Here is a 115,343-nt window from a genome sequence, read left to right as displayed (position 1 = left end):
CGGACGCAATGTCTGGCGCGCTGCTTTGCGCGAAATCGTCGGATCGTTGCAGCAGTTGCATGACGAACGCGGCGACACGCTCTGGATTGCGCCGTCGTGTTCGCTGCAGCACGTCCCCGTTTCGCTCGCAGTGGAGAAGCGGCTCGATCCCGAGGTGAAGACATGGTTAGCCTTTGCGACGGAAAAGCTCGCGGAAATCGGCACGCTTGCGCTGGCGTTACGTGATGAGGCCGCGGCCGAGCCTTCGCTTGCCGCCGCGGACAAGGCTCTCGCTGCGCGGCGCGCGTCGAAGGCGGTCACGAACGTGCTGGTGCAAAGAAAGATTGCGGCCGTGACAGAGGCGATGGCGAGCCGCAAGAGCCCGTTCGAAGCCCGCAGCCGCGTGCAGCGGCACGCCCTGAAGCTGCCGCTCCTGCCCACTACAACGATTGGTTCGTTCCCGCAGACGCCCGCGATCCGCCAGGCCCGCGCGGCTTATAAGCGGGGCGAATTGCGCGCGCTCGACTACCTCGAACGCATGCGCGCCGAAACGGCCACGGTGATGCGCAAGCAGGAGGAGCTCGGACTCGATGTGCTGGTGCACGGTGAGGTAGAACGTAACGACCTGGTCGAGTTCTTCGCTGAGAAACTGTGGGGCTATGCGATCACCGAAAACGGCTGGGTGCAGAACTATGGTTCGCAGTGCGTGAAGCCGCCCATCATCTTCGGCGACGTATTTCGTCCCGAACCGATGATGGTGGATACCGCCTGCCACGCACAGTCCCTGACGGACCGTCTGGTGAAGGGCGTGCTCACAGGACCGGTGACGATGCTCGAATGGTCTTTCGTGCGCGACGACCAGCCGCGCTCGACAACTGCCTTGCAACTGGCATTGGTGATTCGCGACGAAGTGAACGACCTGGAACAGGCTGGCATCCGCATCATTCAGATCGACGAACCGGCGTTCCGCGAAGGCCTGCCGCTACGCAAGGCGGATTGGACCGCCTATCGGGAATGGGCGACGCAGGCGTTCAGGATCGCCTCGAGCGGGGTCTCGGATGCCACGCAGATTCACACGCATATGTGCTATTCGGAGTTTAACGACATCCTGCCGTCGATTGCGGCGCTGGACGCGGACGTCATCACGATTGAAACCTCGCGTTCCTCGATGGAGCTGCTCGACGGCTTCGGCGAATTTGCCTATCCGAATGGAATTGGGCCAGGAGTCTATGACACGCATTCGCCGCGTGTGCCGAACGTGGACACGATGGAGCGCTTGCTCGAGCGCGCCTGCGAGGTGATTCCCGCCGGGCGTTTGTGGGTGAATCCGGACTGCGGTCTGAAGACGCGTGGCTGGCCGGAAACGGAGGCGGCCCTTAGAAACATGATCGCGGCAGCGCGATCCATGCGGAAGAAGCTCGAAGAAACGGCGAAGGGGGAGAAGCGGGAAAGCGCGAGCGAAGCAGCAGCCTGAGGGCGCTGGCTGCAGGCTTGCTGCACGCGTGATGGCGTTTCCGCCATCACGCGATACTCACGTCAAACTCAAATCCCCCAGCTCAGACCTCAGCGACGCGGCGACGGCGCAGGAAGTCGGAGATTGAGCTGACCACGTCCGGCTTACCCTTGTTACCGTCGATATACGGGCTCCACGGCTGCGCGCGCACAGTCGTCTTGGTGCGCCAGACTACGTTGAACTGACCATCGGCGCGCACTTCGCCGATCATCACCGGCTTGTGCAGGTGGTGGTTGCCGTCCATCTCGAGCGTGAAGCCCGACGGCGCCGCAAACTTCTGGCCGATCATCGCCACGCGCACCTTGTCGACATCGGTGCTCTTGGCCTTTTCGGCCGCCTGCTTCCACATATGGATACCGACGAAGGTCGCTTCCATCGGGTCGTTCGTGACGCGCTTGTCGCCGCCCGGCAGGTTGTTGTCCTTGACCCATTTGGCGAACATCGCCTTGAACTTGGTGTTCTCCGGATTACGCAGCGACATGAAGTAATTCCACGCAGCGAGATTGCCCACCAGCGGCTTCGTATCGATACCGCGCAGTTCTTCTTCGCCCACCGAGAACGCCACTACCGGCACGTCCGTCGCTTTCAGGCCCTGGTTGCCCAGTTCCTTGTAGAACGGCACATTCGAGTCGCCGTTGACGGTCGAGATCACCGCGGTCTTGCCGCCCTGCGAGAAAGTCTTGATGTTGGCGACGATGGTCTGATAGTCGCTGTGACCGAACGGCGTGTAGACCTCCTGAATATCCGCTTCCTGAACGCCCTTCGATTTCAGGAACGCGCGCAGGATCTTGTTGGTCGTACGCGGGTACACATAGTCCGTGCCGAGCAGGAAGAAGCGCTTGGCGCCACCGCCTTCTGCACTCATCAGATACTCGGTAGCGGGAATCGCCTGCTGGTTCGGCGCGGCGCCCGTGTAGAACACGTTGCGCGACATTTCTTCGCCTTCATACTGCACGGGGTAGAACAGCAGGCCGTTGAGTTCCTCGAACACCGGCAGCACCGACTTGCGCGACACCGAAGTCCAGCAGCCGAACACCACAGCACACTTGTGCTGCGTGATCAGCTGGCGTGCCTTCTCGGCGAACAGCGGCCAGTTCGAAGCCGGGTCCACGACTACCGGCTCGAGCTGGCGGCCATTGACACCACCGCTTGCGTTGATCTGTGCGATCGTCATCAACGCGGTATCTTTCAGCGACGTTTCGGAGATCGCCATCGTGCCCGACAGTGAATGCAGAATGCCTACCTTGATCGGACCGGTGTCGCCTTGTGCGAACGCGGAAGGAATCCCGCCTGCGACCCCCGTCACACCCGCAACCCCTGCTGCCGATGCGACCTTCAGAAACTCACGCTTGTTCATTGATCGTCCTCTGCCATTTTGAAAGTTGGATATCGCCTTGAATACAAGGCGCAGTGCTTGAGCAACTTCCAAGCCAGGCGGGGGATGAGGAACGGGAGGCTTTGCCACGCTTGCGACGTCGAGAGACGCTGTGTGACAGCGGTGCGCACGACGCGCCACGCTGGTGCGTCGTGCACGTATCCAGGGATGGCGAAGGCGCTAGATCGCTTCGCGCGCACCGTAACGTTCGCGCGCGGTCTGCATCATATAGAGCGTGATGCGTTTGACCTCGGCCTGACTCTCCGCGATATGAGCACGGATCATCTGCTGGGCGTTCGACGCTTCGCCCGCAAAGATCGCCTTGAGAATCGCCGCGTGTTCCTTATAGGTTGCCGCCACGCGCGGTTTCTTGGTGAAGTCCAGCCGGCGGATGATGCGGATGCGTTCGGTGATGTCCTCATGCATCCGAGCCATTTCGTTGTTGCCCACGGCGGCGACGAGACGTCCATGGAAGGCTTCGTCCAGCGCGGCGACGGTGGCGGGATCGTCAAGCTGCTTCTTCACGGGGACGCACCAGATCTCGCGCAGGGCGTCGAGCCGTGAGGTGGCGTCCAGCTCCACGAGCTTCGCGATTGCGGAAGTTTCCATCATGACGCGCACTTCGTAGAGGTCTTCGAAATACTTGAAGTCGAACGCGCGGACCTGCCAGCCGCTCTTGAAGTTGACATCCACGTAGCCTTCGCGCTGCAGCCAGAACAGCGCCTGCCGGACCGGTGTGCGGCTGACCTGCATACGTGTTGCGATATCGCCTTCGCTGAACTTGTCGCCTGGCAGCAGGCGGAAGTCGAAGATATCGGCCTTCAGTTGCGTATAGATTTGCGCAGCAAGGTTGCTGGCGCTTTTCGCCGGCGCAGTCGGCGCGCTGTTGTCCACCATCAGTATTTCCAGGTGCGTGAGGGGATGCGGCTAGCTTGTTCCAACGGCAACGGAAGATCGCGAGCTTGGATCATGATACGCGGCTTGCGATGGAATGTTTGGACGATTCCGGCGCGCAATGAGAGAAGCTAACGCGCGAGCCAGGCAGCCCAGCCGCCGAATGCCGTGATGTCCTGCGCATCCTGCAGGGCGTAAGGCTCGCAGATGAAACCCTTCACCTGTCTGCCGTCCGCGAGCGTTACAGTGCCGATGCCAAGTGGCGCAGGGACGCCAGCGACGAAAGAACCAAATGCAGTCGCCGGCACGTCCCAGAGTTCCAGCTGAATCGGTGCGCCGCTTTCGGAACGCAGCAGCCCTGGTTTCGGCGGAGTCGTGTTTGCGAGCGAGAAGAGACGATAGTTGCTCGCGGTCGTCGTGCTCTCCACGAAGCTTGCGCCGCGACTCGTCAGTTCATGGTTGAGCGGCATGCCGCGCAAATGGGCACCGACGACGGCGACGCGAATGGTGTCGCTCGCCGCGCTGCGTTTTGCCTCAGGCGCTGGTTGCGCGGCACCCGACTGCGCAGCCAGCGGCATTCCAGTCGCTCCACGCGGCAGCCCGGTGGCCCGATGCCATTGCGCCGCAAAGTCAGCCAGCGCGCGTTCCCGCCACGCCTCGCCAATGAAGGTAATCCCAAACGGCAGTCCGTCTTCGCGGAAGTTTGCCGGCGTGGCCACTGCGCTCCAGTCGAGCAGATTGACAAAGTTGGTGTACTTGCCGAGATTGCTGTTCAGACGCACCGGATCCGCCAGCAGTTCGGCGATCGTGTAGTGGGCCGGGGCAGTCGGCACGACGAGGGCGTCGAACTGCGCCAGCATCGAATCGGCGCGGCGTTTGAGATCGGCGAGACGGTAGATCGATTCGAAGGTATCGGTGGCGGAGAATTCCTTGGCCTTGAAGATGATGTCGCGCACAACCGGGTGAATGTCGGCTTCGTTCGAGCCAGCAAAGTCGCGAATCGCCGCATAGCGTTCCGCTACCCATGCGCCGTCATACAGCAGCGCAGTGACGTCGTCGAAGAGCGAAAAGTCGAGCGGCACGCAGATCGCGCCGCGCGCTTCAAGGTGCGCCACGGCGGCCTTGAAGGCTTGCGCGGACAGTTCATCGCCGAAGAATTCCGGCTGTGACGGGACCGCAAAACGCGGCGCGGCGGGAACGCGCCACTGAAGCGCGGAGGCGGGCGCTTCGCGGGACAGACCGTCGGCCAGATCGAGCGAGGCGGCCAGGTCGTACACGAGCGCGGCGTCGTCGAAAGTGGTCGCGAAGACCGACACGCAGTCGAGCGTGCGGCATGCCGGCACCACGCCTGTATTGCTGAACGCTCCACGAGTAGGTTTGATTCCGACGATATTGTTGAGGCCCGCAGGGACGCGTCCCGAGCCGGCCGTATCCGTGCCCAGCGAGAAAGGGACGATGCCGCGCGCAACCACCGAGGCTGACCCCGAACTCGAGCCACCCGAGATGTACTCGGAGTCGAAGCTGTTGGTCGGGATGCCGTAAGGGGAGCGCACGCCCACGAGGCCGGTCGCGAACTGATCGAGATTGGTTTTACCAATGACGATTGCGCCGGCATCGGTCAGCCGCTGCACGACCGTCGCGCTGCGCTCTGGCGTATAGGCGAAGGCGGGGCAGGCGGCTGTGGTCTCGAAGCCGGCGGCGTCGATATTGTCTTTCGCGGCGAATGGCACGCCATAGAGCGGCAGCTTCGTCAGATCGCCACCGACCGCGGTTAGCCTGGCCTCGAGGCCCGCGAGCTGCGCGTCGAGCACTGCTTGCGTCACGGTCGATATCCATGCGGGGTCATCTTCGGGCGTCAGTCCGCGGACCAGTTCGCCAAGCAACTGGGCGGGCGTCGCACCGTCCCGATACGCTTTCTGCCAATCCGAAATTGTCCATCCGCGCATCTCGTATTCCCTCTTGTGTACAAGTTCAGGGGAATTGTACTCAAGACTCATGCCAACCGCGCGGGGAGGCTGTCACGCCTTTTCAGGGCAGGGCGATACAGGCATGGACGCCACGCCTGAGCCGTTCTCCGATGCACCCGTCTGGCGCGAAACGCCCGATCGTTGGGCGTCAGAACCGCGCTGGTGCGATGTTGCAATGACGCGTCGATTGGCGGGAATTATTCCGGTCCCCGCTAGATTCGCAAGTAGAATGCGCGCAAACGACTCGTGGAAGCTGGTGCAAATCCAGCGCGGTCGCGCCACTGTGACCGGTTTCAGTCCGAACCGGAAGTCAGACCTCGGCGTCGTTGTCTACTATTCAACTGTGGGGCGCGCTATCCCCAGGATTCCAATAATGAAGCTTCGTCATCTCATCATCAGCTCCGCGCTGACGGTTACCGCTTGCCAGATCGCTCACGCCGACGACTCGTCGTCAACCCAGGATCAGGCCGTCGCGCAAACCACGCTACCGAATATCCTCGTCACCGGCGACACGCAGCATCTACCGCAATCGTTCGATCAGCGATACGCCACGACCCAGGTTCTGACTCGCGCAGATCTCGACCGTCTTTCGCCCATTGACCCAAGCATCACGCAGGCGCTCGCTACACTGCCCGGTGTGACCATTGCGCAGAACGGCGGCCCAGGTTCGCTTGCGTCCGTCAGCATCCGTGGCTCGGCGGGAAATCAGGTGGCCGTGTTTATCGACGGTATCCGGGTCGGTTCCGCGACCAGCGGTCAGGCCGAGTGGGCTGATCTGCCGACCTCCGCATTCGACCGCGTGGAGGTGATCTCCGGTCCGGCAGCCGCTTCGTTCGGCGCCGATGCGATGGGTGGCGTGATCCAGCTCTTCACGAACCACGCTTCCAATCAGCCCAATCAGACCACGGTCTCGGTGGGCGGCGGGTCGAACAAGACCTTCGATACGCAGGTCCGCACATCGGGCTCGGTCCCGTCCACCGGCGCGCTCTCGGCGTTGAGCGGGCTGACCTACTCGCTCGGCTTGCATGACTACAACACGGCGGGGATCGATGCGACGCAGCCGGTTGTCTTCGGTCACGAAGATGGCCGTAACCCGTACCATGCACAGGACGTGGATGGACGCCTGGGTTACGCGCACAACAACTGGTCGCTCTCCACCTTCTTCCTGTATCACCGCTCGGATCTCTCCTACGATAACGCGGGCGGCGACGACCGGCAGGCCGATTATCAGCTGACGACGGGAGCCGCGTTCCATCTGGATATCACGCCGTTCACGCAGCTCGATCAGTCGGTCGGCTACGCCACGGACCGCGAGTTCCTGTATACGAATACGCCGGGCATCCCATCCGACGAAATCGACTCGACGCGCCTGAGCACGTCGACCTCGCTGACGCATCAGGAGCGTGGGCCCGCGCTGTTCAACCTGCCGCTGTCCGGCGAGACCAAGCTTGCCTACGACTTCTCGCGCGAGCAGGCCTTCCTGCCGTACGACATTCCGTCGGGTGTGCCGACGCGCGACGATTCAGCGGTTTCGCTGCATCAGTCGGCGACGCTCGGCCCGTTGACCGTGTTCCTGGCAGGCCGTCACGAGATCATCGAGGGGCAGTCGGTCAATACCGGCAACGTTGCCTTGTCTTATGCGATCACGCCGGTTTATACGGCGCGCGTTTCGTATGGCAATGCGTTCCGTCTGCCGACCTTCGACGACCTGTACTATCCGGGCTACGGGAACCCAAACCTTCTGCCGGAGCGCAGCGATACGGTTGAGGCGGCGCTGGATGCCACAACGTCGTTCGGGACCTTCACGGCAGCGGTGTACGACACGCGCGTTCACAACCTGATCAATTACGACTCGGTGACCTTCCTGCCGGTGAACGTCGGACGCGCGCATATTCAGGGCATCGACCTGTCGTACAAGGGCACCATCGGCAAATCGACGCCGGTGAGCCTCTCGCTCGGTTTCCTGAATCCGCAGGACGTCACCGATCAGACCTGGCTTAACCGCCGCCCGCGTCAGACGTTCAGCCTGAACATCGATCACATGTGGGACGAGTTCCACCTGCACGCGCTGAGCACGGGCATCTCCGTGCTGTACGGTGGATCGACCTTCGACGATCAGGCCAACTCGATCTATCTGCCATCCTATACAACGGTGGGCCTGCGCGCTGCGTACAAGATTAACTCGCATCTCACCGTGTCCGCCAATCTGTCGAATCTGTTCAACCGGCAGTACGTAACCGCGTACGGCTACAACACGTTGGGCCGGACGGCGTTCGGCAAGCTGGCTTACACGTTCTAAGGCAGCGTTCCAGGCGGTGTTTCAGGCAGGGGAGCCGCGCTTCGGCCGGCGGACGGCTCGCAGCTTGCCGCTGCGTCCGCCGCCGCAGAAGAACTGCTCGGCTCCGTCGGACTCCAGCCCGGACACGTGGACGCCGGGCGGCATTTCGAGACTCTCCACGACTTCGCCACTGCGTGGATCGACGTGTCGTAGCTCGCTTTCGTTATCGTCCCATGTGGCGTGCCAAAGCTCTCCGTCAACCCACGTCACACCGGTGACGAAGCGGTTCGATTCGATGCTGCGAAGAACCTTCCCGGTTTCGGGGTCGATCTGAAGAATCTTCCGATCCCGATACTGCCCCACCCACAGCGACCCTTCGGCCCACGTGAGTCCTGCGGCATCGTCGCCGCCAGGGGCCGGGATCGAGGCGAGCACGCGGCCGGTCTGCGGATCGATCTTCTGGATGTGATGATCGGCGATCTGGTACAGGTGCTGGCCGTCGAAGGCCGTGCCTGCGTGCGCGGCGACATCGAGCGAGCGCAGCGTCTTGCCGCTCTGCGGATCGAGCACGTTCAGCCTGTCTCCGCTGGCAAACCAGACGTGCTCACCATCATAGGTGACGCCATGCACGCCATCGATACCCGGAAATGGGCCGTATTCATTGACGATTTCTGCTGTTGCACGCTTCATGGCGTCTCCCTGTTGGTCACCTGTCGATTCCATCATAATCAACCGGTAGCGGCGCGGGGAGTAACAATGTCGTCGTGAATCCCGGCAGGGCCGGGGTCATCCAGCGACGCGCCCGTCCACGTCCAAACGACTGCACCTTGCCGGCGGCCGCCAGCGAGTCGAGCGTCCGCTGTACGGTGCGCTGGCTGACGCCAAGCACAAGCGCGAGCGCCGAGCTCGACCATGACTCACCGTCGGCGAGCAAGGCGAGTACCACCGCATGTCCTTCTTCGACGGGTCGCGCCAGCACCACGATTTCTCGCGCCCGCTGCGGCGCCAGTGCAAAACCGGCTCTCGTTGCATTCACGCTCGCCAGCGTCCCGAGCAATGTGCGAAGCCGTCCGATTTCGACGCGCAGGCGTACGCGATGCGATTCGTCGGGATGCCGGGTGCGGAATGCCTGCGAGATCAGCGTGTCCCGTGGCACGTCGGACGGCCACGCTTCGGCGAGCGCGCGTGCAAGCGCGAACAACACAGGACGCCTTGCGAGCGAAACGACGGTGTCCGCTTCGCGCACGGCATAGTGGCATGCATCGACGATGAGCGTGTCGGATGCCAGTAAGGCTTCGACTTCGGCAAGCAGAAGAGGGCGTTCCTCGCCACATGCAATTAACCTTGCGGCGGGCGCGTTCAATACGAAGAATGCGTTTTCGACCTCAGCCTTCAACGCAGGGATGCCCGCGCGGTGCGCGGCGTATTCGGCCTGTTTGAGCGCGGCAAGGGCTGTTTGCGTGTGCAGGCGGCGCATTGCTATACCTGCGACGACCAGTTCGTGAGCGGCCCTGAGTCCGGGTGGAAAGGGCGTGGGGTCAAGTTCGGTGAGTGCGTGCTCAGCCTCGTCAAGGCGCCCAATCAGTAGCAGACGCCGCATCTCGAGATACCGCGCATACGCAGCATTAGCCCGGTCGCCGCTCGCTTCGAGCGTCGCCCGCGCGGCGTCGAGCGCCTTGGTGGGCCACGCGAGGTCGCGCGAGGCGAGCGCGATCTCGGCTTCGGCGACCACACATCGAGCCCGGGATACAGCCTCTCCTGCACCGAAGGCGCGTGCTGCACTGCGCACCAGCGCCCTGGCTCGCACGAAATCGCCGAGTTGCGCCATCGCGATGCCGCGTAGCGCAAGTGCGGGCGCGTCGTCGCGCAATGCGATCCGCTTCAGCGCGCCGAGCGGGTCGCCGGCCGCGAGCGCATGCGCCGCTGCTGAGACTGGCGAGTCCTTCGGCTGCTCTAATCGCGTCACACTTGTCACTCCCCCTCCTGCGGTGCCCGGGACTAATCTAGCACGACACCCAAGCCTCTCAGCGGATTTGGGAACGGAACAAACGACACAGGACACCTAAGGAGCGAATCATGACGACGACACATGCAACCGGGACACGCGAAGAATGGCTGGCGGCGCGGCTCAAATTGCTCGCAGCGGAGAAGGAGTTCACGCGCCGCGGCGACGAACTGGTGCAGCAACGCCAGGCCCTGCCGTGGGTGCGGATCGACAAGGCGTACCGGTTCGATACCGAGCAAGGCAGCGTATCGCTGGCGGAGCTTTTCAGTGGACGCTCGCAGCTTCTCGTTTATCACTTCATGTTCGGGCCGGACTATAAGGCTGGGTGCCCGTCGTGTTCATCGATTGCGGATGGGTTCGACGGCATCGCCGTTCACCTCGCTAACCATGACGTCACGCTCACCGCTGTGTCGCGGGCGCCGCTGGAGAAGCTGCTGGCCTACCGACGGCGCATGGGATGGACGTTTCCGTGGGCGTCCTCGGCCGGGAGCGATTTCAACTTCGACTTCAATATTTCGTTCACAGAGGCGCAACAGCGTGATGGCGAAGTCGAATACAACTACCTGCGTGGCCGGCATGCGATGGATGCGACACCGGCACCTGAGCCCGTCGTCCAGTTTGCAGCTAACTGCGGAACCGACGCGCAAACGTACGCGCGCGACCGGCCTGGAATGAGCGCTTTCATACTCGAGGATGGCGTCGTGTATCACACGTACTCCACCTATGCGCGCGGCGTGGACGGCATCTGGGGCATGTACCAGTGGCTCGACCGTGCGCCGAAGGGACGCAACGAGACGGGCGTCTGGTGGAAGCGCCATGATGAGTACGCCAGGGGTTGAGCCCAGTCATGAGTGACGTTCGCGCAACCGGTCAGCGGACACCGCGTGGGGCGTTCTTGCGCCACGCGGTTTTCCAACGCGCCGGCTTCACTTTTTACGGCATCTGCGCGCTGCTGTTTGCAGCAAGCGCGACGGTGACGCTCATGTGGTGCGCGTCGATGTCGGCGATGGGCGAGATGCCGATGCCAGGCGGCTGGACGATGTCGATGGCGTGGCTGCCGATGTGCGGACAGACATGGCCCGGTGTCGCGGCATCGTTCCTCGGCATGTGGCTCGTGATGATGGTCGCGATGATGCTGCCATCGCTTGCGCCTGTGTTGTGGCGCTATCGTGAGGCGTTGGCCGGGGCGGGTCAGACGCAGCCTGACCGGCTCACCCTACTGGCGGGCACGGCGTATTTCTTTGTCTGGGCCTTGTTGGGGCTGGCTGCTTTTGCGGTGGGCGCCGCGCTGTCGGCGCTGGAGATGCAGCTATCGGTGTTGGCGCGCGCCGTTCCGGTCGTGGCCGGTATGGTCGTGCTCGGAGCGGGGGCGCTCCAGTTCACTAGCTGGAAGGTCCGTCACCTTGGCTGTTGCCGGGAAGCTCCGGGGTACTGTGACTGCGAACTGCCAACGGATGCCGGCGCAGCGTGGCGATACGGCCTGCGCCTTGGGCTTCATTGCAGCTACTGCTGCGCTGGCCTGACGTCGATCCTGCTCGTTGCCGGGGTCATGAATGTTTGGGTGATGGCTGGGGTAACAGCGGCTATCACCGTAGAGCGTCTCGCGCCATTCAGCGAAGATGTCGCGCGCGTGATCGGCGTTGTGATTGTCAGCGTGGGCGTGGCTCTGGTCGGGCGAGCCGTAGGGTTGGGATGATCGGAAAGGCCGGGGTTTGAACCGGCTCGTCACTTGATATCGCCGCGCACACGGCCACGATTGCCCGCCGCCGTGTGCGTCTATATCAAGTCGCCGATGCGCTCAGCGTCGTGTTGTACGTGGTGCCCGTGATCACCACATTATTCAGCGTAATACCGCTGACATTGCTTACGAAGATCGGACCCGGCGCCGCCGACGCAGACGTCGAAGGCGTCGTCGGGGCCGCGCCCGTGCACACCGGCGAGCCGAGATTGCAGTTCGAGATCGTGACGCCGCTGATCGGACTCACGGTCGGCACCGGTAGCGGACCGTTGTAGTCGACCGCCTCGGGGCCCTGCATGACGATCGCCTGGAAGCACGAGTTCGACCCGGCGACGAAGCCCGAAGGCATTGAGTACGATACCGCCCCCGACACATCGCTCGCGTTCACGTTCGAGATGTTGATGTTGCTGATCACCGACGGAGTCCAGCGTACCGCATCGCCGGACGGGCTGTAATCGCAGTCGAACGTAATCAGGCCGCCTTGACCTGTGGACGGGTTCGTCGCGAGACCGGTCGTTCCGGTACCGGTGATCTTGCTGATGGCGGCGCCGAGCGCGCCACCGCCATATTTGCCGGCCAGGTTCACCCCGTTGGGCAGCGTTACACCGTTGATCCAGACGTTTTTGATGTAACCGCCGCGGTTCATGTTGGTCTTGAACCGCAGTGCGATATTTAGCGGATTGCTCGCCCAGTTCTCGTTTTGCATCGTCAGATTGCGCGCGTAGACGTTCTGCACGCCCGCACTCAATTCACTGCCGATCGTCAGGCCGCCGTGGCCACTCTGCATCGTACAGTTCTGCACGACGATGTTCTGCATCGGACCGTACTCGGTGTCGAGGTACTTGCCGGACTTCATTGCAATACAGTCGTCGCCGGTGTTGAACTGAACGTTCTGTACGAGCACGTAGTTGCACGCGTCCGGATCGAAGCCGTCGTTGTTCGGGCCAACGCTGTCGGCAAACACGCCGTCGATCACGACGTTCATGCAATCGGTTGGATGGTGCTGCCAGAACGGCGTGTTCTGCGTGTGGTAGTTCTGCAGGAGCACGTTCGTGCACCCGATGAACTCGATCATGCATGGACGCAGAAAGTGTCCGTTGCCGAAGATGCGGTCCTCGAACGGCACGCGCAGCTCGGACAGCGCGGGCAGATAGTTCTGGTCCTGGTTCCAGCCCGTGCCTGTGAGCAGGTCCATCAGCGAACCCGTCACACCGTACTGATTCGTAAAGGAGACATTTGCCTGCGGGTTCTTGATCTGGGAAGCGGGGAGGCTCGTCAGTGGGACGTTGTTCGGATTCGCATAAGCCTGCGATGGCGTCGACGAACCCGCACAGCCATACGTGTTGCTGCTGCCCTTGTAGGTCCACCAGCACGAGGTCGGCGGCTGATTGCTGAGTTGTATCGGCGTCATCGCCTGACCGTTCAGCACGCAGGTGTTGTCGTCGGCGGTCAGTGCAATGTTGGTCTGGCGGAACGCATAGATCGGCGAGCCGAAATTCAGACAGTCGTTCGCCTGCCAGCGCGTGTGGTACAGATTGCCGTTCGCCGTCCTGTACGGACCGCTCTTCGCGTAATCCGCCGGGTTCGGGCTGAAATAGATCGTGCAGCCCGACTCCAGATGGAAGTTCACGTGGCTCAGGAGCACGATTGGACCGCCGCAATACCAGTTGCCGGCCGGCACCACCACGCGGCCGCCGCCGGCACGATTCGCGTCCATGATCGCGGCATTGAACGCGGCACACGAGTCGTGCTGCGTGCCCGTGTAGTCGCACGGCACCATCACGTCCGAGCCGGGGCTTTGCAGGTCGCTGGTCGGATGCGCCGTCTGCTCCGTGCCGCCGGTCACCCAGGGAATCTTGCCGCCCGGCCACGCGGTCGACGAAATCAGCGCGGAGGCGGGCAGCGTGCGTGCACCGTAGCTCATCACGTGAAAGTCTGCGCGGGAGAACATCTCGGGCCTGATATAGGCGAGCCTCCTGATGACGGCCGTGGCCTCGCCGGCTGGGCCCCAGATTGGGTCGGACGCGAACGGGTGGCCGGGTTGTGGCGGAGGCTGGTCTCCGGGACCTGAAGGAAACGGAAACATGGAGTCTGCCGCTACCGCTGCGCGGCCGGTCGCGAGAAGGGTTGCACCTGCGGATACTCCGGCAAAGGCCATAAACGCGCGCCGGCCAGGCGAGGCGGGCGCGTTGTTGTGGGGTGCGGGGAGCGGAGTATCGTCTTTGTCATGCGCTGCCATTTGATTCATCTCCTTTTGTCTTACCGATAAGTGGTCATCCATTCGTCTTCCAGGGAGCGACGTGGCGACGCTCGTGCGCGGCGGAATGCATAGACGCAGTGACGAGATCGGGCAGGACCTTCTGATGGGATCCTTACTGCTATTGTTGTAAGACGATGTGAGAATTGTCAATCAAATGTGACCTGGTAGTGGTACTGATCGCGCAAGTTGGCGGGCATGCCTGAAAGATGCCTTACAACGCGGCGAGGGACGCACCGTGGCGGCAAGCCTCAACCGCGGAGCGCCGCAGTAACCACCACGAGAGCCGAGAAGACCAGCGCCGGGGCGAGATGCCCGAACGACTCGCGGTTTCGCACCAGCGTGAAGAGCACGGCGATCAAAATCGCACCGGCCAGCATCAGGCCCAATACTCTGGTTTGTTGTCCAAAAAGAAGTGCCGCGCACAACAGCTCGAGAGCGCCACAGAGCAAATGAAACCATGCGGGGTAACCCCAGCGCGCGAAGTCGCGCTTCACCGCGCCGCGTCCCGCGAGATTGACCACCCCGGCAACCGCGAACAGAATCGCTACGATCATCGCGAGAATCGACTCGAAAGATGCACTGTTCCACGCCATGGTCATGCTCCGTTGACTTGCTGGAAGTGCTTTTGCGCAGAGAGATCCGCAATCAGGCCGGGGCCGTGGGGCGTCCACGCAAGAACTCGCCGGGCATGCTGGCCGCTTACTGTCTGATCGAGTGCCAGCGCGTCGGCGAACGGTCCCAGCGATTGGCGAGCATCGTCGAGCGGCCAGGGTTCGACGCGATCGGCGCCGACCGAGGCCCGAATTGCTTCACCTATTTCGGCAAGGGCAACGGCCTCTTCCGTGACCACGTTGAAGATCTGTCCCATGACTTGTGCGTCCCCGCGTGCCGCCCGCTCCATCGCGCTCAGATAGGCCGTGGCGAGATCATCGACGTGAACGGCAGGCCAGTGGTTGCGACCGTCGCCTACGATCTTCACACTACCAGTTTGACGGGCCATGCCGGCAAGCATGCCAAACACGCCGCCACCGTAGCCATGCACCATCGCCGGCCTGAGGATCACTGCAGCAATCGAGCGGCTTGCTGCTAGCGCCTGCACCTGTTGCTCCACTGCGGGCCGCCAGGCGATGAGTGGCGTCGGATTCAGCGCCGATGCTTCAGTCGCGTGTTCCCCCTCCGTATTGCCGTAGACCCAGGTGCCCGACGTATAAACAAACGCCGCGCCCGGATGCAGATGCGAAAGCATCGCGACAGCCGCGGCCTCATCAGCAGCGCCGGCGGAAGCATCGTTGGTCGACGCGGTGTGCACCACCCCATCAGCGGCACCGGCAATCGCGGCGAAAGACTGTGGCTCGCGCAGGTCGCCGGAATGCAGTGTCACACCGAGATGTGCCAGTTTGCTGGCGGCCGCCGAAGTGTCCTTGCGAACCAACGCCGTCACCTGATGGCCGCGGTTGATAGCCTTGCGCGCGACCGCTTGCCCGATAAAGCCAGTACCACCTGTGATGAACAGTTTCAAAGCGTTCTCCAATGTTTGGCTGCGAGTTGAATAGCCGTACAAACGAGACTAATCAGTCTCGTTTCCGCAAATCTAAACGAGACTGACCAGTCTTGTCAACTACTCAATGATCTGCTATTTATCTCGCATGGACACTTCTTCTCTCCCCGACCTGAGCCCGCTGCAACGCCGTAAGCGGTTCGCCATCCTCGACGGTGCAAAAACCGTTTTTTTAAGCCAAGGTTTCGGCCTGGCAACGATGGACGATGTCGCCTCGGCCGCCGGCGTCGGCAAACAGACGGTCTACCGCCACTTCAAGTCGAAGGAGGCGCTCTTCGTTGGTCTGGTCGGCGAGATGTGCGCTCAGGTGGGCGCGCTGCTTGCCAGCGCTCAGGGCGAGCAAACCGACGGCGCACCCGAAGTCGAGTTGCGCGAGCTGGGATGGTTGCTGGCACGAGGTCTTATTACGCCGGATAATTTGCGGCTTTACCGGGCCATCGTTGCTGAGGCCGAGCGTCTTCCGGAACTTGGCCAGGTGTTTTACGAAAATGGTGCAAAGGTCGTGCGTGCCTTCGCCGCAAAGATTCTGCGCAAGCGATTTGACGAATCGACTGCTGCCTTGCGGTCAGCGACATTCGTTCAGTTGGTGCTTGGCGACGCGTATCTGGAACTGTCAATTGGCTACATGGTGCCCGATGTTGAAGCACGCTTTGCGCTGCAGATCGACGAGGCGGTAGCGGCTGCACTTCGCTAAGGAGTACCGCATAAGGTGTCGAGCCGCTGCATGCGGAATGCAACAGCGTATAGCGCGGGAAGCAGGACGGTGCCTGTTGATTCACTGAATCAATTCATCACGCCCCTGGCGTGGCACCTTATCCTGCGATCGCTGTGCTTACTTCGTCACCGCGCCTGCGTTGCGCGCGGTCCGGCTCCCCGAGACTGTCTACCGTCCACGTTTCCGGCAGCCAGGCGACCGTCTGGAAGCTGCGGAAGTCGGCGCCCTGACGGTCATCGGTGAAGCGCAGCTCAATGCGGCCATGCTCACGGCGGATGAAATCGCGCACCGCGTCCATGCCGACGCCGCGTCCCGACACTTCGCTCACCGTCTGCGCGGTGGAGAAGCCCGGACGGAAGATGAAGGCGGCGATGGTCTCGTCGCTCGCCGCTTCGTCAATGCTGAGCCATCCGCGTTCAATTGCCGCGCGGCGGATCTTCGCCAGCGCGAGGCCGCGTCCGTCGTCGCTGACCGTGATCTGCAGCGCGTGGTCGTCGACGCCCATCTCCAGCGCGATCGTGCCCGGCGCCGGTTTGCCCGCGGCGATGCGCTCGTCCGCCGGCTCAATGCCGTGGTCGACGCAGTTGCGCAGCAAATGCGTGAAGACATCGCACAGCACACCGCACGCTTGGCTGCGGACCCGGTAGCCGTTGTCGTCAATCCGCACGTGCGGCACTTCCTTTCCGAGCTCCTGCGCGAGCGACGGCAGCGAGCCGAGTACGCCGCCGAGCGCTTCGCCGAGCGTCGCAGTACCGAGCAGCCGAAGCGTGCGGTGCATCGACTCACGCATCTCCAGCAACGCCTGCGGATCCGACGCATCCGCCCCCTCGAGCATTTCGAGGTGTTGCTGGATCAGCGCGATGTCGACCATCAGGTAGCGCTCGGCGCTGCTCGCGGCCTTGCCGCCCTTGCGGCCGAGGCTCACTTCGTTGATCGTCGCGTACGCTTCGAGCGCGGCCTTCACGCGCCCGAGGTCGGCGATCAGCGCCTGCTGGTCCCAAATGTGATCGCCTTGCGCCGTGCGCAGCGCGTCATAGCGCTGCTCGGCGTCGTGCACGATGCTCGTGAGGTGCTGGAAGCTGTAGGTGCGTGCATTGCCCTTCACCGTATGCATGTTGCGGAACAGCTTCGCGACCGCGTCCAGATCGGGCCTGTCATGCTCGCGGATGATGCGTTCGTTTTCGTGGATAAAGCCGATCGAGCTTTCCACGAACTGGTGAAACTTCTCTTCGCTCACCGCAAGGATCTCGCCGATCATTTCGAGGCGGCGGCGCTGCTCGCCCGCTTCGGCGGCAAGCGCACGCAGCTCGGTTACGTCGCGCACGCACAGCATCAGGCGCACGACGATGTCGTTTTCGCCGATGATCGCCGACCAGCTCAGGTCGAGAATTTTCACGCGGCCATCGGCCATCGTCTTCGAGATTTCGTTGACAAGCAGATGCTCGTTGAACGCGAAGTTCATGCTGTCTTCGCCGAGGCACGCGTCGAGCGCAGCCTCGATCTGCGCACGCGCATCGCTGCCCACGTCGGTGTTGTCGAACACGAGATCGAGCAGCGGCTGCCCCGCAATGTCGGTCGTCTCGAGGATCGCTTCGAGGTACGCCGAGTATTCCGGATGCACGATGCCGCCGTCGACGACGGTCAAAATGCCTTGTTGCATGTTCTGCAGCATCGCCTGGATGTCGGCGGTTTTCTGTTTCAGCTGGAGTGAGCTCTGCTGGATCTCCTCGACCATGGCGGCCAGGCGCTCACGCATGAACTCAAGCCCGACCATCAGGCTCGTGCCATCGCCAGGGCGCGTGCGGATGGCCGTCGAGAGGTCACCAGCGGCAATGCGGGCAGTGAGGGCAGCGGCAACCCGCGGCTCTCCGCCGAGCTGGCGCAGGATGCCTCTGGCGATCACGAGCGAGACGATGAGCGCGATGAGCGACGCGAACAGGATGAAACCCGCGACCGTGAGGATCGTGTGGTGATACGCGGCCTGCGCGGCGGCGCCCTCCCTTGCGGCCGCGGCATCGTTGCCCGCCACAATGGCCTCCAGTTCGCGATCAAGCGCGGCGCGGGTTTGTGCTGCCGCCCCCATGATCTGCTGCGAGGCATCCGCCTGATTGCCGTCGGCCAGCGAGGCTCGGATCTTCGCGTCGATAGCAATGTAGTGTTCGAAGAAATCGGCCACGCGTCGGACGCGCGCCACGTCATCGCCCGAAGCGAGCGCGCGATAGCCAGCCAGCGCGTTACGGAACATGCCGATGCCGGCGTCGGTCATGTCTGTGCCGTGCTTTATGTCCAGCGGCGTATTCGCCCCGACGGCGAGAAATTCGCCCAGCGCGATCTCGCGCGTGCTCGCGGCCATCTGCAGGCTGCTGCGCACCGCGGGTAGCTGGATTCCCTGCAGCGCTGATACCCGGCTGTTACCTGCGTGCATCTCGATAATGGCCACCACGCCCAGCAAGACGATCAGCACGACCATGGCCGCTGATCCCGCGAGCAGTTGCGTCAATACATCCAGCCGGTTGAATTCGCGCCTCATGATCATTACCAGTCCTTACCGATGACCTGTAGTAACGGCGCGCCCACCTGCTTCCACAGGCGGGAAAACCCCTGGGTATGCTCAAACGACGATGGATCAATCTCACGTGTAGCGCGAATATGGACTCCAAATTGAAAGCCCGTCCGACCGTTGTGAGTCCATCCGGACCTGACTAACGAAAACCGTAGACCAGGACTTTTTTCCCCTCAAAACTTTCCTGCACACCTTGCTGGCAATATGACGGACACGTTACTACGCCGTCCGCGCTCGCACCTGAGACAGTGATCGCCCTGTAGACAACCGATTCGATGAGCGTGCCGTCAGCAGCCACGACGATGTTCAGATCAGTTTCGACGCCGGCCGGAACGCCTCCGCCGGGGGTATAGACGATTTTCATGGTACCGGTGCAATCGGAGTTCACCGTGTAGGTGCCGGTCTGGTTCGGATTGAATGTGGTCTCACCCCCTTTCGGCAGCCCGCCAATAACCCCGAAGTCGGTGCGCGAAAAATTGCCCGCGCCGTCGAACGTCACCAGCGCGACGTCATCGAGGATCGATGGGGCAGCGTAAGGGTGCACCGTACCATCGGCGCCTATCAGTCCAAGAATCTCTCCGTGACCGATAAACCCAAACGCACCCTTTAGCGTTGCGTTCGAGCAAACGCCGCCGGGGCCGCCGGCCTGCGCGGCGCCGCTGAGCGAGAGAAGTGCAACGGCGGCTGCCGACAAAATGCTTAAATGCTTGATCTTCATGGCCATCTCCTTGTCGCCAAATCAGGCGCGTAACATCGCGGCGGGCAGGAGCCTGTTTGCCGGCCGGATGCGGCGTCCAATTCAAACCAATGAAATTAAAGATTGCTGGAGTAATACCTGGCTGCCGCCGTTTGCGGAAACGCGCGATAAGACAACGAGGGGCTGTCGATGCGGTCGGCTGTTCCCGCTGGGGATGCGAGAAAGCCGCGGCGTTGGTCTAAGTAATTAAATGGCGAAATGCCCCACCAGGCGGTCGTTTTTCGCTCGGTGTTGGCAGGCACGTGCAGAAGGGGTGCACGAAAGTCCGCGCAATTGTGACTTCGTGAGTCAGCTACGTTTTAAAGTCGCATAGCAAAAAGTAGCGTAATCCACAATATTCACAGATGCCAGATGAACATCGGACAAAAGGCAGACATATTCAGAATCGCGCGGCGCGAATAACGCGCTATCGCTGGGAGCAAATGACTGCGAAGGCCTCGTAGGTCGGCCAGCAAGTAGAGCCGTCGATACTGTGTCGCAGCGTCACTGGCGTACTAAGCTTAAGACGGGATCGAACGCACAAACAAAGCTCGATAACGCCGTCGGCTTTTCCAGTCGTACATAACGGATACCACGGCAACGGCGCCGACTCAACGGCATCAATCGTTGAAGGCATCCGGAGCGCCACCTGATGGAGGGAAACGTGAAAGATTCGCCATACTGGCCCGAGGGCCTTGCGCATCACCTGTCATCGCCGCAGCCTTCGCTGTACGGAAACCTCGAAACCTCTGCCAGCCGATATCCCGGGAAGACGGCGCTTCACTACTACGGCGGGACGTTGAGTTATGCGCAATTGCGGCAAGAAGTAGAGGCGCTGGCCGGCTTTCTGCAGCGTCAATGCGCCGTCGCGCGTGGCGATCGCGTCGCACTGTATACGCAGAACAGCCCGCAATACGTGATCGGCTACTATGCAATCTTGCGAGCCAATGCAGTGGTTGTGCCGGTGAATCCGATGAACACGACTGCCGAACTTCAGCAGATTATTGAGGACTGCGGCGCCAAGGTCGTTCTGCTGGGTGAAGAACTCTACGAGAATGCCCAGCCTCTTCTTGGCGGTGCGATCAGCCACGCGATTGTGGCGCGCTATTCCGACTATCTTGCTGACAACACCGACCTGCCGCTGCCAGTCGTGCTGACTGAGACCGTCCCCGAACTCGATATCTACTCCGAGCACTCTGTAACTATTGCGCCGAACGTGGTGCGCTGGCGGGCCGCGCTTGCGGCCGCTCAGCAGCCGTCGCCGTACGTGGCATCGCCCGAGGACCTTGCGGTGATCCCCTACACGTCGGGCACCACGGGCGCGCCGAAAGGATGCATGCACACCAATCGTAGCGCAACGCATGTCGTCGCGGCCTCTGCGCAATGGTGTCATGTGTCGCCTGACTCGGCGATCTTGTGCGCGATGCCGATGTTTCACGTTACCGGCATGCAGCAATGCATGAACGTGGCGATCTCTCTCGGTTCGACCATGGTCGTGATGACCCGATGGGACAGTCGATGTGCCGCTCTCCTGATCGAGCGCTATCGCGTAGGGCTCTGGATTGCGATATCGACGATGATGGTTGACTTTATGAGCCTGCCCGATCTTGAGCGTTTCGACTTGAGTTCCATCGAGCGTCTGGCGGGCGGTGGCGCCGCCATGCCGAACGCACTGGCACAGCGCATCGAAGCTCGCTTGGGTGTCCCCTACATGGAGGGCTACGGGTTGTCCGAGACCATCTCAGCGACTCACATCAATCCACCGCAGCGATGCAAGCTGCAGTGTCTGGGCATACCGATACAGGATACCGAATCAATTGTGGTTGATCCCATCACGCTCGAAGTGCTCGGTCCGCGGGAAACGGGCGAGATTCTGATCAGCGGTCCGCAGGTGTTCACGGGTTACTGGGGACGCCCCGATGCCACGCGCGACGCCTTCGTCGAGGTTTCAGGCATACGTTATCTGCGCACTGGCGATCTCGGCTATATCGACGAGGACGGATATTTCTTCTTCGTCGACCGGTTGAAGCGAATGATAAATGTGTCTGGCTATAAGGTATGGCCCGCGGAAGTCGAGACTTTGTTGTTTGCGCACCCTGCGGTTCAGGAAGCATGTGTCGTAGCAACAACAGACGCGCGCAAGGGTGAGGCGGTGAAGGCATTCGTGGTCGTGCGGGCCGGCGCTGATGTATCAGCAAAGCAGATCACTGAATGGGCACATGAGCATATGGCTGCGTATAAGGTACCCCAGATCGTCGAATTCGTCGCTGGGCTGCCCCGAACGGGCAGCGGAAAGGTTCAGTGGCGACTGCTGCAGGAGCGGGAAAATGCGTCCGCCTTGGTCGCCAGCCAAGGTGACTGACGGGCAATGTCGTCTGCTTCGAGGGACCGAAGGGCGCAGACTTAACTTGCCGCTCCAACGTTGCCTCATAACGGAGTCACCATGAATACAAAGAGTTCGTCTACCGATTCCCGCCCACGCAGAACTGATCCGAGCGGATCGTCCTCATCGACCCTTACTTATCACCGGGTGGAAGTGAAAGGTGTTGGCGTTTTCTATCGAGAGGCGGGGCCGAAAGACGCGCCAACCATCGTGCTTCTTCACGGGTTTCCGTCGTCGTCGCGGATGTTTGATAGTCTCATTCCGCTGCTCGCGCGGGAAATCGCGATTCCAATCATTGCGAGTGTAGCTATCGTGCAATTGCCGGTATGGTCGCGCGGATCGCTGAACGGCCGATGAGCAGCTCCGAACGGCCGTTCGCTTGCGCGCGCGACGCAACATCGGACTCGTCGACAGGGGCGACCGGAATCTTGCCGATCATCAAAATGAGACCGGTTTGCGCGAGCATTCGATGCGCCTCGCGATAACGTGCACAGCCAGCGTAATCAAGAGACCGATCGCACTGCCGGCCGCTACGTTGATCAGACGCTCGCTAGCGAAAGTCCACGACTGCCCGGCAACCACGAATGCCATCGCGGCGCAGGCGCAACGCGTGCCGAATGCCATAACGTAGGGCCGAATGCAGACGAGTGTCAGCAACGCAGCGAGGATAACCAGGTCTCGCACGAAATAGTCGTGGGGGACCAACAACCCGACGAAGATACCGGCCGGCACGCCTAAGATGGCCCCCGCGATACGATTCCGGAACTTGACTCGGGCGCTCGCCGCACTGCCCGTCACCACGCTCGCCGCAGACCAGATCATCCATTGTCCGCGCTCGATATGCCTCCATTCCACGAGCGCTGCTGCGAGGCCTACGGCGAGTGCTATTGCGATCATCGCTTCGACGTACGGAACACGATCGCCACGCTCAGAACGCTTCGACCATTTCGCATAGTGCGCTAGATATGGAACCTCTGGACGGCGTTCGCGGTAATGATTGATCGAGGAAATCAGCAGAACCGGCAAGAAAGCAGCCAATACGAAGGGAAGAAGTTCGAACCCGCGATGAATGAGTGAGGATTGCATCACTCCCTCGGCGCTCTCGCAGGCGAGGTAAAGTACCGGAATGAACGTATAGCTACCGAGTGAGCGCAATTCGCTTCCCCGTGCGGTCACCAAAATCGACCCCATTGCCATTAGGGCTGTGGCTACGACAAACAGTGGTGGATACGCAAGCGAGGCCATCAATACCAGGAAGCCCGCTCCGATGGTTATCCCGTGGGAAATAACCCCGAGCGGAGCGAGATGCGAGCGATCCACTGCGATAGCGGTTGACACCGTCACCAGCGAAACGAGCAACCACTTTGTCTGACCGGAAACCAGCGCGAGGACGACTAATGGGAAAAGGGCCGTCAACGTGCGAACAAGCGCCTTGCTATCGATAGCAGCCCCGATGCGCGACACGGCCGACCCGACAGCCTCGTAACGACTTTTTTGCGTCGGCGAAGCGTCGGTTATACGATTAATTGATTGTTCGTCGGACCTTGATTTGGACATCCCGGAACTCCTGCACCGAATCTTCGTGCTCTGCTGCTGCCCTCTCGCGTGTGCGGACAGGTCGATGTACAAATCCGCGAGTTGACCCGATCCGATCGGTTGTTCCAGATGAAGGCGTACCGACCGGCGCACTTTCCGGCCTGTCAGCGGCTGCGCATTCGGGCCCTCATGCGCCTTCGTGGACCAGTGTCAGTCCGCGAGTGCCTGGATCACGTCCTCGGACTGACGCACCAGGCCGAGCCTCGGAAAAATGTAATTAACCGACGCGTGATGATGCTCAGCCGTGGCGCAACTCATCGCATCCTCGGCGAGCACGAGTGTGTAGCCGAGTTCAAAGGCAGCTCGTGCTGTCGACTCCACACCGATATTCGTCGAAATTCCGCCGAGCACAATGGTCTTGATGCCACGGCGGCGCAATTGCAGATCGAGTTCCGTGCCGTGAAATGCGTTCCACTGCCGCTTCGTGATCTTGAGATCGTGCTCGGCGGCTTCGAGCGCTTCGGGGAAGTCCCACCACGTCGACGGAAGTCCGCCGGCAGGAAGCGCCGCGGGCTGGTCGACGGCTTGCTTCAGCGCGTCGCCGAAATCGTCGCTCCAGCCTACGCGGACCAGCACGACCGGCGCACTGAGTTCCCGAAAGCGCTTAGCGAGCTTCGCTGAGGCCGTCAGCACGGATTCGGCGCTGCGAGGGGCCTTTCCAAAACCAAGGATGCCCTGTTGGAGGTCGATCAGAACGAGCGCCGTAGTTTTGGAGTCAAGTTTCTGCAACATCTTTTGCCTTCCGTTGAAGTTAGTGAGCCAAAGGTGTATTGTGAGGCTCGTCTCACATTTCTATTTTATGAGCATGCCCTCACAAAAGTCAACCGCAACATTGCGTGCCGAAAGCGGGCAAGCGAAAGCCCCACAGCGTGCACGCGGTCACGCACGGGTCGCAGCGCTGCTGGAGGCAGCGGGTACCGAATTCGCAGACAAGGGATACGACGCAGCAACCATGACGGCGATTGCCTCCCGCGCGGGCGCATCAATTGGCTCGCTGTATCAATTTTTTCCCACCAAGGACCGAATCGCGGGTGCGTTGCTCGAAAGCTATCTGGACATACTGGCAGAGACGTTCCACAAGCTGCGCGAGGCTGCGCCGTCTCTGGACGTATCGCTGCTTGCGAGCCGGTTGACGAGAACGTTCGTGAAGTTCCGCGCGACCCATCCGGCATTTGCGGTCCTGGTCGAGACCTACAGTTACGCTCTGCCGGGCACCATGAGCATCCGCGAAAGTCTGCGTAGACAGATCGAATCCGTGCTGGCTGAAGTGGCGCCGCATCTGGCACCGGCAGAGATCGCCGTCCGTGCCGCCGTGATCCAGCAGATCATGAAGGCGGCCGTCGCGGTTAATGGCGATACCTCCATAGCCAGTCGTAAAGCTGTCATGGACGAACTGGAGGGCCTTATGCGTCATTACCTGCAGGACGCGATCCAGCGTGCGAACCTGGATACCCTCACGTCTTCATAAGTCGCCACAGCGTGGTACGTCCAATCCCAGGCGCACGGTTCGCCCCTTTGTGCCATGTAGTCAATTTCGGGCTCCGCACCATGAGCCATACCATGGATGTTTTTCGCGGACCAGAGCGCCGCTCTGGCATTAGCCGGTCGGCAATACCAGGCTCCAACGGCAGATCTGCCCCTCACATCCTGACGTTCGTGAACGCAGTTCGAAGGGATTTTTATGGCAGGGAGCAGCAGCCCAATTCCCGACGTAAGCGGGAGACGTTAGCGGTCTAACGGCCACTCGCGCTGCGCCCGGCAAGTTGCGTCGCCAGGTCTGCGGCGCGCGTCGAGTTGCAAAAAAAATGCGGCCGCGCTCGCATAGAGAACGACAGTTGTCTATTGCGCGATCAGCGCTACATGCCCATGCTCGTCCCAACGCCCGCGTTTGTGCCCGTGCCCGAACCCGTGCTCGCGCCTGAACTCGACGTGGTATTCAGATCGATTCTTCCATAGACGCCATCGGCTTCGTCATTCGGCCCCGCGGCAAAGAACAGTGTGTTGGACGGCTGATTGCTGAGATCGTTGCCGAACGCAATGCCCCACATGCCGTGCTCAGCGACCGGACCGCCGTTCGGTCCATTGAGCGGCCCCATCGACTGGCCGCTTGATGCATTGAACGCGTTGATCGTGCCGTCGCCGAAATTGCCGATCAGTATCGCACCGCTCATCGAGCCGAAGTTGCCGGGCGCTTGCGCAATGCCCCAGGGCGCGTTTAACGAGCCGCCCGTCGCGAAGCGCTGCTTCAGGTTGCCCGCCGTGTCGTACACATCGATCATGCCGAGACCCGCGCCCGCGACATCGTCGTGCTTGGCCGCATCCTGCATCGCATAGGTGACGAACAGATTCGAGCCTATCGCCTGAATGCCGAACGGCGCGAAGCCGGCCGGAATCGCCGGGTCCGTGAAGTTGCCTGGCATCGCGACCTTGGTGAAGTTGGTATTGAAGACGTCGATCTTGTTGTTATGGAAGTCCGTCGCGTAAAGAAAGTTGTTTCCGTTCATTGCCGCGAGCGCGAGACCCTTGTACACGGCGCCGCCCGTGCCGTCGTCGTACATCACGAACGCGTTGGTCGGCCCGACGGAGGGCGCCCAGGCGGTGATGGTTCCGCCTTCCCCAGCGAAGATGAATGCAGCGGCGCCCGACTTGCCGTTTTCCAGGACGGTGAAGCTTTGTGTGCCGTTGAAGACGATGCCCGTGGGCGATGCTGAACCATTCTTGCCGTCGGGTATCGTGACGACCAGCGATTGCGGCACGCCGTTGCCGTCATAGAGCGTCGCGACATTGGTACCGTTGTCCGCGACCCAAACGAAGCCTTTCGGATTGAAGGCGATGCCCCATGGGTTTTTCAGATTCGCGTCCGTGTGCGCAGCGGGCACCGCGCCATCCGACACGAGGGCCGTCACACTGAACGACGACTGGATGGGTGGGTTTGAATTATTCGAACCGGAGTTGCCCCCGCATGACACGAGAGTCGCGATAGCCGCGCCGCATGCTACGACGCCGAACACGTCGAGTAGAGATTTCATGACCGCACCCCCTGTTCTGTCCGAAAGCCGTGACAGTCATTGAACGAAGTAGACACGGGGTTTATTCCCGCGACAGGGCTTATTTCGTGTGCGATTTCGTGTGACTACAATGGTTGAACTGGCTAGATAAAAGCAGATGCCGTGCAACGAATAACACGCGAGACTATTCCATCCGTCCAGCCAAAAAGTTGTGAACGCGCGTGACGTGCTTCAGGCCATCAGCGAATAGCCGCAAGGACCTTACATGGATCGCCTTGCCGAGGGGACCCGCAATACCGCCCGCGATGCATGCGGACGGAAAAGTCTCTGCATGACAGAGGAGAACTATCGATCGTCGGGGGCATTGTTGATGTCGCGATGGCGTTCAACAACCTCACTACCGGAAACGCCTGAAAAAACTCCGAATGTCGGCCGCAAGAAGTTCAGGTTCTTCCATGGCCGCGAAATGGCCGCCACGCGGCATGTCGGTCCATTGCGCGACATTGAACACCCGCTCCAGCCATCCGCGTGGCGGGTGGTTAATCTCTTTCGGAAAGTGTGCAAAGCTCACCGGCGGCAATACCCGTTGTCCGGCGGTGAAACGCATGGGTTGCAGCCGGTTTTCCCAGTACATCTGAATGGCGGTACCAATGCTCTGGGTGAACCAGTAGAGCGACAGGTTGGTAAGCAGTTCATCATTCGAAAATCGCCGCTCGATAACCCCGTCGCAATCGCTCCACGCGCGAAACTTCTCGCCGATCCACGCGGCCAGTCCGGCCGGCGAGTCATTAAGCGACGCGGCCAATGTTTGCGGCCTCGTGCCGTGCATATGCGCATAACCACCCTCGAGCGCAGCCCACTCAGCTTTCTCCCGAAGATAGTTTTGCTCTGCGGTGGTAAGTGGCGGATCAGTGGCGTCAATTGCCGGTTCGTACGAGCTCGGCAGAAAGTTTAGATGAATTCCATCGACTACCTGGGCGTGCCGCAAGGCAAGCGCGATCGACACCCCCGCGCCCAGGTCGCCACCCTGAGCACCAAAACGCTGGTACCCAAGACCTCGCATCAGCGATGCCCACAGATCGGCCACCTGAAACGCCGAAGTACCTGCGGCGGCAGGCGCCGTCGAAAACGTAAAGCCCGGCAGTGAAGGAATAACGATGTCGAAGGCATCGTTCGGGTCCGCACCGAATGCAGCCGGGTCGCGCAAACGCTCCGCCAGCTCATGAAATTCGAAGAACGATCCGGGCCACCCGTGCGTGATAACCAGCGGATAAGGCCGGGGTCCAACACCGCGCTGATGAACGAAGTGCACACGCTGACCGTTCACGTCGGCCATGAATTGAGGCTGCTGGTTCAGACCGCGTTCCGCAGCCCTCCAATCAAAACTGTCGGCCCAGTACTTCACCAGTTCGCGCAGCCATGTGGCGTCTGCGCCTTGTTGCCATGGCTCGGACGGTGTCGCGGGCGCCCACCGGCTGTCGCGCAAACGCCGGCGCAAGTCGTCGATCTCAACATCGGACACGCAAATTTGAAATGGCTCGATATGCATGGCACGTCCTCGGGAAGGGTGCAGTGATTGGCAACCACTGATTGCCAGGAATACGCAGTCTAACGAAATTCGGTTTTCCCTCAGATGAGCGAGCAGCCCGAGGGCACCAGGCAAGATATCTATCTTGTGGTCCGACCACAAACCCGTTAGATTGACCCTTCGTGTTAGAGAAACTCTCGTGAATGAAACGGGTATTGCCTCCACTTAATGCGCTGCGTGCCTTCGAGGCTGCCGGCCGGCTCGGCAGCTTCAAGGATGCCGCCACCGAATTGCACGTGACTCACGGTGCGGTGAGCCAGCACGTGCGTCTGCTCGAGGATTGGCTTGGTGCGCCGTTGTTCGAACGGCACAACCGGCGCGTGGCGCTCACTCCGGCGGCAAAGGCCTATCTGGAGGAAGTCGGCCCGCTCTTCGAGCAGCTCTCGCAGGCAACCGCCAGATATGGTGTCTCCGGAACGGCTTCGCGCACCCTGGCCGTGAACGCTCCCGCGACCTTCACCTTGCGCTGGCTGGTGCCGAGGCTGGCAAAATTCCGCGCTGAGCATGTCGACGTGGATGTGACAGTGGAGACGTCGAACGAGCCGGTGGAGAGTGTGAAAGAGCCTTACGACATCATCATCCGGGGCGGTCCGGATACGTTCTATGGCTACGCGATGCAGCCTTTTCTCGCCGAGGAGCGGCTCCCGGTCTGTAGCCCGGCACTCCTTCAGCGACTGCCGCTGCGGATGCCTGACGACCTGCGGCAGCATACGTTGCTGCATACGTCGAGTTTGCCGCGGCTCTGGCCGGACTGGCTGGCAAGGGCAGAGATTCCCTCGCTGCGGCCGGCTGCCACCCTGACGTTCGACCACTTCTACCTGACCTTGCAGGCCGCCATTGATGGAATCGGCATCGCGATGGGCCCGACTGCGCTGGTCTCCGACGATCTCGCCGCTGGCCGGCTGGTCGCGCCGTTTGCTGGTCCGCGCCTGCCGTCTCGAAGCTATTGCACGTATGTTCCGGATGCGAAATGCGACAACGACCTGGTCGCGCTGTTCCGCGCGTGGCTCGAACGCGAAGGCGCGGATTTGCCGCGTTCCTCGCCTTCTCCGCGTACACGGCGCTCCCGGCGCCCGTCGCGATCGCAATAGAGCAGGCACAAGGAGGTGCAAGCGGGCACAAGCAGACGTCAAGCCGACACAATCAGGCGCAGCCGGAATTTGCTCAGACATTAGGGAATGCCTACGCTTGAGCGGCTGCCACCCAGCATCGTAAAATCGTCTTACATCTGATTGGGGGTCCAGCAATGTGTCTGGCTTCTCGTTGCGAATTTGACCGCGATATCCGGCGCTACATGGCGTCTGCGGTGCCTGTTCGATCCGGTTCTTCCGGGAAGGCCAGCGGCAGCCGTGGCGTTCTCACGGTGTCCGCCTCATGACCCCGCTCATTTCCGTCAAGAAGCTCAGCAAGAGCTTTCCCGGCGTGCGAGCGCTTCACGACATCCAGTTCGATCTCGTGGCGGGCGAAGTCCACACGCTAATGGGTGAGAACGGTGCAGGCAAATCGACGCTGATGAAAATCCTCGCGGGCGTGTATACCCGCGATTCCGGCGAGATTGTCTACGACGGCCAGCCCGTGGACTTCCAGAGCCCGCGCGAGGCGCAGGCTCTGGGCGTATGCATCATCCATCAGGAACTGCAGTTGATGAACCATCTGAGCGTCGCCCAGAACATGTTCATCGGCCGCGAGCCGCGTGGACGGCTCGGCGTGTTCCTCGATGAAGACAAGCTCAATAAGCAGGCGAGTGAGATCCTTGCGCGAATGCATATGAAGCTCGATCCGCGCGCCATCGTCAGCACGCTGACGGTCGCGAAGCAGCAGATGGTCGAGATCGCCAAGGCCTTGTCCTTCGATTCGCGCGTGCTGATCATGGATGAACCGACCTCGGCACTCAACGACGCCGAGATCGCTGAGCTATTCCGCATCATTCGGGAACTGAAGAGCGGGGGCGTGGGAATCATCTATATCTCCCACAAGATGGATGAGCTCAAGCAGATTTCCGATCGCGTTACCGTGCTGCGCGACGGGGAATATGTGGCAACGGTCAATGCGCAAGATACCGGCGTCGAAACGATCATCGGCATGATGGTGGGCCGAACCTTGACCGACGCCGAGCCTTCCCAGCGCGGAACAGGCAAAGGCGAGGTCGCCCTCGAAGTCAATCATCTGAACGCTGGGCCGCTCGTGCGAGACGTGAGTTTTGCGCTGCACAAAGGTGAGATCCTGGGCTTTGCCGGCCTGATGGGCGCGGGCCGCACCGAAGTTGCGCGCGCCGTGTTCGGCGCTGATCCGGTTGAATCCGGCGAAATCATCGTCAACGGTGTGAAGGCGACGATCAGGACGCCGAGCGACGCGGTAAAGCGCGGTATCGGCTATCTCTCGGAAGACCGCAAGCGCTTCGGTCTTGCAACCGGCATGGATGTTGAATCGAACATCGTCATGTCCAACCTGCGCAAATTCCTGTCGTTCAATTTTTTCCTGCGCCGCAATCAGATGCGCAAGACCGCTTCACATTTCATCAAGCTGCTCGGCATCCGCACGCCCTCGGCGACGCAAACGGTGCGGCTTCTGTCGGGCGGCAACCAGCAGAAAATCGTGATTGCGAAATGGCTCGAGCGCGACTGCGACGTGCTGTTCTTCGACGAGCCGACGCGTGGTATCGATGTGGGCGCGAAGAGCGAAATCTACAAGCTGCTGCGCGAACTGGCCGGGCAGGGCAAGGCGATTGTGATGATCTCGTCCGAGCTGCCGGAAGTCCTGCGCATGAGCGACCGCATCGTCGTGATGTGCGAGGGCCGCATTACTGGCGAACTTTCAGCCGCGGAGGCGACGCAGGAGCGCATCATGCAACTGGCGACGCGGCGCGAAACCTTAAAAGCAGCGTGAATCTCAAGAGGTCCAATTTATGACACAGCCATCGGATAGTTCGGCGCTGGGTAGCCAGGGACGATCGTCCGGCCTGAGAGCCCGCTTCTTCTCGCCGACCGCCCTGCAAAAACTGCTGGCCTTCGGCAGCCTGATCCTGCTGCTGGTCTTCTTCAGCTTCGCGTCGCCCTCGTTCATGCAGATGGACAACATGCTCGGGATTCTGCAGGCGACGGCGGTTAACGGTGTGCTGGCAATTGCCTGTACGTTCGTCATCATTACCGGGGGCATCGACCTGTCTGTCGGCACCTTGATGACGTTTACGGCCGTGATTTGCGGTGTGTTTCTCACCAACTGGCACTTTCCGATGTGGATCGGCGTGCTGGCCGCGATCGGCACGGGCGCGTTGTGCGGAAGCATTTCAGGCACCCTCACGGCGAAGATGAAAATACCGCCGTTCATCGCCACGCTGGGCATGATGATGTTGCTGAAGGGACTCTCGCTGGTCGTCTCGGCGGATAAGCCGATCTACTTCACCGACACCGACAACTTCTACATGATCTCGCAGGATTCGCTGATCGCTTATTTTTTGCCGAGCGTGCCGATTCCAAACGCCGTGCTGATTCTGTTTTTCCTTGCTGTCGCGAGTTCGATCACGCTCAATCGCACGGCACTCGGCCGCTACACCTTTGCGCTTGGCAGCAACGAGGAAGCGGTGCGTCTTTCAGGCGTGAATGTCGACCGCTGGAAGATCGCCATTTACAGCCTGGGCGGGGCCATTTGCGGCATTGCCGGACTGCTGATTGCCTCGCGCCTGAATTCGGCCCAGCCGGCGCTAGGCCAGGGTTATGAGCTCGAAGCGATCGCTGCGGTGGTGATTGGCGGGACTTCGCTGAGCGGCGGTTCGGGCACGATTCTGGGCACCATCATCGGCGCGTTCATCATGAGCGTGCTGACCAATGGCCTGCGCATCATGTCGGTGGCTCAGGAGTGGCAGATCGTCGTGACCGGCCTCATCATCATTCTCGCGGTCTATGCCGATATTTTGCGGCGCAGGAAAGGCTGAGGTGGCGCGGCAAAGGTGACAGGCAGGAGCAGAAGCAAACATCAAGAAACGGGAGTGCGGTTGGCTCCCCCAATGGCTGAAGATAGATGGCCCACACATCAGGAGGAGATACCTTATGTTGAAAAGAAAACTTATCAGCGTCGCAATCGGCGTCGGCACACTCGTTGGCGGCACGAGCATCGCGCTCGCGGATCAGCCGTACATCCCGCTCATCTCGAAGGGCTTCCAGCACCAGTTCTGGCAGGCCGTTAAAGCCGGTGCGGAGCAGTCCGCGAAGGAGCAGAACGTCAGGATCTCGTTTGAAGGTCCGGAAACCGAGGCAATGGTCGACAAGCAGATCGACATGCTCTCGGCGGCGCTCGCCAAGAAGCCGCAGGCACTCGGTATCGCCGCGCTCGACAGCAAGGCAGCCATTCCGCTGCTGAAGCGCGCGCAGAACCAGAAGATCCCGATCATCGCCTTCGACTCGGGCGTCGACAGCACCATTCCGTTGACGACGTGCGCGACCGATAACATCGCCGCGGCCGCGCTCGCCGCCGACAAGATGGCCGAAGCGATTGGCGGTTCGGGTGAAGTCGGCCTGATCGTGCACGACCAGACGAGCCGCACCGGCGTCGATCGCCGCGATGGCTTCCTGAACGAGATCAAGGCGAAGTACCCGAACATCAAGATTGTCTCAGTGCAGTACGGTGGCGGTGACCATCTGAAATCGGCGGAAATTGCCAAGACGATGATCCAGGCCAATCCGAACCTCAAGGGCATTTTCGGCTCGAATGAAGGCTCGGCCGAAGGTGCCGCAATCGGCGTCAAGGAATCGGGCAAGAAGCTGATTCTGATTGGCTACGATTCGGGCAAGGAGCAAAAGGACGACATCACGTCTGGCCTGATGTACGGCGCCATCACGCAGAACCCGATTGGTATCGGCAAGTGCGTGGTCGACTCCGCAGTGAAGGCGCTGAAGGGTGAAACGCTGCCCAAGAAGGTCGACACGGGCTTCTACTGGTACGACAAGAGCAATATCACCGATCCGAAGATCGCCGCCGTGCTGTACGACTGAGCGTCGCCAGACGTTGCTGTAGCGCACGACAAAAGAGAAGAGGGACGGCGGCGTTGCATGACGCCACGCCCCTCTTTGTTCATGGATGCATGCTGAAAGCTCTCGCAGAGGAAGGTGCTTTAGATGACTACGATCACCAGGCTAACTGTCCGGGACATCCGGTTTCCGACGTCGCGTTCGCTCGACGGCTCCGACGCGATGAACGCCGCACCGGATTACTCCGCCACCTATGTGACGCTCGAAACCGACTCGCCACATGGGCTGACGGGACATGGCCTCACGTTCACCATCGGGCGTGGCAACGAGATCTGCGTGAGCGCGGCGCAGGCGCTGGCGCCGCTCGTCGTTGGCAAGACACTCGAGGACATCGCCGCGAACATGGGCGCGTTCTGGCGCGCGTTGACCTCGGATAGCCAGTTGCGCTGGATCGGTCCGGACAAGGGCGCGATTCATCTGGCGACCGCGGCGGTCGTGAATGCGGCCTGGGATCTGTGGGCGAAGGCGGAAGGCAAGCCGGTGTGGAAGCTGCTCGTCGACATGAGCCCCGAGGAACTCGTGCGTTGCCTCGACTTCCGCTACGTGACCGATGCGATCACGCCCAATGAAGCGATCGCCATGCTGCACCGTCATGCAAGAACGAAAGGCGAGCGCGAAAAGGAAATGCTGGCGCACGGTTATCCGGCCTATACGACCTCGGCCGGCTGGCTCGGCTACGACGACGAGAAGATTCGCCGCCTCGCCCGCGAAGGCGTGGCGCAGGGTTGGACGCACTTCAAGCAGAAGGTGGGTGGCAACCTCGAGGAAGACATGCGCCGGGCCCGCATCCTGCGCGAAGAAATTGGCCGGGACCGCAAGCTGATGATGGATGCGAACCAGGTATGGGATGTAGACGAGGCGGTTGCGAACATGCGGCGTCTCGCGCAATTCGATCCGTGGTGGATAGAGGAGCCGACGAGTCCCGACGACGTTCTCGGTCATGCGACCATCCGCGAGCGACTGCGGCCCATTGGCGTCGCGACCGGCGAGCATTGCCATAACCGCGTGATGTTCAAGCAGTTGCTGCAGGCGCAGGCCATCGATTTCTGTCAGGTCGATAGCTGCCGTCTGGGCGGCCTGAACGAGGTGATCGTCGTGTTGCTGATGGCGGCCAAATTCGGGGTGCCCGTGTGCCCGCATGCGGGCGGCGTCGGCTTGTGCGAATACGTGCAGCACATTTCGCTGTTCGACTATATCTGCGTGTCGGGGTCGCTAGAGAACCGCGTGCTCGAATACGTGGATCATCTGCATGAGCACTTCGTCGATCCGGTGGTGATCCGCCAGGGCCGTTACATGCCACCGCAACGCCCCGGTTACAGCATCGAGATGCATGCGGCGTCGCTCGATCAGCATGATTTTCCGGCGGGGCCGGTGTGGCGGACGTAACCTACGTTACGGTAGTACCGCTACGCTTGTGACGCGGCGCTGAAGCAGACGCCGCTCAGGAGAAGTCCACCGCCCTGACCGAAACGGGCACGCGCACCTTGATGAGGGTGCCGTTGCCCGGCGAACTGACCACGTCGAGCGCGCCGCCGAGCATCAGCACACGCTCCTTCATTCCCGCGAGGCCAAAGGATTTATTGCGGATTGCTACAGGATCGAATCCGCGGCCATCGTCACGCACTTCCAGCAGGCAGTCGTTGCCCTTCTGTTCGAGCGTGATGAACACCTCTTTCGCGTTGGCATGCCGCGTGACATTGGTGAGCGCCTCCTGCACGATCCGGAACAACGCAATGGCCCGGTCCTCGGCAAGCTCGGGACTTTCTTCCGGCACACGCAGGCGGCAGGCTGTCTCACCATTCTGCGAATATTCGTCGGCGAGCCATTCGAGCGCTGCTGCGATACCCGCGTCGAGCACCGCGGGGCGCAACGAGGCAACCACGTCGCGTACCACCTGGATCGTCTTGTCCGCCAGCAGCAATATCTTCTGAACGTGCTCGCCTAGAGCCGGGTTGTCGTTGCCGAAGCGCAGACGCAGCGTCGAGGCACCCATGCGCAGTGCGGTCAGGTGCTGGCCGAGTTCGTCGTGCATCTCGCGGGCGATACGTTTGCGCTCTTCCTCACGTGCTGTTTCGCGGCGCGAGGTGAGTTCGCGCAGCAAGTCGTAAGACTCGTACAGGCGTTGTTCGGCTTCCTTGCGTTCGGAGATATCGCGCCAGATAGTCAATACACTCTGCACGACCCCATCCGCGTTGTACTCGGGCACCGCATGCACGTACCAGCACTGCGATTTTCCGTGTTTGGTCCAGGCCAGTTCGAATTTGGCCGCCACGCCACTTTCCATGATCTCCTTCAGTTTCGCGCGGGTGCGCCGCGCGACTTCGGCCGTCGCAGCCGGTACCTGACCGGCCTGCTTGCGAAGCAGCTTCGGCGCCCCGACACCGCTGATGCGTTCGAACTCCGGGTTCACATACGTGCGCAGGCAGTCCCGGTCGTAGCGAATGATGGGATCCGGCGCGTTTTCCGCCAGCGTGCGAAAGGCCCGTTCGCTATCGCGCAGTGCCAGTTCAATGTCTCTCAGACGGGTGACGTCGTGCGCAATACCCAGCACGCTGACGACGCGGCCTTCGTCGTCCTTCTCCGGAACGTGCCGCACCTCGAAGATACGGGGGCCATTGGCAGTTAGCCAACGCGCTTCATGCGTGTTCGGTTGCCCCTCCACGAACGCACGCCGGACGGCCTCCTCGAGGCGTAGGTTCTGTTCTGCGTCGGAGGTCGGCGCCAACTCCCGGGGCGTCTTGCCGATAAAGGCTTCCTGCGGCGCGCCAAAGGCTCGGGCGATGGCCGGATTGGCGTACAGATGACGGCTCTCGCAGTCGAAGCGGGCAATGAAGTCCGGGAAATTCTCGGTGAGCGTACGAAAGAGCTGCTCGCTACGCTTCAGTTCGTCGATGTCGCGGCTGATGGCGAGCACGCTGGCCACCGTACCATCGGGTGCAAACTCGGGAACGATACGCATATGCCCCCAGCGGATCCGGCCTCCGGCATCCCGCAGCGCTAACTCTTCGGTCACTTCCATGCCTGTTTCGACCACGTGTTGCAACTGCTGCATGTAGCGGGCGGCATCGACGAACGACCCTCGCTCGGCCGGCGTCGTGCCGAGCACGTCGCTGGCAGGCAGACGCATCAGCTTGAGAAGCGCCGGGTTGGCGTAGATGCGGCGGTAGCTCAGATCGTAGCGGGCGATGTAATCGGGCGAATGTTCGACAACGGCACGGAAGGCCTGTTCGCTCGCATAGAGGCGCAACTCGGCCTCCTTGCGCGCGGTAATGTCGAGCCCAAGAGCAAGCGCGCCCACAATCTCGTCCTGCAGGCCGCGCTCGGGGAGGAGGCGAACATGATGATGGCGCGTGCCATTGCCGCTATCCTGTATCACGACTTCAATCTGGTGCTCGGTGCCGGTTTCGATGACGTCCGCGAGCAGTGCCTGGTACTGCGCGTAGCGGCCATCGGGCTCGTGTTCGGTCGGAGTCCTACCCAGCATCTCCCGCAAGGGCTTGCGCAATGTCGTGGAAAGCCCTGAATTTGCGTAGACCAGACGGCATTGGCGGTCATAACGGCAGATCACGTCGAGCGTGCTTTCTGCCAGCCTGCGAAACTGCGCTTCGAGTTCCAGCTGGGTGGTCAGCAGCGATTCCGTCCGGTGATGAGCCGTCATGTCGCGCGCGATACCAACAATCCTGTGCACCCGTCCTGACTCGTCGTGCACGGGGATCAGGGTGGAGTGGTAGTGGTGCGGCCCGGTCGGTAGCTGGAGCGTCCTTTGATCGTCGAACGCCTCGCCGGACTGGGCGCATCGCCTGAATTTTTCGATCAGGACGCTGGATACTTCGTTGGGCACCACATCGTCGAAGAGCTTGCCGATCAACTCTGCCCTTGGAATGCCGAGCGACTGCACGCCGCTCGGGTTCATTTCGAGTATGCGAAAGCGTCCTTCCGGCGTGACCTCGAGCAGATAAAGCACGTCCGAGACATTGTCGAAGACTTGCCGGTAACGCTGTTCGCTTTCCCGCAGTGCGTGCTTTGCGCGCTCGCGCTCCGTGACATCGCGTGCGAGCGCCAGGTTGTATTCTTTTCCGCCGTATTCGAAGTGGTTGGCGTTGACCTGGACCGGAAACGAGCTGCCGTCCCTGCGGCGGTGCGCGGTCTCGATGATGCGTGAGCCTCGCTCACGCAGCACCGACCATTCCTGTTTCCACAGGGGGATGGTCCATTCCGGATCGATGTCTGCCACGCTCATCTGCAACAATTCGGCGTTGCTGTACCCGAGCGTACGGCAGGCCTCTTCGTTGACGTAGACGAGGCGGCCGGCTTTGTCGAGCAGATAGGCGGCCTCGTGCACCCTGTTGAGCACGAAGCTGGTCAGGTGTAGCAGTTCGTTGTGTTCAGTCACGAGGCGTTGCAGGTTTTCGCGCTCCTCGCGAAGCTCCGCATTTTCCCGTTTCAGTTTCGCGAGAAGCGCATCGGTCTCAGCGTCGCGTGCGGATTCGTTCATACGTTGCCCACAAATATTTCTACATGCCGCGAAATCGCGTCTCAAGCCGGAATTTATAATGCGAGCGCGTCGAGACGGCCGTTTCGCGAACGTCTCGACGCCGACAGATAGTCTATCGATGCGAAGTTAGTAATACGATTCAGTGGGCGGATCGTTCTTTTCCCAGTAAATCCAGTGCATCGCAGAGGCTGCGGCAAGGCGTTTCGTCCTGGTGCGGCCGTCCGGATGCGCACGCCCATTGTTGTACCGTTCGGGCCACCTGTCCAGACCGGGTTGCGCCGGACAGTCATACGATAATCATGTAAACGATGACCCACGTATCACATCAGCGGAAGGGCTGGGAGCTTGTCTGCCAGTCAGCGGAGGTCGGCAAGGAGACTGCGCTAGGGTGCGTGGTCCAAGACAGGCAGCTTGTGGTGTGGCGAGACGCGGAAGGGGACGTGCATGTATGGCGTGACCATTCCCCGCACCGGGGGGCGGAGCTGTCGCGTGGGCGGGTGACGGGTGGGTTGATCGCATGTCCTGAACACGGGTGGCGATTCGACGTCAACGGGCAGGTGGTGCGGCGCCTGACTACCTCTAACGCGTGCCTCGAGGGTGCCCGCGCGATGACATACGACGCCGAAGAGATCGACGGCGCCGTATGGGCATGTCTGGACAGGATGGTGTAGCTGCGGCCCTGTGTCTGTCGCGGCCGCTACCGCCAGTTTGGCAATGCGCTGCCGTGTCAGTTGCTGCTGGACTGGATCGGGGCGAACATTCGATGCTGTGTTTCGGATGGCGCGGGCCGCTGAGCGGGCGAGGCAACGACAACTGGAGGTGCAGGTGCGGCGGTCGACGCAATGGCAGGTGCAGCCGATGGTGTAGTAACAACCGTCGGCGCAGCGGCCGCCGCAGCCGCGACCCTGGGCGCCGCAGCCGGCGCAGCCCGAGGCGCGGCAGCCGGCGCAGCCCGAGGCGCGGCAGCCGGCGCGACAGCCGCCACCGGCGCCGGCTGCGCGGCCTGCGCAGTCGTTTCAGTCCATCCGCCGCCGAGTGCCTTGTAGAGCGTGACGAGGTTGGTCAGACGCGCCAGACGCACTTCAACCAGCGTCTGCTGCGCGGCAAACAACGAACGCTGAGTATCGAGCGCATCGAAGTAATCCCCTACGCCTGCGCGGTAACGCATCATCGAAAGGTCATAGCTCTTCGACGTGGTGTCGACGAGCGTCTGCTCCTTGCGTGCCTCGCTATCCAGGGTGGTGCGTCCCACCAGCCCATCCGATACCTCGCGAAAGGCCGTCTGAATGGTCTTTTCGTACTGCGCCACGTAGATGTTTTTCTCGACATTTGCGGAGGCCAGGTTCGCCTTGTTCGAGCCGGCGTCGAAGATCGGTAAGGTGACCTGGGGCGCAAAGCTCCACGCAAGGCCACTGGAAAAGAGCCCCGCGAGCGAAGTACTTTGGACACCAAACGTACCGGTCAAGGTAATGCGCGGAAAGAATGCCGCGCGCGCCGCGCCGATATTTGCGTTCGCGCCCTTGAGCTGGTCTTCCGCTGCGATGATGTCAGGCCGGCGCTCGAGCAGATCGGACGGCAGGCCTGCCGGCAGGTCCGCCAGAATGCCTTGTGCTTCGAGCGGACGCGCAGGCGGAAGATCGTTCGGAATCGGGCTGCCGATGAGCAGCGTCAGCTCGTTCTCGCTTTTCGCCGCCTGACGCCGGTATTCATCGAGTGCCGTATCGGCTGTCTCCACCTGGGTTTGCGCGCGCTCCAGATCGAGTTGCGAGGCCGCGCGGCCCTCGACCCGGCGAGTCATCATGTCGTAGCCTTCCTTCTGCGACTTTAAGGTTGCCTGCGCCAGCGCCACCAGTTCCTGATTCGCTTCCCACGTCAGATACGCGTTTGCGACTTCGGCAACCAGCGTGATCTGCGCACTGGTACGCGCCTTTTCAGTCGAGAAGTACTGCTGTAACGCCTGATCCTTAAGGCTGCGCACGCGCCCGAAGAAGTCCAGTTCATAGGAGGTCACACCGACGCCCACGCTATAGATGGTCGATGGCTCGCCCGCATACTGCAGCGCGCCCGGTTGATGCAGCGTGGTCGAGTTGGCCAGCGCATCGACGGTCGGAAACAGGGTCGAACGTTGAATCTGATACTTTGCGCGCAAATCCTCGACGTTTAGCGTCGCGATACGCAAGTCGCGGTTGTTTTGCAATGCAATCGAAATCAGGCGTTGCAGGCGCGGATCGGCAAAGAAGTCGCGCCAGCCGATATCCGCGGCCGGCCCGGCGCCGTTACCGCCATTTTGCCCGGAGGATCCCGACTGGTATTCGGGGCCGTTCGGGTAGGTACCGGCGACTGGGGCAGCCGGCCTTTCATAAGTCGGTTCGAACGAGCATGCAGTGAGCAGGCTCAGGCAGATCATCGAGAGACAGGACTTATGCATAGTGATCCTCATTCTTCTGATTTCCGATTCGCAAACGCTGAGAAGTGCGGTGGAGAATGCTGTTGCGTCCTCAGCCGAGGAACGCTCGTTGTAGCAATCTCGCCAGCGCCATGCGGCGCTTCGCCTTGCTCGCCAGGTTGACCGGCGTCTCGCTGAATAGCAGCCGGATCAACGCGTGACGCGTCGCCTTGATGTGATTGAATTCGAGCCCGATGAAATCGCCCTGATGACGCACGACCCGGCACGCGACCCAGCCAGCTGGCTCGATCTTCACCCAGCCTTCGGCGCCGTCAGGGACGTCACGTGCGCGCCCGCAGATCATGCCGACACCGCTGCACGAAAGGTCGCGCGTGTTGCCGGGAAATTCGATGCCGTTCACATTCAGCCGCGCGGTGGCATCGAACGGAAAGCGCTCTTCTTTTCGTGGACGCGGCAACTCGATGCAGACGAGCAGCGACACCAGATACAGCGCGAGTGCGATGGCGGTCCACACGACATTGAAGGCGAAGCCGGGCGCGCCGGGATTGTCGAGCAGCGAGCGCACGAGGCCCAGCGATGACAGCACAATCAGGCTGCCGAAAAAACCAGCCAGCTTGGCGTGCACGACGACGCGTGAACGATCAAGGCCCTTGTTGGTGACCTTGAAGGGACGTCCGAACGGTCTGAGGAGCGCACTCGCCAGCGTGGCACTGACGGTCAACGCCGCGACGATCTGCGTGACTTCGGTAAACACCGGCAGTGTGCGCGAGCCGGAAATCCAGCTGCTGTAAAACCAGAATGCGAGCAGCGCGGGTGTGCCGTAAGCGAGGAATTCCGCCGGGTTCGTGTAGATCGAGGGAATCCCGAGGTACCAGTAAAGGAGCGGCGCCACCAGCATCATCAGAATGAACGGACGGCTGAACCAGTGCAGCATGCCGTGCAGATAGTGCAACCGGTGCATGAACGCAAAGCCTTTGCCGCGAAACGGTCCGTCCGGCAGGAGTGCTACCTGTATCGTGCCCAGACACCAGCGGCTTCGCTGCGTGATGTATTCAGGCAGTCCTTCGGCAGACAGTCCGACGCTTAGCCGCTCGTTGAGCCAGCGTGTTTTGTAGCCGCGCGGCAATAGCCGGTACGTCAGGTGGATGTCCTCGGTCACCGTCCCGGTGGGAAAGCCACCGATCAGATTCAGCAGATCGCGCCGCACGACGAACGAGGTGCCGACGCAAAAGGCCGCGCCCCAGGCATCCTTCGCGGGTTGAAACACGTCGAAGAAGACGCGTTGTTCGTCGACCCAGCACTCGGTCGAACGCAGGTTGTACTGGATCGGATCGGCGTTGTAATAGAACTGCGGAGTCTGTACGACACCGATATCAGGCGAGTCAAAGAGGCCGATGGTCCGCATGAGGATGTTTCGCTGCGGGGCGAAATCCGCATCGAGCACGAGGATGTAGGGCGCGTTGGTGAGCGCTGCGGTTGCCTGCAGGCCGTTGTTGAGATTGCCGGCTTTTGCGTGCGTATTGTCGGGACGCGTCAGATAGTGCGCGCCGACTTCCTCGCAAAACGAGCGCAACCAGTCGCGGCGTGTGTCGTCGAGCACCCACACCTTAAAGTTCGGATAGTCGACAGCCAAAGCGGCAACGATAGTTTTCTCGAGCACGTCGAGGCCTTCGTTATACGTGGCAATGAAGATGTCGACGGCCGGCACGGCTGCGCTGCGCCTGAGCTTCGCTTCGCCACGGTTGGCCCGCTCGCTATGGTCGGAACTGCGCGTCAGCACGACGATCGAGAACAGCGTGTACGTCACGGTCAGCAGTTCGAACGCGAAGAAGCAATATGGCCAGACGCTCGCGAGTTCCGGTTTGAATTCGGGCAACGTCGAGGTGCTGCGCCATAGCAGGTAGTTGACGAGCAGAAAGGCCGTCACGCTGCCGACGACGATCCGGTCGAAAGTGCGACGCCGATCCGACACGAGGCAGAGCACCGTCACGATCGCGAGCGTACCCAGATTGATATTGAACAGCGTGCTGGTATCGAAGAATTGTTCGTACATGGCAGCGTATCCAGTCAGGCGCCGAGCCTGCGGCCCGTAAAAGGATTCCATCCTGCTGCCGCCAGCACCGCCCAGGCGGTAGCGCCCAGGTGAGGCAGGTGGAAGTAGTCGAAATCCGCGTTCTTCGAGGTGGGCCCGATCGCGAGGCCCGTACGGATGCGCTCGTTCGGTGTGGCATACAGCAGTCCGGACGGGGCGCGTTGACTGAGCAATACGTCCCACAGCGGCACCGCATCCTGACTGTGTCCTCGGGCTTGTAGCACCAAAGCCGCTTGCCCGGTGCCTTCGGTCCATATGCCATCGGGTGCGGCGTTGAAGCCAAAGCCGGCGCCGGTGCGGTGATGCTGTAGGGTCCAGTCGATTGAGTGGCCCCAGCCGCTGGTGGCGTTGCCTGGCAGTGCGATCAATGGCCATAGCTCGGCGTCGATGGCCGACGGACCCGCATTGAGCGTGCGGCCGTCATTCTGTGTGCCGATGTTGAAGCGTCCTTCCTGCGCGTTCCACATGGCCGCGACGAAGTCTCGCGCGTGTTGGGCTTGCGCTGTCCAATGCGAGTCGCTGGTTGCGCGCGCGAGCCAACTGAAAGCGGCGTACGCGTCGACGTTCTGTTCCGTCGACTTCCACGACTGCCGCAGCGGCTGCGGCTCTTCACCGAAATAGCCACCGATAAAACCATCGGGCGGTCCGGCATCGAAGGTGTTGGTGGCGACCCAGTTCATCAGCGAAGCCGCGGCATCGAGATAGCGCCGCTCGTGTGTGGTGTCGTACACCGTCATGAGAGCCAGCGCGGCCCACGCGACATTGCCGGTGGCCGAGCCGACCTGATACGCATCCTCATCCCATCGATTCGCGGGCGCGTCCCACCATCCCGGCAACTCGAGCGGGTCGTGACTGGCGGCTCCGGCACGATACGCGTTGCGCAAACGTCCGTCGTGGTAGTGGCGGTCGTGTGAGGTCGCGAGGACTAATGCATCGGCAATCCGCCGCGCTTCTGCGGTCTTGCCGCAAGCGACGAGCGCAATGCTGGCAAGCGCGTTGTCGTAGACGAAGGCGGCGTTTTGCAAGGCGGGAGCGAGCGGTTGGCCATCTGCAGCTTCATAGCTCTGCACAAACGCCGGTCCGTTGCCGGGTATCGCAGCGACCTGATGGACGAGTGCGTCGCAGCCCGTCGCCAGCATTTTCTGTTGCTGCGCGGGGGAATCCGCAGCCCTGGCAGGGGCGGGCGACAGGAAAATTACCACGGAGATCAGCATAGCGAGCGCCTCTAACGCCTGTATCCGCAACCGTGTCGAGAAACTTCGCATGACGACCTCCGGGCCGCGCCGAGACACACGAATCACGACTGGCTGCCGCCGGACGACAGTCCCGGCATGTGGCCGCCGAGGAAGGCCTGCAGCCGGTTCGTCCAAGGCCGGTCGATGCTTACATGCACCCATTGGCCCAGCTTGCACGAGCCGCTTTGCGTGCCGTCACCCGGCGCGTTGTTGCCCTGAACGCTGCCGCTTTGCACCGCATCACCTTGTGCATTCGCATCGAGTGGCTTGTCGAAAGTGGCGAGTGCGTAGATCTCGTTGGATTCGATCGATGGGAACGGCACGAAGTAGCGGGCCTGGTCGCCATCGGACGCACGCGGCAAGAGTCCGGTGACGGACGCGCCAACCGGATGGTCGACGCCATCGACACGTACCTTCAGACGCGTGCCTGGCAGCAGGCTGTCGCTCAGGCTGCGCGGAAAGACGGCCACGACCTGGGCGCGAGAGCAATCGACAGCGCGAATCAACGTTGCGCCGGCGCTTACTTGCGTGCCCGGAGGAGCCAGCACGTCCTTGACGACGCCGTCGCCATAAGCCTTGATTTCAAAATTGGACATGCGGTCGACCCGGTCGCGTTCCTTGGCGATCAACTGATCGATGGTGCTCTGCGATTGCTGGAGCGCGCTCGCCTGCGCTGTCAACTGGTCCACCGTGTTGTGCAGATCTTCGCGCTCGTGGGCGAGCGTGGATACGCCGTTGTCCTTGTCATCGAAGAAGACCTTGTTCTTCGACGCCTGGCTATCCGTCTCGGCTGCCTGCAGCTCCGCCTGTATCGCGGCTTTCGCATTCTGTAACTCAGATAGCTGGTATTTCGAGGTGTCGCTGACCGACCCGCTGATTGCGCCGGCCGCGGCCAGCGTCGAGTCGCGGTTGACGATGTCCTGCTGTGCGTCGATCTGTGTGTTGGCGATGGCCAGTTTCGAGCGGATGCCGGAAAGGTTGGCGTCGTTCATCTTCTGCGTGGCCGCCTGATACTTGGTCATTTGCTGATCGGCGGTGGCAAGGCGGATACGTGATGCACCGAGTTGCGTGCTGACTGCATCGTATTGCTGGGCGAGCTCCATCCTTTTGCTGGTCAGTTCGACGAGCGTCGAGCGGTCGACGTTCTGGTTCTGGATATCCACCAGTGCATCGCCGGCATGAAACCGGTCTCCGATGTGCAGCCGCTGCGATGCGACCGTGCCTTCAATCGGTGTGGTGACGAGAGTGGTGGGTACATCGACCACGGCCCGTTGCGAGGAGCGGAAGAACATAGGCGGCATCACCATCGAAAGCAGCGTCCACGCGATGAAGATCACCACGCCGAAGCCGGCGAGCCGTGCGATCGACTGTCCGCTGAACCAGCGCGACAGCCCCGAAGACGTGCTTCCGCGGGGAGCGCCTAGATCGGACGCGGATGTTTGCACCTTGTTCACCATAACCTCACCTCTTTGACAATTAGGAGTGCGACCTGACAAGCAACGATGCACGGGAACGCGCGCGGTTCCACCCGTTGGCTTGATGCCAGTGGGCAGGTGAGCTTTGCAGCTCATCGCGTCCCCTAGGCCTGTTTGTGATTGAAACGATAGCCATCGCAATCTGCGCGTCTGGTCGGGTCACCGCCGTGGCAGAGTTGCAGAGGTAGCTAGCAGTGGCGAGCCGGCACGTTGGAATGTGCGGTGACTTCGCAGATTGAAGAACGTGAATCAGACATGGGAGTGAATCCCGGTACCCAAAATCTAGAGCAAGTCCCGGTTACGAACGCGCGCGGTTTGTTACGAAATGAAAACGGACTGCGTGGAGGTTAAACGGGGGCGGAAAAACTGGCTGGACGTCGCGCAGCCATGTAGCGTCGCGCGGCGAATGGCGAGCTTGCGTATGAAGATGGTGAAGCGGCAGGGCAGGAACAAAAAATGAGCTTGAAATCGAGGGGTAACGTCCTCTTACACTTGGCGGTTCGTGTTGCGCAGGTGCCACTTTTGGCGCTGCAAGATTTGAAAACTTGTGGCGGGGAATTCGGAAAATATGGGGTGGAGGACTGAGGTTTGGACCGTGCAGGAGGGCGTAATGACCGCCGTCCCTTGACAGCTTTGGTGATGAAGTTCCGGCAATGATTCATGTGAGTGGTTCGTGCGATCCGCACTGGGTATAAAGCAGGATGAAGGCGTAGCAACGCGCGGTTGGGCGTTCAGTGGACAAAGTGCCAATGCAAAAAAGCAAGCCCGGCGTTCATGGCAGGAAGACGACGATGAAGATCAATGGGTGCTTTGATGGTAAGGATCCCGATCAGGTAATGGAATAAGTACGAGAACCCGGCCTAGGACCTGAAACCAGGGAGGTCGGCTTACAAGCGCTTGCTGTTAGGGATTCGCGAGAGTTAAGTAATGAGATCCCAGACTATTTTGAGGAAAATTTCCCGCGGTGCTGATAACAGCACCGCTTACCCGTATGGCGTATGCGCAGTCGATGGTCACAGACTATGATTGCAAGGCTTCGGGTGTATCCGTCTTGCGTTGATGTGCCAACGGTCGGTGGGGCTTTTTCTTGAGCGCCGGGCGTTCGATAAACGTCCAACTCAGCCAGCCCAGAACAGCGCTAATGGTCAGGCTCAGGACGAACATCAGCCAAGGTGACATGTGCGGTATGTACCAACCCAGCAGTTTCTGGACGGGCCAACCGTACAGGTACATTCCATAGGAAACGTCGGGCATAGTGCGTCGCTGTGCTCTCGATCCTCGCCGGATAGACGCCAGTGCGAAGACGACGTACGCCCCTCCGAGCAGGATGCCCGGCCGCAATAACGCGGCACTGAACAGCGAAGCGGCCAGCACAAACATCGCAAGTGCGAGGCCCCATAACGTAAATCGAATGCGGCTTCGGAATACAAAGAAACAACTTCCCGTTAAAAACAATGCCGCAAACCAGGCCATCCAGTCCGAAACGCGCACTGCTTTTATGCCGAAGAGTACGTGCTGATTGTCGGTCGGTCCAGCCTCGGGGACGGCGTAGCTAATTGCGGATCCTACGATCACAGTCAAAATCAGCAGCGTTGTCCGTTTCCTGAACATGCCAGCCAGGCCCAGCAACATTGCGAGTAGATAGCACCGCGCCTCGAATGAGATGGTCCACATCGACCCATTGACTGAACCTACCGTCGTCCCGGCAAATACGGCCGGGGTGTGAGGTTCGCGCAACACCAGAAAGCCTACCAGCGTCTGCCTGAGATTCAGTGCGTGAAAGTAATCCCCCACTGCAGACGCACCGAGCGGCCCGACGAGAAGGACGGAGAAGATTGAAGCGACGACAAACGCTGGATAAAGACGCAACGCCCGCCTCGCGAGAAATCGGGAGACAGATGGATCAGATATCCAGCTTCTAGTAATCAGGTAACCACTGATAAGGAAGAAACCATCGACTGCGAGATCGCCTGGGTCGCCGCCACCGGTCACTACCGACCGTATGGGATCTGCGACGCCGAGAAGCGCAAAGCTATGGGAAAACAACACCATTGCGGCAAAGGCGATCCGCAAGCCGTCGAAACTTGCGAGGTGGCCGGGTGAGGAAGTGGAATTATTACTCACTAGACATTTATGGTAAGGATTGCGCCAGGCGGAATTCTAACCGTGTCCGGTGATCCACTATCAGTTTTTCATACGAATAAAACGAATGCGTCTGCGCTACTCCGGCACTTGCCCGGTGCGCTCAGTAAGACACCTGTTGCCGTACGGTTCATATTCCATGCATAGATCGGAATTGTTCTCCGCGTTGTTTTGATACCCGACGTCCGAGGAAGTAGCGCATCGTTTCGGGCGGCATTGGTTAAAGGCGTTAGCAGGGAAAGGCTAGAGGACATGTGGGTGCAAGGCAGAATCCTGGCCCACTTTGCCCTCTTGCTATTGAATTCGGGAAGCCCTCTAAGGCTTTCGTGACGCTGACCGCGGGGGCGTCTGGGTACCCACCTCGGTGGCAGCACAACGGCGTATTGGGCACACAGACCAGAGCTGGATTTCCATTCGCCCTATATGTACGCAACAGAACGGGTCTGACGGTGCGAACGACCATGAAATATTTGATAAGGACTCCGAGGATTTCCCTACACCACTTTCAGCTCAGACTGACTGCTGAGATTTCAACAGGTGAGTTCAAATGGTCGAAATTCCATTGTTGGCGTGCCTAGGACGTCTCGTGGCGCGTGCCACTATCGATGGCTCGGAGTTTGGTATCGGATATCTTCTTCTAAACGATGCGAATCATTTATTTCTGTACGTGTCCGGGGTCGGGTAAGCACGCCGGGGGAGTGAAGGTCATTTACGATCATGTGCGTGCATTGGTGGAACTTGGCATTCCCGCTTACGTCATGCATGAGCGCAACGGCTATCGGTACCCGTGGACCGAACTCTCGGTGCCGACGATTGCAGATAATGAATTGCGATCGAGCGATCACGTAATTGTCCCTGAGATAAAGTCCGCGTTGATAGCGCCCCGACTTATCGCAGCGGGCATGCAATATTCGATTTTTGTGCAGAACGGTTATTACCTGTCAACTCGGGATCGGAATCTCACGGACAGCGATGTAGATTTCGCCTACGCGCAAGCAACATACATTCTCTCGATCTCTGACGATACATCGGACCTGATCCGCTTGCATTACCCCCAGCTTGCATACCGCGTGGTCCGGATGGCAACCACAATCAACGCTGGACTGTTTCACTCTGAAGGAGAGAAGGAGAGGTTGATTACCTACATGCCGCGGAAGAACGGTGCCCATGCAGAGGCGGTTCTGTTCGCGTTGCGTCGTCAATTGCCTACTGGATGGTCCGTTCGATCAATCGACGGGCTTTCGATCCCGGAAGTCGCAGCGGTTCTTCGACGATCCCGGCTGTTCCTCTCGTTTTCAGCGATGGAAGGCTTGGGCCTGCCGCCAATTGAAGCCGCCCTGTGCGGAAACTACGTAATCGGATATCACGGCGGCGGGGGAAGGGATTATTGGACAAAGCCCAATTTTGAAGACGTAGGCGTTGGCGATGTGACGAATTTCGTCAGGAAAGTTGTCGCGCTGGTCAGCAAGGCCGATGCAGGCTCCGACCTACGAGAGTTGCAACGCGGTATGGATGCTCTGCTGGTTCAGTTCTCCGGCGCCAGAGAAATTGCTTGTCTTCAGGATTTCGTACGGTTGCTCGGAATTAACCATTTTGTGGGTGACAGGAGCCACGTTGTGTCAGTGAAGCTGCAGAGACGTCGAAGTTTTGCTCACCGGATTCCCTCCTGGCTGCCTCTTTTCAGCCAGCGCGGCCAATCCTCGAAATTGGTACGGGTCACACCAGACCGTTCTTGAAAGCGTGTTGATAAGGACCAGTTTGGCCGGAGATCTAGTTCCTCTCGGGAGCAACATAAAAGAATTTGATCTCGCCGAGGCCGTCAAAACATCGACTCTGAATGTTCAGCAACAAGCCCGGTCCGCACCATTCGACTGTCAATCTCGGCAATGAGCACAGTCTCGTCTTCAGGGTTTACCCACTATGAAGGTGGGTCACCAGGTCCGACGAGCGGATGCCGCCAGAAAAGGAGGGGACCGTACTCCACGTGCGGCACTAAGACATCGATTCGGCCCTAAGTTGATGTTTTTTATGGAAGAGATTCGACATCCGATGCAAGGGCGGGAGTTCAAACTCAAGCGCACAAAGTTCAAAGTTGGCGGAATCTCGACACCCCTGTCGAGATTCAGTTAACTTTGAACAGGTCATGTCGGAGGGACGAGCTTGCGCGGGCAGGCCGCTCAGTAAACCTTGAACCTGTTGTTCACTTAAGTTTGAACTATCCGGACGGCAGTTCGTTTAACTTTGAACTTTCTGGAGCGCAGCCAGAACTATGGTCTTCAGCGGCCGATAGTCTATGGCAAATTTCCGGAATCGGCCATGAGCCGACGTTCGACGTGAGGGCCAAGATCGTCAACGATCGACCACGCGTCAAAATGCCTAGCCCAAAATGGCAGCTCACAAATCTTCGAGCTCAAGATCATGATTTCGTTTGACACCGGAAGTCATCGTTTCAATCTGAGGGCTGCCGCCGTCATCTATCAAGACGAATACGTGCTGCTGCATCAGGTAGAGGGGGACGACTTCTGGTGTCTTCCCGGAGGCCGGGTCGAGCCTGGAGAACATGCCGCACAGACGGTCATCCGTGAGATGCGGGAAGAGGTTGGCGCTTCCGTCCACATCGAGAAAACTCTCTGTATTGTCGAAAATTTCTTCAGCCATAACGGACGGCCAAATCATGAGATTGGCCTCTATCTCATTGCGCGCCTGGAAGCTGGATCGCAGTTGCTGGATTTGACGGTTTTGCACCATGGGTCCGAGGGGAGCAAGCGCCTTACATTCTCGTGGGTTGCTCGGCAACGGCTGTCTGAAATTGAGGTACGCCCCGTCTTTCTTCGTGAATTGCTTCAGGTCGATCGTGTCGACCTCGCACACGTGATCCAGCGGGAATCGCATTTCGAAATCTCATACTGAGCGAATGCCCCCCGCTGGTCGGTTACAGGAAAAGCGTCGGATCGCATCGTTCGGCCACAACTGGCCGTTCATTGCTCGGTCAGATGGTTGACAATCAGTTATTCTGCTTAGGCACTGTACATCTCATAGGCGACGACTTACCGGCATGCCTCCATTTACCTTTACAGTTCGCGCTGCTTCGCCACGAGACACCGCAGGGTGGTCATCGTTGCGGCGTCTGCTCTGGCAACACGTGAGCGAGGACGACCACATTTGCGAAACTCAGCGATTGCTTGCCGACCCACATCGCTATGCGAACTTCATCGCTTTTTCTTGTGAAAACTCGCTGATTGCGTTCGCAGAAGCCGCACTGCGCCACGACTACGTAAACGGTTGCAAGACGTCGCCCGTGCTCTTCTTGGAAGGCATATACGTCGTTCCGGCTGCGCGCCGAGTTGGCATTGCGAGGGCGTTATGCACCGCCGCCGGTCAGTGGGGCCCAGCGCACGGCTGCACGGAGTTCGCGTCCGATACACAGATCGACAATCTCGACGGACAGGCGTTGCACCGAGCCCTCGGCTTCGAGGAAGTCGAGCGTGTCGTCTTCTTCCGAAACCGCCTCATTGCAAAATGACAATGCGCCTTTTTCACTTTAGCGACGATCCGGATATAACGATATTCCACCCACGCCCCGTTCGGGTCGCTGTCGATAGACCAGCGGGGCAAGAACGGCTGAACGGGCCACTCGTCTGGGCAACGGACGAGGCACATGAGTTGTTGTACCTCTTTCCGCGCGAATGCCCACGCATTGTTGTTTGGCCCACGCAATACACAAGTGAAAAGGATCGAACTGCATGGTTCGGCGAGACGACTAACCGCCGGGCTATTGCTCACATTGAGCGTGCGTGGCTGGATCGTCTCACTAGTGGCGTCATCTATCGTTACCATCTAGCTGCTGATCAGTTCGAGGATATCGACGACGCGGGAATGTGGGTTTCGAATACCCCTGTCGTTCCGTCGCATATGGACGTCCTTGATAACTTGATCGCTGAACTGGATTCACGGAAGGTTGAGCTGCGAATCATGGGTAGTCTCACACCCCTGAAAGAAATCTGGCAAACGACCCTACACGCCAGCGGAATAAGATTGCAGAATGCGCAGGGCTGGGGAAAACCGGGCTGGACCCACTCGAAGCCCGGAAGAGCAGTCGCGATTAAGTAGCGTGTGACCGCTTTCGAGAATCGCGACTGCCTCCTGTGGGTCGCGCGCTGTCGATCGCCGGCCCGTGAGTTTCGGGCGGCGTATGCCGATTGCATTCGACAGGCATCGGCCAGGGAGAGTCATCCAGCTTCGTTGCCTAAATCGTGAACAATTTTCGCAATCATAGGACGCGTGTAGGTCTCAATCGGATCGACTCCCGGTCGACTAACTTCACCCGCGTCAAAGGCTAAATAGATTTCGTAAAACAAGGCGGGGAAGTCTTCCCCCTTCGCGGTCCAGTCGTCATACACGAAACCGATAATCGCGTTTACCACAGCGTCGCAAACCAGAAGGGGAGTCGCCCCTCGTGAAATCCGACCGCGATTTGCCGAGCCATCGCGTTATACGCGTCCCGCCTCGTCGATCCGACAATCTGGGTCCAGAGTTCAATGTCGGGGGCTGAAAGCAACCATCCTGTGGGCCTCTGATCGTAGCGAGACTGCAATTCCCGTATAAATGCTGTTTGCGGATCATTTGGAACCGGGCTCATGCTGGTGATTTTTTGCTATGGCGAGCGACCAAGTATAAGCGACAACACACGGCCATCTTGAACGGCCGGTTGCGGTAATCTTGTAGGTCCCCTGTGGGTCGCGTGCTGTCGATCACGATTCGGCGAGGTCCGCGGTGTGCGAGGAACAATGACTGGCCATAAAGATCCGGCCGACTGCTGCGGCCAGACAGCCGTTAATCCACAGACTGCCGCCAGACGGATGCGACACGACAACTAACCGGCGCTCTACAAAAATTTGTTGGCCCCGCTCGGACCTGATGGATCCGGCATATTTCAACGCGCCGCGTTTGATGTAGATGCGGATAAGGTTGTGTTTGCTCCGGAGGAACGCGCACTGCCAAATAGCATGCTGATTTTCGACGGGTTGTTCGTGCACCGGCCAGAGTTGCGAGCGATCTGGGATTTTTCAATATTCCTTATCCCCTCAGACTTGGCGGAGCTAGATGCTTTGTCTAACTCGAGAACCCAATTGTGCGCATTGCGACGGCTTGGAGCCCTACGCACGTAGCGCCCCGGCGCTCGGGGTATTCGAAGGCACGTGTGGGGTGTACTTATTGCAGCGGTGGTGCAGGAGCCAATTTTTGTGCGAGATCTAACGTAACTGATCAGGAAGGGCGGACTGCCTCACTTCAAAGCGTGTATTGTTACCTTGCGAATTCCCACTTGCTGCTGGCGGGAATTGGACTTCAGAATACAGCATCCAAAATAAGGAAAATAGATGAACAGACCGGTATCGATCACGGTGCTCGCATGGTATTCAATTTTATCTACCTTGATCACGACGCCTTTCATGTTCAAAACGCAAACATCGATGACGCTCCTTGGTCTTCCGATTGGGTTTACGTATCACCTGATCGTCGTGTCGGTCCAGATAATTAGCGCCGTAGGTTTGCTAAGGGGGCTGCCTTGGGCACGTTTGTTGTTTGTCGGTCGGTTGGTATTCGTGACGGCTGTCATCGCAGTAAAAATGTCGAGCTCTCAGATGATTGCCGCACTACCGATCGTGGCGATTATCGACGGAGGAGTGTTCTTTGTGCTATATCGGTCGTCCGCCGAGGTGTATTTCGGGAAGAAATATACCGTTCAAAAATTAAAGCAGGACTAGTTGAACGACCGCTTTGGAGAAGCGCGACCGTCCCTTGGGGTCGATGACGGTCCGCCGCGTCAGGCGACTGTCGGCCAGCTTAAAACGTTCGCCCCGAATGTCTACATCGTCAGCAATCAGGAAATATCGCCCCAAATAACCTTGAGCCACCAAAAGCGGTTTCATAAATACCCCCTCCTAATTTCTTCGGTATTTATGAAATGAAAATCTGCTCTAGTCACTATGCATTGCGTGAGAAACGATGCCCCAGTTCACGCAACCACATGAGAAAGGTATTAATAGCGGGATCCCCAAGGCGGGCATTATGGACGTAGCTGCAGTAGCGCCATGCCGGCAGAGCCGGTCCGTCGAACGGAAACACGAGACGGCCCTCTTCGATATCGAGTGCTACAAGCGCGGTCGGGCCCATCGCGATACCCAGGCCATCAATAGCGGCCTGCAACGTCAGATAAAAGTGATCCAGTTGCTGGGAATTGCGTGTAGCAAGCCGAGGGTTGCCGCACGCCGCGAGCCATTCGTCCCAAAGGCCAGGATAGGTCGCCGTGTGCAGCAGGGTGTGATGCGCCAGGTCCGAGACATGGTGTATCGGATGAGATTCCAGCACCTTGGGCGAGCACACCGGCAGCCGGACTTCCGACAGAAATTCATTGACTACATACCCTGCCGCTTTCTGCTCGCGGCCGCGAATCGCCACGTCGCATTCGTCGCGCAGTCTTTCGATCGGTTCATTCGAGGTAGTCAGGCGGACTTCCACCGCCGGATTGGTCAACTGGAAGTGGGAAAGCTGCGGCAATAGCCATCTCAACGCGAACGTAGTCGGCGCATTGACCCTGATGATCTGCTGTCGCGTAACGCGAAGATGTTCGTCGGTCGCCAGCGCGATGCGGTCGAGTGCCGCCGATATCTCCGACAGGTAGGCGCGTCCCGGTGCGGTCAGTACCACCCTTCGGCCGCGGCGTTCAAACAGGTCGTGTCCAAGCCAGGCCTCTAGTTGTCCCACTTGCCGGCTCACTGCCCCGTGCGTGACGCAAAGCTCGTCGGCTGCGGCTGAAAAGCTCTCGGCCCTGGCGGCCGCCTCAAACACGCGCAGCGCGTTCAACGGTGGCAAACGACGTGGCATACGGCAAATCTCTATGTGAGTTTTCCTGACAAATATGATGACTTTATATCGATTTTCGTGGCTGCTGTCGACGCTTATATTGCGCTGGTTGGCAACAGATCCGGCTTGCGATCTGTTCGATAAACTCACCAGGAAGGCTACCGTATGCAAAATGTTGTCGTGGTTGGCGCGCAGTGGGGCGATGAGGGAAAAGGCCGGATTGTGGATTGGCTTGCCGAGAAAGCGGACATCGTGGTCCGCTACAACGGTGGCCACAACGCCGGCCACACGCTTGTGGTGAATGGTCAGACCTACAAACTGGCGCTGCTTCCCAGCGGGATCGTGCGCGGAAAGCTTGGACTGATCGGCAACGGCGTCGCCCTTGATCCCGAAGCGCTGCTTGCGGAGATTGACCGCATGGCCGCACTGGGCATCCGTATAACGCCAGAGACGCTGCAGATCGCCGAGACGGCCACGCTTGTTCTACCGGTCCATCGCGCGATCGACGCCGTTCAGGAACGCTTGCGCGCCAAACCGATCGGCACCACGCTACGCGGTATCGGTCCGGCATACGAAGACAAGGTGGGGCGCCGAGGCTTGCGCGTCTGCGACCTCGCTGAACCGGCACTGCTCGCGCAAAAGCTCGATGCACTGCTTGAGCACCATAACGCGTGGTTCCGTGGCGTCGGTCTGGAACCTTTCCAGCGAGACCAGATGTTGAGCGACCTGGTTGCCATGGCACCAAGAATCCTGCCGTTCATGGGACGCGTCTGGGAACGACTCGACAGCGCCCATTCATCGGGCAAGCGCACGGTATTCGAAGGCTCGCAGGCCGTGATGCTTGACGTGGATTGGGGTAGCTATCCCTATGTGACGTCGTCGACTACCGTCGCCGCAGGCGCGGCCAGTGGCACCGGCATCGCCCCCTCACGCCTCGGGCAGGTGCTCGGTGTCAGTAAGGTCTATGCAACGCGTGTCGGCGAAGGCCCTTTCACGTCCGAAGTGGACGGAACACTCGGTGACCTGCTTAGGCAACGCGGCGCCGAGTATGGAGTCAACACGGGTCGCCCGCGTCGCTGCGGTTGGCTGGACACGGTACAACTGCGCCAGAGCACCAAGGTCGCCGGCATCAGTCTGCTGGCGCTAACCAAGCTGGATGTGCTCGATGGCTTCGATTCGGTCTACTTGTGCGTAGGCTACGAGCTTGATGGGAAGCGCATCGATTACATGCCGTCCACCAATGCCGAGCAGCAGCGCCTGCAGCCGGTTCTCCAGCGCTTTGATGGTTGGGACGGTTCGACCCGGGGCATCCGGTCCTATGGCGATCTGCCCCGCCAGGTCGCGGCGCTGATCGAAGCGATTCAGCAGGAAGTCGGCGTTCCGGTGTCAATGGTTACCACGGGTCCTGAACGTGATGACGCGATTGTCTTGCGATCTCCGTTCGCGTAAGCGGGCGCCACTCGGCCAGAAATCGAGCTCCGCGGTGACTCACAATGCCGTGACCGCGTTTGCGGAGAAGGGAGCGCCAACGGATACTTGAGACTGGCGTCCAGGCTGTCATCGTTCCAGGTAGAAATCGAGGGGGATCAGTTCGACGGCCCATCCGCCTTCTTCGCCCAGCGTGGCGGCCGGGTGCATGGACGCGATGCGCAACGCCTCGTCACGGCTATCTGCCTCGATGATGAACAGGCCGCCCACGACTTCCTTCGTCTCGGTGTAAGGCCCATCGGTGACTTGAGTCTTACCGTTGCCCGGGCGGAGAGTTCTCCAGCTGTCCAGATCGCCAAGCGACGCGGAAACGAGAACCTTGCCGGTAGCCCGCATCTTCTCGTCCAACGCGGGGCATTGGTTCACCAATTTTTTGACGTCCTCGGGCGCCATCGCCGCGAATTTTTCAGGGGTGAAGTAGGCTAAGCCGACGTATTTCATGGGAGCTCCTTTCCGCGGGGATACACTGACGACGAGACAGATGGTCGAAAATCGACAATCTGCTCAACCCGTGTATCAACGGCTTGATCCTCATCGAATCGCAGCACGCGACACATGCGACTTTCAAGCCACGCTTCATGGCGCGCCCGGCTGCGACCCGGTAATTTCCCCTCTTCATATTGCGCAGCCCACGCGAGGAAGGCGGGATCGGCACCGCCGAACAACGACATTTCGCGGGCTTCGATTCGTTGAAGTCGAAGCGCGGTCGGCAGTGACAGGAATATAACGAGGTCAAAACTATTTTCCAGTTCTGAACCCCAGCCGCACACCGAGCCAGATAAAACCGATGCGTCGCATGCCTCAATTTCGTCGAGAAGCATCGTCAAACGCCTTTCCGGATCGTATTTCTCTTTGAATGGCGGGACAGTTGGCTTCCAATAGAAGCTGTCCGCATCTACAAAGTTGAAGCCGAGCCGCATTGCCAACGCGCGTCCCAGAGTTGTAGTTCCCGATCCTGCAGCACCGACAATGTTGATGCGACGATATGCGAAACGATTCATGAATCGACCCGAGGTTAAGCTTGGAGTATTGCATAGCGACAGGCGACCGCAACCGGTTGGTCGACATCGCCGCCCAGATCGTTAACAATCGTTTGCGCCCACCCGCGCACAACGACGCAATCCCGCATCCGAACGAGCCTTACATGACTGAAATATCCATCAGATCCGCCAATATTGACGATGCGCAAAAGATCGCTGATTTTCATGTGAAAGTCTGGCGGCACACATACCGGGATCTTGCGCCTGCGGAAGCATTCGCCGTCCTCAACGAGAAATTTCGTGGTGCAAAGTGGAAGGAAAAGCTGTCTTCGAACGACCCCAGCCACATCGTGCTCATTGCTGAGATCGACCGCAAAACGGTTGGGATCGGGGCGGCCGGTGAGTCTTCAGAACCGATCTTCGACGGCCGCGGCGAGATTAAATTCCTTTATGTCGATCCTGACTTCAAGCGCCGCGGCATTGGGCGGCAGTTGCTTGCACAACTCGCGATTCATTTGAGGGAAATGCACTACCAGGGGGCCGCTTTAAGCGTCGTTAAGGGAAACGAACTCGCGATCGCTTTTTACGAGGCGCTGAATGGCCGGCAGGTAGGCGAGTACGTCGATCCAGGGCCAATCTGGAAATCACAAAATATCGTATTTGCATGGGACGACGTTGCGAGTTTGATCCCCTGAGAAATGTCGACAGCGTTCTCACAGCGTTGTAGTGGGCAACCATACGCCGGAGGGAATCCCGCTCGACCGACGATGATACGCAGGCACTTCCTCGCACGCCGGCCTCACCTCTGCCAGCAGACTCTGGACAAAGAACACGATGAACCCTACGCACTCGATAAGAACAGCCAGACGGGAAGACGCAGCGCGCATCGCAGTCCTTGGCGCACATGTGTGGGTGCATACCTACGCAGCAGCGGGTGTGTCCGATGTAATCGCGCAATATGTCGTGACGACATTTACGCCGGAAAGGATCGTGGCTCTAATGAACGACCCGGGCGTCGTTCTATTGGTCGCCGAGGTGGCAACCAATCTGGCTGGCTATATCGTGGTGCGCTTCAATTCGTACCACGCCGACATTCCCATCGAGATTGAAACACTCTACGTTCAGGATTCGTTTGCTGGCCGCGGAATAGGATCGTCATTGCTGACTCGCGCCAGAGAGCTTGCGATGGACAGAACCGGAGACCGCGCCATCTGGTTAATCGTCAACTCCCAAAACGAAAAGGCGATCTCCTTCTATCGTTCTCGCGGAATGACTCAGGACGGTGTCGCGTACTTTGAGCTCGGCGGCATCCAGCACGAAAACAAGGTGATGGTCACAAGAGACTGATTCGAAGGCCCTTTCCCACGAATCCTCTCCACACCTGAGAGTGGACATAGTACACGCCGGGATGGCCCCCTCTCCCCCATCGGTCATTTGACCGATACCGTCACAGCACCCCACCTGCGATCCTCACCCTCATGCCAGCTGCGAGCCACGACTGAAACGTGACTCCGGCATCGGAGATTCCGACCTGGGCGGACGAACGACGCGACGCAATCGTCGCTCGCGCGGATAGTCGCGCGCTACGTTTCCCCTACCGACGACAACGAGGCCGTTTTGAGCCACACAACCATTCATCCCGTATGGGTCCGCGCATTCCACTGGATCAATGCCGCCGCAGTGATCCTCATGTGCATGAGCGGCTGGCAGGTGTATGAGGCCTCTCCCGTCTTCCACGCGATCCGCTTCCCGGCATCTATCACACTGGGTGGCTGGCTAGGCGGTGCGCTGCTCTGGCACTTCGCGGTCATGTGGATATTGGTCGCCAACTTCGCGACGTATCTCGTGTTGGGTGTCGTCACCGGCCGACTGCGTAGAACGATCTTCCCCATCACCCTTGGCGCAATCATGACCGACCTCGCAGCAGCGCCGCGCGGCAAGCTTAGCCATGGCGACCTCAGCCAGTATAACGCCGTGCAAAAAGCGGCTTATCTCGTTGTGATCGTCGACATCGTGCTGGTGATTTTATCGGGCTTGACTATCTGGAAGCCCGTTCAGTTTCCGGTTCTGCGAATGCTGATGGGTGGTTTCGACAACGCTCGCATCGTCCATTTCGCCGCGATGAGTGTGCTCGTTGGCTTCTTTGCCGTGCATATCGTCATGGTGGCGCTCGTTCCACGATCTTTGCTCACCATGATCTGGGGGCGCTAACCATGAACTCGAAGAAGCCTCCGCAGACACTCGACACCGAATCCATCATCAAAGACGCGCGCAAGGAACTGAGTTCGACTTCCCGCCGCCTTTTTGGCAAGCGAATTCTGACCTTGGGCGGCCTGGCGCTGTTGTCTGGCTGCGATCTGACCAACGACAAATCGGTGAACAACCTGCTGCGCACCATGTCCTCGTTCAATGACGGCGCGCAGGCTCTGCTCTTCGATCCTGGCAAGCTGGCGCCGACGTATCCGGAATCCATGATCACGCGGCCGTTTCCGTTCAATGCTTTCTACGACATCGATCAGGTGCCGGACATCGACGCTCAGACCTACCGCCTCGAGCTGTCGGGTCTCGTCAAAGGCAAGCGTATCTGGACGCTCGGCGAACTCCATGGGTTGCCGCAGCGCAGCCAGGTCACACGGCATATCTGCATCGAAGGCTGGAGCGCGATCGGCAAATGGGGTGGCGTGCGCTTCTCCGAGTTTCTGTCACTGGCCGGCGCGGATACCACGGCGAAATACGTCGCGCTGCACTGCGCCGACAACTATTGGACGAGCATCGACATGCCGACGGCGCTGCATCCGCAAACGCTGCTGACGCTCACCTAGGACGGCGACATCTTGCCCGCGAAGTACGGCTTTCCGATGAAGCTGCGCATGCCGACGAAGCTCGGCTACAAGAACCCGAAGCATATCGTCGCCATCTCGGTGACGAACCAATTTCCCGGCGGCTATTGGGAGAACCAGGGCTACAACTGGTTCGGCGGCTCCTGAACCGCAAGCCGCAGATTTCTCTAACCGTAACAAACCAACGGAGTAGTTATGTCCATTCGCCTTAAGCTCGCCGCGTCTTTCGTCGCGCTCACGCTTGCTAGCGCTGCTTTCGCTCAGTCATCGGCGGGCAAGCCCGAACGAATCCGCGGCGACATCGTGTCGTTCGCAGGCAGCACGCTGACGGTGCATCGGCGCAGCGGAGACACTGTGACCATCGAAATGAGCGACGCGGCGCATGTCAACGCCGTGAAAGCCATCCCCCTGTCCGATATCAAACCGGGTTCCTATGTCGGCGCCGCGGCGATGCCGGGTCTCGACGGCAAGCTGACCGCGAAGGAGGTGCTGGTCTTCCCCGAAGCCGCACGCGGCACAGGCGAAGGTCACTACGCATGGGACCTGGGCGCGAACAGCTCGATGACGAACGCCAACGTGGATACCGTCGTGGCCGGCACGAGCGGGCGCGATCTCAAGCTCTCGTACAAGGGTGGCAGCAATACCATCAATGTGCCGACGGACGCTCCGGTGGTCACGATCATTCCTGCCACGCGCGACGATTTGACGACTGGAAAGAAGGTGTTCGTCGTGGCAGTGCCGGCGAAGGGCGGAGCCTACGACGCACAATTTGTCGTGGTCGAAAAGGACGGCGTAGCCCCGCCGATGTAATGGTTTCGGCGTCGAGGCGTGGTGTTATGTGGCTCGCATGAACGTGCTTTGATTCGGGCCACTCGCGAGGAGCGCATCGGTCGTTCGACCGATGCCGCCGAAACAGGCCGGATGCCATCATCTCTATCAATGCAGGCCTCTTGTCTCGATGACGCTGCTGCGGTCCTGGCGACAACGCACCGCGACAAGAGCCTGGCGCATCGCCTTTTGCGATGCGGTCGACAAATTTTGAAGGAGTTGCAATGGCTACCCAACTTTCGGACACTACCCGCCTTCAGGGCGAGCGGTGGCTCAAGCAGTATTACTTTACCCGTGCTGCATTTTCTGTCGTGTGGGTCGCGCTCGCGTTCACCATTGGGCAGCATGCCGCGGCGTTCGGAGCCGGGCTGCTGATCGTCTATCCGATCTGGGACGCGCTGGCCAACTACGTCGACATGTCGCGTAGCGGCGGGATGCGAGAAAACCTTACGCAGGCTTTCAACGTTTTCGCTAGCGCGGCGATTGCGATTGCGGTGATTGCGGTTCTGAGCACCAACGCGATCCCGGTGCTGGATGTATTCGGCGTCTGGGCCGTTCTGTCCGGCTTGCTTCAGCTTGTCACCGCTGCCCGTCGCTGGAAGCGCTTTGGTGCGCAATGGGCGATGATTCTGAGCGGGGCCCAGTCGGCGCTGGCTGGGGTGTTTTTTGTTGTGCAGGCGCATGCAGCGGTGCCTCCCGCGATCGTCAAGGTAGCGGGCTACGCAGGTGTCGGTGCGCTGTATTTTCTTGTGTCTGCGTTGTGGCTGTCGGCTGGGCAGTTGCGGCGTAAGCTTGCATCGTCGCCTTGAAGGAGTGGATTACGACTCGCATAAAGACGGTGTTATTGGCGCCAATAACACCGTCCGGTTTCACAAGCGAGAACGAAAGCGCGAGGCGTTCGACCTCGCATTGTGGAGATCAGTACTGGTACCCGACGTGAACGCTGCCCTCCTGCATCGACGCATGTGTCGTATTGATGAGCCCGTCGTATTCAAGTCCGATGTGACGGTTACCGATGGATCTATGACCGCGCGAGCCGTATCGTTTTTCTCAGTCGAAGCCGGCAAAATCACTCGCATCGTTGAATATTGGCCGGAGTCATATGCCGCCCCCGCCAATCGTGCGCATCTTGTCGAGCGCATCGAGTAGGTGACCGCGTATAGCCGGCGTTGTGCCGGTTAGACCACCGCCGCGAACCGGCCAACAAGAGACGGTCAATGCGAGCGGCCGAATCGTCGACAACGCAACTCGGGTAGCTAATGCGACTGCTGTCGCTGGCTAATCCATGTGCTCGATGTCCGGGGGCATTTCAACCCAGGAGTGCATGCGTTCTTCGTACACGGAGAAGGTCGGGGCAGGAAACGTCGGGTCTGCGAATGCCCCGACGGTGATGATGATGCTGTCTTCGCGTTCCTCATTGTTGTAATACACCGTGGAACCGCATGTGGGGCAGAAATGGAACGTGCTCTTGCTTCCGCCGTCACCAACCCGAACGAACGTGTTTGAGGTACCGGTAATGGTGACCGACCCTGCGGGAAATCGAGCCTGTGCAGCGAACACGCTACCGGTTCTGCGTTGGCAATCGAGGCAGTGGCAAACGGAAATGCCGACCGGGGCACCCGATGTCGTGGCTGTGAGTTGGCCACAAGCGCAACTGGCAGTTCGGTTCGTTTCGAGCATCCTATTCGCGCTCCCTCAACTCGGTGTCGTACACATCTGGTGTCAACGCTTCGGCGTAATCCGGTATAAAAGCCTCGGTCTCGGTCGTGTGTGGGCACCTATTGATAAGCGCGTTATCTTACCTTTTCAAAAAATCGATTTTGCGTTACAAATGCCCGCTTCCCGAAAAGCCTAGAGCTCGTCGTAGGGCACGTTATGCCAGTCACATGAGACGCTCTTCGGCCAGAATCGGTCACTTACCTCGGCCGCGAAAGACTGCGCGACCGGGGAGCCTTAGCCCGTAAGTGTCAGGCGCGCGAAAGCAAATAGTAGCCAAAGCCGAGCGTTGCTCGCCCCCACTGCAAGTATGAGCTGTGCCAATCTTGCATTCGCTTTAAGAACTTCTCCGCATCGGGATCATCCGGATTCGCCGCCAAGTATTGCATCATCGCGTCGCAGTACCTGCCTTCGTATTCATCCCACTCATCATCACTGCTGGTTGCGGTCCGCAGCAGGTTGTAGCCCAACGCACTGGCGCGCTGGGCGTTTTCCGCGTGAGAAACGAACTCGTCGGCTGTTCCGTTAATTGCATCTAGATAGCCTTGCGAGGGTGTCCGCTTCCAATACCCATCGGCGACGAGCAAACGGCCACTGGGCTTCAGCCAGTCGAAGGCGACGCGCAGGCATTCTTCGAACGAACCGAATGCGTGCGTAGATCCGACGCAAAGGATTGCGGCGTATCCGCCTTCGGGCCGAGTGTGCTCCAGTAAGGGAGCGTTGATCAAGCTCAGCCGCGAGTCGTTTGGAAAGTCCTGCCGAAACGCAACTCGCGCCTCGACTAAGAAGCTCTGATTGATATCGACGCCGACACCACGTGCCTGCGACATGTGCAGCACATCTCGCAATAGCGCTGCTTTGCCACAACCGGCGTCCAGCACGATGTCATCTGCGGAGAGATTCGCGACGAAACTGCGAAGGAGTTCATGAGCTTTATTCCGCGACAGCGGGCTCAGGTAACGGTGGTTACTGTGTGCAATCGTGGAAAAACGGAAAGGGTCGTAGTTCATGTTGGTCATGGTTCTCTTGCGAAAGGGTATTGATGGCTTTTTTCAACATCGATTCACAAAGAGCTTTCATACACGAACCTCCCAAATATTGTCGTTATACAGCGCAGCAAGCCTACACAGATTCTCGAACGGCTGCAATTTTTACGCTTGGGACCGTCCGCTCTGGGCGTTAGCGGATGGCCGGTTCGGGTGTGCGCCGTGAAAAGGTGGCGCTTTCCAGCGGGTGCAAGCCCCGCCCGGCAAATGCTCCAGCCGGAAGCAACCGGAGCAGCTATGGAGGCAACGAAGTGGCTGAAGCCTTCGGTGACGCGTGTCACAAATTGGTGACAGCGCGAGTGTGCAGGCCGTAACGCGAGTGAACGCCGGGCAAACCTCGAAAAGGTCGATGCGCAGGCCGACCCGACAACCCTATCGGGGAAGGCTGATACGACTGGGCGAATGAGCAGGCTGGACGCCCAGTCGCTGCGCCGGGGTAGTGGCGACAGCATGTACACAAGGAAAGCGTACGCAACACGGGAAGTCCCTCGGCGTGGTCAGGGATGACCAACCGGACGCCCGCGAGGGACAGGCCGGGCGCCTTGGGATGACGGAGAGGCCCGTAGTACTGGTGAAGCCGGGTAATGCCGGTGGAGGGAAGGGGCCTCAGTTCAAGACCAACGAAACACGTAGTGAGGGACCTGGAGATTGGGCAACCTATCAACTCCGATCAGTGTTCAGAAGCTGCAGACGGCGTTACACTCGAAAGCGAAGGCAGAAGCCGGGTACCGCTTTTACGCTCTGTACGACAAGATCTACCGTGAGGATGTGCTGGCGCATGCGTACGCCCAGTGTCGCTCGAACAGGGGCGCGCCGGGTGTCGATCGGCAAGACTTTGCGGAGATCGACGCGTACGGGGCGCAGAAGTGGCTCGGCGAACTGGCGCTTGCGCTCAGGCAGGAGAGTTACCGGCCGGACCCTATCAGAAGAGTGTTTATCCCGAAGGCCAATGGCAAGCTGAGGCCACTGGGCATCTCGACCTTGCGTGATCGGGTGTGCATGACGGCAGCGATGCTGGTGCTCGAACCGATCTTCGAAGCGGACCTTCCATCAGAGCAGTACGCTTACCGCCCGGGGCGAAACGCCCAGCAAGCGGTGATCGAGGTGGAGGAACGGCTGCATCGAGGGCAAACGGACGTCGTTGATGCCGACCTTGCGGACTACTTCGGAAGTATTCCACACGCCGAACTGATGCTGTCGCTGGCGCGACGCATCGTTGATCGGCGCATGCTGCATCTGATCCGGATGTGGCTGGAATGCCCCGTGGAAGAAACCGATACCCGAGGCCGGAAGAAACGTACGACGGAGGCCAAAGACAGCAGACGTGGCATTCCGCAAGGCTCACCCATCTCACCACTGCTGGCGAATATTTATATGCGCCGGTTTGTGCTGGCATGGAAGAAGCTCGGACTTCAGCGCAGTCTTGGCAGTCGCATTGTGACCTACGCGGACGATCTGGTGATCCTGTGCAAGGAAGGGAAGGCTGAGGAAGCCTTGTTACGAATGCGCGAGATCATGGACAAACTGAAGCTGACGGTCAACGAAGAGAAGACACGAATCTGCAAGGTGCCGGAAGGCGAGTTCGACTTCCTGGGTTATACGTTTGGGCGGCTGTACTCAGCGACGACTGGCAAGGCCCGTATGGGCATGCGTCCGTCGAAGAAGAGTATCCGGCGCATGGTCGAAAAGATTCATGCGATGACCGCCCTCAAGGCGGTGTGGCAAGAGACCACGGAGCTGGTGGGCCGGTTGAACCGCACGTTGCGCGGCTGGGCGAACTACTTCAAGGTAGGCTCGGACAGACGCGCGTATCGGGCGCTCGACAGCTACACCGCTACGCGGTTGCGTCGGTGGTTACGCAACAAGTACAAGGTTCGACGTCGCAGAGGCGGGACCTATCCATCCCCGCATCTCTACGGGCACTTCGGTCTCGTGCGTCTGACTGGTCCATGGTTGTGAACCTGCCGTGTGTGAAGGCGTGGTGTCCTGTCCGAGAGCCGGATGCGATATGTGGTGTTGCCTCAAATGAGGTCTTGCGGCGCCAGGTCGAGGTTTGTCAGCGGTGTATGTCTATTGAAGGCCACATAAATTTGCGCCGGAGTAGTGTCGGAGATCCGAAGGTTAACTCGGAGATCCGATCATGTTCGGTACATTGTTTCATTACCCCCGTGTACTGGCTCGTCATCGCAATGGTCCATCGGCCGATGATCGAGAACGCTATCTGGCCCACTGCGCACAGGGTGGTGCAGCCCAATCAACGCTGTTGGGCCTTGCACCTGAGCTTCTCGCTATTTCCCGGCGTATCGCGCTCGACAACGAGCGATTGATTCCGTCTGCGGAGGTCGAGATGGCAGCCGATCGCTGGGTTCGTTACCAGCGACGGCATCAGCGAATCCTGACGGGAAGGTTCTCGCGGGAACGGTTTATTCAGACCGCTACGGCCTGGCTTCGCTTCCTGGGGCGACTGCAAGAGCAGCAACCTGAAACGCCGCCATTCGCCGATCTGGTTCAACAGTTCGACAGCTACTTGCGCGAGGAGCGCGGCCTGTCGTCACACACGATCCACAATCGATGCTGGCACGTTCAGGCGTTGTTGTCCTGGCTCAGCGAGCAAGGAAGCAGCATCGGCGAGATGCGACTCGAACAGGTCGACGCTTTTTTTGCGCTGAGACGAATGCAAGGTTGGTCCCGGGTATCGATGGCCACCTTTGCCGGCGCGCTGCGAAGTTTCCTCCGCTACGCCGGTGAGCAAACCTGGTGCTCGAAGAGACTCGCCGCCGGTATCGAAGGACCGCGTCTGTTCAGCCACGAGACGCTTCCAGCCGGGCCGAAGTGGGAAGACGTGCAGCGACTCATTCGCAGCACCGATACGGACAGTCCCCATGATATCCGGGACCGCGCCATTCTGTTGCTCCTGGCGGTCTACGGGCTGAGAAGGGGTGAAGTCGTTGCCCTGACTCTGGACGACGTGGACTGGGAACATGACATCCTTCACATCAGCCGTCCAAAGCAGCGGAGCAAACAGGACTACCCGCTTGCAGCCGAGGTAGGTGAAGCAATTCTGCGATACCTGGAACAGGTGCGACCTCACATTGTCTCGCGCTCCTTGTTTGTCACCATACGAGCCCCGTTTCGTCCGCTCGCGCCTACGAGTCTGCACTACCTGGTCAAACGACGATTGCGAGTTCTTAACATCAGTTGCAGTCATGGCGGCCCGCATTCGCTTCGACACGCGTGCGCGACCCGTCTGGTGGCTGAAGGACTCTCCCTCAAGGAGATCGGGGACCATCTGGGCCATCGCAGCGCCTACGCAACGCGCACCTATGCCAAGGTCGATCTGGCTGGCCTGAGGCAGGTCGCAGACTTTGCCCTGGGAGACCTGCTATGAAACTGCCTGAAGCGGTCGCCGCGTACGTGGCCTACAAACAGTCACTGGGGATGCGCTTTGCCACTGAGGCGCGTACCTTGAAGTCCTTTCATCGAACGCTCGGCGACATCGATATGCGCGAGGTCGACGCCGATTGTGTCTATGCGTTCCTTGCTGGCAAGGGTCCCATCACGCCTTTCTGGCATCGCAAGTTCAACGCGTTGCGCGGCTTCTACCGCTTTGCCATTGCTCGCGGCTACACGACCAGTTCGCCGTTACCCTTAACGGTACCAGAGGAACACCGGACCTTCGTGCCGTACATCTATTCGCGAGAAGAGATACGGCGTCTACTCGCGGCGACGGCTGGTCGTGAACGCTGCAATCTGTCATCGCTAACTTGCCGCACGCTCCTGCTGCTGCTCTATGGTACTGGGCTTCGCATCGGCGAGGCTGTCGGCCTGAATCTGGCGGATGTGGATCTGGACTCCGGAGTGCTTTGCATACGTGAGAGCAAGTTCTACAGGACACGGCTGGTGCCGACCGGACCAGATCTGACATCGGTGCTGGCCAAGTACGCTGTCGAACGCAATAAATGCCCGCCACTCGACCCCGACGCGGCCTTTCTGCTGACGAAGCGCAGACAGCGCCCGTCCAGAGCCGGCGCCGAGTATGCCTTCAAACAATTGCGTGAACGCGCACAGGTACGTCGTGACGATGGTGCGCGGTATCAGCCACGACTTCATGACCTTCGGCACACCTATACAGTTACCCGGCTGGTCTCCTGGTATCGCGAAGGCGCGGATGTACAACGCCTGCTGCCCCAGCTGGCAACCTATCTTGGTCACGTGCATATTGGCGCCACCCAGCACTACCTGACCATGACGCCAGAGTTGCTGCGGCAGGCGAGCTTACGTTTCGAGCGCTACGCCCGGGGAGGAGACGATCATGCGTGACACAACCCTTCTTGGACCCTGGGTCCGACGCTTCCTGCTCGAGCACCTTATCGGCGAGCGGAACCTCGCTCGCAACACCCAGCAGAGCTACCGCGACACGCTGTGCCAACTGATTCCTTTCGCTTCTGGTCGAGTCCACAAACCGGTCGACCGGCTGGCAATGACAGATGTGTCGGCCGAGATCGTCCGGGACTTCCTCTCAGATATCGAAGTCTGTCGCGGATGCAGCGTCGCGACGCGGAATCAGCGCCTGGCTGCTATCCATGCCTTGGCTCGATTCGTTGGCGAGCACAGCCCCGAACATATCCAGTGGTGCACCCAGCTGCGCTGCATCCCCTACAAGAAGACTACAAGAACGCTGGTACCCTATCTCGACAAACCTGAAATGGATGCGCTCCTTGCCTGCCCAGATCGACGTACATCTCAAGGTCGACGTGACTACGCCCTGTTGCTGTTTCTCTACAATGCCGGTGCGCGGGCGGACGAGGCGGCCCACCTGACCATCGGCAACGTCGATGCGATCTCCAGCAGCGTGAGCGTTCTCGGCAAGGGACGCAAACAGCGCCAGTGTCCGCTATGGCCCGACACCGTGCGAGAGTTGTGCAACCTCGCTGGCCAACGTCCATCGCAGGAACGGGTATTCCTCAATCGCTGTGGGCAACCCCTGACGCGTTTCGGCATTCACGCGGTCGTAGAGCGTTACGCTGTCAAGGCGCGAGCCAATATGCCCTCGCTCGCATCCAAGCGCGTCAGCCCGCACAGCATTAGACATTCAACTGCGACCCACCTGCTTCGATCCGGCGTCGATATCAATACCGTACGGGCGTGGCTTGGTCACGTCTCCATCGATACGACCAACGTTTACGCCGAAGTTGATTTGGAGATGAAGGCCAACGCCCTGGCGCGGCTTACTATCCCCAGCGATCGAAAGGCGAACAGGCGATGGGCCAAAGATCCCGCGCTGATGGCGTTTCTCCGGTCCTTGTAGCAGGCTTCTTTATGTGGCGTTCAGCCGGCCGGATCCTGTCAGGATCGCGGCTCGGGCGCCGCAAGACCACATTTGAGGCAACACCACATATCGCATCAAATGTGATCGAACTCATTTAATGCGGGAGATCTGCATGTCCGGTTCGATGAGCGGGGGTGTGGAAACGGAGTTAGGGCGAGGTTACTCGGGCACCGCCAGACGAAAGGGGCGGCAACAGACAAACCGAACCTACTGCCACCGCGCCACATCTCGACTCTACCGTGATCTGCCCGTTGCATAGGCCCGTTCGATGAACGCCCGGCGGAGAGATCTATCAGTCGGAATTCGGCTAGGAAAGGATCTTCGACATCGCTGGCTAGATCGTCGACATTCGACTATTCACCGTCGGTCAACGCGGAGCTTCTGGACTCGAAGGTAGTTGATCGTTGAAAGTATTTGCCGTAGGGCCGCGAACCGGGTGAATCGACGAATAACGTGTTCCCCCTGTTTGAGTACCGCAGCGATTTGGAGTCCAATCACGCAGTCAGGAAATTGGACATAAAGAAGCGATTCACGGAAAAGCAGATCATCGGCTTCCTGCGGAAGCCCTCGGCCGGACCCCGCTGGGGCGTTGATCGTGCAAAATGACCGGCCACCAAGGCCAAGGAGACGACATGGATTCGCAGACCACATCGCAGGAACCGGAGATGGATGACGACGGTCGCCGACGCAGGGATTTCGTTCGTGGCGGCTTCTCCTTGGGTGGCGCGATCGCGCTCGCAAGCACCGCCTCTGCGACTGCCTCTGCGGCGCCGAAAGACGACCTTTGGGCGACGCCTGCGCGCACCGGCGGCAAGCTGCTGGTGCGTTGGCTGGGCGGTGGCGTCACGGAAATCGCCACACCTGACTACAAGCAGATTGCGTACGGCGACGCGTGGATCTGGAACAACGCGGGCTGGGATCGTTTCGGCGTGAAAAAGCCGCCGGAATATGCCAGTGCCAAGGGATTCGCCGACTATGTCGCGGGCAAGAAACCCGATGCAGTCTTTGTGCTGCTCACCCATGACCACGGCGACCACATGGGCGATTACTTCGAGATGCTCAAAGCGCTGAACGACGCCGGCGTGCTGGTCAAGACCACGGGGCAGAGCGACATGATGCGCTCAGCGCTAGTGCCGGAGTTTCGTAAGGTGGGCCTGGATCCCGCGGAAATCGTCGTGAACGGCGGGGCGGGGATGAACTTCGGCGGGGTGTCCCTGCACGGCGAGATGTCGGCGCATCTGATTCCCGCACTGCACTCCAACTTGTGCGGCTATCCGGCGGCGGGCTTTATGCTCGACATCGGTGGAGTTCGTGTGTATCTGAGCGGAGACACCGATCTTTTCGGCGACATGCGATTGATCGGTGAGCGTTACAAACCCGATCTGAGCATTGTGTCTGCGGGCGGCGGGCCCTTCACGATGAATCCGCAGGACGCGGCACGGGCCAGTGCGTGGGTGGGGGGGGCCCATGGCATACCCGTGCATTATGCGCACAACGGGCTGGTGCTGGGTGTCGAGGCGGGCGAGCAATACCGCCAGGCTGCCTCGCACGTGGCGCCCTCGCTGCGGGTCTCGGTAATGAAACCCGGCGAGCAGACGTTGATCACCGTCTGACGGTGTGGGCTGTGGCGGCTCGCGTGCCATGGGTCGGTTCGATTCCGGCCCAGGCCACCAAAAAACGCAGTGACGTTTCTAAGGCCCATTGCCGCGAGCGAGCGGCGGCTTGGCGGAAACTCGATTGTCGTAATCTGCCCGTTGCATAGGCCCGTTCGATGAACGCCAGACGGGGAGATCCATCAGTCGGAATTCGGCCGATACTGTTGAAAAAGTCGATGACCGTCTCGCGCATGAGGTTTTCAGGGGTCTTCTTACCCTTGACCGACGCTCGCGAGCGGCTTGTGGGTCGATCTGAGAGGTCGATTTTTTTGCTTGTCGATTGCAAAAGCGAGGCAGCGACTTTTTCAACAGTATCGGCCACTTTCAGACAGTCGACATCGCCGCCGAATCGCTGACAATCGCCGTGAAAACGGGCGGCAATTTGGCCGCTTCAGCCACATGAGATACCTCGATGAGCCGTGACGAGATGAGCAGCGCTTTGAAAGCGCGTTTTGTCCCCGCGCTTCGCCAGCTTGGGTTCAAGGGTTCTTTGCCCCATTTTCGGCGACAACGAGATAGTCGGGTTGACCTTTTGACGGTGCAGTTCGATCGCCATGGAGGGGGCTTCGTCGTGGAGCTAGCTCAATGCGGCGCAGAGGGTATCACGACCCATTGGGGGAAAATCATTCCTGCAGCCAAGGTCAAGGCACACGATCTACATCCCCGTCAGCGCCATAGACTCGGGGCGTCTGGACCGAATAAGGACTACTGGTTTCGATTCGACGAGGGTACTTCGCCAAAGGCTGTCGCAGATACGCTATGCGCTCACATCGACGAGGCTGAGCGTTGGTGGGGCTAGTCGCTATCGACCCCTTTGCGGTGGCTATAGCCGCTCGGTCGCCTGCGGTCGAATCCTTCGCGGTGATCTTCGGCCAGCAACAGGCATTCGACATGGGCATCAAGACTGGTGACAATCGCAGATGCGTCGGCTGGACCATTTCGAATGCCGCATTGGAGTTGCAATGGCAAAGCATGGGCAATTCATCACGTTAGGTCGGTCAGTCATCGCATATCCGATAGCCGTGGCTGCGGGTGCGATGACGTTTATTCCAGCCCTTATTGTCGGAAGTACGCAACTCCCTGGTGTCGTCGCAAAGCACGGATTTGTGTTTAGCATTCCTCATGTTGTCGGAGCTGAGCTGGGCGCTGCCCTATTGGGCCTCGCGATTTTTGCGTTGCCGCTCTTCCCCTTCTACGTAGCCGGAATGATCGTTGCCAACAAAGCCGGAACGAGGCACTGGCTTTATTTCGCGACTATGGGCGTGGTGCTGTCCGTGGGCCTCTGGGCGGGCATGATCTTTTTGTCCCCCCGCGTTGACAACGAACATTTCGCATTCAGCGTGCTGATCCGGCTCGTTGCTCCCGTTGGGGTAGTGAGCGGTCTTGCTTGCTGGCTGTTCCTCTATCTTACGTGGCTGCGTGAGGCCTCATAGCCGTCGTCCGATTCTTCTTTTGAATGTCTGCTGTCGGCAAAGGCCGTGGTCCGCTGTGGGTCGACACGCGACGATCGCCGTTTCGTACAGATGGGTCATCCGTCTGCATACTTGGCGCGATTGAGCGCACATACGACGGCGGGCGGCTGAGTACGGGCGGCGTTCAAAGAAAGCACGTCTTTCGGGCGGTCCAGTAAATTCCCTACTTTCGGGTCTAGCCACCTTCGAACACTCCCACTGGGGTGCCGTCAGGGAGACGAACTGGATCACCTGCCAGAACTCTGTGCATCGGCTGCACCTGATAGCCGCAAGCCGCATCATCTTTTTCGAACTTCCCGGGCTTGGATGAGAAATGAGATCGATTCCGGGGGTTTACCCTAGATTGAATGTCAGTCGTTACGTTTTGCGGAACGATGGTCGTCAGAAATCGCTGGGTGGCCAGCAGCGTGCGCAACCCTGCGGCACGGCTACGTGGGTTATAAGTCATTGTTTTTATGGAATGTTCGCCCTGTTGGCGCGTCCGAGCGCAGGTCACGAGTTCAAACTTAAGTGAACAAAGTTCAAAGTTAAGTGAATCTCGACAACCCCCGCAAAAAATTCCCACCCCCATCCTTCTTGAATTTGTCACCGCCCGTCCATATAATTGGCACTCGCTGCACGAGAGTGCTAACAACATCGCCGGCTGGCCCAGCCAGCCGGGTTTTCTCAGCGTTCTTCAGTCTCAATCAAGAGAGGAGTATGTATGAACCTTCGTCCTTTGCATGATCGCGTGATCGTCAAACGTCTGGATCAAGAAACCAAGACCGCGTCGGGCATCGTGATCCCCGAAGCCGCAGCAGAAAAGCCGGATCAAGGCGAAATTCTGGCAGTCGGCCCGGGCAAGCGTGACGACAAGGGCGCACAAATCGCGCTCGACGTGAAGGTTGGTGACCGCGTCCTGTTCGGCAAGTACGCAGGCCAGACCGTTAAGGTCGACGGCAGCGAACTGCTCGTGATGCGCGAAGAAGACATCATGGCCGTGGTGCAGAAGTAAGCGCAAAGCGCTACTTACCCGGTTATATCCCAAGAATTCAAGGAGTTAGAAGATGGCAGCTAAAGACGTCGTATTCGGTGATTCCGCCCGTGCCAAGATGGTTGAAGGCGTGAACATCCTCGCGAACGCTGTGAAGGTCACGCTGGGTCCGAAGGGCCGCAACGTTGTCCTGGAGCGCAGCTTCGGCGGCCCGACGGTCACCAAGGACGGTGTGTCGGTCGCGAAAGAGATCGAACTGAAAGACAAGCTCCAGAACATGGGCGCGCAAATGGTCAAGGAAGTGGCTTCCAAGACCAGCGACAACGCAGGTGACGGCACCACGACCGCAACGGTCCTGGCCCAGTCCATCGTTCGCGAAGGCATGAAGTACGTTGCATCGGGCATGAACCCGATGGACCTGAAGCGCGGTATCGACAAGGCTGTGACTGCAGCTATCGAAGAACTGCGCAAGATCAGCAAGCCGTGCACGACCAACAAGGAAATCGCTCAGGTTGGCGCGATTTCGGCAAACAGCGACTCGTCGATCGGCGATCGTATCGCTGAAGCAATGGACAAGGTCGGCAAGGAAGGCGTCATCACGGTTGAAGACGGCAAGTCGCTGCAAGACGAGCTGGACGTGGTTGAAGGCATGCAGTTCGACCGCGGCTACCTGTCGCCGTACTTCATCAACAATCCGGACAAGCAAGTTGCTGTGCTCGACAACCCGTTCGTGCTGCTGCACGACAAGAAGGTGTCGAACATTCGTGACCTCCTCCCGGTTCTGGAACAAGTCGCCAAGGCTGGCCGTCCGCTGCTGATCATCGCAGAAGACGTCGAAGGCGAAGCTCTGGCAACGCTGGTTGTGAACAACATCCGCGGCATTCTGAAGACTGTTGCTGTCAAGGCTCCGGGCTTCGGTGATCGTCGTAAGGCCATGCTGGAAGACATCGCGATCCTGACCGGCGGTCAAGTTATCGCTGAAGAAACCGGCCTGACGCTCGAAAAGGCAACGCTGGCTGAACTGGGTCAAGCCAAGCGTATCGAAGTGGGCAAGGAAAACACCACGATCATCGACGGCGCTGGTGAAGGTGCCAACATTGAAGCGCGCGTGAAGCAAGTTCGCACGCAAATCGAAGAAGCAACGTCGGACTACGACCGTGAAAAGCTGCAAGAGCGCGTGGCCAAGCTGGCCGGCGGTGTTGCAGTGATCAAGGTCGGCGCTGCGACCGAAGTCGAAATGAAGGAAAAGAAGGCGCGTGTCGAAGACGCACTGCACGCAACGCGCGCAGCTGTGGAAGAAGGCATCGTGGCCGGCGGCGGTGTTGCACTGATCCGCGCTCGTACGGCAATCGCCGGTCTGAAGGGCGCTAACGCCGATCAAGACGCAGGCATCAAGATTGTTCTGCGCGCAATGGAAGAACCGCTGCGCCAGATCGTCACGAACGGCGGCGAAGAAGCCAGCGTCGTGGTGGCAGCAGTTGCAGCAGGCACGGGCAACTACGGCTACAACGCAGCAACCGGCGAGTACGTCGACCTGGTCGACGCTGGTGTTGTGGACCCGACGAAGGTCACGCGCACGGCACTGCAAAACGCAGCATCGGTGGCAGGTCTCCTGCTGACGACCGACGCAGCTGTTTGCGAACTGCCGAAGGAAGATGCTCCGATGGGCGGCGGCGGAATGCCGGGCGGCATGGGCGGCATGGGCATGGACATGTAATTTCGGATGGGGCTCCTCCGGGAGCCTCGTATCGAAACACATGGGGGCGGCGCGCTGTAAGGCGTGCTTCCCAAAAGAGAAAACCCGCAGCGATGCGGGTTTTTTCGTTTCCGAAGCCAGATGGATCTTTTATTTAGGGCTTCAGGAGATACGTCTCATGCAGATAGTCGAAGATCCCCGCCACGCTCGCGTCTTTGCTCTGCGTCGCGGTATCCACGCGTAACTCCGGGTTGGCCGGAGCCTCGTAGGGTGCGGACACACCGGTAAACGCCGTGATTGCGCCAGCCCGTGCTTTGGCATACAGACCCTTGGGATCGCGCCGCGCGCAGTCATCCACGGAAGCGGAGAGATAGGTCTCGACAAACCGGTCAGGCCCAATGATCTCGCGCGCCATGGCTCGATCTTCGCCCATCGGCGAAATCAACGCGGTAATCACAATCAGACCTGCATCGTTCATCAACTGGGCAACATGCGCCACGCGGCGGATATTCTCGCGCCGGTCTTCTTTGCTGAAACCGAGATCGCTGGCCAGGCCGTGCCGGACGTTGTCGCCGTCTAGCACATAGCACGGGTGACCCAAGGCGATGAGCTGTCGTTCCAGTTCATACGCAATCGTGGATTTTCCGGCCCCGGACAACCCGGTGAGCCAGACCGTGACGGCCTTCTGCTGGAACATCCGCGCGCGGTCCTGGACGTCTACCGAACCGCTGACGCGTTGCAGGAACGCTTGTGCAGGCTTGGCGGACGCCACGGATTTGCTTGCTTCGGGGGTGGTTCGAGCGCCATGGCCGGTGTCCGGGAGGTCGGGGCTGGCGTCAGAAGGGGAGCGGACGTAGGCGTGTGAATTGTCCACTTTAAAGATTCCCGCTGGGGTCAATGCCAGTCAATTGACCGGGGTGCCTAATCGAATGTTCGTTGCGGCAGGAACCGATCGCGCACGCGTGATCGCGCTGAGGCGAGTGAAAAGACGGGGTCCGAGGTGGCATAAGGGGCGCCGGCGACATTACAGTTCGTAAATTCTACTGGCTGATAAGCAATCCAGTTGTAACGTTTGATTACGTTTGTAATCAGGACGTGCGAATTTTCTGCTTGAACACCGCGTGCCAACGTGGGTACGTGATGATTCGTAACACGATTGACTGGCTGTTGTGGGAGCAAGGCGGTGCCAAAGGAGGCTAGCCCAGCGAGGGCTTGAAACAGCTGAGTTTGAGGATGTCCCTCAGGGGAGAAGGCATCGGGCCAATGCTGTCGGCGGCGCTGTCTTGAGCGGCGCGCAGAAACCCATGAAAGGCTGGAGTCGGTGCTGCGTAAGCTTGAGAGGTAAGCGCAGGAAATAATCCAGGGCGTACCGGCCGCCCGCGACCGGCCCCGCCCCGCATCGCTTAGTGCCGCGCTTCTCCCGGCGGCGCATCTTTCGCGCTACCCAGCGGCGTTTCTTCGTCGCTACTGCGGGCCCAGAAAAACCGGTCCGGCAGATAGGCCCCCATCCCGGGACGAAACGCGTTGCGCATGGCCTGATACAGATACTCCTGAGCTTCGCGCACAGCTTCAGCCGGGTCCTGACCGTTGGCCAGCAACGCTGCAATAGCAGCGCCCAGCGTGTCGGTCAAACCCATGATGCGGTGCGGGCCACGGTCCCACATATCCTGACGCAACTGGCCGTCGTCGCTGAAAAGCGTATTGACGAGCCGGTGAGTGCCGGTTTCCGTGGACAGGATGTATTCGCAGCCTTGCGATAGCAGGTGCGAGATTGCCGCGTCGAGACTCGGCGCCTCGGCGTCCCCGTCCGGCTGCGCGAGCGCGAGCAGGGTGGCGTGATCGGCCACAAGCAATGTGGTTTGTGGTGCGAGCAGGTCGGCAATCGCTTCGCGCAGTTCGTCGGCGGCGAGCACGTGCTCGTCGTCCAGCGTGAAATCGGGAGCGAGGATCAGCGGAATATCGTCGTAGTCGGCCACGACTTCGGCGATTGCGCTCACCACTTCCGCTCGCGTGGCGGCTCCTACCTTGAAGGCGGCGATGGGCATGTCTTCGAGCAGCATGCGCGCCTGGGTTGCAACGACTTCCGGATCCAGCCCGGTGACTTCGTCGCAGTTTGCCGAGTCGCGCACGGTGAAACCCGTCAGCACGCTGACGCCGTGGCAGCCCATGCTGGCTAGCGTCATCAGGTCGGCTTGCAGGCCGGAGGCACCCGTCGGATCGGAGAGGCCGAAGGTGAGAACGATCGGAGGCGTGTCGCTGGGCATGAAAATGGTTGGCAGGAAGTAGGCGTATGTAAGCGCGCAGCGTGGGCGCAGTCGCCTCAATTATGCGGCCTAAAGCGCTAACGGGGCGTTTTTTCGCATCCGCAGAGGACTTTGCGCACTGAATCGGGGCATCGTGCCGCGCCTTGTCCAGCTTCGTCTGCGGCGCGCCTGCGGCACGTCAACGTGGCGACTTTCGATTGCTAGGCATTGGGGCGGCAACACGGTACCATCATGGCTCTCGTTTCAACGCTCTTTTTGACGCGACACAAGAATGGAATATAGAAGCTGGATGTGCCTGATCTGCGGCTGGATCTACGACGAAGAAGCCGGATTGCCAGATGAAGGAATCGCGCCGGGCACGCGTTGGGAAGATGTTCCCATTAACTGGACCTGCCCCGAATGCGGAGCCCGCAAGGAAGACTTCGAGATGGTCCAGATCTGACCGTCGCAAGCGTCGCGCGTCCCGACGGGCGGCGTGATCGCGTTCGTCGGCTTGTCCGTGTTCATGTCGCCTGCCCATGATCCCTCGATCCGCATCACCTGTCTCTTTCGACGCACTGCCCAACCCGCGTGGCGGGTCGGTCCGTTCCGCGGAACTCGCGCTCGCTGAGGCGCAGCTTGCGCTCGAGCAGCGCGGCGACGCGGCGGCTGCGCTGTTGCGCGCGGCGCAGGCTTTCCGCGAGGCGGGCTGGCTCGGGGCGCAGAAGCTGGCAGATGCCTTGGTGCTGGTCTCGCCATTAACGGCTGCGGAACTACCCGAAGAACCTGACGCGCGTCAGGTGTTCACTGAGGCCTTGCACGATTTCCGTGCAGCGACCACGCGGCACAACCTGCGCGAGCTGTCCTGCTCGCCGATTCTGTACGGCCACTATCAGGCGCTCAGTGCACTGATTTCGCAGCGCACACCGGGCTTCACGGTCACCTACGAAGATTTTGCGCTGGCGGTGCGGCCGTTGCCGCCTGTGTCGTTCAGCGGGCAGCCGGCGGAGCGTCTCGCTCACTTGCGGGCTCGCTACGAGCGGGCCTTGTTGCCGGTGTTGCGGGCGCATTCGAGTGACGGAGCGGCCAGCGCTGCCGTAGCCGCGCTGACGCGCGCCGCGCTCGATGAACTCGACGCGTGCCTCGCCGAACTCGCGGGCCCCGATCCCTACGACTTCTGGCGTCTCGCTTCGGCATGTGCCCGCTCGCTGCGCGTGAGCGGTCACTTAGTCGGGGACGCAGACGCGCGGCGCTTCCACGCACGTTGCAATCTCGCGCTGGCGGATCATGCCCGCGGCTCGACGCTCGCTTCGCGCTCGCTGGTACGTGCGACGCTGGCGCTGCTCTGGCGCGATTACGCGCTCTTCGGTGCTGCAGCGGAGGATGCCGAACACGTCGAACTGCTGCACGATTACGGCTTGACTGTGGACTGGCACGTTGCCGCCACCCAGGAGTCGGAGGCGTTGTGGGAGGCGGGCGCGACGGAGGCGCAAGAGCTTGGCGCGGGTGGTCTGGGCGTGACGCGTACCCGCGAGTTGGGGGTGCTGACCGTCAATGCCCACGCGTATGAAGATTTCCTGCAGACGGCTGACGCGGCCATCGCCGCGCTCGCTGAACATGCGCGGGGCGCCGGTCAACTGGAAAAAGCCGATCCGAGCGAAGCGCTGCAGGCCGGCGACGCCGCGTATCGTCTCGGCGCCGCTGCGTGCGCGCTCGGCCTGGGCCACGTCGCGCTGCTCGCAGACGCACTCGGCCTCGCGTGGCGCCGCCGCGCGCATGCCGGTGTCTCGACACCTGCGGTGCGTGCGCACGTGATCGTGAGCGCGCCCGATGCACAGGCGCTCGAGCAAGGTGCTGAAGCGTTGCGGGCCATGCTGCACAAGATTGCCGCGGGCGTTGCTCCGCCCGCCGCCGGTCCTGCGTTGGCCGCGCTGACGCGGGCTATCGAGCAAGGCTGACGCCCTTGAGCCGCCTTGCAGATCGCATGCGCGGACGCACGAACCGGCACCCCTCGGATGCGCACCCGAATACGCACCGTTGGCGAGGTGTAAGCGCGTGATAGAGTGGCAACATGATCCGCAGTTCATGGATCGCGGCAGCTGACCTGCCCTACGCTCAAAGCCCGCCATTCCGCATCGTCTTTGCTAAAATCCGAACTATGTCCAAGAGTACCGATCGCATCAATCTGACTAACCAGTTCCTGATCGCCATGCCGAGCATGGCGGATCCTACGTTTTCAGGAACGGTGGTCTACCTTTGCGATCACAGCGAGCGCGGTGCGCTCGGCCTGGTGATCAACCGGCCGACCGATATCGATCTGGAAGCGCTGTTCAGTCGCATCGATCTGAAGCTCGAGATCGAACCCCTGCTGCATGTCCCAGTTTATTTCGGCGGCCCGGTGCAAACGGAGCGCGGCTTCGTGCTGCATTATCCGAAAGACGGCAGCCCTTATACGTCGTCGATGTCGGTGCCCGGCGGTCTGGAAATGACCACCTCCAAAGACGTGCTCGAAGCGGTGGCGAGCGGCACGGGTCCGGAACGTTTTCTCCTCACGCTCGGCCACGCAGGTTGGGCCGCGGGCCAGCTCGAGGAAGAGATCTCGAAGAACGGCTGGCTCACCGTCGAATCCGATCCGAAAATCGTGTTCGACGTGCCGGCCGAAGAACGCCTCGAAGCCGCGCTCGCGCTGCTCGGTATTTCCCTTTCGATGCTCTCGGGCGAAGCAGGTCACGCTTGACTGCTCCTCTCCGTGAAAGGAGAAGATTCCCACTTCGTAGAGCTTAGCCAATGCCTCAAAGAGACATGGGACTTACAACCTCTCCATGGGCTGAAACCGCCAGTCCGGCGGCCAAAACATTGCGAGCGGCGTTGATATCGCGGTCATGCGTTGCTCCGCATTCAAGGCACGTCCATGCGCGAACATCTAACGGCATTTTCGCGACCGTGTGGCCGCAGCTGGAACAGCGCTTCGAGCTGGGATACCAGCGGTCGACACCGATCAGCGATCGTCCGTACCACTGCGCCTTGTACTCAAGTTGCCTCACGAACTCCGACCAAGATGCGTCCGCGATCGATTTCGCGATACAACGATTGCTTTGCATGTTGCGGACTGACAGGCTTTCGACGGCGATCACTTGGTTTTCGTTTATCAACCGAGTCGAAAGTTTGTGCAGGAAGTCCCTGCGGGAATCTGCTGTCTTGGCACACATGCGCGCGACTTTCAGCTTGGCTTTCCTGCGATTCGCCGAGCCCTTTTGTTTTTTCGCGAGGCACCTTTGCAGCTTTGCCAGCCGGGCCTCGTTTTTTCGAAACGTGTTCGGCGCGGCAATTTTTTCTCCCGTAGACAGAATGGCAAAATGCGTAAGCCCGAGATCGATACCGATCTTCCCAGCGGTATCCGGTCGTGCGGTCACGACGTCGTCGCAAAGCATTGAAACGTGGTATCGACCTGCCACGTCTTTCGACACAGTGACGGTCGTTACCTTTGCGCCCTTGGGAATTGTGCGTGACCAGCGAATTGCAAGTGCCGCATTCATCTTCGCCAGTCTGAGAACGCTCCCGTTCCACTTGAAGGCACTGGTGGTGTATTCAGCCGACTGCGTGCCGTCCCTCCGTCGGAAGGTCGGGTACTTTGCGCGCCCTGCGAAAAAATTGGCGAAGGCCGTTTGCAGGTGCCTTAACGCCTGCTGCACTGGGACCGAGCTGACCTCATTGAGCCACGCGTGCTCTTCGCTCTTTTTGAGTTCGGTAAGCGCCGCGGAGGTTTCGTGATAACCCATGCGTTCCTGACGTCCATACCACGCGTCGGTGCGCTGTCGCAGCATATAATTATAGGCAAATCGCGCGCACCCGAACGTCCGGGCAAGAATCATTTCCTGCTCGGGCGTGGGGTAGAACCGGAATCGGTATGCGCGCTTAACGTTCATATCTCATACAGTACGCAATATTTGTGTGAGAGGCAACAAAGCCACAGCTTGAGGAATATGCCCTTTTCGGTCGCCATGATGGATAGAATTTCGCGGGGCAATGTGCGATGAGTAGCCCGGCCGGATGGGCGGCAACGCTGATGGCGTTCGACTATGGTGAAAAACGCATCGGCGTGGCGGTCGGCAACTCGCTGACCCGAAGCGCACGGCCGCTGGTAGTGGTGCAAAACCGTAACCGCGAGTATCGCTTCGAAGAACTCGGCAAGCTGATCGCCGAGTGGAAGCCGGATGCGCTGGTGGTCGGGTTGCCCATGCATCCCGACGGCGCACCGCATGAAATGACCCAACTCGCGAAACGCTTCGGCAACCAGCTCAACGGCCGTTTCAACCTGCCGGTGACATGGATCGACGAACGCTACTCGTCGGTCGAGGCAAAAGCCGGGATTCGAGCCGGCAATGGCCGCGCGGACATGCTCGACGCCGAAGCAGCCTGCATCATCCTCCAGCAATATCTAGACGGACTTTCCGACGATCATGAGTTCCATTGACGCCGAGGCACTGTATCGCGCTTTGCTCGAACAGATCCGTGCCGCTTATGGTGAACAACTCGGCGACCGCAGCGGCGCCAGCGGCGTCGTGCTCGCCGGCATCTACAGCGGCGGCGCGTGGCTCGTGGAACGTCTCGCGCGAGATCTGAACGTCGGTAGTTTCGGCGTCGTCAATGTCGCCTTGCATCGCGACGACTACGCGAAGAAAGGGCTGCACGCGCAGGCAAGTCCGACCTCGCTGCCGTTCGAAGTGGACAATCGCCGCATCGTGCTGGTAGACGACGTGCTGTACACCGGCCGGACCGTGCGCGCAGCGCTAAACGAGCTTTACGACTATGGGCGCCCGGCTTCGGTCGAACTCGCCGTGCTCGCCGATCGGGGCGGACGCGAGTTGCCGGTGGCGGCGCGTTTTGTCGGCGGGGTGGTGGATGTGCCGGCCGAGGCAACCCTCGTGCTCGCGCGCGACGACACCGCGGATCAGCGTTTCACGTTTCACACCGAAGCACGCGTCGATTGAGCGTGAGGTGTGTGCCGTGGCCGCCGCGGCGCACGCACTCAAAACAACTCAGGTACCCCATGAATACCGCTACTCAGGTTCCCAAGGATCCTCAGGACACCACTGGCGCTACGCCGTCGCCGGATCGCTTTCGCTACGGCTTCCTGAAGGGCAACCCGCAGCTCACCAAAAACGGTGAGCTCAAGCATCTGCTGACCATCGAAGGCCTGCCGCGCAAGATCGTCACGCACATTCTCGACACCGCCGAGCAGTTCGTCAGCGTGACGGACCGCGAGGTCAAGAAGGTGCCGCTGTTACGCGGCAAATCGGTGTTCAATCTGTTCTTCGAGAACTCGACACGCACCCGTACCACCTTCGAGATTGCCGCGAAACGCTTGTCGGCTGATGTGATCAACCTGAACATCAACGCGTCGTCGACGAGCAAGGGCGAGTCGCTGCTGGACACCATCAACAACCTGTCGGCGATGCATGCGGACATGTTCGTGGTGCGCCATGCTTCGAGCGGCGCGCCGTACCTGATCGCCGAGCATTGCGCGCCGCATGTGCACGTGATCAACGCCGGCGATGGCCGTCATGCACACCCGACTCAGGGTCTGCTCGACATGTACACGATTCGCCACTACAAGAAAGATTTCACGAATCTGCGGGTGGCGATTGTTGGCGACATCCTGCATTCGCGGGTGGCGCGCTCGGACATCCATGCGCTGACCACGCTCGGCGTGCCGGAGGTGCGTGCGATCGGTCCGCGCACGTTGCTGCCGGGCGGTCTGGAACAGATGGGCGTGCGGGTGTTCCACAACCTTGACGAAGGCCTGAAGGACGTTGACGTCATCATCATGCTGCGTTTGCAGAACGAGCGGATGAGCGGTGCGCTGCTGCCGTCTGCGCAAGAATACTTCAAGAGCTGGGGACTGACGCCCGAGCGTCTCGCGCTGGCGAAACCCGACGCGATTGTCATGCATCCGGGTCCGATGAACCGCGGTGTGGAGATCGACTCGCAGGTGGCGGACGGTCCGCAATCGGTGATCCTGAACCAGGTGACGTTCGGCATCGCGGTGCGCATGGCCGTGATGGGCATCGTGGCTGGCAACAACGACTGAGCAAAACAAAGGCAGCGATGAAGATTCATATTCAAGGCGGCACGCTGATCGACCCGGCGGCCGGCACTGAACAGCAGCAGGACATTTTTATTGCGGCAGGCAAGATCGTCGCACTCGGCGCAGCACCCGCGGATTTCCACGCGGCGAAGACGATCGACGCCAAGGGCCTGTCAATCGCGCCGGGACTCGTCGATCTCGCCGCGCGTCTGCGCGAACCGGGTTACGAACATAAGGCCACGCTCGAATCGGAAATGGCCGCGGCACTCGCGGGCGGCGTGACGAGCCTCGTCTGTCTGCCCGACACCGATCCGGTGCTAGACGAACCGGGCCTTGTTGAAATGCTCAAGTTTCGCGCGCGTAATCTGAACCAGGCGCACGTGTATCCGCTGGGTGCGCTGACGGTGGGCCTCAAAGGCCAGGTGATCACCGAGATGGTCGAGTTGACCGAAGCGGGCTGCATCGGTTTCTCGCAGGCGGACGTGCCCGTGGTGGACACGCAGGTGCTGCTGCGCGCGCTGCAGTACGCGAACACCTACGGCTACACGGTGTGGCTGCGTCCCGTGGATGCATATCTGGGCAAGGGCGGCGTCGCAGCGAGCGGGGCGCTGGCGTCGCGGCTGGGGCTGTCGGGCGTGCCGGTGTCGGCCGAGACCATCGCACTCCATACGATCTTCGAACTGGTGCGCGTGACCGGTGCACGTGTGCACCTCTCGCACCTGTCCTCGGCGGCCGGCATCGAACTGATGCGCGCGGCCAAGGCCGAAGGCTTGCCGATCACGTGCGATGTGACGGTGAACCATATCCACCTGATCGACCTCGATATCGGCTACTTCGACGCCCAGTTCCGCCTTGATCCGCCGCTGCGCTCGCAGCGCGATCGCGAAGCGATTCGCGCGGGCCTGGCCGACGGCACAATCGATGCAATCTGTTCCGATCACACCCCCGTCGACGACGATGAAAAGCTGTTGCCCTTCGCCGAAGCGACGCCGGGCGCGACGGGTCTGGAGCTGTTCCTCTCGCTGACAGTGAAGTGGGCGGACGAGGCCGGCGTACCGTTGGCTAAAGCGCTCAACCGTATCACCGCAGCTCCGGCTGCCGTGCTGAAGCTGGAAGCCGGCCGCATTGCAGTGGGCGCCTGCGCCGATCTGTGCATCTTCGATCGCAACGCGCACTGGCGCATCGAACCGCGCGTACTGAAAAGCCAGGGGCATAACACGCCGTTCCTAGGCTACGAACTGCCGGCACGCGTACGAACGACGATCGTCTCCGGACACGTTGCATTCGAACAGCGCTAACTTAGGACTGCATCCATGCTCGCATTTCGCAAGGCCCGGCTGATCGCACATCTGCTGCACGGCATGTTCACGGTAGCAACGCGGTTTCCGCGCGCAAGCGCTACTGAGCGGGAAGCGCTCAACCGAGCGTGGTCGCTGAAGATGCTGCGGCTGTGCGGCATGCGTCTTGTCGTCCATAACGACAGCGCGCGGCTCGACGCCGGCGCGCTAGTGGTGGCTAATCACATCTCGTGGATCGATATCTACGTGATCAACGCATGGCGGCCGACGCCGTTCGTCTCGAAGGCCGAGATCCGTCAATGGCCGGTGGTGGGCTGGCTCGCGCAGCAACTGGGGACCGTGTTCATCCAGCGCGAAAAACGCAGCGACGCCAAGCGGATCATGCACGAACTGTCCGACCGTTTGAGCGCAGGCGAACTGATGTGCGTGTTCCCGGAAGGCACCACCTCCGATGGCCTCACGCTGCTGCCGTTCCACGCCAATATGTTTCAGGCGGCAGTGTCTGCGGCGAGCGCGGTGCAGCCGGTCTGTCTGATGTACGAAGATGCGCAGGGCCGGCAATCGACCGCGCCGGCGTATATCGGCGACATGTCGCTTGGCCAGTCGCTCGACGCGCTGCTGCGCGGGGGTCCGCTGACGGCGCATGTCTATGTGGGTGAGGCGTTAGTGCCGGGCGCGGACCGGCGCACGCTGGCAGCGCAGGCGGAACAGACGGTAGGAGCGGCGCTACGCAGCTTGCAAGGAGCGGGCGCGCCTGCTCGTGCCGCGGCCGTTCTGGAAAGCGAAGCATCGGCCATTCCGAATGCCACCGATGCAGCCGCGTCGCACGAAGGGACGCTGATCGACAACGTCGATCAGCACGGGCGTTCAGCTTAGTTGGGGCAGCGGGCCGGGCCTAATTGCCCGAGTTGGCTGAGGACCGGCAGTCCGTGCACTCGACCTGGGTTAGCGTGCGTTCGGCCGGATTTGCCGCGAGTCGCACCGCGGACAATTCCTCGCCCCACACGCAACCCGAATCGAGGCCGACCAGATTGTCGCGCATAACCAGACCCAGCGCGGCCCAGTGACCGAATACCACGGTGATGTCGGATGTTTTACGTGAAGGTACGTCAAACCACGGCATAAAACCCGGCGGCGCGGAATTGAGACCGCCGCTCGTACTGAAGTCCATCTCGCCGTCCAGATTGCAAAAGCGCAGGCGCGTGAGGGCGGTGCAGGTCAAACGCAGACGGTCGATGCCCTTCAGGCCCGGCTTCCAGCGGTTCGGCTCGTTGCCGTATAAACCCGCCAGCGTCTCCTTCCAGTTCGGCGCGCGCAGCGCCCGCTGCAGTTCATCGGCGAGTTCGAGCGTGAGCGTCACATCCCATTGCGGCAACACGCCTGCATGAACCAGCAGCATGTTGTTCTCGAAGTGCGCTACCGGCAGATGGCGGACCCAGTGCAGCAGATCTTCGGCATCGGGCGCGGCGAGAATTTCGTCAATCGTGTCGCCCTTCTTCGATTTGCGAATGCCGGCCGACACCGACAGCAGATGCAGGTCATGATTGCCGAGCACCGGCTTGGCACGTTCGCCAAGTGCGATGATGTCATGCAGCGTGGCGAGCGACTCGCTGCCGCGATTGATCAGGTCGCCTGCGAACCACAGCGGCGTTTCGGGCGACGGCGCAACCTTCGCAAGCAGTTGCTGGAACGGAGTGCGGCAACCCTGCAGGTCACCGAAGGCAAGAGGTACGGAATGCGGAAGGCTGGGAACGGTCATCTGGGGACGGAATCAGGTACACGCTGACGGTGGATGCAACATGGTAGCCTGACATAATAGCCCGTTTGATGCGACGGTATTGCGACGCTTTAAGGACCAGGAGAAAGAGGGTGAACGGAGAAACGACGAAACCAGCGACGCACGCTGAACGCCTGACACGGACTCTCGTTACGGGCGCGAACGGCTTCACGGGCAACTGGCTGACCGGCAATCTGCTGGCAAGCGGCCATGCCGTGACTGAGACAGTGGCGGGGCAGGGCACGCCGGAAACGCCGTCGCGGCGGTGGCTCGATATCACTTCGCCGGAGGAGTGCCGCCGGGTGATCGACGAGGTGCGGCCCGATTACATCGTGCATCTTGCGGCCATCAGTTTTGTCGCCCATAACGATCCGCTCGATTTTTATCGCGTCAACGTGCTTGGCACATTGAACCTGCTGCAGGCATGCGCGGATGTCGGTCATACGCCGCGCAAGGTGCTGGTGGCAAGCAGTGCGAACGTCTATGGCAACGTGACCAGCGAGGCGGTCGACGAGAGCTTTCCGGTTGCGCCGGTGAATCACTATGCAGCCAGCAAGGCGTCGATGGAGTCGCTCGTGCGCACGTGGTTCGACCGGCTGCCGCTGCTGATTGTCCGGCCGTTCAATTACACAGGACGCGGGCAGACCACAAATTTCCTGGTGCCCAAGATCGTGGAACATTTTGCCCGCCGCGAGCCTGAAATCTCGCTGGGGAATATCGACGTGGCACGTGACTTTTCGGATGTCCGCTACGTGGTACGGGCATACGAGGCGCTGCTGGACTCCGGTGCCGTGGGTGAAACGGTGAATGTGTGTACCGGACAGCCCTATACCCTCCGGGAGATTCTGGCGATGGCCAGTGAGATCACAGGCCATGAACTGGAGATCCGGGTCAATCCGGCGTTTGTGCGCCAGACCGATGTGAAGATGCTGGCTGGATCGCCGGCCAAGCTACGCAAGCTGGTGCCGGAGGTCGAGGCGATTGGATTCCGGGACACGCTGCAATGGATGTTGGCGGCCTGAAAGCGGCCGGAAATGGCGCAGCAGCTACTGATTCGATGACGGCGCCTTACACGGCGCCATTTTGTATGTCCATTTGCAACGCGGGCTTTTCCCAGAGTATTCAGATCGGAATCGATTCCCGGGAATTGTCAGTAACTTCGGGTAATTTCCTCTTATTCCGTCATATCTGCATACGGTCGTTGTCAAGCTGTTTCAAGTTGTTAGGGCTCTAGTTTTTAGCTGCTGCCGCTTTATAATCGGGGCATCATAAAATTTGGGCATTCTGGCGCCTGTTTTTTGCATGGGACGCAGCCGTAAGGCAATCACAAGGCGTCGCACACCAACCATACGGGTGACCGGATCGACGCGTCGGGTCGCATCGACTACGAACATCTAGCAAGGAATTCTATGATCCTGGTAACGGGCGGTGCCGGTTTTATCGGCGCTAACTTCGTGCTTGACTGGCTGAACGCCTCGGACGAACCGGTCCTCAACCTCGACAAGCTGACCTACGCAGGCAATCTGCGTACGCTCAAGTCGCAGCAGGACAATCCGAAGCACGTGTTCGTGCGTGCGGACATCTGCGATCGGGCAGCGCTGGACGCGCTGTTCGCCGAGCACAAGCCGCGTGCGGTGCTGCACTTCGCGGCCGAGAGCCACGTCGACCGTTCGATCCACGGTCCTGCTGATTTCGTTCAGACCAACGTGGTGGGCACATTCACGCTGCTGGAAGCGACCCGCTCGTACTGGAGCGCGTTGAGCGACGCAGACAAGGCCGCTTTCCGTTTCCTGCACGTTTCGACTGACGAGGTGTTTGGCTCGCTGTCGGCTACGGATCCGCAATTCTCGGAAACCACGCCTTACGCGCCGAACAGCCCTTACTCGGCCACCAAGGCCGGCTCCGACCATCTGGTTCGCGCCTACCACCATACGTACGGCCTGCCCGTGCTGACGACGAACTGCTCGAACAACTACGGCCCGTACCAGTTCCCCGAGAAGCTGATCCCGCTGATGATCGCCAACGCGCTGGCTGGCAAGCCGCTGCCGGTGTACGGCGACGGTCAGAACGTGCGTGACTGGCTGTACGTGGGCGACCACTGCAGCGCAATCCGGGAAGTGCTTGAGCGTGGCGTGCCGGGCGAGACGTACAACGTCGGCGGCTGGAACGAGAAGAAGAACCTTGACGTCGTGCATACGCTGTGCGACCTGCTCGACGAGCAGCGGCCGAAGGCGGCCGGCTCGTACCGCGATCAGATCACGTACGTGACGGACCGCCCCGGCCACGACCGCCGCTATGCGATCGACGCGCGTAAGCTCGAGCGCGAGCTGGGCTGGAAGCCGGCCGAGACGTTCGAGACGGGTTTGGCAAAGACGGTGCGGTGGTATCTCGACAACCAGGAATGGGTCGACGAAGTCGCTTCGGGCGAATACCGCAAATGGGTTGAAACCAACTACGCGCAGCGCGCGTAAAGGCAACGTCATGGCGCGCAAGGGCATTATTCTCGCGGGCGGATCGGGTACGCGCCTGTATCCAATCACCCACGTCGTTTCGAAGCAACTGCTTCCGGTGTACGACAAGCCGATGATTTACTACCCGCTGTCGACGCTGATGGTGGCGGGCATCCGCGATGTGCTGATCATCTCCACGCCGCAGGACACGCCGCGCTTCGAAGCCATGCTGGGCGACGGCAGCCAGTGGGGCATGAATATCCAGTATGCGGTTCAGCCGACGCCTGACGGTCTGGCTCAGGCGTTCATCATTGGCCGGAATTTCGTGGGCAATGATCCTTCGGCGCTGATCCTTGGCGACAACATTTTCTACGGCCACGATCTCGCCAAGCAGCTCGAGCGCGCCAACGCGCAGGAGCAAGGTGCGACTGTGTTCGCGTATCACGTGCACGATCCCGAGCGCTATGGCGTGGTGGAATTCGACAAGCAGTTTCGCGCGCTGTCGATCGAGGAAAAGCCGGCCAATCCGCGCTCCAACTACGCAGTGACGGGGCTGTACTTCTACGACAAGCAGGTGTGCGATATCGCGGCCGATATCAAGCCTTCGCCGCGTGGCGAGCTTGAAATTACGGATGTCAATTCGCGCTATCTGTCCAAGGGCGAACTCAACGTCGAGATCATGGGACGCGGTTTTGCGTGGCTCGACACCGGCACGCATGATTCGCTCATCGAAGCCGCGACGTTTATTGCCACGTTGCAAAAGCGCCAGGGCCTGGTCGTGGCGTGTCCGGAAGAGATTGCTTACCGGCAGCAGTGGATTGATGGGGAGCAGTTGTCAGCGCTTGCCAAACCGCTCGCGAAGAACGCCTACGGAAAGTATCTGCAAAACATTCTTACGGACCAAGTCGCATGGCCATCCAAGTAACTGCTACAGCGCTGCCGGAAGTCAAGATTGTCGAGCCGAAGGTGTTCGGCGATGCGCGTGGCTTCTTCTACGAGAGCTTCAACGGTCGGGAGTTCTCCGAGCACGTTGCACCGGGTGTCGAGTTCGTTCAGGACAATCATTCGCGTTCCGCGAAAGGTGTGCTGCGCGGCTTGCATTATCAGATCGTGCATGCGCAGGGCAAGCTGGTGCGCGTCGTGGAAGGCGAGGTGTTCGATGTTGCGGTGGACATCCGCAAGAGCTCGCCGAACTTCGGCAAGTGGGTGGGCGTGACGCTGTCGGAGGAGAATCATCGGCAACTGTGGGTTCCGCCGGGTTTTGCTCATGGTTTCGTTGTGCTCTCTGAATCTGCGCAGTTCTTGTATAAGACGACGGATTACTGGTACCCCGAACACGAGCGCAGCATCGTCTGGAACGATCCGGAGATTGGCATCGAATGGCCGATCGACAGCGAACCGTTGCTGGCTGCGAAGGACGCGGCGGGCAAACGGTTGGCGGAAGCCGAGCATTTCGCGTGAGGTCTGTGGTGACAAAGCGTGAAGAGCAAACCATCCTGCTAACCGGTGTGAATGGGCAAGTCGGCTTCGAACTGGCGCGCAGCCTGCAAGGGCTGGGTAAAGTCGTCGCGCTGGATCGCACGGAGCTGGACCTTGGCGATCTGGATCAGGTGCGGCGCGTCGTGCGCGAAGTGAAGCCTGGTCTGATCGTGAATCCTGCTGCGCATACGGCAGTCGATAAAGCGGAAACCGATGTCGAAGCTGCGATGCGTCTGAACGCCGAAGCGCCTGGCGTGCTGGCTGAAGAGGCAAAGCGGCTTGGCGCGGCGCTCGTTCACTACTCCACGGACTATGTGTTCGACGGCACCAAGAACGGTGCATACGTCGAGAGCGACGCGGTCAATCCCCAGAACGTTTATGGCAAAAGCAAGCTGGCCGGCGAGCAGGCGATTGCGGCGTCGGGGTGCGCGCATCTGATATTCCGCACGAGCTGGGTGTACGGAACGCGCGGCAAGAATTTTCTGCTGACGATGCTGCGCCTCGGCGCGGAGCGCGAAGAACTGAGCGTGGTGGCCGATCAGATCGGCGCGCCCACCTGGTCGAATACGATTGCGGCGTTGAGCGCGAATGTGCTGGCACAAGCCGCGGCGGTGGGTGAGGGCGACTGGTGGCAAGAACACTCCGGCATCTACCACCTCACGGCTTCGGGCGCGACTTCGTGGCATGGTTTTGCCGAGGCGATTTTCGAATTTTCGGATCTACCGAAAAAGCCCATCGTGAAGCCGATTCCGGCCGCTTCGTATCCGACGCCGGCGGCGCGACCCGCTAACTCGCGCATTTCGAACGACAAGCTCGCCAACGCGTTCGGCGTCCGTGCCCCAGACTGGCGCGATGCGTTGCGTCTATGCATGGCGGCGCGTTGAGCGGCGATCTTTACACGTTACGCACTGGCGCGGTTGTGGTTTTCTACAACCCGGATTCCGCGTGCATCGCGCGGGCCAACCGGCTCGCCGAGGTGATGCATTGCGTGGTTGTCGACAACAGTCCTTCAGTGCGGACGGCGAGCGAGGTGGGCCTATCTGCTGCCGTCAGTTATTTACCTAACGGCGCAAATCTTGGCATTGCTACGGCCATCAATCAGGGCGTGGCAGCGCTGATTGATGGTGGCTTTGATGCCGCGATTCTTTTTGACCAGGACAGTGAGCCGTCAAGGCAGTTGCTTGACGGATTGCCGCGCCTGCTTGAAGAGGCGTTGCGGCGCCACGAGCGTGTGGCGTTGATTGGCCCGGCGTACGAGGACCTGCGTCTTGGCGACGTAGCGCCGTTCGTGCGCTTTGGGTATCTGAAGCTGCGTCGGATACCACCGGTTGGTGTCACGCCTATCGATGTTGATTTTTTGATCAGCTCGGGGTCGTGCATCAATCTCGCTGCATGGCAGGAAGTTGGCCCCATGGACGACGCGTTGTTCATCGATTTCGTCGATCTGGAGTGGTGCATCAGGGCGCGCGCGAAGGGTTTCGCGGTACTCGGCGCACCCGAATTGCGGCTCGCTCACGAACTGGGTGGCGAGCCGGTGCGCGTTCTCGGACGGCTGTATCCGAGCCATAGTCCGCTGCGTCATTATTATCTGTTTCGGAACGCGGTTGCGTTGATCAAGCGCAGCTATGTTCCGTGCACGTGGAAGTCCACGGAGCTCATCAAGTTTCCGTTTCGCCTCGCGATATATGGGTTATTCCTGCAGCCGCGTCTTGGCCATCTGCGGATGGCTCTGACTGGTATCTGGCATGGATTGATCGGTCGCATGGGTGCTCTGGAGCAACATTGAAATCAATGAGCGTCACGCAATGGCGCTTTGCCCTTTAATCGAAAATACTTAAAAGTCCACAATGTTCAGTCTCGGATTTGTTGATCTAAAAGAAAGCATCGCGTCGTGGCGGCTATGGACGCTGCTAGGGTGGCTGGAAGTGCGGCAGCGCTATGCCCGTTCGCGAGTTGGGCCTTTCTGGTTGACCATCAGTACAGGCGTGCTGATCGGTTCAATAGGTGTCGTCTACGGCACACTGTTCGGCCAGAAGATGAGTGACTATCTTCCGTTTCTGGCTATCAGTCTTGTGCTGTGGACCACGTTTTCGCAAACCATCATCGAAGGTAGCACTGCGTATATCAACAGTGGCCAATATATCCGACAAGCAGCGACGCCGAAACTGATCTTTATGTTGCAGGTGATTTGGCGCAATCTCGTGATTCTTGCGCACAATTTTGTGATTGTCCTTGCGCTTCTGATCATTTTCGGGGTGAAGAGTTGGGAGACGTTGCCCATCTTCATTCCTGCATTGGTGCTGTACATGGTCAATGCGCTTTGGATGGCAATGGTGGCGGGTTTGCTGTCTGCGCGTTTTCGCGATTTGCCGCAAATCGTCTCCGCTTTGATGCAGATCGCGTTTTACGTGACTCCGGTTATGTATCGTCCGGTTGCGATGACTCGGTTCTCGCTAATCGTCAGGCTAAATCCATTTGCGCACCTGATTGAACTGGTGCGTGCTCCGATAATCGGCGAGCTGCCTACCACCATCACGTGGGCCGTGACGATTGCCATGGCTGTTCTCGGTTGGCTCTTTGCACTCGCATTGACTGGCCGTTACTTGAAACGCATTCCTTACTGGGTCTAAGAAGGCAAATAATGGCGTATATCGAACTCAAAGGCGCATCGCTCGACTTGCCTATATATGACGTGCAAGGCCGCTCCCTGAAGAAGACAGTGCTGCGCATGGGGCGCAGGAACAGCATCGCCGAAGACACTGATGGCGTGGTCGTCGTCCGCGCAATCAACAACGTCGATCTTCGTCTCGAGAAGGGAGACCGGATAGGCTTGATTGGCCGTAACGGTGCCGGCAAGTCCACGCTACTTCGCGTGATGGCTGGTATATATTCCCCGACATACGGGTCGGTCGTCAGCTCAGGTAAGGTCGTGCCATTGCTCGACATCAGTCTCGGGATGGACGAGAACTCGACCGGAATGCAAAACATTCGCTTGCGTGGCTTGCTTCTCGGCATGTCGGATGCGGAGATTCGCGCGAAGCAGCAGTCGATCGCGGAGTTCTCCGAACTAGGCGACTATCTTGACTTGCCACTGCGTACTTATTCGAGCGGTATGCGGGTTCGGCTGGCTTTTGCAGTATCGACCGCAGTCGATGCGGAGATTCTTCTACTCGATGAAGTGATGGGGGTAGGTGACGCATCGTTCATGCAGAAAGCAAAGGATCGACTAGCAGATTTGCACAGCCGTGCCGAAATCGTCGTGCTGGCGATGCACTCGAATTCGGAAATCCGCAAAGTGTGCAACAAGGCTTTGTGGATGGAGCGTGGCCACGTGCGCGCTTTCGGTTTGGTGGAAGACGTGGTGTCCCAGTACGAAGTACAGGGTTGAGCGAGCAAGTCTCAGAGGCCCTTCACGATGAAGACATTGGAACAGTTATATTTGCAGCACCGTGGAGAGGTGTCGGACAAATGGTCGCTTTACTTCTCCGAGTATGACCGACTCCTTGCTTCGTACCGCGACCGGCCGATCAATCTTCTTGAGATAGGACTCCAGAAAGTCGGCTCGCTTGAAATATGGTCGGAATTCTTTAGAAATGCGAAAAAGCTAGTTGGCTGCGATATTAATGTTGATCGCGCTAACCTTAGTTACCCGGATCCGAGAATCGCTGTAGTCGTCGGCGATGCAAATCTGGACGAGACCGAGCGGGCCATCGCCAGCCACGCTAACCGTTTTGGTGTGGTTATTGACGATGGTTCGCATACGCCCGGGGATATCATCAAGTCGTTCCTGCGCTACTTCCCGAAGGTCGAAGACGGAGGAATCTACATTGTCGAAGATCTCTACCGCAGCCACGGGCGAGAATTCGACAGCGGCCTGCATCACCCGCATTCCCCGATCGCGTTTTTCCAGTTGCTGGAATCGATTCATTCGGTTGAATTCGGCAACTCGATGTGCATCGTGCGCAAGCTACCTTTCGCGCAAAGCCACCCGGAGCATCGCTTTGTCGCGGGGCAAGACGCTTTCCAGGCCCGGATCGCTACCCTCGAAGAGGAAATTGCCGACAAGGCGCGTCAGATTTCTGATCTGCAGCAAGACGTCCGTACATTTGAGCGGCATGTTGTCCGCTTACAGGATGATGTTGCGCGACGCGATGCGGGCCTAGTCAAGCTTCAACGGGACAAAGATGCATTGTTTCATTCCATCAGTTGGCGGGTGACGGCACCACTGCGATGGCCTCGGGCCACCTTGTCGCAGATGCAGCATTTGGCGACGGCAGTGGGGCGCCCCGTGCGCACAAACGGAGGGCTCAAGCCTGCTATCGACAAAGCCCTTAGCGTATATCGTAAAGAAGGACTTTCGGGCTTGCGCGGCAGACTTCGCTTGCGCGGAAGTGTATCGGCAGCGACTGCGAGGCGAAATAACTACGATGAGTGGATTCGGCGCTACGACTCCATAGAAGATGAGCAGCGCGCGGCGATTCTACAGCGTGTCGAGTCAACGCCTGACAGGCCGCTTATCTCCGTGGTGATGCCGACATACAACCCAAAGCCGGAATGGCTACGAGAGGCGATCCAATCGGTACGCAATCAGTTGTATCCGAACTGGGAACTGTGCATTGCCGATGATGTATCCACCGATCCGGCAATTCGTCCTCTGTTGGAGCAGGCCGCTCGCGAGGACTCCCGGATCAAACTGGTATTTCGTGAGCAGAACGGCCATATTTCCGCTACTTCCAATAGTGCGCTGGAGCTTGCTACTGGCGAATGGGTCGCGCTATTGGATCACGATGACCTGTTGCCCGAGCATGCGCTGTATTGCGTCGCTAATGCGATCGTTGCGAATCCTTCGGCCCGGCTGATTTATTCGGATGAAGACAAGATTGATGCATCGGGTCGTCGCCACGATCCATATTTCAAGAGCGACTGGAATACGGACTTGTTTTACTCGCAGAATTTTTTCTGCCATCTCGGTGTCTATCATAAGCCCCTCTTGGATAGGGTTGGGGGGTTCCGAATCGGCGTCGAGGGCTCGCAGGACTACGACCTTGTACTGCGCTGCATCGAGGATGTCGGTGTGGATGCGGTTCATCACATTCCGCGGGTGCTGTACCACTGGCGCGTGCATGCTGAAAGCACAGCTGGGGGCGCGGATGCGAAACCTTACGCAGCGCTCGCTGGTGAACGCGCGCTCAATGAGCACTTCGCAAGACAGGGCGTGGCAGCTAGCGTTGAGTGGATAGGGCGCGGCTATTACGCGCATTACTCATTACCGGCAAAGTTGCCGCTGGTTAGTCTGATCATCCCGACGCGGAACGGATTGAGCCTGATGCGTCAATGCATTGATAGCATCGTCGGCAAAACCACTTATTCGAATTACGAAATCATTGTTGTTGACAACGGTTCAGACGATCCCGAGGCGCTACGCTATTTCGAGTCGCTGGCTCAGGACGCCCGCATCCGGGTGCTGCGTGATGATAGTCCTTTCAACTATTCAGCATTGAATAATTCGGCTGTTGCGCAGGCTAGAGGCGAGCTAGTCGCCCTGATCAACAACGACATTGAGGTCATTTCGCCAGATTGGCTTTCCGAAATGGTGAGCCTCGCGCTACAACGGGGTGTAGGTGCGGTGGGAGCCAAACTGTTTTACCCCGACGATACGTTGCAGCATGGTGGCGTTGTGCTTGGTATGGGAGGCGTGGCCGGACACGCAAACAAACTTGCACAGCGCCCGAGCTATGGGTACTTTGGAAGAACCGGTCTGATCGGTTCGTATTCCGCCGTAACGGCAGCTTGCCTGGTTATACGCAAATCGGTCTATGTAGAAGTCGGCGGCCTAAACGAAAGAGACCTGACGATCGCGTTCAACGATATAGACTTTTGCTTACGCATCCGAGAGGCCGGTTATCGTAATGTTTGGACGCCGTTCGCCGAACTTTATCATCACGAGTCGGCGACCCGTGGCTTCGACGACAATCGTGAAAAACGAGCCCGATTTTCGATGGAAATCTCCTACATGCAGGGGCGTTGGGGTGGCCTGTTGTCGAGGGACCCAGCGTATAACCCGAACCTGACTTTGGATTACTCAGACTTCAGCCTTGCATGGCCGCCGCGCGTTGAACCGTTGGTATGAGAGGCTCAATCACGCGAGAGCCGATCAAGTGAAAATTCGCAGCAGATGTCATGCGGTATGCGCGGCCAATGTCGTTACGGTCGAACAAATGTATAAATGCCTTTCTGGAATCTAAAATGATCAGTCTTATCCACGAGATACAAAGAAGTGAACCGACGTTCTCTTTTAAATTGGTGCGATAAGTGCTTCTACTTTGGGGAAGCGGCTCATCAGGAAGTGACCAATCACAGCATTGGACAAATCGCTGCGGATGCGACCATGTTTTGATGCGGCCTCCAATTCCGCGTCCGTGAGGTAGACGTCACCCGTGTTCGATTTTCCCCGCGTATTCGATATCTATCGCGAGGCTGGCGACGTCGTCGGGTATGTTCTAACTCTGCGCGCATTGTGTAAAAGAATAGCTTGGAGGGCCCGATGCCTATCCCCGGAAACTCATTGCGCAGCATCGGTATCTCGTCGCGAGCAATGTGGTTGCCCCGAATATTTTGGCCCCCATGTCGTCAGCGGCAACGTTGCGGTTGAGCACCACAACAAGAATGAGGGTGCGAAGAGCTGTAGTTTCCTTGGAATGATCTTCAGGTTGTGGCCTGTGGCGCACAGCGCCAACGGCATCACGTCGGCCAACGCGCCTTTAAGTCAGCGCATCTCATGATTGAAATCAGACGCCAATCTTCAACGCCATCTCATATTGGCGAAGGGTCGACGTGCCTCAACAGTATGAGATAATGCGTGGACATAACTCGGATCAAGAGGTCGATTTTCGGAGGATGTGTCGCATCGTGGTTTTGCCAAGAGCCGTGTCGTGAGTGCGGGACACGGATGATTTATATACCCCTCGTGCAAGCGTTGCACTTCACAGTGCAACCCGCCGTATCCATCACGATGCGCGGCCGCTTGTCATCACCTGTGCGTCAGTAGCCGGTCGTGACAGATGCGTTGCGCGGCACTGGCAACATTACGGCCTGAACGCTCATGACAATGATCTCCTTCTCATGACAATGATCTCCTTTGCGCAGAACCAAGAAGACATCATGCTGTGGCGTGCGCTCGGACACATACGCAATGGATTCTATATCGATGTCGGAGCCGCTGATCCTGTGGATTTTTCGGTCACGAGGGTTTTCTATGACCACGGTTGGCATGGCATCAATCTGGAGCCCCAACCGGCCTATTTCGCATCGCTGAGTGCAGCCCGCCCTCACGACATCAATTTGCAGCTCGCCGCTGGTCGCGAAGCGGGCTCGCATATCTTCCACCGAATTGACGGCACCGGCCTCTCCACCTTTGACGCAGAGATCGCAGCACGTCATCGCGCCAATGGATGGGACGTTGTGGAAGAGACCATCAACGCGCTGCCGCTGGCGGAGATCTGTCGACTGCATCGTCCTCATGGGCCGATACATTTCCTGAAGGTTGACGTGGAGGGTGCCGAAGGCGATGTACTGGCTGGCGCGGACTTCCGCAATTTTCGCCCTTGGGTCGTGCTGGTGGAGGCAACGCTGCCGTTGTCGCAAGACCAGTCCTATGCTGACTGGGAGCCGATCCTGACCTCGCAGGGCTACAGCTTCGTCTGGTTCGACGGGTTGAACCGGTTCTACGTGGCAGACGAAATGAAAGATGAACTGGGAGGACACTTCCAGGTTCAACCCAATGTTTTCGACGAGTTTCAGCCGCCTGTGCATTTGCTGCAACGCGCCGAGCGCGCGGAACAGGAAGCGCAACAGGCTCGTGAACAGGCTGCCGAGACGCTGCGTGAGGCGCGAGCTACTAGCCGCGAAGCCATCCGGGCAGTGGAGCAGTCAGCGCACGAAGTGGATGCTGCGAGCCGTCGCGCAGCCGAAGCCATTCAACAACTGGCGCAAACCCTTGATGAAACGAGGCAGCAGACCAATGCAGCCCTGGCCGAGCAAGCAAGGCGCAGTGAAGAAGTACAGCGCGCTGCACGGCAAGCCAACGAACGTGTCGCGGCAGTCCTCAATAGCACGTCATGGCGTGTGACGGCGCCACTACGCGCGATAGTGACCCGTACGCCGGATCGGGTGCGCTCAACGCTCCGTCGTGGAGCCAAGGCACTTTGGTGGGCCGTGACCCCCCATCGGATGCCGGCGCGCATCGCTTTTCTGCGCGAACGACGGCGGCAGGCGCTTTACGTCGATAATTCGCTGGTTACACCGCAGATCGACGAGGCCGGCGCGAGTCTTGGTCAACCGGCGACCGACGCAGTGATCGAATACCGCAAAGCAACGCGCCCTGGTCTCGAGACCGCGTTGTTCGTGACCCATTCGCCCGACGGCAAGCTCAAACCGCATGTGCGCCCCTTTATCGCGGCTCTACGCCGCCAAGGCATCCGTGTAACGTTGATTGTGGCCGCAGATGCGGCCTGGTTTGACAGGGATGCTTTGCCGCTCGACGAGGTCGATACACTCGTCGTGCGTGAGAATCACGGACTCGACTTCGCCGCGTGGGCGCACGTATTGCAACTGGAACCGGAGTTGTTTGATGCCGAAACGCTCTACCTGCTCAACGACAGCCTGATTGGGCCGTTTAACGAGGTACTTTTCGAGAAGCTGCTGGCTCGTCTGCGTTCGGAACCTGCCGATATGGTCGGCCTGACAGAGAGTTGGGAACATCAGTGGCATATCCAGAGCTTTTTCCTGGCGCTTCGGCGCCGTGCGCTCGCGTCCCCCATCCTCCAAGGCTTCTTCAACAATGTGCGAGTATTGCCGACGAAGGATGAGGTCATCCAACGGTACGAAATTAATTTCGCTCCCACACTGCGTGCAGGCGGTATCGTCTGTGCCGTATTGTTCCCATCCGAGAGCCGCAACAACCGAACGCTTTTCGACTGGAGGAAGCTGATCGAAGAGGGATTTCCCTTCGTAAAGGTGATGGCGCTGCGCGACAAGATCGAGGGCGTGGACAGCAGCAACTGGCGCGAGACGCTGAAAGAGCAGGGTTACGATGTGGCACTGGCGGAGCCCGTGGTGCAGGTGGCTGCGGCAAATCCGGACCAAGTGTTCGGTGGCACACCCTCGCACGTACCGGAGCGTTCGACGCTTCCTCGGCATCTACCTGGCACCGGTCTGCAACCGGCCATACAACTCATCGGCCCCTGGAACTATGCAAACGGCCTGGGCGTGGCCAGCCGGTCCTATGTGTCGGCCCTGCGGCGCACTCCTTATGCGCTCAATCTTGCACCGATTAAACGCCCCTTCCACATTCACCGGCGTACGGCCGTGCCGTTGGACATCAACGATTTCTCCGGACCAGCTGATGTTGCTGCTATCCATCTCAACCCTGAGGCGTGGCCTGCGCTGCTGGTCGATGAACAGAAGCAAGCCATAGAGCGTGCCCGGTTGAAACTCGGTCTCTGGGTATGGGAGACAGAAAGTATTCCTGACTATTGGCATCCCACGTTCGGTACAGTCGATGCGATCTGGGCACCCAGCCGCTACTGTCAGGGCGTTTTTGCGGCGGGAACCACTGCGCCAGTTCATGTGATCCCGTATGTAGTGACCGTGCCGCCTGGCCTTCCACATCCAGACAAGATTCGCCGTACCAAGGAAGAGATCGGCATCAAGGCGGACGATCGCGTTGTCCTCTACGCTTTCGATGGATCAAGTTACTTGGTGCGCAAGAATCCCTCCGCGCTGGTGCGGGCCTTTGCTCGAACGCGGCTAGGGCGTTCCGGCTGGAAGCTGGTGTTGAAGACCAAGCACTTGTTTGACATGCCGAAGCAGGGCGCACAGTTGCAGCAGCTGTGCGACGCTGCCGAAGGGGTTGTGTTGATCAATAGTGCGCTCGACCTGGATACCATGCGTAACCTGATGGCCATGGCCGACATTTACGCCTCGCCGCATTGTGCGGAAGGCTTTGGCCTAACAGTCGCCGAGGCGATGGCAATGGGCAAGATCGTGGTCGCCACCGACTACAGCGGCACGCGCGACTTCCTGGACGACAGTTGCGGTTTTCCTGTTCGCTATACCGTGACCTCCCTGAAGGACGACCACGGTGCTTACACGAAAGGCAACACGTGGGCTCAGATCGACGAAGACCATCTGGCCGAGTCTCTGGAAAAAGCCGCCGCGCTTGTCGAAAAGGGAGATCATGCCATCGGAAATAGGGCGCGCGCGCGCATTGCAACTGATTTGTCGGCCGAGCGGGTCGGCTCTCTAATCCAGCAGAGCATCGAGCAACTTCTCTCCCCCCGGGGGCAGGGCTGACATCATGCAAAACCTCTTGTCACACCCTTTTCTGATTCATTCAATCGTCACTTCTGCGGGTAAGTTGCAGGACGAGAACGGGCGAGTATCGAAAATCCAAGGCGGGACGCATTGGTATGTGCTGAAAGACGCAGGCACTGAGCTTTCTGCGGAGTTCGGTCCGATCCTACAACGGGAAGCCGCAAGCAGGCCCGATGTCGGTATTTTCTACGTGGACCACCATGTGCGCAGCGAGAAGGTGCTCGATTTGCGCCCCGATTTCGATCTGGCGCTGCTTCTAGCCTACGACTATATTGGCCTGCCGATCGCCATTCAGGCCAACGCTTTGATGAAGCTGGAGGCCGGAGCAAAGGCCTATGGTTCGGCCTTCAGTTATGCGCTGCTGCTCCAGGCTGTGCAAACCGGCATCGCCATCGGCCGCGTCGCACAGACGCTGGCGACGCGCGAAAAACGGTACCCGCAAGTTCCACGGGAAGTCCGTCAGCGCGTGCTGGAAGACTGGCTGGGCCAGGATCGTGTCCATTTCGACCTGAAGCCGGGTATCCCGCCTTACGCATTGCAGCTAAGACGGAACTCGGGAGAGACGCCCCCGGTCACATTGTGCGTCCCGACCCGCCAGAGCCGCCCCGCTACCCACGACGGGGACGCGGAGGCAGAGGACAAGCCCCCCTTCATCACCGGCTTGCTCGAAACTATCGCTCGCCAGGATTACCCGATGGACCGGTTGCGCGTGATCGTCGGGGATGACTTGGTTGACGGCTCTGCCTATGCCAACCGGCCTTGGCCCTTCGAGTTGACGCGCATCGTCACCACACGCGCACCCGGCGCGCCGTTCAACTATGCGAAGAAAATGAATCAGCTCTGGCGATTGAGCCAGACTGAGCAGATTGTGCTGATGAACGACGATATCACCAGCGAATCGACAGATTGGCTGCAAGCGCTGCTGACCTTCTCGATGCAGGAGGATGTAGGTGGTGCTGGTGCGCGGCTGCTTTATCCCGACGGTAGACTTCAGCATGCGGGGATGGCTGGGGGATTGATCAGCACTTGCGCCCATACCTGGCTCGGCTGTCCCGCCGATGAACCGACCTACCAGGACTGGGCCGTCGTCCATCGTGAATGGTCGATGGTCACTGGGGCCGTTTTTGCAACGCGCCGCTCAGTCCTCGAAGAGATCAATGGCTTCGATGAGGTGTTCGCCTTGGAATTCAACGACGTGGATATGTGTCTGCGGCTGAAGATGCTGGGCTACCGGATTGTCTACACGCCGCATGCCGAGCTTGTTCATCATGAAAAGGCCTCTCGTGGTGAAACCCCTCCTCCCGGTACCGACCTATCCCGCTTTCTCAAGCGCTGGAGCGAATATCTATACAACGATCCAATGTTCCACCCTGGGCTGGATCGCCGATTTCTTGCGTTGCGCCCGCTCGCACCGTCAGCCTGAGGGCCAAAGCGTCAACGAAACCCTAATTCGCATACTCTAAGAAACAGACATGTTTCACGGCACAACCAACATTACGGCCTGACCACTCATGACAATGATCTCCTTTGCGCAGAACCAAGAAGACATCATGCTGTGGCGTGCGCTCGGACACATACGCAATGGATTCTATATCGATGTCGGAGCCGCTGATCCTGTGGATTTTTCGGTCACGAGGGTTTTCTATGACCACGGTTGGCATGGCATCAATCTGGAGCCCCAACCGGCCTATTTCGCATCGCTGAGTGCAGCCCGCCCTCACGACATCAATTTGCAGCTCGCCGCTGGTCGCGAAGCGGGCTCGCATATCTTCCACCGAATTGACGGCACCGGCCTCTCCACCTTTGACGCAGAGATCGCAGCACGTCATCGCGCCAATGGATGGGACGTTGTGGAAGAGACCATCAACGCGCTGCCGCTGGCGGAGATCTGTCGACTGCATCGTCCTCATGGGCCGATACATTTCCTGAAGGTTGACGTGGAGGGTGCCGAAGGCGATGTACTGGCTGGCGCGGACTTCCGCAATTTTCGCCCTTGGGTCGTGCTGGTGGAGGCAACGCTGCCGTTGTCGCAAGACCAGTCCTATGCTGACTGGGAGCCGATCCTGACCTCGCAGGGCTACAGCTTCGTCTGGTTCGACGGGTTGAACCGGTTCTACGTGGCAGACGAAATGAAAGATGAACTGGGAGGACACTTCCAGGTTCAACCCAATGTTTTCGACGAGTTTCAGCCGCCTGTGCATTTGCTGCAACGCGCCGAGCGCGCGGAACAGGAAGCGCAACAGGCTCGTGAACAGGCTGCCGAGACGCTGCGTGAGGCGCGAGCTACTAGCCGCGAAGCCATCCGGGCAGTGGAGCAGTCAGCGCACGAAGTGGATGCTGCGAGCCGTCGCGCAGCCGAAGCCATTCAACAGATGCAGCAAGTGGCGGACGCGCTTAACAATACGATCCGACAGAACCATGTCGCGCTGACCGAGCAGGCGCGGCGCAGCGACGAGGTGCAGCACGCAGCACATGTGGCGCAGCAGGCCGCACATGTGGCTAGGGAGCAGGTGGCAGCGGTGCTCAACAGCACATCCTGGCGCGTAACAGCTCCGTTGCGCCTGCTCCGGCGTATGTTGCCCAACAAGCAGCTTGCTCGTCGAGTGTTTTATCGTGGCGGACGATTGCTGCTGGGGCTGCCTGGAGGGCAACGTGGTGCTGGACTCGTTCGTGCCATTGCTCCAAGGCCAGCGGAATGGCTGGCTCGCCGCTATCGCGCGTACGAGCAAGTCGCAGCAATACAGCACCAGGTAACGGCGGCCGCTACGGTTGCCCACCCCGTAGTTGCAACCGACCTCAGCCACGAAGAGGCCCGCTTGTATCGACAACTGGCCACGGCAAACCCTGCCCTTGAGACGTCAGTTTGACTGCCCGTGTTCCCAACTTCCCCCATATTGCACTTTCAAGACTGACACTATGCGTCTCGTGATCGATTTACAGGCAGCCCAAGGGAGCGGTAGCGACCGAGGTATTGGTCGCTATTCAAATGAGCTGGCGCTGGCCATGGTTCGCAACGCGCGAGCGCATGAGGTCATTGTTGCGCTGAACGGCGCCTATATGGAAAAGGCAGAGGAATTAACCGCAATCTTCTCCTCGGTTCTCCCACGCAGTAACATTCGTGTGTGGCATCCGCCGCGTGGCGTGGTACCGTTGCTCCACGACGCACCGCGCCTTGCCTTCGCCGAGACCTTACGCGCGCAGTTTCTAGCCTCCTTGCAACCGGACCTCGTCCATGTGTGCAGCATGCTTGAGGACAACGATGTCGTCAGTTGTCAACCGCGGCAACTGCAGCCGTTACCTGTGGTCGCAACTTTCTACGATCTCATCCCTCTATTCCGTCATGCGGAGTTCTTCGGGTCTTCAAAAATACCGTCGCCCCATGCGCGTTGGTATTACCGCGGCATTCAGGAACTGGCGTCGTGCGAAGGTCTGTTAGCCATTTCCGAATCCAGCCGAAATGAAGCCATCGATCATCTGGCCTTTCCGCCAGAACGGATTTTCAACATACGCGCTGGCATTGGGCCGCAGTTTCATCCAACGCCGTTACCAGTTGGTGAGCGTGCCGTATTGCTGCAACGTTATGGCCTGCGCGACTCATTTATCATGTTTCTTGCCGCAGATACCCCGAACAAAAACGAAGCGGGGCTGCTGGCAGCTTATGCGCGCTTGCCATCGGCACTGCGGGCGAACCACCAACTCTTCATCGCAGGGCAACGAGATCGGGATAGGCTCTATCAAAAAGCGGCGCAGCTTGGCATTCCGCCCCGCAATCTTGTGTACGCCCCTTACGTGGAGGAAGGTGATCTCCGGGGGCTTTATTCCGCTTGCGGTCTGTTTGTATTTCCTTCCCTGCATGAGGGTTTCGGGCTGCCACCTGGCGAGGCAATGGCATGCGGCGCGCCGACCATTGCCAGCAATACCACGAGTCTTCCCGAGGTAATCGGGCGCGAAGACGCCACCTTCGACCCCGAGGATGCCCGCTCCATTGCCGCTTGCATGCGCAATGTACTGGAAAATCCGGCTTTTCAGCGGGAGCTGGCAACGTATGGCCCAGCCCAGGCCGGTCGTTTTACATGGCATGCTTCTGCCGCACGTGCTTGGGATGCGCTTGAAGCAGTCCATGAAAGGCGAGCACGCCAAGGTCAGACGCGGATCATGAGCCTTTTGCCGAAACGTCCTAGCCTCGCCTTCGTCTCCCCGCTGCCACCGCAGACCACCGGCATTGCCGCTTACAGCGTAGAACTTCTGCCCATCCTCGCACGCCATTACGACATCACGCTGGTCAGTGAGGAAGAAACCACTGAGCGTCATCTGTGGGGATTTCCGCGCCTCACACCGGAGGACTTCCTCTCGCAAGCCGGTCGCTTCGATCGCATCATCTATCAGGTCGGCAATTCGTCTTTTCACCGCTACCAGATAGAGACCCTCCTGCCTTGCTGCCCCGGTATGGTCGTGCTGCATGATGTGTTCTTGTCCGACCTGATGTACGCATCTGCCCAAGAACGCGGGCGGCCCCAGGAATTCCAGGAAATACTGTTGCAGGCCCATGGCTACTCAGCTTTGCGCTTCGCCGCGGAACATGGTATCGAAGCCACGCTGCGGCAATATCCCTGTACCCTTCCGGTGCTACAGAATGCCGTCGGCATCATCCTGTACTCAGACCGCGATGCCGGGGTGTTGCGGCAGCATTTTGGCGAAGACGCAACGCACGCGATCGCCATGATCCCAGAACAGGTCCGTCTCCCTGAAGTCATCGCCAAGCACTACGCCGATGCCATCGAGCGGGCCTATTCGACGCCTGGCGCCGCGGTCGTCGCACAAGCCATGCAGACGGACATCCAAGCCGTTGCAGCGCTGCCGAACGGCATACCTGCCGCATCGCGCGGTATTGTCCGCAGCTTCCCATCATCTTGGCGTGGCGGGGGACGCAAACGCTTCCTGATTGATATCTCGGAATTGGCGCGTATTGATTCGGGCTCCGGCATTCAACGCGTCGTGCGCGAAATCACCCGCCGCGTTCTTGAAACGCCGCCACAAGGTCTGCGAGGAGAAGCGGTACGTATCCGCGATGGACAGCTACGCCATACCTATACCAGACCACTCTCCTTACTGAATCTCGCCCCCTTGGATCTGCCAGAGGTGCCACTGGATGTCCGGGCCGATGATGTCCTGCTCTGCGCCGATCTTTACCCCATCATAACCCCAGCCGAATTTGAAGAATTGCGGCGGTTGCGGTTGAACGGACTTCGCATCGTGCTGCTTGTGTACGATTTGCTGCCTTTGCGGTTTCCTCAGTATTTCAATGACGATTTCGTCAAACTTGTAACGGAAAACTGGTACGGCAATTTACTTGGCATCGCCGACGCGGCCCTTTGCATTTCGCAGTTTGTCGCCGACGACGTGATGACCTGGCTCGACGAGGAACCCAGACTGCGAAACAGGCCTTTACCCATTGGTTTCGCTCATCTCGGTGCAGATTTTCAAAATGATTCCCGCCAGGAAGAGTCACGAGGTCAGAGTTCGCCAGCGACGCTGGCCGCTCTCGACAATACGCAGAAGAGGCCAAGCGTCATCATGGTGGGCACGGTCGAACCTCGCAAGGGTCATCCTCAGGTCTTCGCAGCGTTCGAGAACCTATGGAAAGCCGATGAGAACCTCAACCTAATCATCATCGGTAAGCAGGGCTGGAAAATGGATGAATTCGCCGACCAACTCCGGCGCTCGCCCGAGCTTGGCAAGCGGTTGCATTGGTTGCATGGCTGCAGTGATGCCGAGATGCGTGCCCTCTATGGCGCAAGCTCGGGGCTCATCATGGCATCCGAGAGTGAAGGGTTTGGCTTGCCAATCGTCGAGGCATTTCAAGCCAACTTGCCGGTTCTTGCGCGCGACGTGCCGGTGTTCCGCGAGGTTGCAGGCGAGCACGCGCGTTACTTCTCTGGAGACGACCCTCAGACGCTTGAAGCCGCATTGCGAAGCTGGGTCGCAAACGGCTTTACGCCACGCCCGTCCTCTGGATTGGAATTCACTTGGGGTAACTGCTACCACAAGATTTGTAAGGCAATTTTCGAAGATGAGTGGTATGCGACGTGGTACCCCAAAAGCAAAAACGCCTAGCAGGTTGTTGAAACGCGCCCCGTCATGACGACCGAAGCGATGTTCACGGGGTTTGCGCATGCAATTTGCTACTGAATTGCGCGTTCGCCAGGTGATTTTGGGATGCAATGCACGTGCGCGCAGGCAGCGGCGCCGTGCCGTCAGAGATTCCCAGCGACAGTGTTCACGAGATCTAGCCAAGCTCCGCGAGACGATGGCTAGCTCAAGGTCATCGGCGCTAGCAGTCGCCTCGAAAAACGTGGCGAGTTGATAGAAATAGCCTTCATTGGCTGCGAAGTGATAACTACCATTGTGCACCGTCGGCAATCGCGTCATCGACTTGCTGATTGTGGTTCGGACCAGCCGGAATGATCGAGTCCAGGGCACTTCGTGGGCTTTCTCTCCTCTAAGCTCGATGCCTTCAACAGGCCCATCTGGGAGATGACGCCAAGTATTGCACCCGAGGATAGCTATTGCCGACTCAGACGCCGAGTCCATGAGGTCGTTGACATCTTGATGGACGCCCGCGCGAGCGATCTCTTCCGGCATCGGCATTGACCCCTTGCGCGCGCCCCATGTGCGTTGCGGAAGCATCGGTGGCAAACTGCGGATGCCCAGAGCATTTGCCGCCGCACACTGCCTCTGACGCTCTTCTGCCCCCGCAACGCTGGAAGAATTGGCTGCTGCGTTGAGAGATAGTTGATGGAGTTGTCGTCATTCTTCGCGATCGACGCGACACGCACATCTTGTGTAGCATCATCACCGTGGCTTGCGGGTCCGTGCCATAGCTTCGTCGCGATTGCGTCCTGCGATGAAGACGTGCTCTAATCAAATTGGTCTGCGCGAAACGCCTGCGCCTTTCGCAGCAATTGGCAATGCGGCAATGTCTTGGACGTTCGTGCCGAGCAACTTCGAACTCTTGTTCAAGCCGAAGCCGAAATTTCAAAACTTGGTCGCCAGCGCAGAAAGCTCCGCGATCGACGCGGCTCCATCAATCGTCGTCGTCAAATCCTTTTTGAAGCTTTGTAAGGCCGCACTGCCTGACATTCCTGAGCTTCCCGAGGTGCTTCTGCAAATTATCGATGGGTTGGGTGATGTGATGTGTCCGCCGCCGTGCGAGAATTTAAGCCATCTCCTTCCTCAACCACCACCCTGCGGGGTGTACATGGCCACTATAGCCAAAGACTTTGCAACCAAAGGCTAAGAGTACAAGATTGGCATGGCGCCGGAGTGCGCTGGCATCTGGCTCGTCGAACATTCGCGCTCAGAAGCATGGAAACTGTTACGTTTTGTGTTCAACTCAAGGGATGAGAGGGCAATAACCTAGCCGATCTACACCGCGAATCTATTCAGCAATCGATTAACATTCTCCAGGCTTCTCTTAACCTGAAACTCACCTCAAAGACCAAGCCGGCGTCTCCCTCGCGTCAGCCAGCCTGGAGCGATGCGCGGTTGCCTTGACCGCTCGCCGTACGATGTTCGACTCGAGTTCTAAGAGAGCTGGCCGCATCATCGATAGCACGAATCGCATATACAGTCGTTTCATTTCAAAGCCTCACCTGGTAGACGGCGCGTCATCGATGCGACCTGCCGGGCCCTCGCTCAAGCGATGGTCGGTTGAACTGGGAAACCTGCGGCTGAAGTTCGGATAACCGAATGTCGTGGCACGTCTGGGAAAGTTCGCTGTTGCATGCCGGTATTTCAAGAACCATACGCCCGTGTCGTCGGTGCAACATCCGCCGATCTGGAAGAGCGCACAGGTGTTGCTGCTGAAGTAGCGCTATTGACGGTTTCTAGCGGGGGTGTTGTACACTTACCCGCAGTAAGGAAATCCTTATATGTAAATTCCCGATAATTACAAACCCTGAGAGGCCAGAGAGATATGGAACGCGGCGTTGGAGTTGGCGGTAGGCGGTGGGTTATCACAGGCGATGAGAGGGACAGCTACTTCAAGGATCTGGCTGATCCTTTCGAACCGCACCTCGTATCAATGCTTGCTGTCCTTTGTGATCGCGGCGCGCAGGTGTTAGATATTGGAGCGAACATCGGTTGTACAGCACTCGCGCTTTCGCAGATCGTCGACAATGGCAGAGTTACAGCTTTCGAGCCAGTTCCGCGCACCTTCGGTTATCTGTCGAAAAACGTTGGCAACGTCACCAACGTGAAAGTCCACAACTTCGCTCTCGGAAGGCAAGCCGGAACGCTTCCCATGCAGGGAAGCGATGGGAACTACTCAGGGGCGTTCATCGCGGATGAATACCATATTGGCAATGAGGGCCATTTCCAGATCAATGTCCCGGTTTACGCTCTTGACGAAGTATTTCCGACGCTGGGTCTCGATCGCGTCGATTTTATAAAAATCGACGTCGAAGGATTCGAGTTGGACGTTTTAGAGGGCGCCTCGCAGACGTTGAAACGATTCAAGCCACGCGCGGTACTGGAGATGAATCATTTCTGCCTGAACATGTTCAGGCGTACGACCATTCCAGAATTCCGCGAACGGCTCTTGCGGATTTTTCCTTGCGTATATGCCGTCGATGGTGAAAAATATTTTGACCTGACGGACGAATCGGAAGCTTATGCGATTGGGCATGAACATATTACGCAAGGCCGCTATTCAAATCTCGTTGCAGGGTTCGATAGAACCGATCTAATCGCCCGGCTATCGACGCTTAACCGCGCGAGCAGGACTCTTGATGAGGCGTACCGCGTGACCGATGAGGCGAACGAACGAGTGCGCCAGACACAGGGAGAACTCACTTCAGCGCATGCGGAGATAGAGAGACTTCAAATCCAGCTGGCAGAGAAGACAGCATGGCAAAACGAATTGGAGCGTGAGAGAACTGCTTTACTCTCATCGTCAAGTTGGCGTATCACACGGCCACTACGCTACATAAAAAGCCTTATGTGAGTAATAGTGACGTGGCGAAAGGTCAAATGCATGTCTCCAGTGGAGCCGATACAGCTGTCCCATTCCTCGTATAACCGATGCCGAATAATGTGCAGGATGGAGCTAGAACGGCTGTAGCCTCTGTTAAGTCTGCTAGACTGACTCACCATCGCACAAGAATCATATTTGCGACGATGTGTTCTTCGATTACTGCATAAATTGAGATTGTGATTCAGATCACCGTTCGAACATCGCCAAGACCAGCGCGCCAACTCCGCCCGATTTCTCTCGAATTTCTTGGCGGAGCAGTTCTACTCCGCTGCGGCGACCTTAGCAGCTGCGCAAACAGTCACACGGAACTAGTAGGCTTGGCGTTGGTAGTAATTGTGGACGGTCTAAATTTATAATTATAGTATTCGGCTTCACGTATAAGCACAACCAGATGATCGTCGGATAGTCGTGGTCGACCATCAAGGGTAGGCTATAATCGTCGTTCGAATATCTTATTCGGAGGGTAGCATGGGCCTTGCAAAGTACACCGGTTGTGACCAGAAATACTACCAGAAATTGCACGATGAACATCCCGCCTTCCAGAATAATAACTGGATGCTAACAGAAATTGAAGCACTCAGATTGTATGGGGCATCGACGCTCATAGAGATTGGATGCGGAAATGGGAAATTCCTTTCTGCTGCTGCTAATTCGTTTCGTTTATTAACGGGAATTGATTGGGCACGCGCGCCAGCAATTGACGAAGTGATACGCTGCAACAAGAATGTAACTTTTATTCAATCCGACCTGATCGCCGGATTTCCTCCGGTAGAGCCTGCCGATCTTCTGGTTTCGGCAGATTTTCTGGAGCACCTTCCTACAGATAGTTTGCTGAATTGCTTGAGGCGATATCATGACAAGGCCAGCTTTCATTTTCACAAAATCGCATGCTACGACGATGGGCATAGCCATCTGTCGATTCTAGAGCCTGTTGATTGGCTGGAAATATTCAAAAGTATTTCAAACGATTATATCGTGTTCTCTCTTGAGAAGAGGTTGGGTGATAGGAGCAAACAGGTGTGTTGCATCACCAATCACAATCCATATGACGGCAAAAACGCAATCGGTCGCCTGAACGCTATAGAATCCAGCAATTCCTGGAAGATTACAGCCCCGTATAGAAAGATTGTCGGCAAATTTCGCCGATGATTTTCCGAGAAAAGACGTTCGCTAGAACCGGCGCCGTGTCATCGGTACCGCTATTTGAGCAATAGTGTCTAGGTGTTCTTCCAGATCGGGGAATATCGTTTCGACGACGAGAGAGCGTGCTGTTTCTGATGGGTGACCGTGAAATTTCCCCGGCTGATCGACGACGCACCGGCGATACGGCTAAGCTCCCACCGCAGTATCCGGTGAAAGCTGGTATTGGTCGGTGGTGCGTTTTCCGACGATAGTCACCGGAGCACGTCTTTGGGCCACGTCGCGTGATGGGGTAGTTGTAGGGTTCACCATCGTCACCAAATCGCTATGGGCCGTAGTCGAGGTAAGTCTTGAGCGCAAGCGTGAAACCTTGGTCGCGACCGGTGACGAGATTGTTCGCGAGTGACCAGACTTGCCATTGCAGCCTTGAAGGGGCCGCGTTGTAATTTTGATCGCTGGCCGTTGTCCCGTGCCAAGCCCAATCGGCATGCGTGAGACGCCCGGGTGATATGCCTCATACAGATCACCAGTGAAGCCTAAGTCGATGGCAGGCGCGGTTAGTTCGGAGCGGTGTTGAAACCATCGGCTTGGAGCCGGTCCCATGAACTTTGAATGGAGATCTATGAACAACCGCGCAATCGTCGAGAGTGGCGTCATGACGAATATGTCGTATGGGGCAGGGAGGTGGAATGGGGGGGCGCCCAAAAGCAGCGGGGCGATTGTCAATCCGGAAAACTCGGTAGTCGTTATCGGCTCGACGCTGTGAACATCTCGATCGACTATGCAGTCATGGAGCGCTCAGATAACGTGAACGTGGTACCTTGCGAAATGGGTTGGAGCGACATCGGCGCGTAGCGGTCGATCACCGAACTGACGCTGCCCGATGCGCGCGGCAACAGAATTCACGGTGAAGCCGAGTTGCACGACGTGGGTAACTGCTTCGTGCGCATCGACGGTCGGCTGATCGGGATGGTTAGTGTCCACGATGTGATCGTGGTGGATACGGCTGACGCGTTGCTGATCGCCGCTCGCGACCGTGCGTAAGATGTGAAGCGCATCGTCGTGAAGCCGGGTGCATCGATATCGCTACAGATGCACCATCACCGCAGCGAGCACTGGATCGTGGTGAGTGGCTGAGCGCTAACCGGTTGCGCAAATGATTGAGCTATATCGGCCGTCAGATATGCCCATGAGAGACTGCGTGGCCGTTGCATCGTCGGCCTTCGTTCCGGTCGCTGCGTTCGATCACAGAGCGCCGGTGCCTACGGCTGCGAGACCCGTTGCAGCACCGAAGCGATCGTGTCTGTCGTCACAGTCGGCGACATCGGTGTGGCCATCCCCAATTGCCCAACGGTGTGAAGCTCGAGCTGGAATGTACCACAGGCAATGCCGACAGGATGGAGCGCACGCTGCACGCGCAGACACCGAAGTCTGCGGGGCGCCTTGGGGAATTAGATCAGGAAATCCTGCGTGTCGAGCGCGCGCTTTCGATATGCATTCGGAATTCCACTATTCAGAGACGTTTCTCCCTGGACGGTGTTGCACAGTATCGAGGATGACGTCGCCGTGCTCCGACAGGGCATGCGTAATCTGCAAAGCAGGTCTTTTCTTGTCTGAAGACCTCAAGCAATTAAAAGGTTGGTTGAAGTAGCTGAAACGACAGGCAGCCAACCGTTTCGACGATATGTCGTGCTTAAGCACCCTTGCGCTTCGCTCGAGTATATCCGTCGTGGGTGAGTCGAGCGCTTACGATATTCTAAACAACTCGCAAGAACAACTAGGGGTGAAAATGCTGGGACTGAAGGAACAGACACACATTGAAGAAGTGATTTTCGTTGACGATTTTTTTCGGGTGTCTGAAAACGGTTTGTTTGCATCATTGGAGAACCGCAAATTTCTGCGTACCTTCTTTGGGGTGGCGGCCTCGCGATTAGGTTGGCGTGTGCGCGAGGTATGCGCGCAGTCTCAGGGCGGAACCATCCCGGTGCCCAAACTCATGGAGGCGCTAGGTCTGCCGCAAAGCGCGGAAGGTTGGGCCGCTGCATGTACGGCTGACTTAAAACCAGCGGCCGAGCACCTAGGCGCGCTAGCCCTGACGCCCACTAGCCTTGTGATTGGTTGGGGCTTGTCTCCGTCCATCATGCAGTATGTGGACGGCCAAGGGGCGTCATTCATTGATGTGGAGATTCACGCGATCCGCTTCACCCGTGATCTGCACTTGGCCGTGCGCACCAATGATCCTGCCATTCGGCACGAACTGGAGCGGATGCGTATCCCTGAGGAGGCTTTCTGGTCTGCCGCCGCCGGCCTCCGGGCCTACTTCGCCCGGCGCGGACAGCCATTCATTGTGCGGCCTGATCTCAGCGTGGGCTTGTTCGTTGGACAGACGGCGCTTGATTTGGCCTTGGTCGGCGACGGGCGCTTGATGCGGCCTGCGGATTTCGTCACGCAGATTGCCATGTGGGCACGACAGGTCGATCTACTGGTCATTTCTCCCCATCCCGCTCAGGCCAATGCGGATCTGCTGGATGCTTTGCTTGACAGCGTACCCAATGCTGCGCTTGTCAGCAGCAACACCTACAACCTGCTCTGTGCAGAAAACTTGGCTTTCGTGGCGGGGATATCTACCGGTGTGCTCAAGGAGGCGCACTATCTGGGCTGTAGCGATATTCGGCAGTTGCTCGCAGATGATCGCAATGCTGTCAACCTCTTGCCGGCAACTTGCTCACCCTGGATTCCTGTCAGGCTCGAGATTGCCAGCCTTCGCTCTCTGCAGGCTTTCGCGCGCGCGAGACAAAGCTGGTGGCACCGAACTGTCCCTCAGTTTTCTCTTGGTCAGCACTCAACGTTTCCAGAGGACATGCTCAATCATATCTTTGGCTATCGTTGGGGATTCGATCTGGCGGCAGACGGTTTGCCAAAATTGCCTGAGCTCGTGCCGGAACAACCATTGAGTCTGGCTGCTGGTGCGCCCGGAGCTGTGCACGCCTTGTTTGGGCGTGGCTGGCATGGCTCAGAAGATTGGGGAGTGTGGAGTGGTGAAGGGCGCGCTTATCTTGTTGTCTCGCTGGGCAGCCCCTCCGCCGTCGCGCCTATCCACGGCTTTGAGTTATCCTTGCACGGACGCATGTATGTACCGGCATGCGTTGAACCTCCCGCGGTACACATCCTGATCAACGGCCATGAATCTCAGGCTCGCGTCAGTCAAGATGGCGGCTTGGAATGGGTGATCCACCTCGGCGCTGATGCTATCGAGCACCGATTGCTCATCATTTCCGTCGACGTGCGGGGGGCGGTGCGGCCATGTGATGTCGGTGAAAATGCTGATACTCGAATTCTGGGGGTTGGTTTGGAGTACCTTACCGTGCGTGAATTAGATAAGTCTTTTCCGATGCTTTGAGCCTTGCGGATAAGCGGGGTTTACTTTCCCGCGGGCACTTCTCGGTGTACGGCACGCTGATCTGGGCGCAGGTCAGTCACAAGAGATTTCGGCACAGAGCCGGCGCGGACGGTCCATCAACCGGTGGCGGGCGTAACGCGCCGACACCGACTGAAAAGTCGGCGGCGCGGCAATGACGCGCACGAATCAAGTTGCGGTAACCGGTTGTTTGCCCCTTCGTTCGAAGGCTCTATCACGGAACAATTGAGGTCGACAATATAGCCCCAGAGATCTCACAAATGAATGCCCGGTTCTTTCACCCAGGCATTCACGATAGCCTGTAATTCAGGCGGCGGGCGCGCGGCCGTAGATATCTTCGAACCGGACGATGTCGTCTTCGCCCAAGTACTCGCCGCACTGGACCTCGATCAAGACCAGATTCATCACTCCTGGATTGATCAGGCGATGCTTGTGACCCGCAGGGATATACGTCGACTCGTTGGGCTGCAGTGAAATAACCTGTTCGCCGTTGACGATGTCCGCGCAGCCACTCACCACGATCCAGTGCTCGCTGCGATGATGGTGCATCTGCAGCGATAACGATGCACCTGGCTTTACGACGATGCGCTTCATCTTAAACCGATCACCTTCCTCGAGCACAGTGTACGTGCCCCACGGGCGATGCACGGTACGGTGAAGGCGGTACGCATCATGATTCGCACTCTTGAGCTTCGCGACAATCTGCTTCACATCTTGCGCACGGTCGCGAGCAGCGATCAGCAACGCGTCAGCCGTATCCACCACGATTACGTCGTGAACGCCGACCATCCCGATCAGTCGACCATCACTGCGCACGAAGCAGTTATCCACGTCGTGCAATTCGGCTTCACCGTGAATCCTGTTGCCGCGCGCATCGGGTTGCGTCAACTCGCTGATCGATTGCCACGAGCCGATGTCGCTCCAGCCCATTTCGCACGGCACCACGTTCACATTGTCTGAGCGCTCCATGACCGCATAGTCAATGGAGATGTTCTCCGACTTGCTGAATTGCGCACTGTCGAGTTCGATCGCGTAGCCGTCGCTAGACGTGCTTCGTTTGGCTTCGTTCACCGCATTGAGCGACGGTTCTGCGACGCCTGGCACATGATGCGCCAACTCGGCCAGCATCGTCTCGGCGGTGAAGCAGAACATGCCGGCGTTCCAAAGGTGACGGCCGTCTGCGACCAGTTCCTTGGCAACTTCCAGTTCGGGCTTTTCGACGAAGCGCACAACCTTATGGACAGCTTGCGCGCCGGGCAGCGGCTGTGCTTCGAATTCGATGTAGCCGTAGCCGGTTTCCGGACCGGTCGGGCGAATCCCGAACGTGACGAGACGACCTTGCTGTGCTGAACCCACGGCGTGCTGCACAGCCTCGCCAAAGGCCGTCTCGTCTTCGATCAACTGATCGGCCGGCATGACCAGCATGATAGCGTCGGGGCCATGCTGCTGACGTACGACTTCCGCAGCCACCGCGATTGCCGCAGCGGTATTACGAGCTGTTGGTTCCAGAATGAACCCTAGCTGCGAAACGCCAGTTTCGACCTCGACGCATTCGTCCTTCGTGAGGAAATAAGTCTCGCGATTCGTAACGATCACGACTTCACCTGCGTTCGCTACGCGCGACGCTCGCAGAAATGTCTTCTGCAGCAGGCTTTGCCCGTCCGCCAGTTTCAGCAACGGCTTCGGAAAGGCTTCGCGGGACACTGGCCACAGTCGTGTCCCCGCGCCTCCACAAATGATGACGGGAATGATCTTCATGGAATTGCTCGAAAATGTTGTACTAGGATGGCATGCAGTCGGCGATTTTAGCGGAATTTCTAACCTCGGTCGCCGGGTACGCCTTGGGCACATATACTGCTACAGGACTTCGCGACTCGAAACAACCAAGCGTTCGGTTGTCCGTAAGAGTATTGGTGCATGAAGCGATAGCAATTGGGATTGTAACGCGTGGAAAGACTCGATCGTCGACTCCTGTAAATCAGGGTGCAAGAGGTAGCCGCGTACAGTTTGTTCTGGAGGCAACGACGCGGAGCGAAATTCCGCCCAAATTTGGGCTGAGCAGGACTCCTGTGGATCGTGGAAACAACGCATGATACGAATCCAGATGCGATGACCCTTTACTAACCTCG

Annotated in this window: 93 protein-coding genes, 4 pseudogenes and 1 riboswitch (1 of these 98 only partly in view); of the genes and pseudogenes, 64 read left to right on the top strand and 33 right to left on the bottom strand. The window is 59.3% G+C overall.

The window, feature by feature from the left end:
- Positions 1-1,453 carry the 3' portion of a 5-methyltetrahydropteroyltriglutamate--homocysteine S-methyltransferase gene (gene metE, locus P3T24_RS29155; RefSeq protein ID WP_429440092.1) on the top strand. 863 nt of this gene lie to the left of the window's left edge, so only the last 1,453 of its 2,316 coding nucleotides appear in the window; its start codon lies off the left edge, out of view; its stop codon occupies positions 1,451-1,453.
- Positions 1,454-1,535: 82 nt separating this feature from the next.
- On the opposite strand, the gene urtA is transcribed toward metE, so the two are convergent.
- The 3 genes from urtA to atzF form a co-directional block, all read right to left on the bottom strand.
- On the bottom strand, positions 1,536-2,849 hold the full coding sequence (gene urtA, locus P3T24_RS29150) for an urea ABC transporter substrate-binding protein (RefSeq protein WP_429440090.1): 1,314 nt from the start codon (positions 2,847-2,849) through the stop codon (positions 1,536-1,538).
- 198 nt (positions 2,850-3,047) lie between these two features.
- On the bottom strand, positions 3,048-3,764 hold the full coding sequence (locus P3T24_RS29145; RefSeq protein WP_429440087.1) for a GntR family transcriptional regulator: 717 nt from the start codon (positions 3,762-3,764) through the stop codon (positions 3,048-3,050).
- A 128-nt stretch (positions 3,765-3,892) separates the two neighbouring features.
- Entirely contained in the window at positions 3,893-5,707 is a 1,815-nt protein-coding gene (gene atzF / locus P3T24_RS29140; RefSeq protein WP_429440084.1) for an allophanate hydrolase, read from the bottom strand.
- Positions 5,708-5,966: 259 nt separating this feature from the next.
- Positions 5,967-6,056: riboswitch (adenosylcobalamin (AdoCbl) riboswitch) on the top strand.
- 45 nt (positions 6,057-6,101) lie between these two features.
- On the opposite strand from atzF, the gene P3T24_RS29135 reads away from it, so the two are divergent.
- Positions 6,102-8,027, top strand: a complete 1,926-nt coding sequence (locus P3T24_RS29135) for a TonB-dependent receptor domain-containing protein (RefSeq protein WP_429440082.1) — start codon at positions 6,102-6,104, stop codon at positions 8,025-8,027.
- Between the two features lie 21 nt (positions 8,028-8,048).
- Here P3T24_RS29135 and P3T24_RS29130 read toward each other — a convergent pair whose 3' ends face one another.
- Together P3T24_RS29130 and P3T24_RS29125 are read right to left on the bottom strand one after the other, a co-directional pair.
- A complete protein-coding gene (locus tag P3T24_RS29130) occupies positions 8,049-8,696 on the bottom strand; it encodes a DUF5074 domain-containing protein (RefSeq protein WP_429440079.1) in 648 nt (215 codons plus the stop codon).
- Between the two features lie 16 nt (positions 8,697-8,712).
- The gene (locus tag P3T24_RS29125; protein WP_429440076.1) at positions 8,713-9,972 is read right to left on the bottom strand and encodes a helix-turn-helix domain-containing protein; all 1,260 of its coding nucleotides are present in this window, start codon (positions 9,970-9,972) and stop codon (positions 8,713-8,715) included.
- Between the two features lie 110 nt (positions 9,973-10,082).
- Here P3T24_RS29125 and P3T24_RS29120 point away from each other — a divergent pair, with 110 nt between their 5' ends.
- Positions 10,083-10,850 carry a DUF899 domain-containing protein gene (locus tag P3T24_RS29120; protein WP_074265717.1) on the top strand — a complete coding sequence of 256 codons (768 nt, stop codon included), beginning with the start codon at positions 10,083-10,085 and terminating at the stop codon, positions 10,848-10,850.
- An 8-nt stretch (positions 10,851-10,858) separates the two neighbouring features.
- Positions 10,859-11,707: a DUF2182 domain-containing protein gene (locus P3T24_RS29115; protein ID WP_429440072.1), complete on the top strand. Its 849-nt coding sequence runs from the start codon at positions 10,859-10,861 to the stop codon at positions 11,705-11,707.
- An 85-nt stretch (positions 11,708-11,792) separates the two neighbouring features.
- Here the strand turns inward: P3T24_RS29115 and P3T24_RS29110 are convergent, their stop codons facing one another.
- The 3 genes from P3T24_RS29110 to P3T24_RS29100 form a co-directional block, all read right to left on the bottom strand.
- Positions 11,793-13,988 (bottom strand): glycoside hydrolase family 28 protein, encoded by a 2,196-nt coding sequence (locus P3T24_RS29110; RefSeq protein ID WP_429440070.1) that lies wholly within the window; start codon positions 13,986-13,988, stop codon positions 11,793-11,795.
- A 269-nt stretch (positions 13,989-14,257) separates the two neighbouring features.
- Positions 14,258-14,602, bottom strand: a complete 345-nt coding sequence (locus P3T24_RS29105) for a DoxX family protein (protein ID WP_429440068.1) — start codon at positions 14,600-14,602, stop codon at positions 14,258-14,260.
- Positions 14,603-14,604: 2 nt separating this feature from the next.
- Positions 14,605-15,528 carry an NAD-dependent epimerase/dehydratase family protein gene (locus P3T24_RS29100; protein ID WP_429440065.1) on the bottom strand — a complete coding sequence of 308 codons (924 nt, stop codon included), beginning with the start codon at positions 15,526-15,528 and terminating at the stop codon, positions 14,605-14,607.
- 127 nt (positions 15,529-15,655) lie between these two features.
- Between P3T24_RS29100 and P3T24_RS29095 the strand changes: the two genes are divergently transcribed.
- Entirely contained in the window at positions 15,656-16,261 is a 606-nt protein-coding gene (locus P3T24_RS29095) for a TetR/AcrR family transcriptional regulator (RefSeq protein WP_429440062.1), read from the top strand.
- 118 nt (positions 16,262-16,379) lie between these two features.
- Here P3T24_RS29095 and P3T24_RS29090 read toward each other — a convergent pair whose 3' ends face one another.
- Positions 16,380-18,812 (bottom strand): ATP-binding protein, encoded by a 2,433-nt coding sequence (locus P3T24_RS29090; protein WP_429440197.1) that lies wholly within the window; start codon positions 18,810-18,812, stop codon positions 16,380-16,382.
- A 172-nt stretch (positions 18,813-18,984) separates the two neighbouring features.
- Positions 18,985-19,563 (bottom strand): hypothetical protein, encoded by a 579-nt coding sequence (locus tag P3T24_RS29085; protein ID WP_429440059.1) that lies wholly within the window; start codon positions 19,561-19,563, stop codon positions 18,985-18,987.
- Positions 19,564-20,233: 670 nt separating this feature from the next.
- Between P3T24_RS29085 and P3T24_RS29080 the strand changes: the two genes are divergently transcribed.
- Together P3T24_RS29080 and P3T24_RS29075 are read left to right on the top strand one after the other, a co-directional pair.
- Positions 20,234-21,943, top strand: a complete 1,710-nt coding sequence (locus P3T24_RS29080; protein WP_429440056.1) for a long-chain-fatty-acid--CoA ligase — start codon at positions 20,234-20,236, stop codon at positions 21,941-21,943.
- An 81-nt stretch (positions 21,944-22,024) separates the two neighbouring features.
- Positions 22,025-22,240 (top strand): annotated as a pseudogene (locus tag P3T24_RS29075) (alpha/beta fold hydrolase); the annotation flags it as partial.
- A 162-nt stretch (positions 22,241-22,402) separates the two neighbouring features.
- Here the strand turns inward: P3T24_RS29075 and P3T24_RS29070 are convergent.
- Both P3T24_RS29070 and P3T24_RS29065 read right to left on the bottom strand, forming a co-directional pair.
- The gene (locus P3T24_RS29070) at positions 22,403-23,521 is read right to left on the bottom strand and encodes an FUSC family protein (protein ID WP_429440054.1); all 1,119 of its coding nucleotides are present in this window, start codon (positions 23,519-23,521) and stop codon (positions 22,403-22,405) included.
- A 189-nt stretch (positions 23,522-23,710) separates the two neighbouring features.
- Positions 23,711-24,292, bottom strand: a complete 582-nt coding sequence (locus P3T24_RS29065) for a hydrolase (RefSeq protein ID WP_429440051.1) — start codon at positions 24,290-24,292, stop codon at positions 23,711-23,713.
- Here P3T24_RS29065 and P3T24_RS29060 point away from each other — a divergent pair.
- Entirely contained in the window at positions 24,231-25,028 is a 798-nt protein-coding gene (locus P3T24_RS29060; protein ID WP_429440048.1) for a TetR/AcrR family transcriptional regulator, read from the top strand. The genes P3T24_RS29065 and P3T24_RS29060 overlap by 62 nt on opposite strands.
- A 388-nt stretch (positions 25,029-25,416) precedes the next feature.
- On the opposite strand, the gene P3T24_RS29055 is transcribed toward P3T24_RS29060, so the two are convergent.
- Positions 25,417-26,589, bottom strand: a complete 1,173-nt coding sequence (locus tag P3T24_RS29055; RefSeq protein WP_429440046.1) for a TIGR03118 family protein — start codon at positions 26,587-26,589, stop codon at positions 25,417-25,419.
- A gap of 376 nt (positions 26,590-26,965) precedes the next feature.
- Positions 26,966-28,117 carry an epoxide hydrolase family protein gene (locus P3T24_RS29050; protein WP_429440043.1) on the bottom strand — a complete coding sequence of 384 codons (1,152 nt, stop codon included), beginning with the start codon at positions 28,115-28,117 and terminating at the stop codon, positions 26,966-26,968.
- Between the two features lie 182 nt (positions 28,118-28,299).
- Here P3T24_RS29050 and gcvA (P3T24_RS29045) point away from each other — a divergent pair, with 182 nt between their 5' ends.
- From gcvA (P3T24_RS29045) to P3T24_RS29025, 5 genes are all read left to right on the top strand, one after another.
- On the top strand, positions 28,300-29,247 hold the full coding sequence (gcvA, locus tag P3T24_RS29045) for a transcriptional regulator GcvA (RefSeq protein WP_429440040.1): 948 nt from the start codon (positions 28,300-28,302) through the stop codon (positions 29,245-29,247).
- A gap of 283 nt (positions 29,248-29,530) precedes the next feature.
- Positions 29,531-31,042: a sugar ABC transporter ATP-binding protein gene (locus tag P3T24_RS29040; RefSeq protein WP_429440037.1), complete on the top strand. Its 1,512-nt coding sequence runs from the start codon at positions 29,531-29,533 to the stop codon at positions 31,040-31,042.
- 19 nt (positions 31,043-31,061) lie between these two features.
- Complete coding sequence (locus tag P3T24_RS29035) at positions 31,062-32,087, top strand: ABC transporter permease (protein ID WP_429286470.1); 1,026 nt, start codon at positions 31,062-31,064, stop codon at positions 32,085-32,087.
- Between the two features lie 115 nt (positions 32,088-32,202).
- Positions 32,203-33,144, top strand: coding sequence for an ABC transporter substrate-binding protein (locus tag P3T24_RS29030; protein ID WP_074265702.1), 942 nt, complete (start codon positions 32,203-32,205; stop codon positions 33,142-33,144).
- Positions 33,145-33,267: 123 nt separating this feature from the next.
- Positions 33,268-34,566 carry an L-fuconate dehydratase gene (locus P3T24_RS29025; protein WP_429440034.1) on the top strand — a complete coding sequence of 433 codons (1,299 nt, stop codon included), beginning with the start codon at positions 33,268-33,270 and terminating at the stop codon, positions 34,564-34,566.
- 55 nt (positions 34,567-34,621) lie between these two features.
- On the opposite strand, the gene P3T24_RS29020 is transcribed toward P3T24_RS29025, so the two are convergent.
- Positions 34,622-37,675, bottom strand: coding sequence for a PAS domain-containing sensor histidine kinase (locus tag P3T24_RS29020; RefSeq protein WP_429440031.1), 3,054 nt, complete (start codon positions 37,673-37,675; stop codon positions 34,622-34,624).
- A 308-nt stretch (positions 37,676-37,983) separates the two neighbouring features.
- Between P3T24_RS29020 and P3T24_RS29015 the strand changes: the two genes are divergently transcribed.
- Positions 37,984-38,346: a Rieske 2Fe-2S domain-containing protein gene (locus tag P3T24_RS29015; RefSeq protein WP_429440029.1), complete on the top strand. Its 363-nt coding sequence runs from the start codon at positions 37,984-37,986 to the stop codon at positions 38,344-38,346.
- A 56-nt stretch (positions 38,347-38,402) separates the two neighbouring features.
- On the opposite strand, the gene P3T24_RS29010 is transcribed toward P3T24_RS29015, so the two are convergent.
- The 5 genes from P3T24_RS29010 to P3T24_RS28990 all read right to left on the bottom strand — a co-directional run bounded on the left by P3T24_RS29010 (position 38,403) and on the right by P3T24_RS28990 (position 47,008).
- Positions 38,403-40,103 (bottom strand): efflux transporter outer membrane subunit, encoded by a 1,701-nt coding sequence (locus P3T24_RS29010; protein WP_429440026.1) that lies wholly within the window; start codon positions 40,101-40,103, stop codon positions 38,403-38,405.
- Between the two features lie 70 nt (positions 40,104-40,173).
- Positions 40,174-42,135, bottom strand: coding sequence for a glycosyltransferase family 2 protein (locus P3T24_RS29005; protein WP_429440024.1), 1,962 nt, complete (start codon positions 42,133-42,135; stop codon positions 40,174-40,176).
- A gap of 14 nt (positions 42,136-42,149) precedes the next feature.
- Complete coding sequence (locus P3T24_RS29000) at positions 42,150-43,439, bottom strand: hypothetical protein (RefSeq protein ID WP_429440021.1); 1,290 nt, start codon at positions 43,437-43,439, stop codon at positions 42,150-42,152.
- Positions 43,440-43,471: 32 nt separating this feature from the next.
- Positions 43,472-44,854, bottom strand: a complete 1,383-nt coding sequence (locus P3T24_RS28995) for an HlyD family secretion protein (protein ID WP_429440019.1) — start codon at positions 44,852-44,854, stop codon at positions 43,472-43,474.
- A 1,050-nt stretch (positions 44,855-45,904) separates the two neighbouring features.
- A complete protein-coding gene (locus tag P3T24_RS28990) occupies positions 45,905-47,008 on the bottom strand; it encodes an acyltransferase family protein (RefSeq protein WP_429440016.1) in 1,104 nt (367 codons plus the stop codon).
- Positions 47,009-47,724: 716 nt separating this feature from the next.
- Between P3T24_RS28990 and P3T24_RS28985 the strand changes: the two genes are divergently transcribed.
- The 5 genes from P3T24_RS28985 to P3T24_RS28965 all read left to right on the top strand — a co-directional run bounded on the left by P3T24_RS28985 (position 47,725) and on the right by P3T24_RS28965 (position 52,791).
- Complete coding sequence (locus tag P3T24_RS28985; protein ID WP_429440013.1) at positions 47,725-48,762, top strand: hypothetical protein; 1,038 nt, start codon at positions 47,725-47,727, stop codon at positions 48,760-48,762.
- Positions 48,763-49,444: 682 nt separating this feature from the next.
- Positions 49,445-49,936, top strand: coding sequence for an NUDIX hydrolase (locus tag P3T24_RS28980; RefSeq protein WP_429440010.1), 492 nt, complete (start codon positions 49,445-49,447; stop codon positions 49,934-49,936).
- Positions 49,937-50,081: 145 nt separating this feature from the next.
- Entirely contained in the window at positions 50,082-50,549 is a 468-nt protein-coding gene (gene aac(6'), locus P3T24_RS28975) for an aminoglycoside 6'-N-acetyltransferase (RefSeq protein WP_429440008.1), read from the top strand.
- Positions 50,546-51,136, top strand: a complete 591-nt coding sequence (locus P3T24_RS28970; protein WP_429440005.1) for a DUF6886 family protein — start codon at positions 50,546-50,548, stop codon at positions 51,134-51,136. Before aac(6') ends, P3T24_RS28970 begins: the two co-directional genes overlap by 4 nt.
- A 1,268-nt stretch (positions 51,137-52,404) precedes the next feature.
- Positions 52,405-52,791 carry a hypothetical protein gene (locus tag P3T24_RS28965; protein ID WP_429408554.1) on the top strand — a complete coding sequence of 129 codons (387 nt, stop codon included), beginning with the start codon at positions 52,405-52,407 and terminating at the stop codon, positions 52,789-52,791.
- On the opposite strand, the gene P3T24_RS28960 is transcribed toward P3T24_RS28965, so the two are convergent.
- Together P3T24_RS28960 and gcvA (P3T24_RS28955) are read right to left on the bottom strand one after the other, a co-directional pair.
- Complete coding sequence (locus tag P3T24_RS28960; RefSeq protein WP_429408555.1) at positions 52,777-52,956, bottom strand: hypothetical protein; 180 nt, start codon at positions 52,954-52,956, stop codon at positions 52,777-52,779. The genes P3T24_RS28965 and P3T24_RS28960 overlap by 15 nt on opposite strands.
- A 55-nt stretch (positions 52,957-53,011) precedes the next feature.
- Complete coding sequence (gene gcvA / locus P3T24_RS28955) at positions 53,012-53,911, bottom strand: transcriptional regulator GcvA (RefSeq protein WP_429440003.1); 900 nt, start codon at positions 53,909-53,911, stop codon at positions 53,012-53,014.
- Between the two features lie 144 nt (positions 53,912-54,055).
- Between gcvA (P3T24_RS28955) and P3T24_RS28950 the strand changes: the two genes are divergently transcribed.
- Complete coding sequence (locus P3T24_RS28950; RefSeq protein WP_429440000.1) at positions 54,056-55,339, top strand: adenylosuccinate synthase; 1,284 nt, start codon at positions 54,056-54,058, stop codon at positions 55,337-55,339.
- 108 nt (positions 55,340-55,447) lie between these two features.
- On the opposite strand, the gene P3T24_RS28945 is transcribed toward P3T24_RS28950, so the two are convergent.
- A complete protein-coding gene (locus tag P3T24_RS28945; protein ID WP_429408558.1) occupies positions 55,448-55,819 on the bottom strand; it encodes a YciI family protein in 372 nt (123 codons plus the stop codon).
- Entirely contained in the window at positions 55,816-56,379 is a 564-nt protein-coding gene (locus P3T24_RS28940) for an AAA family ATPase (RefSeq protein ID WP_429408559.1), read from the bottom strand. The genes P3T24_RS28945 and P3T24_RS28940 overlap by 4 nt, the downstream gene beginning before the upstream one ends.
- A 143-nt stretch (positions 56,380-56,522) precedes the next feature.
- On the opposite strand from P3T24_RS28940, the gene P3T24_RS28935 reads away from it, so the two are divergent.
- The 7 genes and pseudogenes from P3T24_RS28935 (at position 56,523) to P3T24_RS28905 (ending at position 61,175) form a co-directional block, all read left to right on the top strand.
- On the top strand, positions 56,523-57,053 hold the full coding sequence (locus P3T24_RS28935) for an N-acetyltransferase family protein (protein ID WP_429439997.1): 531 nt from the start codon (positions 56,523-56,525) through the stop codon (positions 57,051-57,053).
- A gap of 241 nt (positions 57,054-57,294) precedes the next feature.
- Positions 57,295-57,705 (top strand): GNAT family N-acetyltransferase, encoded by a 411-nt coding sequence (locus tag P3T24_RS28930; RefSeq protein ID WP_429439994.1) that lies wholly within the window; start codon positions 57,295-57,297, stop codon positions 57,703-57,705.
- Positions 57,706-57,975: 270 nt separating this feature from the next.
- Entirely contained in the window at positions 57,976-58,569 is a 594-nt protein-coding gene (locus P3T24_RS28925) for a cytochrome b/b6 domain-containing protein (RefSeq protein WP_429439991.1), read from the top strand.
- A 2-nt stretch (positions 58,570-58,571) separates the two neighbouring features.
- Positions 58,572-59,345, top strand: a pseudogene (locus tag P3T24_RS28920) (molybdopterin-dependent oxidoreductase).
- 48 nt (positions 59,346-59,393) lie between these two features.
- The gene (locus P3T24_RS28915; RefSeq protein ID WP_429439988.1) at positions 59,394-60,008 is read left to right on the top strand and encodes a hypothetical protein; all 615 of its coding nucleotides are present in this window, start codon (positions 59,394-59,396) and stop codon (positions 60,006-60,008) included.
- Between the two features lie 242 nt (positions 60,009-60,250).
- Positions 60,251-60,835 (top strand): DUF308 domain-containing protein, encoded by a 585-nt coding sequence (locus P3T24_RS28910; protein ID WP_429439985.1) that lies wholly within the window; start codon positions 60,251-60,253, stop codon positions 60,833-60,835.
- Complete coding sequence (locus P3T24_RS28905; protein ID WP_429439982.1) at positions 60,819-61,175, top strand: hypothetical protein; 357 nt, start codon at positions 60,819-60,821, stop codon at positions 61,173-61,175. Before P3T24_RS28910 ends, P3T24_RS28905 begins: the two co-directional genes overlap by 17 nt.
- Before the next feature lie 129 nt (positions 61,176-61,304).
- Here P3T24_RS28905 and P3T24_RS28900 read toward each other — a convergent pair whose 3' ends face one another.
- Together P3T24_RS28900 and P3T24_RS28895 are read right to left on the bottom strand one after the other, a co-directional pair.
- Positions 61,305-61,706, bottom strand: coding sequence for a GFA family protein (locus tag P3T24_RS28900; protein WP_429439980.1), 402 nt, complete (start codon positions 61,704-61,706; stop codon positions 61,305-61,307).
- A 287-nt stretch (positions 61,707-61,993) separates the two neighbouring features.
- The gene (locus P3T24_RS28895) at positions 61,994-62,761 is read right to left on the bottom strand and encodes an SAM-dependent methyltransferase (protein WP_429439978.1); all 768 of its coding nucleotides are present in this window, start codon (positions 62,759-62,761) and stop codon (positions 61,994-61,996) included.
- Between the two features lie 675 nt (positions 62,762-63,436).
- On the opposite strand from P3T24_RS28895, the gene ltrA reads away from it, so the two are divergent.
- From ltrA to P3T24_RS28870, 5 genes are all read left to right on the top strand, one after another.
- Positions 63,437-64,747 (top strand): group II intron reverse transcriptase/maturase, encoded by a 1,311-nt coding sequence (gene ltrA / locus P3T24_RS28890; protein ID WP_429439975.1) that lies wholly within the window; start codon positions 63,437-63,439, stop codon positions 64,745-64,747.
- A gap of 181 nt (positions 64,748-64,928) precedes the next feature.
- Positions 64,929-66,176: a tyrosine-type recombinase/integrase gene (locus P3T24_RS28885; RefSeq protein WP_429439972.1), complete on the top strand. Its 1,248-nt coding sequence runs from the start codon at positions 64,929-64,931 to the stop codon at positions 66,174-66,176.
- Positions 66,173-67,108 carry a tyrosine-type recombinase/integrase gene (locus P3T24_RS28880; protein WP_429439969.1) on the top strand — a complete coding sequence of 312 codons (936 nt, stop codon included), beginning with the start codon at positions 66,173-66,175 and terminating at the stop codon, positions 67,106-67,108. The genes P3T24_RS28885 and P3T24_RS28880 overlap by 4 nt, the downstream gene beginning before the upstream one ends.
- Entirely contained in the window at positions 67,101-68,096 is a 996-nt protein-coding gene (locus tag P3T24_RS28875) for a tyrosine-type recombinase/integrase (protein WP_429439963.1), read from the top strand. Before P3T24_RS28880 ends, P3T24_RS28875 begins: the two co-directional genes overlap by 8 nt.
- A gap of 653 nt (positions 68,097-68,749) precedes the next feature.
- Entirely contained in the window at positions 68,750-69,730 is a 981-nt protein-coding gene (locus P3T24_RS28870) for an MBL fold metallo-hydrolase (protein ID WP_429439960.1), read from the top strand.
- On the opposite strand, the gene P3T24_RS28865 is transcribed toward P3T24_RS28870, so the two are convergent.
- Together P3T24_RS28865 and P3T24_RS28860 are read right to left on the bottom strand one after the other, a co-directional pair.
- A complete protein-coding gene (locus tag P3T24_RS28865; protein ID WP_429408600.1) occupies positions 69,720-70,094 on the bottom strand; it encodes a hypothetical protein in 375 nt (124 codons plus the stop codon). The genes P3T24_RS28870 and P3T24_RS28865 overlap by 11 nt on opposite strands.
- A 69-nt stretch (positions 70,095-70,163) precedes the next feature.
- Complete coding sequence (locus tag P3T24_RS28860; protein ID WP_429440208.1) at positions 70,164-70,328, bottom strand: hypothetical protein; 165 nt, start codon at positions 70,326-70,328, stop codon at positions 70,164-70,166.
- Between P3T24_RS28860 and P3T24_RS28855 the strand changes: the two genes are divergently transcribed.
- The 4 genes from P3T24_RS28855 (at position 70,263) to groL (ending at position 73,934) form a co-directional block, all read left to right on the top strand.
- Positions 70,263-70,571, top strand: coding sequence for a DUF4304 domain-containing protein (locus P3T24_RS28855; RefSeq protein ID WP_429440195.1), 309 nt, complete (start codon positions 70,263-70,265; stop codon positions 70,569-70,571). The two genes, P3T24_RS28860 and P3T24_RS28855, sit on opposite strands and share 66 nt — an antisense overlap.
- Before the next feature lie 163 nt (positions 70,572-70,734).
- On the top strand, positions 70,735-71,205 hold the full coding sequence (locus tag P3T24_RS28850; protein ID WP_429439958.1) for a hypothetical protein: 471 nt from the start codon (positions 70,735-70,737) through the stop codon (positions 71,203-71,205).
- A gap of 742 nt (positions 71,206-71,947) precedes the next feature.
- Positions 71,948-72,238 carry a co-chaperone GroES gene (gene groES, locus P3T24_RS28845; protein ID WP_025496518.1) on the top strand — a complete coding sequence of 97 codons (291 nt, stop codon included), beginning with the start codon at positions 71,948-71,950 and terminating at the stop codon, positions 72,236-72,238.
- Positions 72,239-72,290: 52 nt separating this feature from the next.
- Positions 72,291-73,934, top strand: a complete 1,644-nt coding sequence (gene groL, locus P3T24_RS28840; protein WP_074265692.1) for a chaperonin GroEL — start codon at positions 72,291-72,293, stop codon at positions 73,932-73,934.
- A 133-nt stretch (positions 73,935-74,067) separates the two neighbouring features.
- Here groL and cysC read toward each other — a convergent pair whose 3' ends face one another.
- Together cysC and P3T24_RS28830 are read right to left on the bottom strand one after the other, a co-directional pair.
- Positions 74,068-74,685: an adenylyl-sulfate kinase gene (cysC, locus tag P3T24_RS28835; protein WP_429439955.1), complete on the bottom strand. Its 618-nt coding sequence runs from the start codon at positions 74,683-74,685 to the stop codon at positions 74,068-74,070.
- 631 nt (positions 74,686-75,316) lie between these two features.
- Positions 75,317-76,177, bottom strand: coding sequence for a hydroxymethylpyrimidine/phosphomethylpyrimidine kinase (locus P3T24_RS28830; protein ID WP_074265690.1), 861 nt, complete (start codon positions 76,175-76,177; stop codon positions 75,317-75,319).
- 271 nt (positions 76,178-76,448) lie between these two features.
- Here P3T24_RS28830 and P3T24_RS28825 point away from each other — a divergent pair, with 271 nt between their 5' ends.
- From P3T24_RS28825 to P3T24_RS28815, 3 genes are all read left to right on the top strand, one after another.
- Positions 76,449-76,619 carry a rubredoxin gene (locus P3T24_RS28825; RefSeq protein ID WP_008342674.1) on the top strand — a complete coding sequence of 57 codons (171 nt, stop codon included), beginning with the start codon at positions 76,449-76,451 and terminating at the stop codon, positions 76,617-76,619.
- Positions 76,620-76,695: 76 nt separating this feature from the next.
- The gene (locus tag P3T24_RS28820; RefSeq protein WP_429439953.1) at positions 76,696-78,114 is read left to right on the top strand and encodes a hypothetical protein; all 1,419 of its coding nucleotides are present in this window, start codon (positions 76,696-76,698) and stop codon (positions 78,112-78,114) included.
- A gap of 200 nt (positions 78,115-78,314) precedes the next feature.
- On the top strand, positions 78,315-78,893 hold the full coding sequence (locus tag P3T24_RS28815) for a YqgE/AlgH family protein (RefSeq protein WP_074266193.1): 579 nt from the start codon (positions 78,315-78,317) through the stop codon (positions 78,891-78,893).
- 55 nt (positions 78,894-78,948) lie between these two features.
- On the opposite strand, the gene P3T24_RS28810 is transcribed toward P3T24_RS28815, so the two are convergent.
- The gene (locus P3T24_RS28810) at positions 78,949-80,082 is read right to left on the bottom strand and encodes an RNA-guided endonuclease InsQ/TnpB family protein (protein ID WP_429439950.1); all 1,134 of its coding nucleotides are present in this window, start codon (positions 80,080-80,082) and stop codon (positions 78,949-78,951) included.
- A gap of 107 nt (positions 80,083-80,189) precedes the next feature.
- Between P3T24_RS28810 and ruvX the strand changes: the two genes are divergently transcribed.
- Genes ruvX through P3T24_RS28785 form a run of 5 tightly spaced genes read left to right on the top strand, consistent with a single transcriptional unit; the run spans position 80,190 to position 84,418 of the window.
- A complete protein-coding gene (gene ruvX, locus P3T24_RS28805; RefSeq protein ID WP_074265687.1) occupies positions 80,190-80,630 on the top strand; it encodes a Holliday junction resolvase RuvX in 441 nt (146 codons plus the stop codon).
- On the top strand, positions 80,617-81,147 hold the full coding sequence (pyrR, locus tag P3T24_RS28800) for a bifunctional pyr operon transcriptional regulator/uracil phosphoribosyltransferase PyrR (protein ID WP_429286461.1): 531 nt from the start codon (positions 80,617-80,619) through the stop codon (positions 81,145-81,147). Before ruvX ends, pyrR begins: the two co-directional genes overlap by 14 nt.
- A 59-nt stretch (positions 81,148-81,206) precedes the next feature.
- The gene (locus P3T24_RS28795; RefSeq protein ID WP_074265685.1) at positions 81,207-82,247 is read left to right on the top strand and encodes an aspartate carbamoyltransferase catalytic subunit; all 1,041 of its coding nucleotides are present in this window, start codon (positions 81,207-81,209) and stop codon (positions 82,245-82,247) included.
- A gap of 17 nt (positions 82,248-82,264) precedes the next feature.
- Positions 82,265-83,542, top strand: a complete 1,278-nt coding sequence (locus P3T24_RS28790; protein ID WP_429439947.1) for a dihydroorotase — start codon at positions 82,265-82,267, stop codon at positions 83,540-83,542.
- A 15-nt stretch (positions 83,543-83,557) separates the two neighbouring features.
- Positions 83,558-84,418, top strand: a complete 861-nt coding sequence (locus P3T24_RS28785) for a lysophospholipid acyltransferase family protein (RefSeq protein ID WP_429439944.1) — start codon at positions 83,558-83,560, stop codon at positions 84,416-84,418.
- A gap of 19 nt (positions 84,419-84,437) precedes the next feature.
- On the opposite strand, the gene P3T24_RS28780 is transcribed toward P3T24_RS28785, so the two are convergent.
- A complete protein-coding gene (locus tag P3T24_RS28780; protein WP_429439941.1) occupies positions 84,438-85,301 on the bottom strand; it encodes a symmetrical bis(5'-nucleosyl)-tetraphosphatase in 864 nt (287 codons plus the stop codon).
- Between the two features lie 110 nt (positions 85,302-85,411).
- Here P3T24_RS28780 and P3T24_RS28775 point away from each other — a divergent pair, with 110 nt between their 5' ends.
- The 20 genes and pseudogenes from P3T24_RS28775 to P3T24_RS28680 form a co-directional block, all read left to right on the top strand.
- On the top strand, positions 85,412-86,341 hold the full coding sequence (locus P3T24_RS28775; RefSeq protein ID WP_429439938.1) for a GDP-mannose 4,6-dehydratase: 930 nt from the start codon (positions 85,412-85,414) through the stop codon (positions 86,339-86,341).
- Positions 86,342-86,728: 387 nt separating this feature from the next.
- Positions 86,729-87,790 carry a dTDP-glucose 4,6-dehydratase gene (rfbB, locus tag P3T24_RS28770; RefSeq protein WP_074265680.1) on the top strand — a complete coding sequence of 354 codons (1,062 nt, stop codon included), beginning with the start codon at positions 86,729-86,731 and terminating at the stop codon, positions 87,788-87,790.
- A 10-nt stretch (positions 87,791-87,800) separates the two neighbouring features.
- Complete coding sequence (rfbA, locus tag P3T24_RS28765) at positions 87,801-88,694, top strand: glucose-1-phosphate thymidylyltransferase RfbA (RefSeq protein WP_429439935.1); 894 nt, start codon at positions 87,801-87,803, stop codon at positions 88,692-88,694.
- Positions 88,679-89,230, top strand: a complete 552-nt coding sequence (gene rfbC, locus P3T24_RS28760) for a dTDP-4-dehydrorhamnose 3,5-epimerase (RefSeq protein WP_429439932.1) — start codon at positions 88,679-88,681, stop codon at positions 89,228-89,230. The genes rfbA and rfbC overlap by 16 nt, the downstream gene beginning before the upstream one ends.
- A gap of 8 nt (positions 89,231-89,238) precedes the next feature.
- Positions 89,239-90,132 (top strand): dTDP-4-dehydrorhamnose reductase, encoded by an 894-nt coding sequence (gene rfbD / locus P3T24_RS28755; RefSeq protein ID WP_429439930.1) that lies wholly within the window; start codon positions 89,239-89,241, stop codon positions 90,130-90,132.
- Entirely contained in the window at positions 90,114-91,034 is a 921-nt protein-coding gene (locus P3T24_RS28750; RefSeq protein WP_429439927.1) for a glycosyltransferase family 2 protein, read from the top strand. The genes rfbD and P3T24_RS28750 overlap by 19 nt, the downstream gene beginning before the upstream one ends.
- 61 nt (positions 91,035-91,095) lie before the next feature.
- A complete protein-coding gene (locus P3T24_RS28745; protein WP_429439924.1) occupies positions 91,096-91,878 on the top strand; it encodes an ABC transporter permease in 783 nt (260 codons plus the stop codon).
- An 11-nt stretch (positions 91,879-91,889) separates the two neighbouring features.
- Positions 91,890-92,636: an ABC transporter ATP-binding protein gene (locus P3T24_RS28740; RefSeq protein ID WP_429439922.1), complete on the top strand. Its 747-nt coding sequence runs from the start codon at positions 91,890-91,892 to the stop codon at positions 92,634-92,636.
- A gap of 867 nt (positions 92,637-93,503) precedes the next feature.
- Positions 93,504-95,378 carry a glycosyltransferase family 2 protein gene (locus tag P3T24_RS28735; RefSeq protein ID WP_429440194.1) on the top strand — a complete coding sequence of 625 codons (1,875 nt, stop codon included), beginning with the start codon at positions 93,504-93,506 and terminating at the stop codon, positions 95,376-95,378.
- 992 nt (positions 95,379-96,370) lie between these two features.
- Entirely contained in the window at positions 96,371-99,601 is a 3,231-nt protein-coding gene (locus P3T24_RS28730) for an FkbM family methyltransferase (RefSeq protein WP_429439919.1), read from the top strand.
- A 4-nt stretch (positions 99,602-99,605) separates the two neighbouring features.
- Positions 99,606-101,045 carry a glycosyltransferase family 2 protein gene (locus tag P3T24_RS28725; RefSeq protein ID WP_429439916.1) on the top strand — a complete coding sequence of 480 codons (1,440 nt, stop codon included), beginning with the start codon at positions 99,606-99,608 and terminating at the stop codon, positions 101,043-101,045.
- An 88-nt stretch (positions 101,046-101,133) separates the two neighbouring features.
- Complete coding sequence (locus P3T24_RS28720; protein WP_429439913.1) at positions 101,134-102,489, top strand: FkbM family methyltransferase; 1,356 nt, start codon at positions 101,134-101,136, stop codon at positions 102,487-102,489.
- Positions 102,490-102,538: 49 nt separating this feature from the next.
- On the top strand, positions 102,539-105,736 hold the full coding sequence (locus P3T24_RS28715) for a glycosyltransferase family 4 protein (RefSeq protein ID WP_429439910.1): 3,198 nt from the start codon (positions 102,539-102,541) through the stop codon (positions 105,734-105,736).
- Between the two features lie 790 nt (positions 105,737-106,526).
- A complete protein-coding gene (locus tag P3T24_RS28710; protein ID WP_429439907.1) occupies positions 106,527-106,919 on the top strand; it encodes a hypothetical protein in 393 nt (130 codons plus the stop codon).
- A gap of 678 nt (positions 106,920-107,597) precedes the next feature.
- A complete protein-coding gene (locus P3T24_RS28705; RefSeq protein WP_429439904.1) occupies positions 107,598-108,626 on the top strand; it encodes an FkbM family methyltransferase in 1,029 nt (342 codons plus the stop codon).
- 498 nt (positions 108,627-109,124) lie between these two features.
- Positions 109,125-109,805: a class I SAM-dependent methyltransferase gene (locus tag P3T24_RS28700; RefSeq protein WP_429439902.1), complete on the top strand. Its 681-nt coding sequence runs from the start codon at positions 109,125-109,127 to the stop codon at positions 109,803-109,805.
- A 613-nt stretch (positions 109,806-110,418) separates the two neighbouring features.
- Positions 110,419-110,562: a hypothetical protein gene (locus P3T24_RS28695; protein WP_429440206.1), complete on the top strand. Its 144-nt coding sequence runs from the start codon at positions 110,419-110,421 to the stop codon at positions 110,560-110,562.
- 5 nt (positions 110,563-110,567) lie between these two features.
- Positions 110,568-110,930 (top strand): annotated as a pseudogene (gene cpsB / locus P3T24_RS28690) (mannose-1-phosphate guanylyltransferase/mannose-6-phosphate isomerase); the annotation flags it as partial.
- Positions 110,931-111,585: 655 nt separating this feature from the next.
- On the top strand, positions 111,586-113,196 hold the full coding sequence (locus P3T24_RS28685) for a hypothetical protein (protein WP_429439899.1): 1,611 nt from the start codon (positions 111,586-111,588) through the stop codon (positions 113,194-113,196).
- Positions 113,196-113,388 (top strand): annotated as a pseudogene (locus P3T24_RS28680) (IS5/IS1182 family transposase); the annotation flags it as partial. The gene P3T24_RS28685 and the pseudogene P3T24_RS28680, both read left to right, overlap by 1 nt.
- A 132-nt stretch (positions 113,389-113,520) precedes the next feature.
- On the opposite strand, the gene P3T24_RS28675 reads toward P3T24_RS28680, so the two are convergent.
- A complete protein-coding gene (locus tag P3T24_RS28675) occupies positions 113,521-114,972 on the bottom strand; it encodes a mannose-1-phosphate guanylyltransferase/mannose-6-phosphate isomerase (RefSeq protein ID WP_429439896.1) in 1,452 nt (483 codons plus the stop codon).
- Between the last annotated feature and the right edge of the window lie 371 nt (positions 114,973-115,343).

The sequence above is a fragment of the Paraburkholderia sp. GAS33 genome, from assembly GCF_050436645.1.
Taxonomy (GTDB): domain Bacteria; phylum Pseudomonadota; class Gammaproteobacteria; order Burkholderiales; family Burkholderiaceae; genus Paraburkholderia; species Paraburkholderia phenazinium_B.
Note: the sequence above shows the minus strand (reverse complement) of the source record. Positions and strands in the feature narration are given on the sequence as shown.

Bases quoted from the DNA above. Each gene is read 5' to 3' on its own strand.
- P3T24_RS29000 (WP_429440021.1), bottom strand. From the start codon at position 43,439: ATGCGAAGTTTCTCGACACGGTTGCGGATACAGGCGTTAGAGGCGCTC.
- P3T24_RS28785 (WP_429439944.1), top strand. From the start codon at position 83,558: ATGCTCGCATTTCGCAAGGCCCGGCTGATCGCACATCTGCTGCACGGC.
- P3T24_RS28850 (WP_429439958.1), top strand. From the start codon at position 70,735: ATGGCAAAGCATGGGCAATTCATCACGTTAGGTCGGTCAGTCATCGCA.
- P3T24_RS29065 (WP_429440051.1), bottom strand. From the start codon at position 24,292: ATGTTGCAGAAACTTGACTCCAAAACTACGGCGCTCGTTCTGATCGAC.
- gcvA (WP_429440040.1), top strand. From the start codon at position 28,300: ATGAAACGGGTATTGCCTCCACTTAATGCGCTGCGTGCCTTCGAGGCT.
- P3T24_RS28675 (WP_429439896.1), bottom strand. From the start codon at position 114,972: ATGAAGATCATTCCCGTCATCATTTGTGGAGGCGCGGGGACACGACTG.
- urtA (WP_429440090.1), bottom strand. From the start codon at position 2,849: ATGAACAAGCGTGAGTTTCTGAAGGTCGCATCGGCAGCAGGGGTTGCG.
- P3T24_RS28740 (WP_429439922.1), top strand. From the start codon at position 91,890: ATGGCGTATATCGAACTCAAAGGCGCATCGCTCGACTTGCCTATATAT.
- P3T24_RS28820 (WP_429439953.1), top strand. From the start codon at position 76,696: ATGATCCCTCGATCCGCATCACCTGTCTCTTTCGACGCACTGCCCAAC.
- P3T24_RS28960 (WP_429408555.1), bottom strand. From the start codon at position 52,956: ATGAAACCGCTTTTGGTGGCTCAAGGTTATTTGGGGCGATATTTCCTG.
- P3T24_RS28735 (WP_429440194.1), top strand. From the start codon at position 93,504: ATGCAGCATTTGGCGACGGCAGTGGGGCGCCCCGTGCGCACAAACGGA.
- P3T24_RS28940 (WP_429408559.1), bottom strand. From the start codon at position 56,379: ATGAATCGTTTCGCATATCGTCGCATCAACATTGTCGGTGCTGCAGGA.
- P3T24_RS28950 (WP_429440000.1), top strand. From the start codon at position 54,056: ATGCAAAATGTTGTCGTGGTTGGCGCGCAGTGGGGCGATGAGGGAAAA.
- P3T24_RS28745 (WP_429439924.1), top strand. From the start codon at position 91,096: ATGTTCAGTCTCGGATTTGTTGATCTAAAAGAAAGCATCGCGTCGTGG.
- P3T24_RS29015 (WP_429440029.1), top strand. From the start codon at position 37,984: ATGACCCACGTATCACATCAGCGGAAGGGCTGGGAGCTTGTCTGCCAG.
- P3T24_RS28870 (WP_429439960.1), top strand. From the start codon at position 68,750: ATGGATTCGCAGACCACATCGCAGGAACCGGAGATGGATGACGACGGT.
- P3T24_RS28830 (WP_074265690.1), bottom strand. From the start codon at position 76,177: ATGCCCAGCGACACGCCTCCGATCGTTCTCACCTTCGGCCTCTCCGAT.
- P3T24_RS29145 (WP_429440087.1), bottom strand. From the start codon at position 3,764: ATGGTGGACAACAGCGCGCCGACTGCGCCGGCGAAAAGCGCCAGCAAC.
- P3T24_RS28685 (WP_429439899.1), top strand. From the start codon at position 111,586: ATGCTGGGACTGAAGGAACAGACACACATTGAAGAAGTGATTTTCGTT.
- P3T24_RS29060 (WP_429440048.1), top strand. From the start codon at position 24,231: ATGCCCTGTTGGAGGTCGATCAGAACGAGCGCCGTAGTTTTGGAGTCA.
- P3T24_RS28795 (WP_074265685.1), top strand. From the start codon at position 81,207: ATGAATACCGCTACTCAGGTTCCCAAGGATCCTCAGGACACCACTGGC.
- P3T24_RS29010 (WP_429440026.1), bottom strand. From the start codon at position 40,103: ATGCATAAGTCCTGTCTCTCGATGATCTGCCTGAGCCTGCTCACTGCA.
- P3T24_RS28915 (WP_429439988.1), top strand. From the start codon at position 59,394: ATGTCCATTCGCCTTAAGCTCGCCGCGTCTTTCGTCGCGCTCACGCTT.
- P3T24_RS28695 (WP_429440206.1), top strand. From the start codon at position 110,419: ATGAACAACCGCGCAATCGTCGAGAGTGGCGTCATGACGAATATGTCG.
- P3T24_RS29115 (WP_429440072.1), top strand. From the start codon at position 10,859: ATGAGTGACGTTCGCGCAACCGGTCAGCGGACACCGCGTGGGGCGTTC.
- P3T24_RS28825 (WP_008342674.1), top strand. From the start codon at position 76,449: ATGGAATATAGAAGCTGGATGTGCCTGATCTGCGGCTGGATCTACGAC.
- P3T24_RS28750 (WP_429439927.1), top strand. From the start codon at position 90,114: ATGCATGGCGGCGCGTTGAGCGGCGATCTTTACACGTTACGCACTGGC.
- pyrR (WP_429286461.1), top strand. From the start codon at position 80,617: ATGAGTTCCATTGACGCCGAGGCACTGTATCGCGCTTTGCTCGAACAG.
- P3T24_RS28900 (WP_429439980.1), bottom strand. From the start codon at position 61,706: ATGCTCGAAACGAACCGAACTGCCAGTTGCGCTTGTGGCCAACTCACA.
- P3T24_RS28720 (WP_429439913.1), top strand. From the start codon at position 101,134: ATGACAATGATCTCCTTTGCGCAGAACCAAGAAGACATCATGCTGTGG.
- P3T24_RS29110 (WP_429440070.1), bottom strand. From the start codon at position 13,988: ATGGCAGCGCATGACAAAGACGATACTCCGCTCCCCGCACCCCACAAC.
- P3T24_RS28710 (WP_429439907.1), top strand. From the start codon at position 106,527: ATGAAGACGTGCTCTAATCAAATTGGTCTGCGCGAAACGCCTGCGCCT.
- P3T24_RS28935 (WP_429439997.1), top strand. From the start codon at position 56,523: ATGACTGAAATATCCATCAGATCCGCCAATATTGACGATGCGCAAAAG.
- P3T24_RS28700 (WP_429439902.1), top strand. From the start codon at position 109,125: ATGGGCCTTGCAAAGTACACCGGTTGTGACCAGAAATACTACCAGAAA.
- P3T24_RS28815 (WP_074266193.1), top strand. From the start codon at position 78,315: ATGTCCAAGAGTACCGATCGCATCAATCTGACTAACCAGTTCCTGATC.
- P3T24_RS28880 (WP_429439969.1), top strand. From the start codon at position 66,173: ATGAAACTGCCTGAAGCGGTCGCCGCGTACGTGGCCTACAAACAGTCA.
- P3T24_RS29005 (WP_429440024.1), bottom strand. From the start codon at position 42,135: ATGTACGAACAATTCTTCGATACCAGCACGCTGTTCAATATCAATCTG.
- P3T24_RS29105 (WP_429440068.1), bottom strand. From the start codon at position 14,602: ATGGCGTGGAACAGTGCATCTTTCGAGTCGATTCTCGCGATGATCGTA.
- P3T24_RS29050 (WP_429440043.1), bottom strand. From the start codon at position 28,117: ATGCATATCGAGCCATTTCAAATTTGCGTGTCCGATGTTGAGATCGAC.
- P3T24_RS28970 (WP_429440005.1), top strand. From the start codon at position 50,546: ATGACAATGCGCCTTTTTCACTTTAGCGACGATCCGGATATAACGATA.
- P3T24_RS29080 (WP_429440056.1), top strand. From the start codon at position 20,234: ATGGAGGGAAACGTGAAAGATTCGCCATACTGGCCCGAGGGCCTTGCG.
- P3T24_RS29085 (WP_429440059.1), bottom strand. From the start codon at position 19,563: ATGAAGATCAAGCATTTAAGCATTTTGTCGGCAGCCGCCGTTGCACTT.
- rfbC (WP_429439932.1), top strand. From the start codon at position 88,679: ATGGCCATCCAAGTAACTGCTACAGCGCTGCCGGAAGTCAAGATTGTC.
- P3T24_RS28945 (WP_429408558.1), bottom strand. From the start codon at position 55,819: ATGAAATACGTCGGCTTAGCCTACTTCACCCCTGAAAAATTCGCGGCG.
- groL (WP_074265692.1), top strand. From the start codon at position 72,291: ATGGCAGCTAAAGACGTCGTATTCGGTGATTCCGCCCGTGCCAAGATG.
- P3T24_RS29090 (WP_429440197.1), bottom strand. From the start codon at position 18,812: ATGAGGCGCGAATTCAACCGGCTGGATGTATTGACGCAACTGCTCGCG.
- P3T24_RS29025 (WP_429440034.1), top strand. From the start codon at position 33,268: ATGACTACGATCACCAGGCTAACTGTCCGGGACATCCGGTTTCCGACG.
- P3T24_RS29120 (WP_074265717.1), top strand. From the start codon at position 10,083: ATGACGACGACACATGCAACCGGGACACGCGAAGAATGGCTGGCGGCG.
- P3T24_RS28885 (WP_429439972.1), top strand. From the start codon at position 64,929: ATGTTCGGTACATTGTTTCATTACCCCCGTGTACTGGCTCGTCATCGC.
- P3T24_RS28910 (WP_429439985.1), top strand. From the start codon at position 60,251: ATGGCTACCCAACTTTCGGACACTACCCGCCTTCAGGGCGAGCGGTGG.
- P3T24_RS28715 (WP_429439910.1), top strand. From the start codon at position 102,539: ATGCGTCTCGTGATCGATTTACAGGCAGCCCAAGGGAGCGGTAGCGAC.
- P3T24_RS28790 (WP_429439947.1), top strand. From the start codon at position 82,265: ATGAAGATTCATATTCAAGGCGGCACGCTGATCGACCCGGCGGCCGGC.
- P3T24_RS29130 (WP_429440079.1), bottom strand. From the start codon at position 8,696: ATGAAGCGTGCAACAGCAGAAATCGTCAATGAATACGGCCCATTTCCG.
- P3T24_RS28895 (WP_429439978.1), bottom strand. From the start codon at position 62,761: ATGACCAACATGAACTACGACCCTTTCCGTTTTTCCACGATTGCACAC.
- P3T24_RS28780 (WP_429439941.1), bottom strand. From the start codon at position 85,301: ATGACCGTTCCCAGCCTTCCGCATTCCGTACCTCTTGCCTTCGGTGAC.
- P3T24_RS28860 (WP_429440208.1), bottom strand. From the start codon at position 70,328: ATGGCGATCGAACTGCACCGTCAAAAGGTCAACCCGACTATCTCGTTG.
- P3T24_RS29040 (WP_429440037.1), top strand. From the start codon at position 29,531: ATGACCCCGCTCATTTCCGTCAAGAAGCTCAGCAAGAGCTTTCCCGGC.
- P3T24_RS28810 (WP_429439950.1), bottom strand. From the start codon at position 80,082: ATGAACGTTAAGCGCGCATACCGATTCCGGTTCTACCCCACGCCCGAG.
- P3T24_RS29055 (WP_429440046.1), bottom strand. From the start codon at position 26,589: ATGAAATCTCTACTCGACGTGTTCGGCGTCGTAGCATGCGGCGCGGCT.
- P3T24_RS28875 (WP_429439963.1), top strand. From the start codon at position 67,101: ATGCGTGACACAACCCTTCTTGGACCCTGGGTCCGACGCTTCCTGCTC.
- rfbB (WP_074265680.1), top strand. From the start codon at position 86,729: ATGATCCTGGTAACGGGCGGTGCCGGTTTTATCGGCGCTAACTTCGTG.
- atzF (WP_429440084.1), bottom strand. From the start codon at position 5,707: ATGCGCGGATGGACAATTTCGGATTGGCAGAAAGCGTATCGGGACGGT.
- P3T24_RS28705 (WP_429439904.1), top strand. From the start codon at position 107,598: ATGGAACGCGGCGTTGGAGTTGGCGGTAGGCGGTGGGTTATCACAGGC.
- P3T24_RS28965 (WP_429408554.1), top strand. From the start codon at position 52,405: ATGAACAGACCGGTATCGATCACGGTGCTCGCATGGTATTCAATTTTA.
- P3T24_RS29070 (WP_429440054.1), bottom strand. From the start codon at position 23,521: ATGTCCAAATCAAGGTCCGACGAACAATCAATTAATCGTATAACCGAC.
- P3T24_RS29095 (WP_429440062.1), top strand. From the start codon at position 15,656: ATGGACACTTCTTCTCTCCCCGACCTGAGCCCGCTGCAACGCCGTAAG.
- P3T24_RS28980 (WP_429440010.1), top strand. From the start codon at position 49,445: ATGATTTCGTTTGACACCGGAAGTCATCGTTTCAATCTGAGGGCTGCC.
- gcvA (WP_429440003.1), bottom strand. From the start codon at position 53,911: ATGCCACGTCGTTTGCCACCGTTGAACGCGCTGCGCGTGTTTGAGGCG.
- groES (WP_025496518.1), top strand. From the start codon at position 71,948: ATGAACCTTCGTCCTTTGCATGATCGCGTGATCGTCAAACGTCTGGAT.
- P3T24_RS29135 (WP_429440082.1), top strand. From the start codon at position 6,102: ATGAAGCTTCGTCATCTCATCATCAGCTCCGCGCTGACGGTTACCGCT.
- P3T24_RS29030 (WP_074265702.1), top strand. From the start codon at position 32,203: ATGTTGAAAAGAAAACTTATCAGCGTCGCAATCGGCGTCGGCACACTC.
- P3T24_RS28730 (WP_429439919.1), top strand. From the start codon at position 96,371: ATGACAATGATCTCCTTTGCGCAGAACCAAGAAGACATCATGCTGTGG.
- P3T24_RS28725 (WP_429439916.1), top strand. From the start codon at position 99,606: ATGCAAAACCTCTTGTCACACCCTTTTCTGATTCATTCAATCGTCACT.
- rfbA (WP_429439935.1), top strand. From the start codon at position 87,801: ATGGCGCGCAAGGGCATTATTCTCGCGGGCGGATCGGGTACGCGCCTG.
- P3T24_RS29020 (WP_429440031.1), bottom strand. From the start codon at position 37,675: ATGAACGAATCCGCACGCGACGCTGAGACCGATGCGCTTCTCGCGAAA.
- P3T24_RS29035 (WP_429286470.1), top strand. From the start codon at position 31,062: ATGACACAGCCATCGGATAGTTCGGCGCTGGGTAGCCAGGGACGATCG.
- ruvX (WP_074265687.1), top strand. From the start codon at position 80,190: ATGAGTAGCCCGGCCGGATGGGCGGCAACGCTGATGGCGTTCGACTAT.